The following is a 98278-nucleotide window of genomic DNA, read 5'->3' on the forward strand; positions in this document are numbered from 1 at the left end:
GGTCTATCGGATTTTTACACACTGGTGGGATCGTTCAATTGATCAGTCTATTAATTTCTTAACTGATCGGCATTAGCACTGCTGTGCTCCTTTTTGATGACTTATCGGGTTTACAAACCAGTTAATGGTACAAAATAAACCAGTGTTGACCAAACCGCGACCCACGCAACGACGACCGCTGCATCAGCCCAATCTTTTTTCCACATACTCTCTTCCCTCTTAATCGCATGTGCAACAGAAAGAGAGCAAAAAGGATACCAATAAGCTTTACTGGTTCTTTTGGGAATAAACTTTGTGATTTTCGTTCAAACAGTTTGGTTCATCGGTCAGTAATTCAATGAAACAATCGGCCATAGAAAGGTTACTCACAAACCCTTCACCTTTCATGTTTAACAAGGCTTCATAGCCTTCTTTACCTTTCATTGTGTAGGCCGAGGATGCCCCGCGATACCACTCTTCTTCTTGAATCAGTGACCAACGATCCCCATCAAAAATTTCTAACTTTTTAATGCGTTGTCCTTTGGCCGCACCCGCATCGTATTCAAAGCTCAAGTTATGCGTATATGGGTAGCTACCAGAACCAGTGCCTTCAACGCCATTGTTGAGTGCATTATTGATTGCGCCTTCCAATGCTAGACGAATCGCTTTACCTTGCACATCATAACAGCCGATTGGCACGGCAAATGGCAACAATCGTCCGGCAACATCTGCCACGGTGATCTTTCCCGGATTGAGAGAAGTGCGCACCCCACCCGCATTATGAATTGCAAATTGAACCTGATGACCACGTTTGTTCAAACTATAAAGAAAGGAGTGTGCAACGGATGGCGCAAGCTCGCTACCACCGAATTCATCGGGCACTCGAACATGACGCTTTTTCTGCACTACGTTTGCAATGACTTGTGCTTGCAACTTGCGCACTCGCGGAATGTATTTATCACTCAAAATTGCCTGTGTTTCAGGGTGCTTCTTACACACCACCACATTTGGCTGACCATGAATAAAGTCACACGCTTCCTCAAACACACCTTGATCGAGCTGCTCGTTTAACGTTGAGTCCCAAAAGATTCGACGTCCAAGCAACAACTCATTTTGGCCATTTAGCATGGTCGGTTTGCCGCTTTCATCAAACTCAAGCACACAATGCCCCATCGTCAGCGCATGATAACCCGCTTGCACAACGTAAGTGTCATTAACTTTAATGCCATAAGGGTCGTCTTGACCTAGACCAATAGCGGTAAAGTCACCCTGTAACCTATGACTGTGACCGCCGACAATAATGCCAATACCTTCTACTTTGGATGCTAATTCAAGATCGCCTTCGTAACCTAAGTGGCTTAAAAGAATGATATTTTTGATACCCGCTTGGTTAATCTGTTCAACCGTATGCTTTGCGGTTTCAATTGCAGATATGAATGGTGTATCCGCATCTGGGTTTGCGATGTCGCTCATCTTATCAATAGACAAACCGAAAATGGCCACTCTCTCGCCATCAAATTCCTTGATCAAATATTGCGCACTTTGAATTGCAGTATCGAAGCTCAGTACATTGTCACAATCACTCATACGGTGATCTTTGCTCGATAACTCATTCGACAAATCCCAATTGCCCGCAAGCAGTGGAAAGTGAGTACGTTGACAAAACAACGCGACTGGCTCATTCCCCATATCTAATTCATGATTGCCTAAAGCCATGGCATCGATGTTTAGAGCATTTAACAGATCAGCGTTTGCTTTGCCTTTAAATAGGGAAAAATACAACGTGCCTTGAAAACAGTCACCAGCATGAAGGAACAACATGCCCTGACCTTGGCGTTGAGCATCATCGCGAAGCTGTTCTACGCGCGTTGCAATACGCGAAAAACCACCAGCGCTCACGTAAGGCTCCAGTGTATGTTCGTTATCGATATTGAGTTTTAGCTGTAATGACGTTGGTTCAAAGTAGGAATGTGTGTCATTGATGTGCGCCAGTTTGATTCTGACTGGCTTATGATTTTTATTCATTGTCATCTTCTCTCTTTTCATTCCTTTTAATTATTAGAATTGAATCATGACAGAATCATGAATTTTATGAAACAGAGAAATTGTCATTTCATTTTAACGTGATCAAGATTCATCTTGCGTACAATTATGAAAGCGACTTTACGCCTAAACGGTCTGCATTCCTAGGGTGAATGCTCTTAATTTTGTGAACTGAGCTTAACTCGATTAGACCAATTTCATATATGCTTAGGAGAAGCAAAAGAACTCTCTATAATTCAAATAATTGCAAGGAGGAGTGAGATGAGACTAGAACGCATCGAAATCTCTGGGTTTAGAGGCATCAAACGCCTTTCACTCTCTTTTGACGAACTCACCACCTTGATTGGTGAAAATACTTGGGGCAAATCATCATTACTTGATGCGCTTTCGCTTGCCCTTCCTGCTGACGGTTCTCTTTATCAGTTTGAGATGACTGATTTCCACGTTGACTACGCCATCGCCCATCCGCAATCGCAGCATTTACAAATTATCCTGTGTTTTAAGGCGCAAGATAAACAAGAAGTGAATGCTGGTCGTTACCGTCGTATAAAGCCGACATGGTGTATCAATGCAGACAATGAGCACGTCATTTATTACCGTATAAGTGCCACGCGAGACGGCCATAACACGACGACAAAGTACGCCTTTCTAGATTGCGACGGCGAACCAAAACAACTGCACCATTCAGAAAAGCTCGCGGTTGAACTCATGACGCTGCATCCAGTGATTCGTTTACGCGACTCACGTCGTTTCCCTGCTCCTCCCACCAATGGAGACAGCAAAAATGCACGTATTGAAAAGCGGATTAACAACACTTGTCGTCGTTTAGTTGCCATGCCCGGCCACGTCAACAAAGGTGAGGTACGAAGTAGTCTAGGCTCCATGCAAACTTTGGTTGAACACTACTTTGCTTTCCGAAGTGTTAAAAAAGGCAACCCAAGAAAGCCACGCGACGGATTGTTCTATGCGAGCCCCTCCTCTGAAAAAGGCCTTGCGCAGTTTCTTAAAGAAACCAACAACAAACAAAGTCGATTGCTTTTAATGGGCTTACTAAACGCGTATTTGCAAGCAAAAGGTCCAACCGACTTGAGGCGCTGCGCTCGCCCTATTTTGATCATTGAAGATCCGGAAGGTCGTTTACACCCTACCCACTTATCGCGTGCTTGGAGTTTGTTGCAGCTATTACCAATGCAGAAGATTCTTACCACCAACAGTGCCCGTTTGCTCGGTTCTGTTCCATTGGCCTCTATCCGACGTTTAGTTCGTTTATCAGACAAGACCGTTGCAAAGTCACTCAATACTAACCGATTTAGTGTCGATCAATTGAGACGGATTGGCTTCCATATTCGCTTCCACCGGGCAGGTGCACTCTTTGCTCGCTGTTGGTTATTGGTTGAGGGAGAAACTGAAGTATGGCTATTTAACGAACTCGCCCGCCAATGCGGATATGATTTAGCGGCGGAGGGTGTTCAAATTGTTGAGTTTGCACAGTCTGGTTTGAAGTCACTCATCAAAGTGGCCAAAGAGTTTGGGATTGATTGGCACGTTGTTACCGATGGAGACCCTGCGGGGAAAAAATACGCACATACGGTTCGAGCGCACTTAGATAATGATCAGGAACGCCATCGCTTAACCGAATTGCCAGATCGAGACATTGAACACTTCTTGTATAACAACGGGTTCGAATTGTTCTTTAAAGACATTGTTAAGATCCCTCATGACCACCCGATCCCTGCGAAAAAAGTGGTTAATCGTGTTTTGAAGAAACAAGCGAAGCCAGATTTAGCCCTTGCTATCGTTGCCCATTGCGAAGAACGAGGTGTCGAATGCATCCCTGTCTTGCTTCGTTGGACCCTAAAACGAGTAGTAACGATGGCGAACGGCAACACCTGATCGTGCCCATGACTTGTGTTGCAGATAAGCGGACGGAAATACAAACATAAAAAAAGCACACCAATTTGGTGTGCTCGTATCAAGAATCAATAATTTTGATTAACTGTATTGAGCGGGATAAGTCTCAATACACAGTGGATACAAATAAGATCGGGGGTTCACTACTGTACTTGCTCAGCAAGCGAAGAAGTAGCGGCTGATTTCGCATGTATCCAAAGTCCCGTCGCTTTCATCAGGTAACCAAACACACCACCTAAAATCAGTGATGGAACGACAAGTTGCCAGTTGCCATCAGCAGCGAAAGTCGCGCATGAGCCAATGAAAGTACCAGGAATGTACGCTAACCAAGCTTGCTTGGCTTGAATACACATGAAAAACGCAACAACAGCAGTAATTACGTAGCCAAGAATCTCTAGCCCAGCGTAAGTAGAACCGTAGATGATCACCATTGCCCAAAAAACACCACTCAAGTTGGTAATTAAGCTAATTCCTAAGCCTTTTAAGCCACTTGTCGGGGATGCAAAGTAACTTGTACAGCCAAGAAAGCCAGCCCAAGATAACAGGCCTAGGGAGATCGCGATCCAGCCCCACACGCCAGAGAGAATGCCAGTAGTAATAGAGATTGCTAAAAGTGTTGTCATGGTATTCTTACCCGCTTGCTAGTTCGTACCGAATTGGTTTGAGAACTGCCTTCATACATTGAAATCAGGCAGTCAATACTAGGCATATAGCCCTATCACTTCGGTGATTAAGATCACATTAAACTTCATATCGTTTCATTTTTTACACGTTAAATTTGACGCAACCGATAAATCAACAGATTTCGAAAATAACAAAATCATAATGAATTGATCAAAAATCACAAAAAAGGCCCTGCCTAATGCAGAGCCTTTTGAAAAATTCGGTCAATTTATATCAGATATCGTTTAAAGCACCGAAGGTTTACCTTTCATCATTCGTAGACCTTCACGCTTGATGCAATCAACCAATGGGTTTTCCGCCATATCCGCACGCCAGATAAACGACAACGTTCGATCCATTTTTAGTTCAGGTACGTTTAGTGCCACCAGTTCACCCGCTTCGATGTATCGCTCTACATCAAGGTAAGGTAAACAAGTAAGATATTGACCGTTCGCTACTAAGCTGCGTAGCACTGGGACGTGTTCATATTCACGCCAAACATCGAGATCTTCAATGAGATGGTGAATAGAGCTATCAAAAATCTTGCGAGTACCAGAACCATGCTCACGTAAAACCCATTTTGCATGTTCTAACTGAGCAAGACTAACCGAATCGTTACGAGCAAACGGATGGTGAGACGCTGCGACTACAGTAAGATGATCACGACACCAAATTTCTTGGTGCAAACGGTTATCGTCACAACGCCCTTCAATCACGCCCAAATCGTATTTGTAATCCAACACTCCATCAATAACGGCTTGCGTACTTTGTACTCCAAGTGAGATTCGCATCTCTGGAAAGTCGTTATCAATGATACTGATAAGGTCAGGAACCAAGTGTTCTGCCGGAGTTTGACTGGCACCTAATCGAATGTGCCCACTCAGCAAATGCTGCTCATAAAATCCCATTTCTATTTGCAGCGCGTCTTGTAATAAACGCTTAGCTTTTGGCCTTAACCACATCCCCCAATGCGTTAGGGCCATTTGCTTGCCTTGCCTTTCAAACAAAGGCCTGCCAAGCATTTTTTCTAATTGCGCAAGCGACATGCTTGTCGCTGATTGTGTTAAAGCCAGTTTATCTGCGGCCTGGCTTACACTGCCGGTGTCTGCAACTGCGTCAAAAACCGCTAATTGCTTAAGTGAGTAGCGCAAAGTTGTCTCCCTAATTGGCGAGTATTCCTCATACCCTCGCGACCCCAAAATCCATGCGTAAATACGCAATGAGGTTCATTTTACCTACCCTACAAAACTTATCAAATAATTTGATGAGGATTCTAAATATTATCAATTTTACCTGTACGTCCTGAGTGCTTAATCTGGATATGCGGTTCGGGAACACCGCAACAAAACACAATTAACACCTTCATTTTCGAGCGCATTACATACCTCGATTTCATTAACTAAGGAGTTTCTATGGAACCACAAACTAAGGAGTCAACATGGCGGTGAGCAGCTCTGAAAATCATCAATACTTTTCTCCAAAAGAAATGATGGCTGAAGCTGAGAAGTTTGCGCTAAGTAAGGCAAATAAAACCAGCGGCATGACACTGGGTTTGGCCATCATGGCAGGCGCATTTATCGGATTGGCTTTCCTGTTCTACATCACAGTAACAACAGGCAGTGCTGACGCTGGTTGGGGTCTTAGTCGTCTTGCTGGTGGTTTAGCGTTCAGTATGGGCTTAATTCTCATCGTGATTTGCGGCGGTGAGTTGTTTACCAGTTCTGTGCTTTCGAGCATCTCTTGGGCAAACAGACAAATTTCATTCGGCAAAATGCTTTCGATTTGGGGCAAAGTTTACGTTGGTAACTTTATTGGTGCCATGTTCTTACTGGCTCTCGTTAGTGCGGCAGGCTTGTACACAATGGACGCGGGTCAGTGGGGCTTAAATGCACTGAACATCGCACAACATAAATTGCACCACACTTTAGTACAAGCATTCGCACTGGGCATTCTTTGTAACTTACTTGTTTGTTTAGCTATTTGGCTGACATTCAGCTCTGCAAATGCAATGACTAAAGCCGCAATGACCATCATGCCAGTTGCCATGTTCGTCAGCAGTGGTTTTGAGCACTGTGTTGCAAACATGTTCATGGTACCGCTGGGTATCGTTATCGCAAACTTCGCACCGGAATCGTTCTGGACTGCTGTTGGCGTACCAGCTTCTCAATACGCAGATTTAAATGTCGGTCACTTTATTACTGCAAACTTAATTCCAGTGACACTTGGCAACATCGTCGGTGGTGCCGTCTTAGTTGGCTTAGCTAACTGGTGCATTTACCGTCGCCCAGAATTAAAAGCAGCAAAAGTTGCATCAATTACAAACACTACAACACTCACGTCAGTTAAGGAAAGCACTATGAAAAATGCATCTATCGTTAAAGAAATCATGAACCCAACGCCAGTTACGCTAAGCGTAGAAATGCCAGTAGCAACTGCACTTGATACCCTATTGGATAACAATCTAATCAGTGCACCTGTTGTTGATGTTCAAAACCGTCTTGTTGGCTTCCTTTCTGCTCATGATGTGATGGTTGAATTGTGGTGCCAAGACTACATTCCTGCTAACGAGCAGAAAGTCGTAGATTTGATGAGTCGTAATGTCGTGGCAATTGATGCCAATGACCGCCTAGTTGATGTCGTTGAATTCCTTTGCATTGACAAAGAACAACTATACCCGACAACAAGTATGGGGATGGCTACACGCTTAACCTCTCTTTCTCTAGAAGAGCGAGCAAAAAGCATCAAAGTAAGCAAACCTCAGGTACTCCCTGTTCTAGAAAATGGCTTGATGGTTGGCGTTGTAACACGTAATGAAGTGCTTAAAGCTCTGCGCCCAGTTTACGGCGAACGCTTAAACCTTGTTGAAGATAACGTTCTAGAAACCGCATAAACAATATAAATACTGACAATATACGGTTGGCACCAATAAAAAAGCGCTCTAATTAAGAGCGCTTTCATCATTTGGAAACTCTGTTGTACTGCAAGAAGGTTACTTTTTGATACCTTCTACGTGCAGTTCCATATCCACGTAGCTAGAAGAACCCATTACTGGGATTTCGAAGTCAGCAAGTTCTAGACGAGTTTGACCAATAAAGCCCGCACGCTCACCACCCCATGGGTCGTTCCCTGCACCAACAAATTCAGCAGTAATCGTAATTGGTTTAGTAACACCATGTAGCGTTAGGTCACCTATTACATCTAGCTTACCGTCGCCTTTGTCGACAACTTTGGTGCTCTTAAATGTGGCTTCGCCAAACTTACCGGCATCAATAAAATCACCGCTACGGATGTGTTTGTCGCGCTCTGCATGGTTTGAATCAAGGCTTGTCGTATCAACCACTACATTTACTTTCGAATCTGCGATGTTGTTTTCATCAAAAGAAAAGTCACCAGAAAATGTATTAAAACGACCTTTGATGAAACTGTAACCTAAGTGGCTAACTTTAAAGTTAACTGATGCGTGAGCACCTTTCGTATCGATAACGTAATCTGCAGCGTTAGCACCAAAAGGTAGTGCCATAGCGATTGCTAATCCTGTAGCGAAAAGTGACTTTTTCATTTTGAAGCTCCTAACATTTTTCTTAATGTGTTGTCTTTATCGATAAAGTGATGTTTGAGTGCAGCAGCTGCGTGTAAACCTGCCATTAGGATTACTGCCCAAGCTGCATAGAAGTGAATTTCACCTGCAATATCCGACTGACCGGGAAACAATTCCCCCGCCCCTGGCACCGTAAACCAATTAAATACTTCGATACCGCGACCATCAGATGTTGAGATGAGGTAACCTGAAATAAAGATGGTGATGAGCAATAGATACATCACACCGTGTGCGGCTTTCGCTGCTACTACTTCATAAGGTTTCCCTTCCACTTTTGGTGACGCCGTCACATGCTTCCATACGATGCGTACCAAAGTGAGGGTTGCTAATAAAATGCCCACAGAGCGGTGATAATGTGGTGCAGTGCGATACCATTCGCTGTAGTAGCTAAGGTCGACCATCCACAAACCCACAGCAAATAAACCGATTATGCAAAGCGCAGATAGCCAATGCATAAATCGTGCAGTTAGGTTGTAATTCTTTACCAGTGTATCCATCTCACGTCCTAGATATATTCCTAAGTTGATGTTGAGCAAGAAACACAACATTAACTTATTTACCTTGTATGCAACAGATTATTTACCATCCTTTACATCTAACCAATAACACCTTTTTAAACAAGTTGTTCGAAAAATTAGAAGGAACTTCAAATCATTTAAAAAACTGACACTTAGAGTTGAACTTCTTGCTCTATCTCATACAGTTCATCCGTCATTTCTAACATGCGTCGTTCGATCACGGTTTTGGCGTCTTCGATGCCCTTGTTGTAGTAGATAGGCGCTAATTTTTCAGTGATGAAGTCAATCAAAAACTCACTGTCGAACTGACCTATTTCCACTTCCAACTCGTCTTGCATGTAATCTTGTATCGCTGTCGCCAATGCTTCTTTTTGTGCTCTTTCTAGTTTGATCATGTTCTACCTATACTGTTCCATTCTCAAAATTGATGTTTAGATCAAGAAGTTGCCTCTCCAAATTAGTCTATCCTAAAAGGACTATGCTAACCTTTCGCCGTTCATTTTGTTAACCGTTAAGGGATATTCTTTGCTACTCGACTTAGTCATCCAAAGTGTCAATGATTTTCAGGACGATTGTCTCAAACTCTGTGAGAAGCATTATCCTGCGGTGCATAACCAAGGCATGAGTGAACATCACCTTGGACTCGCGTTTGCAAGGCGTATGGAACACACCTTCCGCCATTTTGGCTACAGCAGTGTCATTAAACCAATCGAAGTGCTCGATGCACCAGATTTACCTCATCATTATCGTATTTCTTCTGAAATGGGTACGGTTTGGGTACTAAGCCACCATATGGTGAGCGCAGGAAATTCTTGCCGAGAGAACCTGCTCTCCTCTATTACCGAATGGCAAAGTGAATATGGGTATGCGCTACAACCCAATGATTTGTTGTTTTTGGTCAGTGACCATTGGATTAGCCGCAGTAAAACCAGTCGAGAGCTTTTACACTGGTGGATGGGTGAACTTCCTGAGCCAATTAATGAATATACCGAGCAAGGAATCACGCTCTTTACAAGTGAATCGCAGTTGAGCAATTCTTTGGATGGTAGGTTTGGGATTAGCCCTTGCTACATTAAATTTGGCCACCCTTTGCGTCGTTCAAACAAACAACAATTGGTCAGAAAATACCTCCAACTTTATGCGGTATTACAGTGGTAGTATCAAATTGCAACGGGTAGATTATCAGCTTGTTCATCCATTTGTTTGATGCTGGTCGATATTTCTGTTTATCGAGTGTTAACTCTCTTGCCTTGGAGCAAGCCCACGCTTAGATTCAAACTACTGAAGTAAAACTAGATGCACAACAATCAGTTAAGCATCAGTAAAGAGCATTGGTCTAGGTTACAACAATAATGATGAGTATTTCGCAGCTGCTTGGCTGCATATCGAAGCAACCCGATGGGCAGTACATAGCACAATACAATCAACTCACGTTGCGTAGTGTGTTTCAGCCTATCTATAAACAAGATCTTTCCATCATCGGTCTCGAAGCATTGGTTAGAATTAGTAACCAAGAAGGCTTAATGATCAGACCTGATCAGTTCTTCCATTCAAACACTATCCCCGTCCATGACCAAATCAATGTTGAACGTCTCAGCCGTCTCATTCACATCAGTAACTTTGGTCAATCAAAGTTTTGTAATAAGAAGCTGTTTTTGAATGTTCTGCCTAAAGCCGCGGAAATGTTGGCAAAAGATGTTTCATACAGCAATCTACTCAAACAAGCGATTATTGAAGCTGATTTAAGGCGGGAGCAGATCGTCATGGAATTGGTGGAATTAGATGCCAGTGATGAAGCTTTCTTATATAAAGCCACGAAGGAGTTGAGCAACAATGGTTATCTTCTGGCGATTGATGATTACGGAATTGACGCTTCTACCATTGAGCGAGTTCGATGCGTAAAACCGAATATCATTAAAATTGACCGGTCACTTTTACTCAGATATGAAAATGGGGACTTTTCTTGCTTGATGGAAGCACTCAATCTCGCAAAAGATATTCGTTCAAAAACCGTTATTGAAGGAATTGAAACCGAGCATCAACTTAGCTTAATGAAAAACTCGGTTTCGATATGTATCAAGGTTACTTATTGGCGATGCCTCAACCCCTTGAAGCCTACCAAGAAGCTAAGACGGCGTAATCAGAGTTACTGATAGACGCCATCACCTTTTCTATCGGCGGTTTTTACCACGATTTTTATGAATCGCTAATTTCGCTTTTAGTTTACGTTTTTCTGATGAACGGCTCTTACGTCGGCCACCACCATTATTGTTTTCAGGTTCCACTTCTTCAACTAGACTCGGCTCGAAACCTTCTAACCATTCTTGTGGTAAACGTTGATCGAGCAAATTCTCAATAGCGTGCAACAAATACTCTTCATCTCGGCTCATCAAAGACACAGCTAAACCAGATTTACCAGCTCGGCCAGTACGACCAATTCGGTGAACATAATCTTCAGCTTTGAAAGGCATATCAAAGTTCACTACTTGTTCTAGTTGCTGGATATCCAAGCCACGCGCGGCGACGTCAGTTGCAATCAAAGCGCGAACTTTACCCGATTTAAACTCATCAAGTGCACGCTGACGAGCACCTTGCGACTTGTCACCATTAATCGACACAGCTTTGATACCATCCAACTTAAGCTCTTTCGCCAGTTCGTCACTACCTTGTTTGGTTTTAGTGAATACCAACACTTGTTGCCAGTTACGAGATCCAATCAAATACGCCAATAGTTCACGCTTGCGCTTCTTATCAACTGGGTACACCATTTGCGTTACCGTTTCGGCTGTCGTATTTGGTGGAGACACTTCGACTTCAACGGGTTCATCCATCAATTTATAAGCAATGGTTTTAATGCGTTTTTCAAATGTCGCAGAGAATAGCATGAACTGTTTGCTCTCAGGTAAGCGACGAAGAATACGTTGAAGATCTGGCCAGAAGCCCATGTCTAGCATACGGTCGGCTTCATCAAGGACAAGTATTCCCGTTTTTGAAATGTTTACATTGCCGTTAAACAAGTGGTCAAGTAAGCGTCCAGGAGTCGCGATAAGAATATCAGCTCCTTCTTCAAGCTTATTCTTTTGTACGCCAATGCTTGTGCCACCATAGACACAAACGATGCGAAGCTCAGTGTTGGTAGCGTATTGCGTTAGATTATCGAAAACCTGTTGAGCAAGTTCACGCGTCGGCACCAAAATCAGAGCTTGAGGTGTTCCGTTCAGTTTCTTTTGCTGCACGGCTTGGATAATTGGCAAACCAAATGCGGCGGTTTTACCTGTGCCTGTTTGAGCTGCAGCAAGTAGATCTTTTCCGGCCAAGACATGCGGGATAGATTTTTCCTGCACAGGTGTTGGAGTAACGATATTTAAACCAGTTAACGTCTCCACCAAATGTTGTTCAATGCCAAGATCAGCGAAATTAACGGACATGATAAACCTCATAATTTTTGGAGCGCAGAGTTTACCAGAGCCTTGATAGTCCGACTACCTTTAGACTCTGCCAATCTATGAATTGATCAGTTGTTGGTAGAATTCTCGTGATTCACTCAGAACATCTTGATAAAGCGCAGGAAACTTTGCTTCTAACGTTGAATACTCTTTATCCAATACTTCAAACGTTGTGGTGAGATCCGCCATACGAGGCGTACGTTGAGACATTCGATGTAACGCAAATTCTATGTTTTCCAATTGGCGATAAGATTGTAACCACCCACCACTCCACATTCGGTTATGTATCAGTAAAAACCTTGATGGCAATGAATCTGTGATTTGGTCATCGACTTGTTTGAAAGCTTTGTGGACAAATGAATCTAACGATTCAGAAGAAAAACTGTCCCAATGTTTGGCCAAACAATGATCCCAAAACATATCAAGCGCAATAGGCGCAAAACGACGGGCGACACCAGTAAAGTGCGGCTTACATTCTTCTACTATGGGGTGATGATCTGTGATGCGGTCAACAAAGCGATGGAGTTTAATGCCATTGGAAATGTCAGTTTGATACTGCTTGCTTGGATCTCCCTTTACGAAATCTCCAAGCAAGTTTCCCATTAAATGGCTATTACAATGTTGTGCAATATGCAGGTGGGCTAGAAAGTTCATTAGACGCTGTGAGTGGCCTTTTGGCTCGTCTTACATGAACTTATTATAACGTCTGTTGTGACGCGGTGAGAGTACTAATTGTACTTATTCGGCTTCGTCTTCTGAGCCTACGTATTCCGACAAGTTAATACCGATTTCAAGTGCATCTAGCAACTCTAGGCATTCGTCGTTTTGGTATTGGTCGCTCATTGTGACCTCCTTTGTTTTACATCTCCTGAAGCAACCCGCTTCAATCTTCACTGTCATTTCTTTTCTTCATCGATGACAGCAACTCCTTTTTATACACTTTATATGACACATTCATGACAGCGAGAAGTAAAGATTTAGAAAGCTATGACAGGAATCATAAGTAAACGTTTGCATCGATTCTTCTCTTCTATAACCCCCTCCACCCGCCTGACACCACAAACACAAAGGCTCATTGTCATGGTTAATCAATATTTCTGTCATTAAAAGATACGACAAACCGTTTATTGTGAATTTAGATCTCATATTTTGAAATACATCAACTGACTGTTACATATTTTGCTGATTCCTATCGCATATTTTGTTTCGATAGTCGCATAACTTGTACACCATCCTTTTCATCTCAAATGGAGTAACAAATGAGAGAAGTAGAGTTTAGAACGATAGATAAGCTATTCATTAAAATGTCTATCAACGACAAAATGTGGGCCATTTTCCTCCTATTTCTGGGAGCTCTAACTTCAGTGGCAGGAAGCCGATATTTCAATGACATACAGGTATTTGAGCAACGCTCAATTGCTTCTGCACAAGCGACAATTTCTGGTGTGGTGCAAGCCCAACCCGAAAATTTGCGTAATATAGATGGGTTGGTAAACGTCAGCGCTCAAAACAACCCAAAATTCAATAATGGTACGGTAACGGTATACTCTCAACTCGAATCCGGACAAGCGATTCAGTTAACGCAAAACTTATCTAACCAATATAAACAAGCTAAAACAGACGCTTTAACAACTTTCCTTCTTAGCATGTTATGGATTGTCCCATTTGGTTTGTTTTCATATTGGGTCGCAACCTTTATCGGCGGCGCACTGTGGGTACTGTATACGACGACTGAGAAAATCGGCGATGGCGACCTAACTTCACGTCTTGGTTTTCATCCTGGCCGAGACGAGTTTGGAACAATCGGCTGCGCACTCGATAAATCGATGGATACGTTGACTGACCTAGTCAACAACGTAAAAAACAACGCACACACATTGAGTGAGACTTCAACGGCCTTCGAAAAAGACATGCGTCGGAGTGAGACACAGATTACGCACCAATATCAAACGCTTGATTCTGTTGCGACGGCAATGGAAGAAATGACAGCATCCGCAAAAGAAGTATCGAATATCTCTCAACAAGCGATGATGCAGTCCGATCAAGATACACAACAAATTGAGACGAGCCGTATCCGTGTTCAGAGTGTCATATCTGAAATTGACACATTATCGAACTATATTGAGCAGGCGTCTGCTTCAGTTGGAAGCCTCAATGAAAACACCACTCAAATTAATGAAGTGATTACCACAATCAATGCCATTTCTGAACAAACCAACCTACTCGCTTTAAACGCTGCAATTGAAGCTGCTCGTGCTGGTGAACAAGGCCGTGGTTTTGCAGTGGTAGCCGATGAAGTACGTACGCTTGCAAGTCGAACACAACAAGCCACCGTTGAGATTCAATCGATGATTGAAAAACTACAAACGGAAAGCCAAAACATTGCCTCGATCACCAACCGTACCGTTCAACAAGCACAAACAAGCAGTCATTTGATTGATGAGATAGGTGGCGATGTAGCTTCGATTGCGAGTTCGGCCCGCTCATTAATGGACATGAGTATTCAAATATCGACTTCAGCGGAAGAGCAAAGTGCTGTCGCAAATGACATTGCCTCCGAACTGGCCGATATCCGCTCCCAATCAAACACCATCAGAGAAGTCGCCGAGCAATCAACATCGGGAGTCACCAATCTGACCAAAGCATCAAACTCTTTAGGTGAAATACTAAAGCGTTATCGTACCGCTTAGAGCAAACCGCTTCCTACGACAAGGGCTTCCAATTGGAAGCCCTTTTTCTTGTTTATTACGTTATCTATTCATTATTACCACTAAGTTTCGTCATTTCTTTTTCGTATCAAAAGTGGGAGAACTTAATTAAATTGAGTTTAAAGAAAGCACCGATATAATTTAGTTTGAAGTGAATCGAAATAATCTTCTGTATTTGATGAAAGAATGTTCAAAGGATAGGCGTTCAGCTATTCTAGATCTTGCCAATCAATTTTGCTGCTGGTGAATAATATGAATAATTACAACAAAGCTCACAACGCTGAAGATCTTCAGTGTCCGCTCTGCCAATGCGATGAATATATGATTTCATCAGATGGTGAGAAATTCACATGTGCTTCTTGCGGGTTTCACACTAAAAACTTCTCTTCCATCCAATGCTTACATCAAACACCACTATTACAAACTAAATTCAAGCATATCCACAGTTTGAGTAACGTATGTCACTAAACGGAGCAGCCTAAGAGCTGCTCTTTTAGTTCATCAAGGTGCTGAATACGAATGACTCGCTCATCGTCGACGAGATTTACAGCAGCACCGTTATACAGCTGAACGGTCTTGATACCCGCATTCAATCCGGCTTCAACGCCTTTTGGTGTGTCGTCGATGTACAGGCAATCACTTGGTAAAAATCCCATGCTCATTGCGCTGTACATGATCAAATCAGGTTCTGGCTTCCAACTGTTTGCATCAAAAGCGGAAAAGATTTTCCCCTTAAATGCCCCCAACAACCCTGTGAGCTCTAAGGCGTACTCAATCTTATCTTTCGGGCCATTTGAAGCAACGCAATACTCAATATTGTGCTCATCGAGAAACTGAATCAGTTTTTTAGCGCCATCCATTGGTTGTAGGTGACGAACAAACAGTTTTTGCAACTCAGCACGATATTGTGGCTCTAGCACATCAATCGATACGTTAATATTCATCAGAACCTTAGCATCGCGTAGAATATCGGCCAGTTTGCCGCCCTTAAAATGTTCAACACACTCATCAAAAGTCATCTCTGTCCCATACTGGCTAAAAACATTAACCAAGGCTTGGCAACACAGACGCTCACTGTCCACGAGCGTGCCATCGCAATCAAAAATAACACACTTAATATTGTTAATAGCCATGACTTCCCCCGACGCTAAATAATAAAAAAACACTAATAACCAATTTATTTGATCTTATTGACTTATTTATTGGTACTAAATATGTTTCTTCATGATAGATAAGTTTAAAAATGTTTAAACGACTGAGTTGGCATTTCGTGGAAATGAGAAAGAGGAATTAACGATTTTCTAAGCAAGATCACCGAATGAAGATCCAAATTGAAGAAATATGAAACTTCACTCGGTAGGTATGGCTTGCTTACACCTCGTTATCTGGGAATAAGTAACGAACCTCTATAAAGTCGTCAAGATTATCGAGAACTAACTGACACAACGCGGGGTCAAAATGCTTACCTTGCTCACGTTTAAATAACTCTACCACCTCATCGATTGTCCAAGCGCGCTTGTAACAACGTTCACTCAGCAATGCATCGAACACATCTGCGATAGCAACGATACGTGCAAATAGATGGATGTCCTCACCTTTCAATCCATTTGGGTAGCCAGTGCCATCCCACCGTTCATGGTGCTCATAGGCGATGATAGCGGCAAGTTTAGTCAGTTCACCTTCGCGGTTATTTAGCAGCTCATAACCTTTCACAGTATGTCGCTTCATCACCTCCCATTCTTGGGGGGATAATTTGCCCTGTTTATCTAAAATAGATTCAGGCACCGCAATCTTACCCACATCGTGCATTGGGCTTATAATTTCAATCATCTCGACTTCACGATGACTCAAACCGCAGAACTCAGCCAATGTCGCGGATAACCTCGCGACACGTTTAACATGCTGCCCGGTCTCACCCGAGCGGGATTCAATCGCTTCACCAAGCACGTGGATCATTTCTTTTTGAACGCTTAAGGTACGTTTTTGCAACGTCACTATCTTACGATTTTTGCGATCAATTTCTTTACGTTGGCGTATCGTCATAAACTGACTGACAATCACCATAAACAACAAAATAATGAGGGCGCAGGCGAACAGCAATAGCTTTACGTTGACTTGAATTGCTGGTGGTGGCGCGTTAATGATGTGGGCCGTTCTCGGTATATCGAAGCGGCTGATGCCGTATTTTTGAATAGCAACGAAATCGAGCACTGCTTCAGAGATAAGCTCATCATCCACCTTTGTTATCGACAAACCAAGTTTACCTGACATCAATTCTGCGGCTTCATATCCATATTGCTTAGAGCGATTGACAAAGCCACCTAATATTCCGGGTTCTTCCAAGTACATTTCCCACAACACAAATACTGGCGCTCCACTTTTTGAGCCAATAACATGCGCGACTTCTTGATATGAGTGGTAATGTCCGTGTTCTGCTTCGGTATTATAGTGCGTCAATAAAACTGCATCGTTTGGGCTTACCTTTGCCAACATGTTTGAAGCTTCAGCGAGTGTTTCATCACGCAGCTCAATCAGATTTATCTGTGGGTACTTCTGCATTTCTTCAACAACACGTTGGTGAATTAATTCAGAGGTAATGCTTCGATCAGCTAAGTAATACAAGTTTTTGATTTGTGGGCGTACTTGATTGATTAACTTAATGTTCTCGACAACACGGTCTTGCTCATAGAGCACACTTCCGGCAGAACTCAAGGTATCTAAGTTTGCCGAAGTATCGTTGATACCGACCGCCACTAAAGGCGTCGAACGTTCAGCGTTAGCTAAATATTTCTTGGCGAATTGCAAGGCAGCGTCATCAGAGATAATGACACCATCAAATTCGTAGTCTTGATATTTCAGCTGTAGGTAGTTGGCCATCCTTTGAAAATAGCCATCGGAGTGAATACGTTTAGCATCAAGATATTCAATAGACAGTTTAACTTCGCTGTTGGTCTGTTCGAAACCTTCTTCGATGCCATTTTGAATATCACTCGTCCATTGATAGGACGGCTCATAAGAATGTAAAACCAGTACTCGTTTGATTTCCCAATCAGTTTCGTCAGCATTGACTGCAGCCGTCCCTAGGCACAATAAAAGAGCCAATAAACGCGTCAAACGCTTAACCATGTGATACCCAGCCGAGAAGAAATGATGTTGCACATACTAAATGTCGAACTCTTAACTGAGCACGACATTGATCAATTTTCTACTATTATTGTTTCATACAACTTTTGATCGTCGTTCAATTTTTTCGCTAAATCCGCGATAAAGTCTGATTTATCTAACTTTTGAGAAACAGCGATGTCAGAGATAAGGGTATTTTCCTCATGTTGGCTAACAATCGCCGCTCCCACAGCTTCACCCTCTTTAAAGCCAACATACAGTTCAAAATCCGGGGTCAAAATGATTTGAGTCAGGTACTCAATGATCATTTCTTGGTCGTGCTTATCCGCCCAACGTTGTGACTGAAGAATAGAAAACATCACAGTAAGTCGATGAAAATCAACAAGGAAAATATCGTCTTTGCCTAACGCGTTATCACTATCGAGTAACTCTGATTTACCCATAACTTGGTATTCTTGCGTCTCAAGAGCACGAAAGTAAGTCGCTCGTCCTTCTAAGCTTTCCTTAGTTGGAAACTCGACCTCGACCAAGTCATGTAGCCATGCATTTTTACGTTGAATACTTTCTAACTGTTGTTCGTTCATTTTATTACCTTCAGAGCTACACGCTATTCATTGGCAGCGAGTAAAGACGGGACTTTGATTAGAAATATAGGCGTCACCCGTTATGGAGCGGTACATTAGCATGAAGCCTCTTACAAACCTAGCTAAACTCCTGAGGTAACGCCAAATTTTGTTTTAACTGCGTACGTCTGATAAATTGATTCGATAAATTTGCCTATTTAAGGGATGAAAAAATGAAAAAGAGCTTGCTTGCTTTGGGTTTGGTGACGGTATTAGCTGGATGTAGCGATAACGAAGTTGGGGATGTTTCACTGGGCATGTTCACAATGAAAGACATCAAGATTGGTCATCTTCAAGATGAGGTCGTTACCGGTGTGACTTGTCATATTGCCTCTATTGAAGCAAACCTAAGCTTGTCTGATCCAAGTGACAGCTCCATCTCATGTCGTCAAACAGGCGATATCACACCAGAGATGATTGCAAAAATTGACAAGAGCAAATCGGGTGAGGTGGTCTTTAAAAAGTCAAAGAGTATCTTCTTCAAAACCATGAAAGTACGTCGTATCTACGATCCAGAAAACCAAACATTGCTTTACTTGTCTTACACGACCAAAGAAACAGAAGGCAGCTTCAAACACAGCCTGTCTACTGTCCCTCTTTATGGAACAAAAGCGTATGTAGAACCGACGGTAAATCCGACAAATTAAGTCTAAATTGTTTGTAAAAACAGCAGCCCGTTGAATTTTTCAGCGGGCAAATTTCTTTGCAATAAAACGGAACGATTTTCAAAATTTTGTGATACAATCCCGCCTCTTTTTTTCTCACTCAAGAACAAGCATGAAGTTTCCTGGTCAGCGAAAATCTAAACACTACTTCCCAACTCACGCTCGAGATCCATTAGTAAACCAAATTCGACAAGCACCTAAATTGTACCGTCCAACGGTTGTCGGTGTTGGTCAAACCATCGTAGATATCGAAGCGCGTGTAGATGATGCGTTTTTAGAAAAATATAACCTAAGTAAAGGTCACTCTCTCGTTCTTGAAGAGAGTAAAGCTGATGCACTGTACGAAGAGCTCGTTGAACAAGGCCTGATTACGCACCAATACCCTGGTGACACAATCGGCAACACGCTTCACAACTACTCGGTACTTGCAGACAGTAAATCCGTACTTCTTGGTGTGATGTCTAAAAACATCCAAGTAGGTTCATTCGCATACCGCTACTTATGCCGTACCTCTTCTCGTATGAACTTGAACCACCTACAAACCGTAGATGGTCCGATTGGTCGCTGTTACACACTGATCACTCAAGATGGTGAACGTACGTTCGCAATCAATGAAGGTCATATGAACAAGCTCTCTCCAGAGAGCATCCCGGAAGAAGTATTTACCAAAGCTTCTGCTCTTGTGGTTTCTTCTTACCTAATGCGTGGTAAAGAAGAAGACCAGATGCCGCAAGCCGTTCAACGCGCTATCGAGTTTGCAAAGAAACACGAAGTCCCTGTGGTACTGACTTTAGGCACTAAATACGTTATCGAAGGTAATGCTAAATGGTGGCAAGAGTACATTCGCGAGAACGTATCAGTTGTCGCAATGAATGAAGAAGAAGGAGCAGCGTTAACAGGTGAGAATGATCCGCTTGCTGCTGCAAACAAAGCTCTGGAATGGGTGGACCTTGTTCTTTGCACTGCTGGTCCAGATGGCCTTTACATGGCTGGCTACACGGATGAAAAAGTGAAGCGTGAAACCACTCACGATATTCTTGAAGGCTCAATTGAAGACTTCAACAAGTTTGAGTTTAGCCGTGCAATGCGTAAAGACGACTGCCAGAATCCAATGAAAGTGTACTCTCACATTGGTCCATACCTTGGCGGCCCTCTTGAGATTAAAAACACGAATGGAGCTGGCGACGCTGCGCTCTCTGCACTGTTGCACGACATGGCAGCTAACTCATTCCACAATAAAGAAGTGCCAAACTCAGAGAAACACGAAGTACGTTGCCTAACCTACTCTTCTCTGTCGCAAATTTGTAAATACGCAAACCGCGTAAGCTACGAAGTACTGACACAACACTCACCTCGTCTATCACGTGCGCTACCAGAACGCGAAGATAGTCTAGAAGAGACCTACTGGGATCGATAAGAACCAAGTACTTAGAGCAATAAATATGCGAAGGTCACCATTTGGTGGCCTTTTTGTTTTGATCTAGCGTAGTAATTAGTGGTTTTTGTTATGATGTAGCACGCTAAGGCTCACGAACTGCTTTACACCTTATTTTTTACCAGTATTATTCTCGCGCAAACGTTTGCGCAACAACAAGGCCGCAGCTCAGATGGCTAATGTTGCTCGCTACGTGTTAGCCATTTTTTTGGAGTATCCATGCAGTCTGATATTGAAATTTGCCGAAACACACCGTTATCTTCCATCGCTACCGTTGCCGCAAACGCAGGCCTTTTACCGCACGAATTTGATACACACGGAAAATATAAAGCCAAAGTTTACCCCCAGTGCCTTCAACGCCTTCATACAAATCAAGACGGTAAATTGGTATTGGTTACTGCAATCACGCCCACCCCTCTTGGTGAAGGTAAAACCGTTACCACTATTGGTTTATCACAAGGCCTTTCCAAGATTAACCAATCGGTCATGGCATGCATTCGCCAACCTTCAATGGGGCCAGTCTTTGGAGTCAAAGGTGGTGCAGCTGGCGGTGGTTACTCTCAAGTCGCCCCTATGGACGAACTAAATCTTCATCTCACAGGCGATATTCATGCTGTTACCGCAGCACACAACCTTGCTTCTGCAGCATTGGATGCACGTCTTTACCATGAACAACGAGAAGGCTATGAGGCATTTGAAGCACGAACGGGTTTAACTGCGCTTAAAATCGACGTTGAGCGTATCACGTGGAAACGTGTTATGGACCATAACGATCGCGCACTGCGTATGGTGAAAATTGGTCTGAACGAAGAAGGTAAAACCATTAACGGCTTTGAGCGTGATGAAGGGTTTGATATCTCTGCCGCTTCCGAGCTGATGGCGATACTCGCGCTTGCAAAAGATTTAAACGACTTACGCCAGCGTATAGGTCGGATTGTTGTCGCTTACAACTTAGAAGGCAAACCGATTACGACGGAAGATCTACAAGTCGCAGGGGCTATGGCTGTCACACTAAAAGACACCATTGCCCCAACACTCATGCAAACGTTGGAAGGTGTACCTACGTTGATTCACGCAGGCCCTTTTGCCAACATAGCCCATGGCAACTCCTCTATCATTGCCGATCAAATTGCATTAAAACTTTCTAGTTACGTTGTCACTGAGGCGGGTTTTGGTTCTGATATGGGTTTCGAGAAAGCGTGCAATATTAAAGCTTCGGCAGCGAATCGAGCCCCGGACTGTGTGGTAATCGTAGCAACACTCCGGGGCCTAAAAGCCAATTCGGGTCATTATGATCTTCGCCCAGGTATGGCGATTCCGGATTCAATCTTTAACCCTGACCAAGCCGCATTAGAAGCAGGATTTGAAAACCTAAAATGGCATATTAACAATGTCCATAAATATGGTATTCCTGCGGTCGTCGCTATTAACCAATTCCCTCAAGATTCATTAGAAGAACTTAGTGAGTTGAAATCATTGGTTAAACGTTTCAATCCGGATGTAAAAGTGGCCGTGAGCACGGCATTTGTCCAAGGGGGTGAAGGCACGATTGAGTTGGCGCAACATGTTGTTGAAGCCTGTGAGCAGCCCTCATCATTCCGTCCCCTTTACACGCCAGAACAGCCTCTAAAAGAAAAATTGATGGCAGTGTGTGAAGCGGGTTATGGGGCGTCAACTATCGACATGAGCGAGCAAGCGAAAAAACAATTAGCACACTTTGAAGCGCTCGGCTTTGATAACCTAGCGGTCTGTATTGCTAAGACACCATTGTCGATCACAACCGACTCTGCCATTAAAGGGGCACCAAATGGCTTTAGCGTACCAATTCGAGAACTGCGTTTGTGCGCAGGCGCTGGCTTTGTTTACGCGCTTTCAGGTAATGTTATGACCATGCCAGGCTTACCAGATAAACCAGCATTTATGAATTTGGACCTTGATGATCAAGGCAATATTATCGGCCTGTCTTAAGGTATGCGAATTTAAAAATAGAATGGGAGTGTTCAACACTCCTATTTTTCCATTTATTCCTCTTAACCCTCTTAATCCTCTGTTTTTAAATAGCTTTACAGTGTAAACCAACACCAAGGTCCTACTTCCACACCTCCCTTTCACCAATATAGTGCACGGTATATTCCTTAACTCCCTAATGTAGTGCAACCAATCTTCCATTTTGTTCAAAGCGCATTGATTCTATTAGAAAAATTCTGTGGCTCGAATCTTGTAATGCGTTATGTAGCATTACATAACGTCAAATATAAGCACGCAAGCAGTTGGCTAACTCCTCAGGCTTATCGCTGCTTCAGGACACGAAGGACAAGGGAAAGGGAATATTATGCAAGATGCACTCGCCGTAATTTTAGCTGGAGGAATGGGTTCTCGACTCAGTCCATTGACCGATGATAGGGCAAAACCTGCGGTCCCCTTTGGAGGAAAATACCGAATCATCGACTTTACACTAACTAATTGTCTTCATTCAGGTTTAAGAAAGATATTAGTTCTCACTCAATACAAATCCCACTCATTACAAAAACACTTAAGAGATGGATGGTCCGTTTTTAATCCCGAACTTGGTGAGTACATTACCGCTGTCCCACCCCAAATGCGCAAAGGTGGTGCATGGTACGAAGGCACTGCGGACGCTATTTACCACAACATGTGGCTTCTCGACCGTAATGATGCCAAGTACGTTGTCGTTCTATCCGGCGACCATATCTATCGAATGGACTACGCGGCAATGCTCGAAGAGCATAAATCGAACGGAGCAAAACTAACTGTAGCTTGTATGGATGTTCCTGTAGAAGAAGCAGCCGCTTTTGGTGTGATGGGAACAAATGAAAGTGGTTTGGTGCAGTCTTTCATCGAGAAACCAGAAAGCCCACCTACTCTGCCTGATGATCCGACACAGAGTCTCGCATCGATGGGAATTTACATCTTCAATATGGATGTATTGCAAGACGCTCTCGAACAAGACTCGCAACTCGAAGAGTCGAGCCACGATTTTGGTAAAGATATCATTCCTAAGCTCATTGATACCGAGTCGGTTTACGCATACAAATTTTGTGGCAGCAAAGGCCGGGTTGACAAAGACTGCTATTGGCGCGATGTGGGTACGATTGACTCTTTCTATGAAGCAAATATGGATTTGTTAGAACCCGTTCCACCGATGAACTTGTACCAACCCAATTGGGCTATTCGAACCTATGAAGCTCAATTTCCACCAGCACGAACCGTTTCTTCTGCTACTGGCAATGAGGGTATTTTCATTAACTCCATCATTGCAAACGGCGTAATCAACTCAGGCGGTTCAGTTCAGCACTCGGTTATTGCATCGAATGTGCGAATTCAAGACAGCGCAACTGTCGTGGACAGCATTATTTTTGATGATGTTGAAGTAGGCGAAGGCTGCCAACTCGTGAACTGTATTATCGATAAACATGTTTGCATCCCACCACACACTCAAATCGGTATGAACAAGATCGAGGATGCAAAGCGATTCCACGTATCGGAAAAAGGCATCGTGGTTATCCCTGAGGGGTATGAATTCTAACTGACTCGCCATTGGTAACACTATTAATCTCCCATAATAAAAAGCGCGCGATTTACATCGCGCGCTTTTCCATAACCGATTAAAACGGATTAGATGTTACATACTGTCGCCCAACTACCATCGCTACCCGGCTCAGATGCTGTCCACCAATTTGCTTGGTACACCACACCATTGTGAATCACTTTATCACCTTGGTTAGCGTGGCTTGGGTTACCTTGCCAATCTGTTTGTGGAAGATCTGGGTAAGTAACTAGACCCGCAGTGTCACAAGTACCCGGCTCAGTACCACCGCCGCCGCCAGTACCAGAGTTTAGGTCACCAATTGGTAGGTCTGGTTGCTCAAACTTAAACGCAAACTCTTTACCGCCAGAAATCACCGTATAGTTAGCTGGGCCAGAGATTGGTAAGTAGTAAACCATATCAAGCTCGTAAGTGCCGCCCGCTGGTAGGTCTTTCCATGCTGGTAGCGAGAAAGATACGCGGTGCATTACACCATCTAAACCACCAATGTTGTTCGCACGAGTATGGCCAGAAGCAATCACACTTAGACCGCCACCAGACTGATCTTTCGCGTTATCCGGAGCAGATACAGGAATATCGAATTGGAATTCCGTACCACCAGGGATAGCTTGACCCGTGTTGTTGGTGAACGTGATCTTAGGGTTGATTGGGTAGTTTTGGTCACCAACTTTGAAACCACCAACACTCACTGCAATGTCTACTGCTTCAGTTGGGATTGCACCAGTTGCGATCTTGTTACCGTAAGGCGTTGCAGACTTAAACTTGTCGTAAATCGCTTTAGTCATAGTGTTACCCATGTGGTACTCACCATTGCCCGCCGCACAAGCCTGTTCTGTAGCGTCGATTGCAGTACGGTTGCCATTTGCGTCTAGTACATAACAGTTGTAGTCACCTGCCAGTTCCCAGAACATAATGCCACCGATTTCTTTGTCGATAACGTAGTCCGCTTTCACTTGTACAGACGCTTTATCTTCTGTCGATAGGAAAACGCTCTTCTCAGCATTCCATAGCCATGGTGCAACCGCAACATCATCATAGTGACGAGTATAAGAACCAACAAACTTGTCCGTTGGATCGTTCACAGGATCTAGGCCGTAAGCTTGAGCGTAAGAACCCCAAATACCTTTCTCTAGGTTCTTCGCATGCCACATTGGGTTTGAACCTGCACCCATTTCGTTGCCTTTAGGGTCAGTGTCATGCCACATGTTATCGATACCGATAGCGCCGTGACCACAATTGTTCTTCTCACCCTCACCAGTGCCAGGAGCACATTCAGATTGGTTAGGAAGTGCTGCTCGGCCCCATAGGCCATTATCACCACCTGTTACACCTTGCCAACCACGAGTGTAGTAAGGAACACCGATGTTAATTCGACCTGCTGGCATAGAACCACGGAAGTAGTGATACGCCCAGTCAGTATTCAAGTAGCCGATACCACCGTATGCCGCCGTGCCGTATACGTTCCACTGTGCCAACTCAGAATCTTTACCAGTGTCGTACAAGGCAGCGTTGTGACCAACGTGATCATTCCAAGCACCGTGCAAGTCGTAGGTCATGATGTTTACGTAATCGAGGTACTTAGTAACGTCGAACGTTTCCATACCACGCAGTAAGTAACCAGAAGAAGGCGCCGCGATTGTTAGCATGTAGTGGATGCCGTCTTGCGAAGAAGCCGCATCTAATTTCTCACGTAGAACTTTCATCAGCTCTTGGTAAGATGCCCATAAGTAAGCACGACGTGGTTCCATGAAGTCTTTATCGTAAGGGTTACCAGCACCCGCCATTGACGTTGGGTACTCGTAGTCGATATCTAGACCGTCAAACTTGTAGGTACGCATCATTTCAACGGCAGACGTTGCAAACTTCTCGATACCAGCATGGTTGATAGAGCCATCAGCATTAGTTGTCATGGTGTAGAAACCACCGTCAGCAACACGATTACCATCAGCACCGAAGTGACCGCCGGTTTCAGCCCAACCACCAATTGAAATTAGCGTCTTAACATCGTGTTTTTGCTTATAAGTTGCAAGTGCACCGAAGTGACCTTTAAAGCCCAGTGCTGGGTCAACTTCAACACCTGGCCATGTTTTACCTGTTGCTGGGTTAGTTGGATCTGTTACATCGCCCACATTCACTTTACCGTCTGAGCCAATGCTCACGAACGCGTAATTAATGTGTGTTAGCTGATCCCAAGGAATGTCTTTCACTAAGTATGCAGCTTGCGGGTCATCCCCACTACGCCAGCTTGTGAAGTAACCGATAACACGACGCGGGTGATCTGTACCCATTAGTTCACGACCATCTTCATCGTAAATAGTACAGTAAGGAACGTCGACACCTGCCGTTTGATACAGACCATCTGGACGACAGTTTGAAGTAACCGCACCGCCATTAATCACTAACGATACAAGAGAAGAGTCTGTTGTCGCACCAGCATCGTCTGTCGCTTTCGCGTAAATTGAGACGTTGCCTGCCGTTGCTGCAGTAAAGTCAACCGAATAAGGAGCAGCAGTTGCTGTACCAATCAGCGTACCTGCTGCGAAGAATTCCACTTTCGCAACCGCACCGTCAGCATCAGCTGCATTTGCAGTCACCGTTACCGTACCACCAAGATCCACAGTCGTTGCAGAGAGAGCTACGTCAACGGTTGGTGCTTCATTACCAGGCTGACCGGCGTTAACAGTAAGGGTTACAGCACTTGCCGCACTCACTGCGTTTTTATCATCGTAAGCTTTCGTTGAGAATTCATGCGCGCCTTCAGTCGCCGTCCATGATGCTGTGAAAGGTGCTGCAGTTGACGTACCCACTAGAGCGCCATCAACAAAGAATTCAACTTTACTGATGGTTCCATCCGTATCTGCCGCATCCGCAGCAAGAGTAACAACATCACCTGCTGTAATTGAAGCCGACGCAGAAGGTGAAGTTAATGAAACTGTCGGAACTTCATTCACTGGTGGGTCAATTGGGCCACCATCACAAGCGCCAAGGTTTTCCCACTCCCCCCATTGACCGGACTGTGCAGGGTTGTTGTTTTGCGTCCAGTAGCGCGCTTTGTATGCGCTGTTTTCGTGTTGAACTTGGTCACCGCCATTGTAAACCTTTGACGAATCCCAAGCCGCTAACGGCGTACAATCAACGGCTGCATAGCTGTTGAAGGCCATTAGACAAGATGCAGTTAACGTACTGAGTGTAAATACACTCTTTACTGCTTTCCCGTTTCTAAGGTGCATATTGCTCTTCCTTAAGTTATTGTTAGTACAATACAAAATACGCTTTAAATACTGCGCATCATTACTTTTGTTTCGACGTAAAATAACTTAAGTACAAGTACAGAGTTTCACACTAAGAATTTATAGATTTTCAGCAACACCTCTCAAGAATCCACTAAAACTTTGCAACGAATGACATCTTATTTTGCACCGATAACTAATTTTATTACTCAAATAAATATATCGATCGCAAATAATTAAAAAACACAAAAAAAGTCCTAATTTTGAAATAAAGATCACTAAGCCTTTGTTGATCTTGGCGTTTCGTTAAAGTGCCGCTTGTACTCACGACTAAACTGAGAAGGACTGCTATAGCCCACTTGTCTCGCGGCGTCATTCACTCTTCTTCCTTCAAGCTGAATCAATTCACGAGCTTTGTTTAAACGCACCTTTTTGATGTATTGCAAAGGCGATTCTAGAGTCACACTTCTAAACGCTTGGTGAAACGCGGATACACTCATGTTCGCCTCTTCAGCCAACGTTTGTACATTGAGTTGTTCATGGTATTCCTGATGAACGCGGTTTAATGCTTTTGCAACCCTCGCATACGACCCCTCTTGATGTGCGAGCTCAAAAAGAACATGGCCGGATTCACTCACCAAAGTACGGTAGACGATCTCTTCTAGAAGCATGTCGCCAAGCATCGCGACTTCAAGATCGTTACACAATGCCTTCATTAGGCGTTTGCACGCATCCAGCATTTGATCGTTCATACGAACCGATTTCAACCCACAACGAGCAGCGTCCTCACAAGTATTACTGAAGTGTTGCGACTCCAGTTTTTTGACCAACTTTTGAAGCATGGCGGGAGAAATATCAATGGAAATACCCAACAAAGGCTCGTCGTTAACAGAAATTGCTTCGCACTCAAGTGGCATAGGCACCCCTACAACCAAATAATCGTCAGGGCCATAACGTACCGGCGTTTGGCCAATATGAATATTCTTGTAACCTTGCCCTAAAACAATAATCCCTGATTGATAAACAAAAGGTTGACGATTATTGCCTTTGCTACTGCGATAAAACCACACACCATCAATGGCGGTTTCTTTAATGCCTTCTAAATCATCTAAACCATATTTAGTGGCGTACTGCTGCATGATCTCAGCAAGTGTCTTCATCTTGTCACTCCAATAGTTATGCACGCACTATACTTGGAGTTCCGATTACAGTTCCAGCACAAGAACGGTATATTTGTAGAAATAGGCAATAAATTTGCAGAAATCGGTCTACTCAGCGCCATTAACGCATACTAATATGCATGTATTAACCATCCTCACATTGGAAGCAAGAGGTCTAATAATGAACTTTTCATACGTCAACCCTACTCAAATCTTCTTTGGCCAAGGCCAAATTGCCGCAATCAAAGATGCAATCCCTGCAGACCAAAAAGTACTGGTTATCTACGGTGGCGGTTCTATTAAAAAGAACGACGTGTACGACCAAGTTGCACAAGCACTTGAAGGTCGCGAGTGGCTTGAATTCTCTGGCGTAGAGCCAAACCCAACGAAAGAAACCTTGGATAAAGCGGTAGCGACCGTTAAAGAGCAGAATGTTGATTTTATTCTTGCTGTTGGTGGTGGCTCAGTAATTGATGGTTCTAAATACGTTGCAGCTGCGGCTAAGTACGATGGTGATGGCTGGGACATCATGGTAGGTAAACACCAAGTAACAGAAGCAACACCACTCGCAGCTATTTTGACACTGCCTGCAACAGGTTCCGAGTCAAATATGGGCGCGGTAATCACGAAGAAAGAAACGCAAGATAAATTGGCGTTCTTAGCACCTGCAGTTCAACCGAAGTTTGCAGTTCTTGACCCAGACGTAATGAAGACCCTGCCAGAGCGTCAGCTTATCAACGGTCTTGTGGATGCATGGGTTCACGTTTGTGAGCAATACCTAACATTACCAACAGGCGCAATGGTTCAAGACGGCTATGCAGAAGCGCTACTTAAAAACCTAAAAGTACTCGGCGATCAGTTCGCAGAACGTGATAACGACCAATGGCGTGCGAACCTAATGTGGACAGCAAACCAAGCATTGAACGGCCTTATTGGTAGTGGCGTTCCACAAGACTGGGCGACTCACATGATTGGTCACGAACTAACTGCGCTTTGGCACGTAGACCACGCACGCTCACTAGCGATCATCCAACCATCGCTACTTCGTAACCAAATGCAGTTCAAACGCCCTAAGCTTGAGCAAATGGGTCGTAACGTATTTGGCTTATCAGAAAGTGAAGATTTGGCAGAACGCACGATTCAAGCCATCGAAGCTTTCTATCATCAGCTAGACGTAGCAACTCAACTTGAAGGCTACGGTGATGATCGTGAAGCCGCTATTGACTCAGTAATTGCACAGCTATCAAAGCACGGCATGACCGTTCTTGGCGAGAACCAAGCGATTGACCTAGAAAACAGCCGTAAGATCCTAGATCTCGCCGTAGCATAACGACCTGATCTATCAAATTTCTGCCTTTTTTAACGGTATTGTGTCCGCGCAGACACAATACCGTTTTTTTATGGTAATTTAGCCGCAAACTGACAAATCGATATAAATTGAACTTTTCTGCTAAAAAAATAACAAATAGGCGATAGTTCGATGTCGTTATGTAAGCCGATGACCAAAAACAAACCAAATGCTTACTAGTCGATGTGTCCATTTTTTGCTTGCTCATAAAAATGAGCGTTTAGTCGTCTATTCAAGAGTTAATCGTATGTGGCTGATTGTCGTAGCTTGCGCGCTCATACATATCATCAGTATCAAGACTGGCCCTAAGTGGTTATTCTTTTTGACCAAACCGCTACCCATCACAGCAATGATTGGGATGCTAATGCTGTCTCCGGCAAGCCACCTCCCCTACACCCAGTGGATCATTGGCGGTCTCTCATTGTCACTCATGGGTGACCTAATCTTAATGCACCCAAAAGACAAATTTGTTGCGGGCATTAAACTGTTTTGTCTTGCCCAAATTAGTTACGCTTTGGGCTTCATCAATATGGCAGCATGGCACTTCACACCTTGGTTGCCATTTGCCGTATTTGGCGTAGGCGTCTGTGCCTATTTCTTCTTTAAACCCGATTTGGGGAAAGAAAAGTGGTCGGTAGCTAGCTATATCTTTGTTTTGATGACAATGCTATGGATGGCGATGGAGTACTACGCCAGTGGTAAGACCCAATCATCGGCCTTCGCGGTTCTCGGCAGTTTCATCTTCACTATGTCCGGAGTTGTCCTTGCCTTCGAACGATTTGGCAGTACATCGGTATTTTCGCGCCAAGTGGTGATGACAACCTACTACTCTGCACAGTTTCTTATCACTATGTCTGTCTTCGCAATTGTGATCCGTTTTCTCTAAAACTGACTATATTATTGGTTAGTTTTATCACGAGTTATTTGCTCACCAGTTGGACAGTTTATGCTTGATTAACAGGTGCAATACGGTTAATAACTTGTTATTGTAGAAAGAAATTTATTCTAAAAGTTGGCAGCCTTGAAAGAGAAAAATATCGTTGTTGAGTTCAGCGGCGTAAACAAGTGGTATGGTGAATATCACGCCCTCAAAGACATTAATTTTTCAGTACATACCGGTGAAATCGTTGTTGTTTGCGGCCCTTCTGGCTCAGGAAAATCCACGCTAATCCGTTGCATCAACCACTTAGAATCCATCCAAGAAGGTGAGCTCAGCGTCTTCGAACACCCTGCCAATTCTAAAGCACAAAAACCGGGTAAAGTCGGCATGGTATTTCAGCACTTTCACCTGTTTCCACATCTCACGGTGTTAGAAAACCTCACTCTTGCCCCTATCCGCACGCTAAAGCTTTCTAAGCAAGAAGCGGAAAAACGTGCAATTCATTATCTCAAGCGCGTTAACATCGAAGAGCAAGCCAACAAATACCCAATTCAACTGTCTGGTGGTCAGCAGCAGCGTGTGGCTATCGCACGCTCACTCTGTATGGAACCAGATTTACTGCTATTTGACGAGCCGACTTCGGCGCTCGATCCTGAGATGATCAACGAAGTGTTGGACGTGATGGTGGAGTTAGCACAAAGTGGCATGACCATGATTTGTGTAACGCACGAAATGGGATTCGCCAAAAAGGTCGCCAATCGAGTGGTCTTTATGGATGAAGGTGAAATCATCGAGATGAACTCCCCTGTGGCACTTTTTGAGACACCGCAGCACCCTCGGACGCAGGCCTTCTTAAATCAGATTCTGAGTTACTAAATACATGGTCTATAGAATCTTCAAACCTGTCCTTCAAACGTTACTACAAATCACTGTCCTTCTCATCGCTATCGCATGGGTATTGGATTCTGGTGCTCAAGCAATGGGGTATCAATGGCAGTGGGAACGTGTACCTGACTATATCGCCTTCTACGAAGATGGTGAGTGGTGGCCGGCAGAATTAATCGAAGGACTTATCGTCACGCTAAAGATTTCTGCGATTAGTCTATTCTTCACTTTAGCGATTGGATTGGTGACTGCGCTTTTGAGGCTTAGCGATTCCAAAGTTGGTAATGCGATTGGAACGACGTATGTCGAACTTATTCGTAATACGCCGCTACTGGTACAGATTTATCTACTCTACTTCGTCTTTGGTCCTGTCATTGGCTTGGATAGATTCAGCACCGCAGTCCTCGCATTGTCTTTATTCCAAGGAGCCTATACCGCCGAGATCTTCCGTGCTGGCTTAAACAGCATTCCAAAAGGTCAGTTTGAAGCGGCGAAGACATTAGGGTTATCGCCTTTCTTCGCCTACAAAGACGTCATACTTCCGCAAGTGTTGCAACGCACCTTGCCACCTTTGACGAATGAAGTGGTTTCTCTTATTAAAAACTCTTCAATTGTCAGCGTCATGGCAATCTTTGACTTAACGACCGAAGCGAGAAACATCGTATCGGAAACGGCCATGCCGTTTGAAATCTGGTTTAGCGTAGCAGCAATCTACCTTGCTCTTACACTATCACTTTCTGGCCTATCCGCTTGGCTAGAACACAAACTAGGAGCCAGTTGGCGCAAATTATAAGGAGATAACATGAAGTTATTCAAAGCGACCATTACTGCATTATTGGGGCTTGCGATTGCTTTGCCTTCGCTTGCAAAAGAAGAAGCCGCGACCCCAAATGTTGATCAAATCAAAGACCGCGGCACGCTTCGCGTTGGTATGTCAACATTTGTGCCTTGGGCAATGCGTAACAAACAAGGTGAGTTAATTGGTTTTGAAATCGATGTAGCGAAACGCCTAGCCGCAGATTCAGGCTTACAAGTTGAATTCGTACCGACAGCGTGGGACGGCATCATCCCAGCTCTTCTTGCTAAGAAGTTTGATGTAATCATTGGTGGCATGTCGATTACGCCAGAACGTTCAAAGAGCGTATTGTTCACAGAACCGTATTCTCACTCAGGCGTTCAAGTAGCAGCAAACAAAGAGCTAGCTGCTGGCTTTAGTGAGTTTTCAGACTTTGACTCTCGCCGTATAAAAATTGCCGCTCGTCGTGGCGCGTTCACAGTGCAAGTAGCGCGTGAGACGTTCCCTAAAGCGAAGATCCTTCAGTTTGATGACGATGCTCAAGCATTCCAAGAAGTACTAAACGGCAACGCACACGCAGTCATTGCATCAAGCCCGAAACCGGAGCATGAAGCTATCAAACACGCAGATAAGCTGTTTATTCCATTTACTGAGCGCTTATCAAAAGGTAACGAAGCCTTTGCGGTTCGCCTAGGAGAAGAAGACAAAAAAGCCTTCTTTAACAAGTGGATTGAAGCTCGCACACAAGATGGTTGGTTAGATGAGCGCTACGAATACTGGTTCTCAACGCTAGATTGGCAAGACCAGGTGGCACAAGGTCAATAACCTTAATCATCGCACGAATTAACAACACCGACTCGTACTTCGGGTCGGTTTTCTTCTCTACTATCGGAGTCAAACTTTGAGCGGACAAACCACCACTCGCGTTGCACCAACCAAAGCAAAATCAGGCTTTTTCTTAAGTCGTTTTAACCTACTCGATTGGGTACTGCTTGCCATCTGCGCGTTGGCTGGGGTTTGGCTCTATCATCGTTCTACCGTTGGCGTAAACTACATCTGGCATTGGAAAGAAGCCATTGACCTCTTATTCACCCCAAGAGCTGACGGCGGCTTGCCGTATTTCTTCCAAGGCCTAATCTCAACGCTGCGCTTAAGCCTTTGGGGGATCACCTTTGCTCTCGTATTGGGCACGCTACTTGGTTTAGCTCGTTTCTCAGGCTCAGCTTGGTTGCGCGCACCTGCCAACGCTTTTATTCAATTGGTACGAAACATTCCACCTTTGGTATTCGTATTCATCTTCTATTTTTTCATCTCGAACCAGTTAATCCCATTACTTGGGTTAGAAGATCTTCTGCGCAACTATCGCGGAGATACAAATGCACTGCAGAACTTCTTATTTGGTCCACCAAACCTATGGGAAAACTTGGCCTCTGGTGTGCTTTGTGTCGGCTTACTGTCTTCCGCTTATATTGCTGAAGTGGTTCGCGCTGGTTTGCAAAGCGTGGATAACGGCCAGTGGGAAGCTGCAGATTCACTCGGCTTATCTCGCTGGGTCAAATACCGTTTTGTAATTGCCCCACAAGTACTCAAAGCAATTACACCTGCCCTCGCCGGACAAACCATTTCACTGGTTAAAGACACTTCTATCGTTTCGCTGATCTCGATTCAAGAAATGACCTTTGTCGGCACAGAGATGGCCAATTCATCAGGCTACATTTTCGAAATTTGGTTAATCGTCGGCTTCGTTTACTTTCTGATTTGTTTCGGTCTATCAATGATTTTTAGATACATAGAGAAAAAATCGGAATCTATTTCAAATTAACTTAAAAGCCCTCATATTTAAGACTTTGTAAGCCTTCAAATCGGAACTCCATCCTGTTACAGTCATTGCCATGCTAGTTTTTTGGCGTTTTTCATGGAGTTAAAGCAGCAGTCCGACTACGAGCAGTACATAAGACAGGACAGTCTTGGTGAATACTATGTCGTGCTCAACCAATATACGTTTTACAGTGTTTATCAACCTATCTTCGATAAGCATAGAAACATAATCGGTATGGAAGCCCTACTCCGCATTCGTGGTGTAGACGGCGCTAACATTCGGCCAGACCTGTTCTTTGCTGATGCAAGTATTGATACCTACTTTCGTCTATGTATCGAGTTTTTATCTCGTGCTATTCATATTCGTAACTTTGCCAAGCACTTCGCAGGTTCAACAATTAAGTTATTTCTTAATGTCATGCCTCAAACGCTGCTTACCCTAACTAAAGATATGGGTTTCAAAGATAACGGCCTTCTGTACAAACGCTTAGAGGAGCTTGGAATGCACCCCTCTGACGTCGTATTTGAAGTAGTTGAAGAATCTTGTGGTGACACTGAGCTTTTGATAGAAGCCGTCCAATTGATGAGGACGAATGGCTTCTTGTTCGCTATTGACGACTTTGGCTCTCACCATTCAAACATGTCTCGCGTTAAACATCTTTGCCCCGACATCATCAAGATAGACCGTTCTTACCTTCTCGATTATTGTTCAGGTGATACGCTGGCGATTGCAAACGCAGTAGAACTGGCTGAAGAGATGAATGCGAAAGTCGTGATAGAAGGTGTAGAGGAAAACATTCAGCTTTCCGCCATGCAACGATTAGACTTAGATTATTACCAAGGTTTTTACCTCGGCAAGCCTAACGCAATCCACCATTGGACGAATCAGGTTAATAGTAATAAGCTTCTGCATTGAGCTCATACGAGCATCCTCGCCCACTCTACAAATAAAAAGCGCCGACTTAGTCACACTAAGTCGGCGCTTTTTAGTTATTCGAATCTATCGAATCAAACCAACATCAATTAAAAGAAGTCGATTGAGTTACGGCCGCTGTTCGGATCGCGAGTCGCTTTAGGCTTATCTTCTTTTTTGCCTTTCTTAGCCGATTGAGATAAGGCTTCTTTCTGTGCTTTACGCTCTTTGTGCGCGGCTTTACGGCCTGTTGATTTCGGCCCTTTAACGTTCGCTTTGTCGTTCTTTTTCGAACGAGACTTTTCTTTGCGAGCCGCTTGTGCTTCTTTCTTCGCCTTTTTCTCTGCTTTTTCTTCAGCAGATTCAGGTTCAGTTACTGGCGCGTCACAGACAACAACATAATATTCTTGGTTGAACTCGAAAAAATCACCATCGTACATTTTGCGACGCTTGCGCGTTTCTAGTTCACCATTTACCGCAACGTAACCTTCTTCGATGATGTGTTTTGCTTCACCACCGCCACTCACCAAGTTTGCGATTTTAAAAAGCTTATACAGTTCAATTGGGTGCGCGTCGACGTCGATGCCAATCGCTTCGATTTCAATTTCTTCGCCTTCTAAATACTCTTCGTTTTCGTAATCTTGGGTCATGTTCGGTACTCATTAATCTTGATGAACGGAGTTTAAACGGAATGCGTACAAATAGAAACGTGATCTTCACTCATCTCTGCTATTTGGGTATATACTCACCCAATAACTCCTTGAACGAGCGTCATTTTGTCTAAAACGAGCCAAATCACCTTCGCCACGGCGAATCTATTTAACTTTATCGCCCCACCCAATGCCTATTATGATTTCGAGAACATCTACTCGACAGAACAATGGCAAGACAAACTCGCTTGGACAAAATCACAAATCGAACAGCTCAATCCTGACATCATCGGCTTGCAAGAAGTGTTCAGCATTGAAGAAACCAAAAACTTCTTTGCTGAGATCGGTTACGAACACTTTGCCTGTGTCGATACACCACATGTCGAAGGCGATTATATCCACTCGCGTCCTGTTGTCGCCGTCGCTTCGCGTTTTCCGATTGAACATTATGAAGCAGTTACGTTCGACAAAGAAACACTCGCGGCCTTTGGCGACCTCACCGCGCCCCCTTTCAGTCGAAAACCGGTTAGAGCGAGCATTGTGCATCCCGTTATCGGCCATATTACGGTTTATGTGACGCATTTAAAATCTCAACGCCCTGCGGACACAGATGCCCCCGAACAGGCAAGCAGACCGATTGCCCGATGGCTCTCAACTCAACAACGTGGCTGGGAAGCGGCAATGTTGCGTGATGCCATGCAAAAGCATTATGCGAGTAGCCCGATGCCAACGGTATTAATGGGTGACATGAACCAACCCATCACTGATGCCAGTGTGAACAAGGCGTTGGTTGAAAAGTATGGTGACAGCGTCACTGATTTGCGACTTAATGATGGTTGGGATTTACAAGTAACACCACTGCTGGACTCAAGGCCTGCAACCCATTATCACTTCGCAAAAGGTAATGTTTTGGATTACATACTGTTGTCGCAAGAGTTCGATTCTCATGAAGATGTATCAATAGCAGAAGTCACGAATTACCAAGTGCTGGATGCGCACCTAATCAATCCGTCTTTTGAGAGGGATAAAAACGCCAGCGACCACGCATTTGTGGCGCTGACGGTAGAAATTAAGCTTTAGTTTCGGTGTGGCGCTTTACAATCTTACGCGGAATCAACTCCACTCCTGCTTTATAGCGCTTAGCTGAAGCATTAAGCGCCAACTCCATTGCGCTGTCGGCGATCAGCTCAAACTGCTGTGGGAGCGAGTTGATTTTGATTGGAAGAAAATCGAGCAAGCGGTTATCACCAAAGGTGGCCAAACGTACTTTGCCCATCAACTCTGGCTTTTCTAACATCACATCCAATACGCCTTCTAATAAGGTGTAAGACATGGTCACCACAGCATCTGGCAGCTTGCCCTTTTCGATCCACCCTTCTAACACCTTCTTGCCTTCTTCACGAGAGAAGTGCTGACCATAACCTACTAATGCCTCGTTACCTTTTTGCTGGCATGCAGAACGGAAACCCAGTTCACGCTCTTTAGAGACTTGCAGTTCTTCTAATGCGCCAATCAGGCCGATGGACTCAATCTCAGGCGACAATACTGATTCTGTAAGCTCAAACGCCGCATCAAAATCTTCACTGATCACACAACAAAAGTGTTCATCATCCATAGGACGGTCAAGTGCGATAACGGGCGTACCCGAGTTTTGCAGCTTAAGATAATATTCGCTGGCTGCTGGCATACTGCTCGCCACGAATAGCGCATCAATACGACGACTCACGAGCGCCTCCGCAACCTTTTGCTCCGTTTGCGGATCATCATCAGAACAGCCGATCAAAATTTGATAGCCCGCTTTACGCGAGTTCTGTTCAATCAGTTTTGCTAAACGCGCGTAACTGGTGTTCTCTAAATCTGGAATGATCAAACCGAACGAACGTGAGTTGCCCGCTCTTAAAGAAGATGCTGCGTGATCCGGTTTGTAATTGTACTGCTCAACCACCGCCATGACTTTCTTTTGAGTCTTTTCGCTGATGCGGTATTTCTGCGCTTTTCCGTTAATCACATAGCTTGCTGTGGTCTTCGAAACCCCAGCTAATTTTGCTATTTCATCCAGTGTCATATTCTAAGCCCTGTTCTGTGCGCGGGATCATATTAATACATCAACGATCCTTCGATAAGTTGAATTATATGCTGAACCGATTCAGTATAAAAGCTGAAAGGATTCAGCAAAACTTAAAAATTGACGAGAGTCACCAAAATCACGCAATACAGGCTCCCTTGCTAGGCTTTAAAAGCATAAAGCCATGAATGGTTAAGTTTCGATTTTAGAAACAGTTTCGCTGAGTGTTTTAAAAAATTTGACCAAAAGCTGAATCGATTCAGTTTCTTTTGTTAAGCAAAACAGATAAACGATGTTACGCAAACCAATCTCTGCGTAGCCAAGATGAATTAGAAATAGATACCTTAAGGCTGGAGAAGCACCATGCTTAAGCTAAGTAAGAACGACATTACCCTATCTCAATCCGCTACAGATAAGTTTGAAGCGATCAAAAGCATCGCGAAAAGCCTGACAGACAAAGGTCTGGTTGAACAAGGCTATGTAGAAGGCATGCTAAACCGTGAAAACCAGAACTCTACGTTTCTAGGTAACGGTATCGCGATTCCACACGGCACGACTGACACGCGCTCAATGGTGAAAACCACCGGCGTTGCTGTTCACCATTTCCCAGAAGGCGTTGAATGGGGTGATGGCAACACAGTTTACGTTGCGATCGGTATTGCTGCGAAATCAGACGAGCACTTGGGCATTCTTAAGCAGCTAACAAAGGTACTGGGTGCGGATGGCGTTGAAGAGCATCTGCGTGATGCGAACAACGAAGACGACATTATTGCCCTGCTTCATGGCGACGTTCAGCTAGAGGCGGATTTCGATGCTTCTCTCATTCAACTGCTATTCCCAGCAAGCGACATGATTCAAATGAGCGCGGTTGCTGGCGGCCTACTTAAAAACACAGGTTGTGCAGGTACAGAGTTCGTTGCAGATCTAGTAACGAAAACGCCAACGCACCTTGGTCAAGGTCTATGGCTAGTAGGTAGTGATAAGCAAGTAACGCGCACCGGTGTTTCTTTTGTATCAACAGCAAATGATTGTGAATTCGAAGGCGAGAAAGTGCGTGCTCTAGTTGCATTTGCAGCTTGCAACAATGCTCACCAATCTATCCTAAGCACGATTTCAAAGCTTGTGTTTAACAACGAACACAGCAAATTACTTGATGCTTCTGCTGAACAGATCCTTGCACTGTTCAAAGGCGAAGAAATGGCAACAGAAGCGGCTGAAGATGGCAACACGGCAATCTTTAAGATCAAAAACGCCCACGGCCTACACGCTCGTCCTGGCGCAATGCTAGTTGCTGAAGCGAAGAAGTTCGAATCTACCATTCGTGTGGCAAACCTAGATGGCGACGGCAAAGCAGTGAACGCGAAGAGCCTAATGAAAGTTATCGCGCTGGGTGTGAAACACGGTCACCAGCTTCAATTCTCTGCTGAAGGTCCAGATGCTGCACAAGCACTTGAGTCAATCGGCAAAGCAATCGCATCTGGTCTTGGCGAAGGTTAAGGGGCGAGAGAATGACAGCATTGAAAACAAACAAAGTCGTTACCATCACGCTTAACCCTGCCCTTGACCTAACAGGTTCGCTGGACTCAATTAAAGTGGGTTCTGTCAGCCTAGTTGAAAAGAGCAACCTACACGCGGCCGGTAAAGGCGTAAACGTAGCGAAAGTGCTTAGTGACCTAGGTGCAGACGTAACAGTGACGGGCTTTCTTGGCAAAGACAACCCTGAGCTGTTCCACCAGCTATTTAGCGATATCAAGGTTAAAAACGAGTTCGTCGAAGTCGAAGGCGCAACTCGCATCAACGTGAAATTGGTTGAAGCAGATGGCCAAGTGAGCGACATCAACTTCCCTGGCGTTCAAGTTACGGCAGAAGAAATCGCGCGCTTTGAAGAAACCCTATTCCGCCTTGCAGAAACACACGATTACTTTGTATTGGCAGGCAGCCTACCGGGCGGTGTTACTGCAGAGCAATGCGCGGCATGGATTGAGAAGCTGCATCAGAAAGGCAAGAAAGTCTTGTTCGATAGCAGCAAGGCGGCACTACGCGCAGGCATCGACGCCCATCCTTGGTTGATCAAACCAAACGACGAAGAGCTAAGTGACTTTGTCGGTGAGCACCTTTCAACGCCAGAACAATGCCAAGAAGCAGCGCAAACGCTAAGCGATAAAGGCATTGAGAACATCGTAGTTTCTATGGGAGCAGACGGCGTGATGTGGCTTAACCAAGGTGAATGGCTACGTGCTCAACCACCACGAATGAATGTAGTAAGCACTGTTGGCGCTGGCGATACGCTTGTTGCTGGCTTGTGCTGGGGTCACATGCAAGTGATGCCGAAAAACGATTTACTGCGCTTCGCTACCGCGCTTTCTGCCCTAGCAGTAAGCCAAGTTGGCGTTGGCCTAACCAGTCAGGAAGAACTGGAGAACATCAAGCTCCAAACGCAAGTAACCGAGCTTTACCCTAATACGAACTTAGACAAAAACTAAGGAACAGAAGGTTATCAGTATGAATATTGCCATTATTACAGCTTGTCCAAGTGGTGTTGCGAACAGCATCATTGCGGCAGGTCTACTAGAACAAGCAGCGGCGAAGCTGGGTTGGAACGCAAAGATTGAATGCCAATCAAGCGTGGTTGAACCAACACTGCTGACAGACGCTGACATTGAACAAGCAGAAGCGATCGTAATTGCGGCTAACACTCCAGTTGATACTTCTCGTTTCGTAGGTAAAAAAGTCTACCAAGCAGATATCAGCACTGTAGCGAAAGACGCATCCGCTTTCCTACAAACGGCTGTTGAAAGTGCAGCAACACTAGAGCAAGTAACCACAGTTACGGCACAAGTAGCAGCACCAGCAGAAAGTGCCTCTGCAACTAAGAAAATTGTTGCAATCACTGCATGTCCAACCGGCGTTGCACACACCTTCATGGCAGCAGAAGCACTAGAAGAAGAAGGCAAACGTCGCGGTCACCAAATCAAAGTGGAAACACGTGGCTCAGTAGGTGCGAAAAACCAACTGACTGACCAAGAAATCGCAGACGCAGATTTGGTCATCATCGCAGCAGACATCGAAGTACCTCTTGACCGCTTTAACGGCAAGAAGATGTACCGCACTAAAACCGGTCCAGCGCTGAAGAAAACAGCGGAAGAAATGGACAAAGCGTTTGAACAAGCAAGCGTATACCAACACTCTGGTTCTTCTAGCGCATCATCAGCGACAGAAGAGAAGAAAGGCGCGTACAAACACCTAATGACAGGTGTATCTCACATGCTGCCAGTTGTGGTAGCTGGTGGTTTGATCATCGCCCTATCCTTCGTATTTGGTATCGAAGCGTTTAAAGAAGAAGGTACGCTAGCAGCAGCGCTAATGAACATTGGTGGTGGCTCTGCATTCGCCTTGATGATCCCAGTTCTTGCTGGTTACATCGCCTTCTCTATTGCTGACCGTCCGGGTCTGGCTCCGGGTCTCGTTGGCGGTATGCTTGCTAGTTCAACTGGCGCAGGTTTCCTTGGTGGTATCGCAGCAGGTTTCATCGCAGGTTACGCAGCTAAGTTCCTTGCCGACAAAGTAAAACTTCCACAATCAATGGAAGCGCTTAAACCGATCCTTATCATCCCGTTCGTGGCGACACTGTTCACGGGTCTAGTGATGATTTACATCGTGGGTGGTCCAGTATCTGGCATCATGAGTGGCCTAACTGATTTCCTAAACAACATGGGTTCAGACAGTGCAGTTCTACTGGGTATTATCCTTGGCGCGATGATGTGTTTCGACTTAGGTGGTCCAGTAAACAAAGCTGCTTACGCATTCGGTGTAGGTCTATTGGCTTCGCAAACTTACGCACCAATGGCTGCAATCATGGCCGCGGGTATGGTTCCTGCACTAGGTATGGGTCTTGCGACGTTCATTGCTAAGAACAAGTTCGAGCAAAGCGAGCGTGAAGCAGGTAAAGCCTCATTCGTGCTTGGTCTGTGCTTTATCTCTGAAGGTGCAATCCCATTCGCAGCGAAAGATCCAATGCGTGTTATCCCATCATGTATGGCGGGTGGCGCACTAACTGGTGCTCTATCGATGCTGTTCGGTGCAAAACTGATGGCACCACACGGTGGTTTGTTCGTACTGCTTATCCCTAACGCAATCTCACCAGTGCTAATGTACTTGGTAGCAATCGCAGCAGGTACAGCGGTAACAGGTTTCACTTACGCGTTCCTAAAGAACAAAGCAGAAGCGAAACAAGAAGCAGCTGCTTAATCGTGACTAACTCGCTTAGATGGTTCTAAGCAACGATTAACAATGCCTCCCTCGATTTGGCATTCGACACCTCCCTCTAGCCTCGGCATTGGGAGGTGTTTTTTATTGAGCAACAAGCGGAGTCTAACGGCGCTAAATCCGATAGCAGATAAAGTTACTCTCTTCTGTTTCGCTCTGATTGAAAAAGAACAGTTGTTCGTCCTCTACTTTGTAGATGAAGTCCGTTTTTGTGCCCACATACGAGTTCATGTCTCTGACGAAAACCTCACTCTCCGTTGGCTGTTCATTCCAGCTGACTTTCTGATAATCCACCGTCAACGCATGCCCATCCACTTGATACTTGCCGTTGTAAACCAGTTCATACTCTTTGCTTTCGCCCTTTTTCGTCAGCAAGGAGCCTTTCTGGAAAATGTACATGTCTCTATCCGAGCTAAACACCACGACAGAACGATCACTGATATTTTCATAACGTCGGTAACCTCTGGTAATAAAGTCTTCTTCAAACGTTGCACACGCCCAGCGCGAACCAGTAATTTCATCGGATTGGAAATACTTTTGGTGAACAACCACACCCACTAGGCCAATTGCCAATGCAACATTGAGGACGAGGAGTTTGTTTATCTGCATATTGCATCCGCCCTGCTCATGCTCTCTAAGACCGTTTCTTTCAAGGTGTCGATATCGAGAGAAAACTTAATGTAGTTGACATTCTTATTACTGTTTTTGGCGAAAGCAAACGCACGTAAAGTATGCGCCCCTTCTTGATAAGCCGATTCAGACACACGCAAATATACGATGGCCGGACACACCGGAAATACCTCATCGTTGAGGCTCTTTGCCAAAGCCGAAAGATCTAACTCGTCATGATTTTGATCGTAAAAGTAGAAGTCCGTTTCTGACACAGAAAAGTGTTGGTAATCCGAATCATCAAGAAAATCAGGATGTGGCACAAACGGACGAAAATAAAGCACAGAGACAATCGCGATAATCAGGAAAGCCGTCATCAGTATCGGAGTTAAACTAAATGCCTTATCTCGCGATTCAGATTCTTGTTTGGGCGCTGCTTTGACTTGATGCTCAACATCATCAATTTCGAGCGTTTGGAGTTCCGGTATCTCAACTTTCTGTTTGATGGGTTTAACATCCGCATCAACTTCCAGTAAATAGCCAATTTTACTTACCGTTTTTATCTGTACACCTTGCGCCTTCAACTGAACAAGTTTCTTTCTTAAACCGGAAATGACATTGGTCAATGCTTGATCGGTAACAACTGAACCATCCCAACAGGTTTCGAACAACTCTTCGCGAGTTACATGTACGCCCTGCTTTTCAAGCATCAAGTTCAGCACTTGGTATGGAAGTGGCCTTAGAGGAACATCATTACCGTGTGAATTGGACAATGTCCTTGTCGTCGGATCGAGGACCAAATTGGCGAAATGGATTCTATGCATACAGGCTCACTGCTTTCTCAACTCCTTGAATTATAGGTCAGGTTTGCCGAACCATTCTAAAAACCAAGTCATCTTCATCACACCACAATACAGCACTCAGTTTTTAGTAATGAAGGATTCAAACATCAATTTTTAACTCTGCATACCTTCCGAGCACACAAAAAACACACAATTGCCTAAGTCACTAAATCAATAGGAATTATTTGGTTTTTGTTTACTTTTTGTTTAGTTTTTCAGCGCCTCATTTAGATAATGAACACTGTTTTAAACACAACAATACAGACAGTAATACAGAGGTAAATAACAATGAAAAAAGCAGCCACCCTTATCGCCGTACTTGTTAGCATTCAAGCTCATGCAAATAGCTCACAGGATGTATCAGGGTTTTATCTGGGCGGGGGTATGGGTAACACCACATACAGTGATGATAGTCCGTTTACACATTTGGAGGCTGATGGTACAACTTTTAAAATTATTGGCGGTTATCAATTCAATCGTATCGTCAGTATAGAAGCTCAATACACTGACTACGGTGATATCAAAGTAAAGAACACGCCTTTTGATCTCAACGTAAATAGTGCGTCTGTTGCTGCAAACATTGGCTACACATTCGACAATGGGTTACGACCATTCGCGACGCTAGGTTTGGGCTACATTTCGGTGGATGTGCCTGAATTTCTCGGTGAAGACGAAAACGAGCTGCTACTTCGCGTAGGGGCCGGTCTTGAATACACGCCGCATCAGTTTAACAACATCACTTTCCGAGCAGCGTATGAGATGGACCACTTCAATGTCGGCTCGAAAGGCTCGAACTGGGACACCAACATTCAGGTCGGCTCTTTCTATGCGGGTGCAACTTATAAGTTTTAATAAAAAAACAAACGCGGACACATAGAAAGTACAAAGGGCGAACGCTTACGATAAGCGTTCGCCCTTTCTTGTATAACGTGCCGATTTATTGCATCGGTTCAGATTCGATATCCACGTCACCGCTGTTCAAGTTCACCATCGCGTTGTAAACATTTTGCGGATCACCATGGTGTTTAAAGGTGAAGTGATACACGTTGGCCGGCGTCCAAATCTCTTTGTCATCGACGGGCATAATATCGTAACCATCTTGCTGGTATAACTCTGTCGCCATCACATACGCTGTCGCTGTCTGAACTTGAGTGTTGTGGTCGATTTTAGGTTCTACTGACGGGTTACTTGGGTAAGATTCACCGTTGTAACTCATCTGACGATAAGCACCATTACTCCACACAACAAAGTCTTGCCAACCGTTGCTGTAGCTGTCTATTAGTGCAATCGGTGTTCTGGTTACCGACATGCGGTTCAGCACTTTACCGTTGTTATCGAACATATATGCCGTGCAGCCACCACTTCCGCAGAAGAAACGGTCTTGGAACAACACCAAATGTTCTGCTGTACCATCACTGTTCAAATCAGCAGATCCTGTAACATAACGAATTTTGTCCGTTTCTAAAGAAAGCCCCTGTGGCATCAGAATACTTTGGTCAATCCACGTTGCGATGGTCGCTGCATCTGCACTTTTTATCTCTACAGGGACTTGAGAATCTGTATTATCAGTAGAAATGCCGTCTGTGGAAGAACAGCCAATTAGCGTTAGTGAACCTAAAAGGAAGAGTCCATGTAATCCGCGATTGTTCATTTGCGTTCGCTCTTTTATTGATGATGTTTCCTTAGTATACGCAAGATTTATCAATCGCTTGTAAGAAAATCATAAAAATCAGTAAGGTGTACACCAAACCACCAGCCTTCCTTTTCGCCCTTATCTTTTTCTCCAGCCTCTCTTCTTCTCTCTTTTGCTTCTCACTTCTATTCTCTTTTCCCTCTCGTATCTTGACTCTCCCCGATCAAAAAAGCCCTGAGGAAAGTCCCCAGGGCTAGGCAGGAATCTGACAATAATAAAAGCCAGGAAGTCCCTTATGCAGTGGTTGGTTTGATCTTAAACAGAATTGCAAACATGACTGGTACAACAATCAGAGTCAAAACTGTAGCAAAACCAAGGCCTGCCATAATCGTAATCGCCATTGAGCCGAAGAACGCATCTGATACCAGAGGAATCATTCCCAGAATCGTCGTCAATGCCGCCATACTCACTGGACGAACACGGCTGATCGCACTGTCGACAATCGCTAAGTAAGGATCCTTACCTGATGCTAGCTCTAGGTTAATCTGGTCAAGAAGTACGATACCGTTTTTCAGAATCATACCGCTCAAGCTCAATAAGCCTAGGAACGCAGTAAAGCTAAAAGGCATGTTTGTCGTCAGAAGACCAAATGCCACACCAATGATAGACAGCGGTACAGTGAACCAAATAACCAATGGCTTCTTCAGTGAGTTAAACAGAAGCATCGTAATGATGAACATCAACAAATAACCCATTGGCAATGAGCCAAACAGACCTTCTTGCGCATCTTTCGATGATTCGTACTCACCACCCCACGTGATTTCGTAACCTTCTGGGATATGCAGTGCCATCACTTTTGGTTGAACACGAGCAAACAAGCTTGCTGCGGTGTCATCGCTCAACACATCGTGGTCGGCCAGCACCGTTAGAGTACGTTTACGGTCACGACGCTGAATCAATGGCTCATCCCAATCCAGTTTCACACCATCAATCACTTGATCAACTGGGATATAAGATTGTAACGATGGACTCCAGATGTTTACGTTCTGCAGTGATTCAAAGTCCACACGCTCTGCTTCTGGTAAACGCGTCATGATAGGCAGAATGTGCGTACCATCGCGAAGGAAGCCAAGTGTGCTACCACCAAACGCCATTTGCAGTGTGCTTGAAAGATCTTCTTTCGAGATACCTAAGCGACGTGCTTTAGATTCGTTGAATACAGGCACTAGCTCTTTAGTACGCTCACGCCAGTCGTGACGGATGTTACGAGCACCTGGGTCAGTATGAAGAATATCTTCTACTTGTACCGCAAGCTCACGTAGTACTTGTGGATCTGGGCCAGTAATACGCGCTTCAATCTTAGACGCTGGCGACGGGCCGAATTCCATCAACTTGAACTGGAACGTTGGCTTGTCGAACGTCTTCGCTAAGTTGTCGTCCAACTTATGCAGAAGCTCAAACATGTTCTCACGGTCCGTAGTACGAACTTGGAACTGTGCGTAGGCTTCGTAGCTCTTCTCTGGTTGGTAAGTCAGAGCGAAACGCTGCAAACCTTGACCAATCGACGCTGATACAAAGTCAATGTTGTCTTGAGTACGAATGTAGCTTTCAACTTCTTCCGCTTTCTTGATGGTCTCGCGAATGTCAGTGCCCTCCGGCATCCACATATCAACGTAGAACATCGGCGTGTTTGACGGCGGGAAGAACTGTTGCTTCACACTGCCAAACGCAACCACAGCACCAACTAGCAGCGCGACCATGCCTGCTACCGTTAACCAACGGAAACGAAGCGCAAGTTTAAGAGACGCACCAAACGCGACGAACAACCAACCTTTGTATGGGTCTTCATCTTCTGTATCTGCGTTCTTGTCTTCTTCTTTCAATAGAAGATCCGCTAGGAATGGCGTTAGCGTAATCGCAGTTACCCAGCTTAGAAATAGTGAGAAACACAATACCCAGAACAGAGAGCCCATAAACTCACCAGTCGCATCTTGTGACAGACCGATAGGCGCAAACGCGGTAATAGCAATGACTGTCGCACCAAGCAGCGGCCACTGAGTTTGTTTTACGATATCTGTTGCAGCTTGAACTTTGGTTCGCCCCTTCTTAAGGCCAACCAATATCCCCTCGACCACCACGATGGCGTTATCCACCAGCATACCGAGCGCAATGATCAACGCACCAAGCGAGATACGGTGCAGTTCGATATTGTTGTAGTTCATCAAAATGAAGGTACCGAATACCGTCAACAACAGCACCAAACCGATGATCACGCCACTGCGTAAGCCCATAGTGAACAGCAGTACGATGATTACGATAGCAACCGCTTCTGCCAAACTAATAACAAACGCTTTTACTGAATCGTCTACTTCTTGCGATTGGTTGTAGAAGTAGTTCATATCCAAACCAGCCGGCTTGATGGTCTCAAGATTCGCCAGTTCAGCTTCAATACGTTGACCGACTTCTACTACGTTTACGCCAGACGCAAACGAAATACCAATGTTGATTGCTTTCTTACCGTTATACAGCAGCACATTGCCCGGCTTTTCTTGAATGCCACGGCTGATGGTTGCAACGTCTTTCAAGCGAATCAGATTACCGGTGTCACGACCGTGAATGATCAGGTTTTCTAGTGCTTCTACGGTGTTTAATGTACCGCTTGGGCGAATAATAAGGCTCTCGCCGTTTACCATCACCTCGCCCGCAGAAACCACATTGTTCTGTTGGTTCAGCAAGCCAGAAATCACGTTCATGTCGAGGTTCAGAGCCGCTAAGCGATCCAATGAAATCTCAACAAACAGCATCTCTTGTTGGTCGCCAGCGATGTCAACTTTACCCACGCCATCGATCAGTTCGAGTTCACGTGTAAGTTGGTCTGCGTAGCGTTTCAGTTCTACATAATCGTAGTCGTCACCCGTTAGCATCAGCATTACGCCGTACACGTCACCAAAGTCATCAATGATTTGCAGAGATTGAACGCCTTGCGGCAAAGTTGGTTGCAGATCGTTGATTTTACGGCGCATTTCATCCCAGATTTGCGGCAATTCATCCGGACCGTAGTCCATCTTCATGCTCACCATAATCTGTGACATACCACTTGAGGACGTCGACGTGATCTTATCGATATAAGGCAGCTTACGAATCTCTTTCTCAAGCGGATACGTCAGCTCTTCTTCTACTTCTTTAGAAGTCGCGCCGGGATAAGTCGCCACCACCATCGCATCTTTGATAGTAAATGCCGGATCTTCCAATCGGCCCAACTCTAGGAATGACATTACCCCGCCAACTGCGAGAATAACGATGAACAGCCAGCTGATGACTTTGTTCTTAATTGAGTATTCAGCAATGCTCATTATTGTTGTTTCTCCACCACATCCACTGACTTACCTTCGCGTAACTTACGTAAGCTGGAATTCACTAATACATCGCCTTGTGCAACGCCTGATGACACAATCGCGCCTTCACCGTTAATTTGATCAATCGTCACCGCCACTTTTGTGACCGCGTCACTGTTTAATTTCCACACAAAGAACTCACCATCCTTGTTACCCGCTTGAAGCGCAGTCATTGGAATGTTGTAGCCATCAATCGACGTTATACCCGCTGCCACCATGTCTACTGCAACGCTTACACTAGTACCTGGCAAAATCTCTTCATCAGGTTGTGGCATGGTTAAATACATTTGGTATGTTTGTGTCTGCGCGTTTGGCTCACTGGTGTGCTCCAAGTAATCCAACGCATAAGATTTCGCGTCACCCGAGAACGTTGCTTGAGGTTGGTAGCTCATGCTTTGTGTATTTGGGTTTACCATCGCAAGCACGTTGTCTGACAGCTCGATACGAACGTACACTTTGTCGCTTTGGTAAAGATTTAGAACCGGCTCACCAATCGCAACACGCTCAAAACGCTCTTTGAATACATCCGAAACCTTGCCCGCAAACGGGGCAAATAAACGTGTGTAGTTCAGTTGGTTTGTCGCGTTGTAGAAGTTTGCTTCCGCCAGCTCTTTATTTGCCGTTAGCTCATCCAACTCCGCTTTAGAAATCATTTGGCGGTGATGCAGTTCTTCACCACGTTTCAGCTGACGAATCGCGAGTGTGTATTGTGCTTCTGCATCGTTTACCGCTTGCTTCTCTTTGCTGTCGTCTAGCTTAGCGATCATCTGGCCTTCTTTAACCGTGTCACCCGCTTTGACTAGCACATGCTGAACTTCGCCTGCGCGACGGAATGCAATCGGCGTTTGTTCCGCAGGCACGACTTGGCCTTTGAATGTGCGGTATTGGCTTTTTACTGGAACATCGACAGCAACCGTAGAAACATACAAAGGCTGCTCTGCGGTGACTTCGTCTGTGCTGTTACAACCGGTTAGTACGGCCAATGCGATAACCGATACTGTGAATAATGAACGTTTCATTAGATACCTTCCTCACGAACCCAAGCTTTCACTACTTGGCCTTCCACTAGGCGTTCAACACCTGCAATAACAACGTAATCGTTCTTATCCAAACCCGACTCCACAGCACCGTTCGCATTTAGTGACAAGGTCACTTTGTTCACTTGCTGTGTATCGCTGTCCATTACCCAAACTTCACCATGAGCGGCGTCTTTCGACACCCAAGCCGCATTTGGCAGCATCATCGCGTTCGATACGTTTTGCTTCGCAATGTGTACTTGGCCTGTCATGCCCGTTAGCAAGTTACGATCAGAAGGACGAGTAATCGTCACGATCGCTTCGTAGCTGTTGGTATCAGCATTGGGTTGAGTAGAGATTTCTTTGAATTTGCCTTGGATACGGTTGTTTGGCTCGCTGTCCATCGTCACCCACATCTCTGCGTCTTTAAGTGAGTTCAATGACACCGCTTCGGCGTAAGTCACAGGCAAAGTAAACGACACATCCAAAGTGGTGTTGTCGATTAGGTTTAGGATTTCTTGCTTAGCAGCAACCACTTGGTATGGCTTCACATAGGTATAAGACACCACACCATCAAACGGCGCATGAATCTCTGTGTAGCTCAAATCGGTTTTCGCTTGCTCTAGATTTGCCAGTGCCGCTTTGTATTGCGTTTCTTGTTGGTCGTAACTGTCTGTACTGATCAGCTTCTTGTTGTACAAGCTTTTCGAGCGTTCCCATTGGGTTTTCGCTAATGCGTACTGTGCTTGTGATGCATCAAGAGCTAACTGCAAGTCTTTTGGGTCTAGCGTTGCAAGTACATCGCCCTGCTTCACCTCTTCACCCATTCTCACGATCAACTTCTCAATTTCGCCACCTACCTGAAATGAAAGTTGGGCTCTGTACGTTGCATCTATTCGTGCAAGGAATGCATCGGAATCGGCAACAGTCAGATCATTAACAGCAAGTAATTTTACAGGTTTGATTAATGGCTCAGACGGTTCTGATACGGCTTTGTTACACCCTGTCAGCATCGTGGCGAGGCTCAATGCCACCGCTGCTCCGACAAATGTGCGCTTTAAGTATTGTTTTCGCACTGGCTTTCTCCATCGACTTTATATTTACTACACAGGTGTGCAGTATATGCATAACGAAAAAATGATCAACATATTTTCCACGTGGATAATAAAATAATTAGGCAAACTGTCCGGTTTCTGGTAAAAATAGGCGCGTTGATTAATATTCGGGAAAATTCGAACTATGACAGAAAGAAAGCAAGGCCGTAGAAGTGCTGAAGCCGCTGAGCAAACTAAGTGTCTGATTCTAAGAGTCGCGGCAGATATGTTCTGTGAGTTAGGGTACGAACGTGTCTCGCTTCGAAACATCAGTGAGAAAGCTGGTGTGTCTCATAGTTTGATTCGCCACCACTTCGGCAGCAAAGAGAAAATCTGGCAAGCCGTCAGTGATGCCATGGATGAATTCATGCAAGGCTACATGGCACAGCTGGTAAGTGAAATGCCAGCAAACACCCCATCTAATCAAAAAATCTACCTGTTCATGGTAAGAATGTTGGCATTTGCCCTCATGAATCCGCATCCAATCCAAATGATTGCGGATGCAATTCGCCAAGGTGATGATGCACTACTGCAGTACTTCCTGAGATCCAAAGACGAGTTCGCGGCGATCTTTACTGAGCTTTTTGCAGACTACAACGTGGAATACCCGGAGCACCAGATTGACCAGTGGGAATCAAAATGGCAGATGCTGGTGTTTGCACATGGTGCAATTAGCTTAGCGCCTATGATGCAAGAAACGTGGCCAGAAGATGCAGGCAACCGCGATAAGATGCTGATTAACCATTGGGAATTGTTCAACACCATCATGGCAAGTCAGTTTAGCGTGAACAAAGAAGACATGATTCATCCAAGCAAACTGAGTGAAGTTGTGATTGAAATGTGTTGCCCTATCGAAGAACTCACTGCATAAGTTGGGCTTTCAAAAGAACATAAAAAATGCCGAGCAATTTGCTCGGCATTTTTGTTTGTGCTTATCATTTCAGAGAGGAAACGGAATGGAACCTACTTCATAGTTGCTTATTCTTAACCGCGTCACTGCAGTTAAACAGCACGTGGGAGGTAGATTCCTAGTCTCGCCTAATTTCGCCTAGTCTCGCTGGAATAACGAGCCGTATTTAAACCTCTAAATCAATAAATTAAGCTAATTAACCACGGTAGTAGCGTTGTGGTACGAACGGCATTTTTTCTACCGTCATTGGTAGCATCTTGCCACGTACTTCTGCAAACAGCTCTGTGCCGATGGCCGCTAGATCTGCACGTACGTAACCCATTGATACAGGCTTACCTGCGTTAGGGCCTGCTGTACCACTGGTTACTACGCCAATCTTGTTGCCATCTGCATCGTACAGCTCAGCGCCTTCACGAACTGGCGCCTTGGTTTGACCAACCAAGCCAATACGCTTACGTGCAACGTCTTTCGTTTCGATCTGCTTAAGAATGATGTCAGCACCAGGGAAGCCACCTGCACGTTCGCCATCAGCGCGACGTACTTTTTGGATGCCCCATAATAGGCTTGCTTCAACAGGCGTTGTTGTTGTGTCTAAGTCATGACCGTACAGACACAGACCACATTCAAGACGAAGTGAGTCACGAGCACCAAGACCAATCCACTCTACTTCTTCTTCACCTGTGAGTTTACGAGCAAGCTCTTCTGCTTTGTCCGCAGGAACAGAGATTTCGTAACCGTCTTCGCCTGTGTAACCACTACGAGAAACAATGCACTCAACGCCTAGCAGCTCAACTTTGCGAACATCCATGAACAGCATCTCTGCTACTTCTGGTGCGAAACGCGCTAGTACTTCCGCCGCTTTAGGGCCTTGAATCGCAAGCAGTGCGCGATCATCAATGATCTCTAGCTCGATGCCAGGAGGAAGATGCGCCTGAAGGTGTGCAATGTCTTGCTCTTTACATGCTGCGTTCACAACAACAAACAGGTGATCGCCAAGGTTAGCCACCATCAAGTCGTCCATGATGCCGCCCTGCTCATTGGTAAAGAAAGCATAACGCTGCTTGCCCGCACCTAGGTCAACAATATCAACCGGAACCAGTGTCTCTAAGAACGCTGCTGCGCCATCACCAATCAAACGGAGTTGCCCCATGTGAGAAACATCGAACAGACCTGCTGCATCACGAGTGTGTAAGTGTTCTTTCTTTACGCCTAGTGGGTATTGAACTGGCATGTCGTAACCCGCGAACGGGACCATCTTTGCGCCTACTTCTACGTGAAGTGCATGCAGTGGTGTTTTCAGAAGTTCTTGAGTCATTTTCGTCTCCATTTAGATAGACCCGATGATGCTGTCGGCATTCGTTGTGTTTCCAATAATAAACACGCTTGATTCAATTTTGCACGAACAAGACATCACTCGACTTTCAAAAGTGTGACTTTTAACATTTTAATCACAACAGAACGCACAAAAAAGGCGCTCTGTTGAGTGAGATATCATCAACAGAGCGCCATCATAACGCATTCAAAACCGATAGCAAACGTTTGCTTTCACTATAGGAAATTTACAACTATTTATCACTACTTGGCAGTCACCCACAAAATGTGTGCATCCTCCTCACTCACACTGGTCAACATATGACCCATGTTCGCATCGTAATACACACTGTCGCCTTCGCTTAATACAACAGGCTCATAGAACTCAGAATAAAACATCACCTCACCTGATAAGATGAGTAAAAACTCTTCCCCATCATGACGAACCCAGTCTTTGTATTCGTCAAAACTACGGGCACGAATTTGGCTCTTAAAAGGCATCATTTTCTTATTGGAAAGTTGAGTCGCCAACAGCTCGTGTTCGTAGGTTTGGGTTGGGTGTGGTTTACCCTCTTTTTTCTTGGTTACATCCCTGCGCCCTGTCGCGACCTTTTTTCTCGGTGGTTCAAACAGTTGCGGCATATCAATTTGCAAACCATGCGCCAATTTTTGCATCGCTTGGAACGTTGGAGAAATCTGTTCATTCTCGATCTTACTTAGCGTAGAACGCGCAAGGCCAGTTCGTTGGCTCGCCTCTTCTAACGTAATACCAAGTTTAGAGCGGATATCTTTAATGCGCTGACCGAGCTTAAGCGGTTCAATATTCTGGTCTTGCTGCTCTTTCGCCAACGTCATTGACGGGTATTCATCGTAAATACTTTCTGCCATAAATCCCTCTGTAAATATCCTTTATTCCTTCCTATTAGCATTGTGCATGAACCCTATAGTGGATAAAAGTCCACCGAGTTAATTAAAGCGTGCTCTTGTTAACAAAACCAGAAATCTCGTTTCCTATAGGAAATTTTTGGTTGATTGTTCGTGCCGCAGGCGCTATGTTACCAACTTGTTAGATGTAGAGATGCACATTTCCGTAAGAGATTGGACAAGAGAAACCACAATCCAACGGAGTTTTGCCCACTTATTCGGGCCGAAAGTTCACTCTGTTCTGCTATGCAGTTCAGCTGTTTTGAGGACAAATGAGCCACCATCGCAATCAAACAACTATTTCTAGTGCGGGTTCATTTTAAGATTTGGAAGGTCAACTACCATGAACAAGAGTTACCCTAACCACAGCTTGGAAAACTTTTTCTCTACCAACCTCTCTGCGACAGATGACGCTGTCTTTGCTGGAATTCAGGCAGAATTCGCTCGCCAAAACGAACAAATAGAACTTATCGCTTCTGAGAACATCGTGTCTAAAGCGGTAATGCAAGCTCAAGGCACCTGCCTAACAAACAAATACGCTGAAGGTTACCCAGGTCGCCGTTACTATGGTGGTTGTGAGCACGTAGATACAGTGGAAGCCATTGCTATCGAACGCGCGAAAAAACTTTTCAATTGTGAATACGCAAACGTTCAACCACACTCAGGCGCCCAAGCAAACGGCGCAGTAAAATTGGCACTACTTCAACCTGGTGACACCATTCTTGGTATGTCTCTAGACGCAGGTGGCCACCTAACACACGGTGCGCGCCCTGCACTTTCTGGTAAGTGGTTTAATGCAGTTCAATATGGCGTTGACCGCGAAACACTAGAAATCAACTACGACGACGTTCGTGAGCTAGCACTTGAGCACCAACCTAAAATGATCATCGCAGGTGGTAGTGCTATTCCACGTACTATCGACTTCGCAAAATTCCGTGAAATCGCAGACGAAGTAAACGCGATTCTTATGGTCGACATGGCGCACATCGCCGGTCTTATCGCAACAGGCGCGCACCCTAGCCCGCTTCCTTACGCACACGTTGTTACGACTACAACGCACAAAACATTGCGTGGCCCACGTGGCGGTATGATTTTGACCAACCACGAAGACATCATTAAGAAAATCAACTCAGCAGTATTCCCAGGTCTACAAGGCGGCCCACTGATGCACGTGATTGCGTCTAAAGCAGTGGCGTTCGGTGAGGCGCTTGGTCCTGAATTCAAAACTTATATTGATTCAGTGATCAACAACGCAAAAGTCATGGCAGAAGTATTGCAAACTCGCGGTTGCGATATCGTAACTGGTGGTACAGACACGCACTTGATGCTGGTTGACCTTCGCCCTAAAGGCTTGAAAGGTAACAAAGCAGAAGAAGCACTAGAGCGTGCAGGCATCACATGTAACAAAAATGGCATCCCATTCGACACAGAGAAGCCTATGATTACATCGGGCATCCGTTTAGGAACGCCTTCGGGTACAAGCCGCGGCTTTGGCGCTGAAGAATTCAAACTCATCGGTAATTGGATTGGTGACGTACTGGACGGTTTGGTGAACAACCCTGAAGGTGACGCAGAAGTAGAAAAACGCGTACGCAAGCAAGTAAAAGAGCTTTGCAGTCGCTACCCTCTTTACCAGTAAAAGATTTATTAAATCAGAAACTATCCTGACAAGTTATTTGGAGATTAAGCAATGGACAAAACACTGAAGTTTACAGATAGCCACGAGTGGGTACGTGACAACGGTGACGGCACAGTAACTATCGGTATTTCAGAGCACGCTCAAGAAATGCTGGGTGACGTGGTATTCGTTGACCTACCAGACGTGGAAGATGAAGTCGAAGCAGGCGAAAGCTTTTCTTTGGTGGAATCTGTAAAAGCGGCTTCAGACATCTACTCACCAATCACTGGTGAAGTAGTTGAAATCAACGAAGAGCTAGAAGACAGCCCAGAGCTAATCAACGAAGAACCATACGAAGGTGGTTGGATTGTGAAAGTGAAGCTTTCAAACCCATCTGAGTTGGATGACTTAAAAGATGCGGAAGAATACCTAAGCTCTATCGAAGAAGAGTAATTAGGATGAGACGAAAGCTGTCCCCTAGCATAACGATTAGTGGACAGCTTTTTTTCTAGGTTCGGACGTATAATTTAATTTATCAGTAACGCAACTCCGTTACCCGAGCCAAGGAGTAGGTAAAGGACAATGACTGAATTACTTCAAAGCCTCAGCACACAAAACGAGTTCGTTGCTCGCCACAACGGACCAAACAAATCTGACCAACAGAAAATGTTGGAAGCGATCAACGCAGTTAGCCTAGATTCGCTTATCGACGAAACCGTACCAGCACAAATTCGCCTAGAGCAGCCAATGAGCTTGGCAGAAGCGAAAAGCGAAGCAGACATGCTGGCAGCAATGCGTGAGTTCGCCGATCAGAACCAAGTTAAACGTACATTCATTGGTCAGGGTTACTACAACACCTTCACGCCAAACGTAATCCTACGTAACGTGATGGAAAACCCGGGCTGGTACACCGCTTACACCCCTTACCAGCCAGAGATCTCACAAGGTCGTCTAGAAGCCCTTCTAAACTACCAACAAATGGTGATGGATCTTACTGGTATGGAAATCGCGAACGCGTCATTGCTTGATGAAGCAACGGCAGCCGCAGAAGCGATGACACTTTGTAAGCGTGCGGGTAAGAGCAAGAGTAACGTATTCTTCGTTGCTGACGACGTTCACCCACAAACCATCGAAGTAGTAAAAACTCGTGCGAAATTCATCGGCTTTGAAGTACTAGTCGGTTCTCTAGAATCACTACCAGAGCAAGACGTATTCGGCGCGCTAGTTCAATACCCAGGCACAACGGGTGAAGTTCGTGACCTAACGGACATTATCGCAAAAGCGCAAGCGAACAAAACGCTAGTAACCGTAGCCACTGACCTATTGGCTTCTGCCCTACTGAAACCAGCGGGTGAAATGGGTGCAGACGTTGCAATCGGCTCAGCACAACGTTTCGGCGTTCCTATGGGTTACGGCGGCCCACACGCAGCCTTCATGGCAACACGTGACAAGCACAAGCGTACAATGCCAGGTCGTGTTATCGGTGTTTCTATCGATACTAACGGCAACCAAGCACTGCGCATGGCAATGCAAACGCGTGAGCAACACATCCGTCGTGAAAAAGCGACATCAAACATCTGTACCGCTCAAGCTCTACTAGCGAACATGGCGTCTTTCTACGCGGTTTACCACGGCGCAGAAGGTCTACGCACAATTGCTCGTCGTACGCACCACATGACCGCTATCCTAGCTGCTGGCCTAACGAAAGGCGGCTTTGAACTTGCTCACAACAGCTTCTTCGACACCATCACCATCAATACTGGTGCACAAACTGAAGACCTATACGCGAAATCACTAGCCGCAGACATCAACCTACGTAAGTTGGGTACTCAGTTAGGTGTAAGCTTCGACGAAACCACAACCGTGGCGGACGTAGAAGCCCTATTCGCAGTATTCGGTGTGAAAGAAGAAGTCGCAGCACTATCAACGGAAATTGCAGGCAACGAGTTTGCAGCGATTCCAGAAGCACTGCGCCGCACAACAGAATATCTAACGCACCCTGTGTTTAACACGCACCACAGCGAAACACAGATGATGCGTTACCTAAAACAACTGGAGAACAAAGACTTCTCGCTAACGCACGGCATGATCCCATTGGGCAGCTGTACGATGAAGCTGAACGCAGCAGCAGAGATGATTCCAGTAACTTGGCCTGAGTTTGGTTCGATCCACCCGTTCGCACCAGCAGAACAAGCAGCCGGTTACGCAGCACTAGCAAAAGATCTGAAAGAGAAGCTATGTGAAATCACAGGCTACGACGCATTCTCACTACAACCAAATTCTGGTGCATCAGGTGAGTACGCAGGTCTTATCGCGATTCAACGCTACCACGAAAGCCGTGGCGAAGGTCACCGCAACGTATGTTTGATCCCAAGCTCTGCGCACGGTACTAACCCTGCGACAGCGTCTATGGTGTCAATGAAAGTGGTTGTGGTTAAGTGTGACGAAGAAGGCAACATCGACGTCACTGACCTAGCAGCGAAAATCGAGAAACACAAAGACAACCTATCAAGCATCATGATCACTTACCCTTCTACGCACGGCGTATACGAAGAGCAAGTGAAAGAAGTGTGTGAAATGGTTCATGCAGCGGGCGGTCAGGTTTACCTTGACGGCGCAAACATGAACGCACAGGTTGGCCTAACAACGCCGGGCTTCATCGGCTCAGACGTTTCTCACCTAAACCTACACAAAACCTTCTGTATCCCACACGGTGGTGGCGGTCCGGGCATGGGGCCTATCGGTGTGAAATCGCACCTAGCGCCTTTCCTTCCGGGTCACATTGAAAACGGTGCAGACGGCGAAAACTTCGCAGTATCCGCAGCGGATATGGGTAGCGCGTCTATCCTGCCAATCTCTTGGGCTTACATCGCAATGATGGGCGAAGCTGGCCTAACAGACGCAACGAAAGTAGCGATTCTGAACGCAAACTACGTGATGGAGCAACTGCGCCCTCACTACCCTGTTCTTTACCGTGGCTCTAACGGCCGTGTAGCGCACGAATGTATTATCGACATTCGTCCACTAAAAGAAGAAACAGGCATCAGCGAAGAAGACATCGCGAAGCGTCTAATGGACTACGGTTTCCACGCACCAACCATGTCGTTCCCAGTAGCAGGCACGCTAATGGTTGAGCCAACGGAATCGGAAGACCTAGAAGAGCTAGACCGCTTCTGTGATGCGATGATCGCAATCCGTGAAGAGATGACAAAGGTTAAGAACGGTGAATGGCCGCTAGATAACAACCCGCTTGTTAACGCGCCACACACTCAAGTTGACCTAGCGAAAGAAGAATGGAACCGCCCTTACTCTCGTGAGCTTGGCTGCTTCCCTTCAAAAGCAACCAAATCTTGGAAGTACTGGCCAACAGTAAACCGCGTAGATAACGTATACGGCGACCGTAATCTAATCTGCTCGTGCCCAAGCATCGATAACTACGAAGATTAATTTTTGTAGAATCTAAATAGACAAAGGCGAACCAATTGGTTCGCCTTTTTGTATATAAGATTATCGCAATAAAGTAACTGGGCTCCTCGGAGGGATTAGCTCTTGCTCTATCCAATTCAGTTCACTTTGATTCAATGCAACAAGCTTGTCATAAAGCACTGATATGGATGGATAATCTCTGGCAGACTCCAAAGCGAGAATAAGTTCAGAGACAGGTCTTGTAGTTTTGGCCTCATCAAGTTTGAGACCTATTTCCAAGTCAAGACCCATCAAATATGGGGCGATGTCAGCATTAAGCCACTTGGCCAAAAACGCTAAGATTCTATATCCTCCGACATCACGATCTCCCCAATGATACAGTGGCACATGGTTTATGAGATTATTCACCAGGAGATTAATAGCTCTCATCCATGCGCTAGGAGGGAATCCTGCGGTATAAATCACAAGCCCTTCATCATCAACTTCTCGGACATATCGTTCAAAGCTGGTTCTATTTTCAATAAAAAGAACATAAGGTACATCCTGTACCCACTCAACTCCCAAAACCTCATCCGGTGAAACACCAATACCGTATTGAAAAGCTGATAAATCAATTCTTCCTTGACAGATCAATGTTCCTTTCGCTTTAAAACGCATCGGAACTGGGTACTTACAAATACCACAGTGCTCTAGCAGCTCTTCTCCCGTTTCAATCATCTCAGCAACGTCAGGTTCTAAATGCGGCAACATCAACTTATAAACAAGATTAACAAGCGTTTTATTCTCCAACCTCTTTGAATCGTAATAGAGGTTAACACTCAGAGTTCGCATATCTGGTAGAGACACAGAAACCGATGATGAAATGATCTCGACCAACTTCATAGCGTCCAAAATCAGCTCAACTTGTACAGGTTTGATGCCATGAAAAGTTTTGCTCTGCGACCACGCAATAATAATCTCGTCACGCGTTTCTTCCCACCATGACACTTGGAAAGATACACTTTCAAGTTGAGTGCTCAAATCACATATAAGCTTCATTCTTGGCGTAATACCTAAACTATCAAGCAAAACGCCACCATCAACCACATGAATGGATTCAATATGCTTAAATGCTCCGAGCATCACCTTTTTTCGGTACCGGAGGCAAACAAACCCAAGATTCTCCATCTCTCGATGTAAGGCATCTTTGGTAGTGTCGCTTAGAGCAAAGTACCACTTATACGCTCGATCGGTTATACGTATAGTGACCCCAGATTTGACCTCTTCTGAGAGGTCAATCTTCTTGCTCAACTGTGTCAGCAGCCTCTCTAGGTTTTGACTCATATCAAACATCAGACGTAGCCTTTGATTTCAATTCAGCGACTCTCTCAGTAATCAACTCTGGGTGGTATACTGGATTACGTTGATCAATAAGTTCCTGACCACGCTCAAAAATCTTAGTATGATCGATTGCAACATCTCTTCCCTCACGACAGATTGTATAGATCTGATCCATCTCTTTGCCTATCTTTAACGTAACCTCAGGGGGAGCTGCTATTAATAGCTGTAAACCGATCTCTTTGAGAAATGCTACAGCGGCGCTCGCATTGCCAGCATCCATATTATTGAATGCCTCATCAAGTAAAACTAACGATGCCCCTTGCCCTGATTCACTACCTATCTTGTAGACATTCATAAAGCTAGCAGCCAGCGCTATATATGCTGGAGTTTGTTGCTCACCACCTGACCCCGTACCTTGCATCTTACTTATGCGATTTTCCTCACCTGTTTCTTTGTTTTTCATTTTCATGTCATAAGTAAAGAAATTTCGATAATCTCTTATCTCGGTAATAAGATCATCCCCATTTATAAGTGCACTTTTTAGCAACCCAATGGCTTCATGCTCAGAAGGTAAATCAAACATAGTCCCTACGAGCTCAGTTTCTTCACGATCTGCTGTGGTGATGTAGTCATATACTTTATTTAAACTTTCTGATTCTACAACGCTATAGTGAAAGCTATAAATATTGTCGTGGAATGGAATTTCTTTGAGTAAACGGTTAAGCTGATTAAAAGTAAATTTCATCTGCTCAAACCGACTCTGCAACTCTCCGACAATAATACCTCTAAAATTCTGCTCCATTTGTTCTGCTGCTGCCTGAGCAGCTTGCTGGTGTTGCAGAAGTTGAACGGACAAAATACGTTCAATCCAATCTCGACAATCTGCCTCAATAAACAAGTAGGCTTCAACGTTACTGTTATCTGGCCTTGCAGCCTCCAACAGCTCTTGTCGATTGGCAATGTCCTCAGAGAAGTAATTAGTAAAGGCAATAGTATTTTCTCGCAATGCACCCCGTGCACGTATTTCTTTCTCACGAAAATCTTGAGCTCGTAAACTCGCTTCATTCTGGATCAACGAGTACAAATCCTCTTGATTTTCAAATTGCTTCTCGATCTTCTGCCATTGTTGATCTGCTTTAGTAGTATCATGCAAGAACGACTGCTCAATTTGAGTTCGAAACTGTTCCGCTTCTTCACGTTTAGTTGATAGCTCCTCAATAACAACAGTCAATTTAGTCATTTCAAGAGAAGCATTTTCTCTATCATTTTCAGCTTGACTAATATTATTGTTGCAATCACTCCACGCTTTTTCCGCTTCTTCTTTTGCTAACTTTAATCGCTCATCTGCTGATGATAGAGGCTTCAACTGCTCTTTAGCCTGCTCCAGTCGGCCTAATTCAATGCGATATTGTGAATTGATATTCTGGGCATCCTCAGCTCCTTGCATGAGGGCTGAAAAAAGTTTCGCCCATTGCTGGTTTAGTCTGCTTAACATCATTGCAGGGGCATTTACATTGACTAAACGCTGTGTCACCTCGAGCAGCTCTGCCTCAAGTGCTATTTTCTGCTCAGTTTTAGCATTCTTACCTATCATTAGCCCATCAATATGAGACGTTCCACCAACGGTACCGCTACCCGTTGCAAGACCAGAAACCATCAGCGCCTTCGTCTCTCTTCGTAAATCGCTACGTGTTCTGGCAATGCGCGTGCGATTTAGCAGAATATTCATAAAGCCACGAGCGGTAGAGTCTGAGGTCTCAACCAAGGTCGACACCATACCTATTGACGGAAGTCTACTTTGCTTTAATGCATGATCTGGGTTGATAATACGAGCACGTTTGATTCTTCCATCTTTCAACTGTGCGATTTCATATAGTTCAAGGGCTCGTTCAAAGTCATTAGGAGCAATAAGTAAGGCTTCTCGGTTAGCTCCTAAATAAGACTCAATTGCTGGCTGCCACTCTTTATCATTAATTTCACAAACATCACATACTGGTGTCACTGAAATTCCAGCACTTTTTAGCAAATCAATCGTCAGTGCTGTTGATTGATTAATATCTGATAGTCCCTTAGATAAACGCTTAATGCGTTGCTGAATAGAACTTCCGTGAGTCTTTAATCTCTCTACAGTTTTGCTGACATCCTTATCAGCCTTCTCAACCAAGCTACCAATACTAGACAGTGTTGGTTTTAATGCTATGAGCTTATCCGCTACCAAAACAATACTATCGGGCGTAGAGGCTGATAACTCATGTACCTTTATTTGCTCTAAATCACTTAGGCACTCGGTCCATTGCGTGGCAAACAGTTCAAAGCTTTGTATATCGAATGTGTCGGGAAATTGAAATGATTTGATGTCGAGAGTAGTAGTTTGAAATGATTTTATGGCTGTCATAACTTTGTTAAGGGATGATTGGACAGCTCTTTCAGCAGCAGCCACTTCTCTGTTTAAATTGGCTGAATCTGAATTCTGCCATGCAAACACAGCACTCTCATGACGATCCTTAAGCGATGGTAAACGAGGCCTTTCTAGCTCAAGTGTATTATTAGCTTTCTCCCAACGACGCTGCTGTTTTTCATTTTCATCTTCTTTGGCATCACATTCCTCATTAAGGTGTGATGTCTTAGCTTCTTGAAACACCCACTGAGCATGGTGAGCAGCAATACGTAAATTGGTAATCTTCTCACACTCTTCCAATAGCGCTGCTCGCTCAGCTTTATGGCTATTTGCGCGTTTTATTTCTTCTTCAATACGCTGATGAGCAATAAGGTCCTCACGCAGTTGCTCAGTCTCTATAGGCATTGGAGGTAAAATAAAGTCGCGAATGAACACATCAATAGGGCTATCCATTTTGAGTTGCAGTGCGCTCGATAGTGTTTTGACCAATAAGTTGGACTCTATCTTCCCTGTTCTTGTTTGATTGCGAGACATTAGCTCTGCAATTTTCTCTCGAATAATACGGGCCCCATCAACCGTTTCATAACGCATCGCTCCATTTAGTCCCTTGGCTGTGCGCTTCATATGTTCCACGAAATCAACCCAAGGTAAAAAATTGCCTTCATCGGACAAAAGGTCAGACTCAGTTACATGATAACCTTTGATTATATGACCACGTATTTTCTCAACACTAGGAGATTGCTTAGAGGCATAGAAGGTGAGACCAAAACTATATGGACGCTTTAACTCATCATAAAAATTGAGGAAAATGTAGGAGTTGGCATTATCACGTAGCAAACTAGTTGAGTCATTATCTTGAAACTCACCAAGCGCATAACTTCGGGCTGTACGCTCTGATGTTCTGCCGTCTGCTGCTGCATTATAGCGAGTGATCCGCTGGTCTCCTCCCATAAGCACAAATTGTATAGCATCAAAGATCGTAGTTTTGCCTGCTCCATTATCACCAGAGAATAAAGTCGCACCGGCTTGAGCAACATCAAAGGTTTCTAATTCAAACAAGTACCATTGAGCGAGAATAATATTACTCAGTCTGTGTGAATTCATAGATTGTTTGTCACTAGTCATAAGATACCTCCACTGCTTCGTCACATTCTGCTGAGCCGTCTTTTAATTCGTCGCTAGAAAAGCTATCCATAAACTCGTCTAAGAGACCCAAATAAGTAGCACTTACTACTCTCGTGATGTTAGGGAGTACCGTTATTTCAAATAACTTGGTGTCAAAATCCTTCTCCCCAAGCTCAATGACACCTTTCCGTTTTAAGTTTTCTAGTGCATGAGAGGTTTCTGTAACTTGTGGACGACTTCCTTTTATTAACTCATATTGGTTTATAAGTTCTGTTGCAGGAGGTTTTACTCGCCCAAGCTCTGTACGTCCCATCGATGCTTCCGTGTCATACATCTTGCGTAAAATCAGTAAGAAAATCGTGGTCGTAACATCGAGGCGTTTACCAACACCTCGTGGAAGGACTCCCGCATAGCCAAAATTACGATCAAAGTGCCATGTCATATCTAAGCTATCGAACAATTTATGGAAGTACGTTTGGTTATCTTCGCACCGTTTGAAGTGCTCTTTGTGACCTCGCTTTTCTTTCCAAACCCATTGATTCCGAATTAAATAAGCTGAAGTTTTCCGCAAATTGTCGGTGTAATCGGCAGAGGTTTTTACCTCTATATCTTTAAGTTCTCGAAGAATAATTTCACTTGCCATATGATGTTATCTCCATATCTTTAATGCGGATAATCAAACGTCGTCCTGCCATAGCCTCTAAAGTTGTCCATGCTTCTCCATCATCAAACGACACATGATATTTTTCTTGGAGTGGGTGCAATACATGCGTTTTGGGTACTCCTTGAGCAAGTAAACGTAAGTGAAGAGCAGCCATCATTTCATCTGGGCTGTTAATCGTCAGCTCATCAGTCGTGACTTGTGTACGTCCTCTCAATGAATCTTCTAGGTACTTATCTACACGCTGTAAGTTGCACTTCTGAAAGTCTATATGTTCCTGTTTGAGCTGGTTGTAGGCTCGCTTTTCCCATAGCGGCTTTTGTTGCCGTCGTGATGATTCTGAAGGTTCGATTGCCTTAGACTTCGGTTTAGCAAAGCGGCTACAAGAAATCAGTTCTTCACCAATAGACAAGCTAGGAAGTGTATTTACTGAATCATCTTGTCCGATCTTCTCAAGCAAGAATTGAATTTGTTGACCGATGTCACTTGGTGTATGAACCGTATACTTGATTTGTTCATGGATCCTACGAGTGATACGCCTAGCGTAATCTTGTGTTTTGGCAAACAACGGCTCAATCCCTTCAAAAGCTTTACTCAGTCGGTCAAGGTCGTTCTCCACCAGCTCCTTAGATGAATTAGCAATATCACTTCGCTTGTACGCTTTTACACATTCTTCGAGAAGATCAGAGTCAAAACGGATTATATTAGCCAGTTTAAGAATCTTGTTGCCATGAAGCTTAGGGTTGCCTTTGAGTGCTAATTTTTCAATGTTTGGAAGAAAAAGTTCACCTAAATATTCGTTAAAATAAAACTCGAATCGGCCATTAACTTGTGAGCTTCCATGATTTAGTTGATGATGAATTTCACGAATATTCCCCACCAAAGCACGCATTCGATTCAAGAAACTCTCCATATCGTCAGCTGCTTTCCGTATCAGTGAACCACTAGTAGGATCCTTAACTACCTCTGCTAAGTTAGATCGCACTGACAAGCATACAATCCCCAGTGAGGGATGCTCAGCGCTCATCGATTGCAAAAAGTTTAGTAATCGACGTCCATCTTGTGACATCCATACAACATAACGATACCCACTTTCTCGCTCTTCCCTTAGCCACCCTGTATCACGCAAACGTGAATAAGTGTATTGCTCTGGTGCAGACTTGGACTCACTCGATTCACCAGACTCTATCTCAATTCGCAGATTGTGGTTAGCGATATAGTCTCTGATGAAACCCCGCACTTGCGATGGGGTTGGTTCATCAATTAGTTGGGCTGGGTCTAAAAAGGCATCAAGCTCCACCAGCAAAGCAAGCATATGAAGGCCATTGTCACCGGCAATGGGTCTGAATAGATGAGTGTTCAGTGAAGAAACGTTCATTAAAATCCTCAACGACCATAAATTTACACCAAATACATGGTGTCAAGCATTGGCTACTAAATCAACTGATGTCACATTACACTGGAATCAAATGATTCGTTAGAGTAAATTAGTACAGTTCATTTTGATAAGGGTAATCATTGTGCGTTGTGTCGAATCTCCGCAAACCAAACGACTAAGGCTTATTGATTTCTATCTCTGCTTCTTTGGGAAAGTAAATCGCTCCGACCTTATTCAGCACGGTGATATTGCCGTTGCTACAGCAAGCCGTTCTTTTAATGCTTACAAGGAACGTTTTCACGACAACACGGTTTTTAACGAAAGCTTGCGTGCGTATATGAGGTCAGCATCGTTTAGTCCAGCTTTTGAGCATGACCCAGAAGCAGCTCTGAGATTAATCGCATGGGGTCAGGAGCTTAACTCAATTCCAGTAACAACTTATGGTGTGAACAGCTTCGCAACAGTGTTGGATTCACTATCCATTGATATTGTCTCCCAAGTAACAAGGGCGATCCTGAATAAGCACTGTATTTCTGTCCTGTACAGCTCCTCAACCAGTACTGAAACGAGAACACTGACTCCTCATTCTCTGTTCAAAGGACTTGGGGTGTGGCACATCCGTGCTTGGGACAGTAAAAGACATAAATTCCTGTGCTTTAGAATTAGTCGAATTCTTAAGGCTGAACAAACTGACTGCTCATACGACAAGACTATAAAGGACGATGCTCTTTGGAACCGTGACGTTGTCCTGAGTGTTGCACCTCACTCTATGCATGAGAATAGAAATGACTTGGCTATTGACCTTGGTATGGAAGGTCAATACGTGCGAAACATTACAACCAACGAAGCGTTAGCTGGCTACGTGCTCAATGACCTCCACGTAGACTGCACGCCTAATGCTTCTTTGCCGCCGCATGCCTTCAACTTGCAGTTGATGAATAGGCATGAGTTAGAGCATGTTGACTCTATACGAGCTCTAGTGCCCGGCTTTATACAGAACAAGATTGATTAAGCTTGAAGTAAATAACTCCGAGGAAATTAAGCTTTAACGTAAACCAACGATCTTGTTTGGACGAGATGTTATCTTGGCGGAAAAAAATAGACAAACTTCAGTTTGTCTATTTTTTTAAGGTAATGCATTGGTCTAGAACTATCAGGCCAAAGGCAAAACTTCGACACAATCACCAACTAACTCCCGGTTCCAATCATTCGGTAGAAAGTATGACTTCACTTTGTTGAACGGATTACCCAAATCTAAAAATGTTGCTTGAGACGTGTTTTGCCCAACAACTACAATCAAAGACCATGTAGGGTCAGCTAGTGCTAGTTCTATTTGGGTTCTACTTAACTTCACACCTCTCTCTCCCCACCCAGCAGGAAGAGTCTTTACTTCAATCTTTCTGACAACCGCATCATTAATATCAATCTCTAGCAAGTCGTACCCAGGATTGTTTTTCGGTGCTTTCTGTATTCTATGACCAGAAGGTAACGTCTTCACAATTGCATTTAACACATTGTCTTCTCCAACATCACCCAAAAGTGTCGTTTGATTACCTGTGAAAGCTGTCCCCATACCACTTTTCCTGTTGTGACTTACATAGTCACGGTGTCCGACATCCAGTTTAGGTCTATCTAATTTCTCATTAGAATTTCGTGGTTTGGAACGAGGTTCCCTTGGTGCATTGTAGGTTAAGTCACCCAAATTACCCTTTTCTATTTGCTCACTAGCTGTTCGCGCCTCTGCTGAGTCTTGGGTTTTCTCTTGGTTGCTAGGAATACTAGGTTTAACGGTTCTCTCCTGGTACTCGCTTTTATCAAGATGGGCTTCTAACCTTCGAATTTGATCCCCTAAGTCTTGGACTTCGTCCTTTATTTTTTTGGGTTCTAGTCCAACATATCCACTTTCAACGACATTGTTATTAACGCCAACGGGAATCGTCTGCGGCTCATCTGATACGGCATTATCTTCCGTGTGATATTCTTCTTCATCTAAATCAGCTTCAATCAAGCCTACAAAGTCAGATTCGCCAGTGGCGGAGTCATGAGAATATACTGGTTTGGTGAACTTCGTTTCATTAGGGAGCTCAGGTATTCCCTTCTCCTCTCCTAGATATTCGTTTGCTTCTTCTTCAGACTCGATATCCTTTACCAAAGTCGCAATCATGATGGATGATTCAGCGTTTAGAGAAAACTCGTTACTTACATAACTAGCCAAAGCTTCACAGAGTACCCTCGTTGAGCCAAGGACAACATACAATTCACCATCTCTATTAAATACTTTCTTTTTGTTTGTATCATAGATCCATTGAAGACCGATGTTGCAAGATAAAGTCAGAGATTTACACATGATGATTCGATCTGGTATCAATCGATCTCTATAGCTCTGTTCAGCTTCGCTACGTGGTGATTTTAAGTTATGAAAGGCTAACCTTCGTACTGCATTTTCAAACCAAGTCGTTTTCAACTTCCTACTAAATTTTGCAATATCATCTGGAACCTGTGTCGACTCAAGAAACTCAGTCTCATCATTCTTAATACTCATCTCTGAATCATACTTGATAGATTTAGCGTTCGTTTGCGCTGCTAACTTCTTAAATTCACCGACACAAACTCGAAGGTGCTCATTCTTAGAACTAGCTGATTCAAGCTCATCTCCCTCGTCTATTAAGACTTTGGAACTTTTGCAAACTTTGCCGAGCGTTGTCAAAAGCGGCACTTCATCCGATTTAGTTATCACTTTTAAATGGTTTTCTTGTATTAAAGAAAGAACAGACTTGGCTACGAGAGTCTGCTCATGACTTAACACTCGATCTAGACCTAGGTTTAACGTTATGTAATCAATTAGAAACTCTTTACCCGGTGCAACCCTTACACCTAGTCTTTCCAGTCCCTTTTTTATGTCGAGTTGGTCGTGTTTCAAACTTCCAAGAAAATCTTCGACTGAGTGTAAGTCAGGTAAGCCGGACACTTTCCGGAAGAATACGTTTTTAGGGTTAACCCACTCCCTATTAATTAAAATTTTTTTCGGTTTATCTTCATCGCTGAGCTGTTTAGTCCTTCCGCATACAGCGTAAAACCGTATAGTTGCGTTTGACAGAAAACGTTCGTTGCTATGATTGATTGGTGTCCCAACTAATTTCTGATAATTCCGAACTTGATGTCTGGTCTGGGCTAAAGTTTCCAAACCTAAGAACTTGTAGAGAGAATTTGAAGAGTCTCGACCAGACACCCTTTCTTTTTGGTTTTCACTCTCAATTCTTGGTGCAAGAAGATGAAAGCTCGGGCACAGTTTGTATTTGTAAGTACGTAGCGTGATTGAGTTAGGACTACCTAATTGCAAAGCTGCATGTTCTTTTCCATCAACGACATTTTCACCCGGTACACATGGGAGCCATGAAACCCCAGAAAACTCTTTGTGAAAAGCCGCGTACTGTTTAGCTGCATTTTCAAACTCTGGAAGATGAAGCTTAATAAAGCGTATTAGGTCAAACGCTTCCTCTACGTCCCCCCTTTTTGAGATATGTATAGCACCTTGAAGTAGAGCTTTAATAGAAACCGTCTTTTTTGCCCCACACAACTCAAGTAACTCACTCCAATTCTCATGTTGGAATGGGCTCAATTTTTTTGCAGTCGCTTTAAGCGACTCAGGTAATGTCCCGAAGAAGCTTGGAACGTAAACCTCAGCAGCTCTTAGAAAAGAACCATCAGCGGCAGGTACTAAACTTGCGGAAGTTAGTAATCTTATGGCGTTTGGTTCATTTCGAACAGATTCAAGCTCCTTACACAACCATTCTAAAAGTCGAGTCTTAGGCTCATTATCGTTAGCCCCATTCAAATACTTAACAACAACATTCTCAATATAGTCAGAAAACGACATCGTCGAAACATTGAGCTTTTCAAAAACGTTGAAGAAATCAACCTCGCCGGAGTCAACTAGGTCATAAAGGTCACTTATCTGCGCTAATGACTTATCAACGCTGAAACCACCAGGTAAATATAGACTCGTTTTGCTATCGTTAATGCACTTAAGCGAACCATTCTGTGTTAATGCAAGGGGGATATGATTTTTAGTTTCCTCTATCAAATATCTGTAATCGCGATGAGTTTTATCCGCTCTACCAATAGAGCGAAGGACAAAGTGTCTAAAGGCTGGGATTTCCAAAAAGGACTTTGTTGACTCATTCATCTTAGCAATATGAGCCAAGACAACCTCATTGGTGATGCTACTGAGAGGGCTAAAGTTAGGTGTTAAAAGATCGTTCAGCTTTTGATAGCTCTGTACCCATTGTTTATCAAAAAGACAAACTCCAAGCTTCTCATAATGCTCTCTGTTATCAGCTTTTACCTCTAGGTAAGGAACTTTCCCTCCGGAAGCTAAGTCTTGTAGCGTGCAAGCTCTAGAGCCACTAATTTTGTAAACCGGAAGCGACACCAAAAGTTGCTTTACTTTGTCCGTTAGTCGTTCGGTTTCACCAGAGCGGCGAATCAAATCAACTACTTCATCAAACCAATCTAGGTCTACTGACTCTGAGGTCATCATTTCTGATAACAGTTTTAGTTTGTTTTCTAAAGTTGAGATTAACCAGGGCTTAGGCATTTCCTTCAGTTCAAGGTCATACAAACTTTGGTCAACAAACTTAGATTTGTCATTTTTGAAAAGTGATAGGTCGTGCTTCTTAGAAAACAGTGATAGGTCTTGGATTCTGTGTAGTTTATTATCGAGGCAATACTGCAAAGGAAGTCCGATGACACCCGCTACTCCTTGCTTTCCTAAAACCGCATATTTAAGAACATCAGAAACACTTTGTTTATGAGCAAAAAAGAAGTGAGAAAGTAAGCGTTCTTCCTGAGGAAACACAAAATTTTGGGCGCTAACTGAAACGGCATCAATCAATACATCAGGGGTAAACTCTGAGATTATGCCGCCAAAGGCTCTCAAATTAGACACAACAAATCTAGGCGGCTCTGGGAAGATTAGTTTAAGTTCTTTCTGTACGACTTTTTTGAGCTCTTTGGTAGGAGCCTCAACTTTGGCCTGACGCGTACAATAGAAGTGTTCAATGGAGGGCTTCGCCCAATAGAAATTATCTTTATGCCAAATTTTCAAACATTCAGCTTTCGCCATTCGTTTGTAGAAACCTTTCTGTATATACGATGTAATTTCATCTGAGTCTTTAGATAGATTTGGCCAAAATTGATAGTATTCAGCCTCTGAAAAGTTGTGTTTGTACTGAAGCAATAATTCTGCCCATGCCTCGCCTATTGCGCTTTCAGCTAGCATGAGATTCCATTTCACTAATGGTGCCTGATCGTCATTCCCAGCTTTCAATACTATTGAGGTTCGTTTATCGTCAAGTTCGAACCACCCTTGCATGTGCGCTTTGCTTTTCGTTCTAATACCTAATGGTAAGAAGGTAAAGAACTGACCTCTCTCATCGTTTTTAGAAATTTGTTGATCTATCGGTATAGCTACTCCAGCCCAAGGTAACACTTTTCTGAAGTTTGGCCCCACCCCCAAAAACTTTAGAGCCTGTTTCAGAAGTAAACTATCTGTTCCTTTGAATAACCCATTGACTACAGCCCATTTAGAGTGAAAAGACTCTTTACGTGACGTACTACGATCGAAATAATGGCACTGAAATTCATGTTCGTACATCACAGTTGGGAGATCAATATTGTTCAATAGCCAAGATCGACAAATCTCTTGGGGAGACATGTTTGTTGGTATGGCTTTGTTAAGCTTTTGCTTTGCTGAATTAATCTCTTCTATGTTTTTAGTTTCGATTTTCAATAGTTCTTGCGTCTTTCCATCCTCATGAACTTTGCACAAAACTAACGTATGGACATTCCTTAGAAAAAGCAAATTGTCTGAGCTTTTTCTCCATTCATCACACCATTTGTAGAAGCGCTGCTCGGTGAAAATCTGACTCGATATCTCGCTAGTTTTCGCAGTTTCGGGAGTCCTCAAAGGTAATCGAAAAACTGTTCGGCCAACAGTATCTTCCTCGCCAGGCAAAAGAAAAGTGCGCAACCACGGTTCTAAACGTTCATAGGTACTACTGCTTACCTCATCATGCTTCCAGGTCGCGACTTCGTCTTTTAGTTCCTTACAAATGGCTGATTTATGTGCATCAAACCATTTAGAAGTACCATGCCTCATACCACCAGAAATTAGGCTAGGATGATCGCTAATACTAAAACTGGATGTAAAACCTTGTCCAAACCTACCAGTAGATTGAGCTTTATTGACCTTACCTCCATCCATAATCTGATCAATTGCCTTGAAGTCCTGCTCGTTAAAAAGCGCATCATTCGAAATGATTAGAGCAGGACCTGAGGCAATGTTTAAGGCTTGTTCTTTAAGGGAACCATGGTTTCGAAGATCAAGTGCAACTGTTAGTCGTGAAGCTTTCGCATCATCTGCATTTTGCAAAAACTCTTTGAGTAAGGAATCCGCATTGTACTTTTCGATCATTTGCTGAATTTGCTTCGTTACAGGTGAGCGATAACTACTTGTATAAGAAACTTCGATATCCATTGTATAGCACCTTAATCAACAGATTTAATAAAACGTTGGTTTGTATTAATTTTGGTGCATATAATAACGTTGAAGTGCACCAGTGTGAACTCAATCCTCTACAAGACGATCTGAACAAAAACACAAAACAAAGAAGTTGGGATCCCACAATCCAAGTATCGAAACAGGGCTTATAGGCTCCAAGGAAGGGAACAGTCGAGAATGGTACTAATGACCGGCAACCAAATCTACCTCAAAGTGAGAGATACCAACACCTGCCCTCCTACTTTGTAGTAAATTTAAATGCGTTTGAATCTCAAAATTGTCTATTAAAACTTAGGCTAGCTGTCAAGTTTGTCTACTTTTTGAATGCTTTAGTACATGTAGAATCTAAATAAACAAAGGCGAACCGATTGGTTCGCCTTTTTGTTTTTGGGCTGAGATTTTTAAAACTTGTTTGTGGACAGAAATGAGTTGTCACCCGTGCCCGAGGTCGCCTGTATCGGATAACTTTAGTTTGGGGAAAATAAAGTAGACGGTTTTGTTATTCGAGAGCATTGGCTGCTGATGCAACCGTAACGATCCTACTGTGATTGCTAGCACCAACATATGACTTTAAATTTTTCACTAAAGCTTAGAGGGTTCAGAACCTACTTTATCCCTCTAAGCATAAGTAGATTTTGTGTTTATATCTTGAAGAATTTGTTGTCCTGAGAGAGCTCAAGGATGATGAACTCTTTGTATTTGGTGTAATCTTGCTCAACAAGCTTATCTGACAGCATAGAAACAATGTGTTGTCCTGATAGTTGAATTGATTCATCAAACATTTTACGAATATGCTGTATGTCGATTTCATCAATCGAATCATGTAAGACAAAGTTAGGTCTTAATGCTTGTTGGTCACAAACAGTCTTGATGTATGCTAAATCAAATGTAACAACTTCCAGTCTTTTTAATCCACCCTCGTTGTTTGATTCTACGTCGTCGACATGTGGCGAGCATTCACCCTTTTCTTGATCTAAATGAAGACTGAAGTTGTACTCAACTCCGTAAAAATCGCGAGTGTAGTCTTTGAAGTTTTCAATATACTTTTCTTCAAAAGAGGTTACGTTGTTGAGCTCAGTTTCAAGCTCGCCAGCTAATTCAGTTAATCTTTGTTGCTCAAGTATTAGCTTTGAGTCGATATCATCCTTTTTGTCGATAATGGCTGTTAGTTTGGCTAACTCTTTATCAAGCTTACCAATTTCCTTCATCGTGTCAGATATCTCTTCGATTTTCTTTTTCGACTTTAGTTCATCGAATAGGCTTTGCTTCTGAATTTTTAACTGGCCGAATTTGATAGTTGCTTTTTCATGCTGCTGTTGCAGTTTATCTAGTCCATGTGACACAAACTCTCGTTTGGTGCTCAACAGATGGTCATGGAAAGCGAGTGCTTGCTGATAATCTTCAAGAGTAGATTCTATCTTCACAGACGCATACTCGTAGATAGTTCGCAGTTCATCGAGCAAATAATGCTGTTCACTAGTTTTTAGTATTTCATTAGTCTTAATTATGTTCTTGATTTTTAAATCTAAAGACAGAATCTGGTCAGAAAGTGAGTTTTGCTCGTCATCTATCGTGTTGATTTTTGATACGATTTCTAGTTTATCAATGCCTTTTTCAGACGATAATAAAGACTTTTCTAACTTAGCTATTTCTTTCTTTATTTTAGATACTGAGCCGACAATCTTGTCTTGAGAAATGACACTATTAAAGGCCTTCAGATTCTTATCATAGCCCTTGATGGTGGTCTTTAGTCTGTGGATTTTACTGAGTATTTCAGTGTCATCAAAGTTGAACAGATACAGAAAAACCGTGTTTATATCGGATTTACTAACGTTCCTACCGTTATCAAAGTTAACAGTCTTTGTCATACGGTGTTGCGTTGTTCTGAAGAACTTCGGAGCAAGTTTTCTGATCGTTGGTTTAGCAGAGTAGACGTTGAAAATACTGCCCATAATGTGTGCAATGTATTCTTTGCTTGTTACTTCTTGCCCGTTCAAAATGTAGCTTTGCAGTGTACTATCGGTAGATAGTCTGCGCTTAATAACACTAAACTGATTGTTTAGACCAAGGTACTCAAGCGATACGTATACTTCACTGTTTGTGAAAAGCTGTTCAATCTCTTGCTTCGGTGTTTGAAACTCATCATCAATGTAAATTGGGCTAATTGAGCCATCAAACAAGTAGTCGAGAATTCGGCCTAAAGTTGACTTACCAACGCTGTTACCAGGTGCGTCAGATTTCTTTTTACTCGTGATGATGTTTAAGTTGTCTAAAAACGGTATCTCTCGTGTTTCTACACCGTCGATCTCTAAGAGAAATCTAAGTAGCTTCATTGATAAAAACCTCTTTGCTATCGTAGCCAATAGCAGAAATGATATACAGCCAATCCAACGCTAGAATTATGTGGTCTACGGACACAGAAAGCTCTTTAGTGCCGATTTTAATTAGCTGTGTGATAGTCATACGCTTTCTTTTGCGCTCATGAAGCTTTTTTAAGATAAAGCCACCAATGTAGAGCACATTCATCTCAGGGTGAGAGCCTTTAGTTGGGAGCATTGTTAGGATTCTCCAGTACGCAGCATTCAACAAAACCATGTGCGACAACAACGTTTAGTCCAATTTCTACTTGTTCTTTGTATTGAGTTACATTGGCTGAGCTATACACAAACTTTCTGAGCTGCTTTATGACATCGCTTATGATGTCGTCTGCATGCTGCCGTACTTGTTCTATGTCGGGTTCAAATGAGTCAATGCCATACTTATCTAATGAATTGCAGTACATTTCATTAAGCAATTCCATTGCCGTTTGTTTTCCATTGATTATGTTTTGTTCTGCAAGAGTGTAGGCTTTTTCAATATGGGATGAATATGATTTGTACTGCAAGACAATACGACGTTTAGTCTTGAGCATGTTGTGGTTTATCTTCGTAGTAACATTTGCGGGAAAGGACCGATCAGTTCGATCGATTCTCACGTTGGCAGATGCAATATCACCAATGATAACGTTAATAATGGAGTCAACGTTATTTTCTGGAGACTCTACATTGTAGAAGTCACCTTCAATGTTTTGAATATCAAATCTTGTTTCACACATAGACAAGCCTAGAACTCTTATTTGTTGTAAACAAAGTCGCCTTTGATTACACCTTGGTTAAAGTTGGTCTGGCCGTTTTGATGCACTTCTTGATAGTTATCGTGGATATCGTTCTTTTCGATTTCGACGATCTTCTGTTCTAGAGTAGTGTTTTGAACTTGTAATGCATTGTATGAAACTTCCAACGATTCGAACTTTTGTTGTAGCGTACTGTTTTCAACTTTTAGCTCATTGTGAGTAGTGTTTAGATTATCGAATTTCTGCGTAATTTTGATCACGTTGCTTTTTTGAACAAAAGCGTAAACGCAACTAACAACAGTGCAGATCCAAGCGATAGCAACAAAAGGTGGGGTAGCAAAGATTTCCATTTATATCTCAACATCTAGGCATATGAACCGTGTATTGTACAGTTCATATGCATCATGTACCACTAAAAGACGTGTAACTTACTAATAAATATCAAATAGTCACTTCCAGTCACCAAACTGCTTAACGCCGAGGTCAAATTATGTCGACACTTTGGAAGTTTGCTTTTTTGGTGCGTAGATTATGACTAAAGTGCCGATTTATCAGTGAAATTGCTCGCTTAAAGTATTTCTACACACCTCACGATTGACATTAGATTGTCTATCGAAAACTCTCGACGAGAGTCTGATGACATTAGCTTTTTCCAGCACAAAACAGGGGCAAAAATGCGCTAGAAGCCAACGTCATTACTTCAGGATCACAATAAGCAATCTCCTTATCACTTTTTTGATTCATATTAAATACTAACTCCCCTAGTCTCGCCTAGGCTCGCTGGAATGACCCAGCTGAAACGCCGAGTGTAGTGGTTCAGATTTTGAGTGTTAATTAGAGTTTATCCATCGAACATCAAACGCAGCGACATACTTACCTTCGCCTAGGTAAGAGACTTCAATACTCTCGATATCGTGGTCGTCAGACAGCAATAAGTCATGTATCCAATGGTGTCATTCCATAAATTCATTTTGAGCGAGGCTTTAGTTTGAAGACGAGCTTCGCTGCCCACATTACAGTTGCATCAGCCGTCGAGCCAAGGACGTTGATGTCAGTTTTAAAGCGAAAATGGGCTTGGTATGCCTAAAACTTGCCATATTGGCTGACTATCAATCTAAATAAGACTGCTCGGCTTCGAAAACGAATTACGCGACAAAGCCAGCCATGAAAGTAATGGACATATTATTTACATTATTTTTCAAAGTGCGCCTAGATATAAGATTTGGCATGACTTACTTTTAAAATTGGGGCGATTCTAGGCTGGCAATTGAGATTATTAGGACATAGTATCGTCTCACGCGTGGAGATGGGTTGACCTATGTACGATATTGGTAAGCGAATGACTAAAATACTGGTTTTCCTTATGAGTGCCACAATATTATTGCTCTCAACAGGTTGTAACGCAGATATGTTTAATTTCTTCAAATCAAAAAAGTTTCAATACACACTTAGCTCAGAAATCACTGGTAGCTTATACATAGACGGGAAAGCGTTTACTAGCGAGGTAGTTTATCTACACACGGCTTTTTCTAACAACCGTTATATCACCGAGGCAATAACGTCAGAAAAGGGTTATTTTAATTTCGAACCCACATACCACTATCAGACGTTTAAAGAACCTGTCCTTCATGAATCCTCTAGCTACATTGGCATTTACATTTTTGTAGATGGCAAAAAATACTACTTACTAGAAGCTCGATTTTCTGATGTGAAACCCTATGAATTTATTTCAGATAATCTTCTTGATTTAAGTTGTGAGATTAATTCAGACGAATATCATTACTTTTTTAAAAATAAATTTGTTAAGAATGGCCTCGATCTTGAAATTATAAGTAGGTGTGATTTGAAAGGATTTTCTGAAAAAATATTACTAAACAAGGATACGTAATGGCAAAGTTAACACCAAAAATGGCTTCAGAAATAGCGGATATTCCTTATAAAGCTTATGAAAATAATGGCCGTTTTATCATGCCGGGCAAAAACAGTTTTTCAAATCACTTTTCTTTTTCTGAAAATGATGTATTTGATGGTTTTACAGGTGGTGTAGCGAGTTTATCCAATGTACCGGTATTGCGTAAAGTTGTCCCTGGTTTGATGAGAACTTCAGAGGCGTTTGCAGTGGTTGGCAATGGTAAGGGTTCAACATTTGAGAACGAAATTGTCATTTCGATTCGAGGAACACAAAATGCTAATGACTGGATCACAAATGCGAATATAGGGGTGAAAGGATCACCAAACGGATCGCCTGCTCATGCTGGTTTCAACAATTGTTTTCAAAGTATTAGCCCTAAATTGAAGCAGTATATTATGCAGATAACCCCCAAACCAAAACGTATACATTGCGTTGGGCACAGTTTAGGCGGAGCACTCGCATCACTTTGCGCTGATTGGGTGCGTAGTGAGATGAAGATCAGAACCACCTTATACACCTTTGGCGCTCCTAGAGTTGGTCTGGAAGCATACGCACGCTCATCAGAAGAACTAAACGATGGTGTTTATCGATGTACACATGGTGCTGATCCTGTACCAAAAATACCGCTCTGGCCATTTATTCATGCTCCAATTTCGACAGGCGAGTACCGTTTGGACTCTGGCACTGGGTTAAGCATATCAGCCCATTTGATGGCAAAAAACAAAAATCCGGGTTACCTAAACACAGCTTCCTCGGATTCTTGGGGAGCGTTGAAGAAGAAATCGAACGACCACTTATTTACTCCTATCCGTCTAAAGTACGAGCAACGAAATCAAGCTTCTTTTTCGGAGTATTGGGCCGATAGAATACAGGGCGCACTTATCACTTATTTGAAAGATGTGGCTCTTTTGTCAACGGTAACGATTCAAGCAGGTGTGATTGCTGGCTTGACCTTTTATGATTGGCTTTCAAAAAAGCTAGAATCCGTTGCAAAATCATCTAGGCGCAATGAAGAGCAACTAAAAGGCTTATTAGGCCATATGCTTGTTTTTGCCGGTCACTATGGGACCATCGTTGAAGATCTATCCGCCCGATTAATTAGATGGGTTTTCCAAAAAACCATTGCACGACTAGTCAGAGTATCTAAACAAGCGATATCGTTGCTAAGTTAATCTAACAATTGTAATGGCATAATAAATTGATTGCTTAGTTAGAGGTAATTTCATCACCTCATGAGTTAACTGGTGACATTGACATAATGCTGCTAAATAGGACTTTTATTAAGCACTTTTTAGATGAAATTTTCTAACCAAATCGGGCCGCGATTTATCAATACGAATTTGAAGCCCAAATGTAGGTTTTACGGTGTCAATTGGTTTTGGGTTTCAGTTGGAAAACAACTTTAAATAATTGATATTAAATAGATTTAATGGCCAATCGCTCTTAAAAAACCGTACTACGCCTCCTTTCAAACTGATGAATCGGGTCGATTCCCGCTACTCGAATCGAAATTCCATGTTAAATACTAACTCTGCAGTACGCTTAGGCAGATTCCTAGTCTCGCTGGGATTACGCGGCCAAAAACGCCGAGTGGTGTGGTTCAGATTATGACTCTGAATTAGAGTTAACCAATAAACATCAGACTCCAAGATCAAAAAAGGCGAACCCATTGGCTCGCCTCTCTTGTCATTAAGGATTAGTTAGCTCGCTTTCGATGTTGCGTGCTGTTCTACCATAAACGCAATCACTTCTTCGTTTAAGCAAGATTTGCTGATGTATTGGCGTTGTTTACCAAGATGAAGGATAAAGCCCAAATCGGTTTGTTCGAGTTGGTCGATTTCATTCCACGCGAGGCTGCGATCGATTTTACCGCTTTTGTAGCGCACTCCGTCTACATTCACTTCAAACACCACTTTGCTGCCACGGCTTGAGCTGATGGTTTGGCGCCATAACCACCACGTTCGCTTGCAGTACACACTGAATGCTTCAATCACACTCAATACGATAAAGAACCAACCCACATAACCGTTAGGTAGCAGTTCAAACTCCAATAGGACCACACCAAAAATAAGAAACAAGATCCCTTTCAAATACGCATGTGGGAACTTAACTGGTTGGCTAGTTTGATCATAACACTCGGCAAAGAAAGGTTTGTCGAGTGTGTATTCTGTAGTGAATTCGAAATCTTTAGACATGTATGGTTACTTCAATGCTTCTGTAAATGAGTAATCTTGGTTGCAATCTCGCAACGGATGCATTGTAGCGCTTCTCGGGATTTATCTTTAGTCCTTTTAATTCTGTTTTGTAAATCAATGATACCGCCACGCAAAAAGACCTGGTGCACTTGCCAAGATCAAACAAGGCGAACCATTTGGCTCGCCTTGTTAATTAATAATCGTTGTCATTTCTTCAGGTTTTCTATTTTAGAGGGTCGTTGTCTGGCAACGCACTGTGAATCCAAAGTGCCAGTCTGTGTTTAATGTTTGCGCCATCTAATTTGCTATCCGGTAGTGGCGTGATCTGTTTAGCATCAACCAAGAACAGGTAAACCGCTTTTACTCTTACTGGTTGTGGTGACTGAGGAAGGTCAAAGCCCTGCATCTTTGCCATCTTTCCGGCAATCTCTAGTGCCTTTTTAACCAGTTTATCTTCATTGTGAAGCTTGGAGCTTTTTGACATTGATAAAATCCTCTTGTTCGCTTGACCTCAGAATACATGAAGTAACGCCAGTGACGTGTTAATAAGCTCGCATATTGATAAGTTTATGCCTTATTACCGAGTAACTGATTGAAAAATGACCTTAATTCATCATCATCAAGGTTGAGCAGGTAGTCGCCAACATACCATTCAACAATGGATTGATTTGGATGTACCGTGACTTGCGGGTTACCAAACCAAATGCCCTTTTCCGTGGCAAAACTGTGTTGGAGTTCTTTCAACTCTTCACAGCTAAACGGCAGGATGAGGTGCAACATGTTTGCTTGAGGCTGAGTTGGTCTTACCGCTAAAGACGGGAACTCTTCAATGATTTTGTAGAGCTGTTTTGTTCGCTCAAACAGAGCCGGCATTTGTGACAACCTTTCATCAAACTGCATTGCCGCAGACACCACATAAGGTGTTCTGTGATACAGGTTGCCGCCTTGCCGCTTCATCCACATTGAAGCCAGTTCAATGAACGACTTTGAGCCCAGCAGCATAGACCCGCCCATGCCGTTGATGCCTTTGTAGAGTGAAACATAGGTCGTATCAAAACCAGCGGCGATCTCACGGTATTCTTTCTGATAGTACGCTGCGGTTTCCCATAGTCTTGCTCCATCCATGTGGAGATGAATGTCATTTTCGGCGCAGTACGCTTTGATTTCTTCCAGTTCTTGCCATGAAGGTAGCTGACCACCAATTTCACGCATCGGGAGTTCATAAAGAACGGCTGCGATTTCATCCGGCCACGCAGTGAGATCTTCAAGCTTCCATGTTTGGTAAGGGTTCCCTACTGGCAGAATATTAAAGCGATGTTGAAGCTGATAACCTTGTTTTTCATGCACTGGAATATGGCTAGATGCGTGCATGGCGACAATAGGATTACGCTTTTGTCTTGTGACAATTTCGAGCACTGTTGGCTGTGTCATCGTCCCTGTTACAACAAAAAGCCCTGCCTCGTAACCCAGCAGATCGGCAACCTTTTGCTCGAACGCTTGAATCGTCTCTCCCTCGCCGTAGACATCGTGATTGACGTTGTTTTCTTCGCACCACTTTGCCATCTTCGCAAAGTGTTCGGCTGGGGAGTCTTCTTTATTACCAGGGAGATGGGTATGACAAAGCTGTTTTAGGTGGGTACTCATTGTTCTGTCCTTTGAATCAAAGCTTCAACAATGTAACTTGTTAATACGGAGGCGTAAACTGCATTTTCGCGATGTATTTTCTGCGTATGCCTCCGTGCGGAACCTCCGACTGGGCATAGATTCAGCTCAAGAATGATTTATGCAGAACAAAGATCAAGCTCACCGTAAACACGAAAAGAAACCCAGTTATAGATTGGCGAAAAGTCTTTGTCTTGGCCTTTCGCTGACGAAATACGCTACAGAAACTTACTCCTCTTCAGGTTGAATATTTTTATTGGTCAGTTTTGCTATTAACCCACCTATCCTCCTTCGCATATCACTTCTCTCGACAATCATGTCTAAAGCGCCATGCTCCAAAAGGAACTCACTTTGTTGAAAGCCATCCGGTAGATTTTCTCGTACGGTTTGTTCAATCACACGGCGTCCAGCAAACCCGATCCTTGCTTCTGGCTCACCGATATTGATGTCCCCCAGCATAGCTAAACTTGCAGAGACACCACCGAACGTTTGATCGGTCAATACCGAAATATAAGGTAAGCGTACGTGGGATAGACGCGCCAATGCTGCGCTGGTTTTTGCCATCTGCATTAACGCCATTAAGGACTCTTGCATACGAGCGCCACCACAAGCTGAAAAACAAATTAATGCACAATTATTTTCTATTGCCGTATCGACGGCATCAACAAAACGAGCACCTACGACTGACCCCATCGACCCCGCCATAAAAGAAAACTCGAATGCACAGGCGACAATGGGTAAACCGAGTAGCTCACCTTTCATCGCGATCAACGCATCTTTCTCTCCGGTATTCTTTTGAGCGAGTACAATACGTTCTTTGTAGCGCTTTTTATCCTTAAAATTGAGCAGATCTTTTGGCTCATATTCACTGCCGATCTCTATCCGCTTTCCTTTATCCAAGAAGCTATCCAAACGATGCCGCGCAGACATCCGCATATGATGTTGGCATTTCGGGCAAACTTCTAAGTTCTCCTTGAGGGCAAGCCGATATAATACTTGATCGCAAGACGGACACTTGGTCCATACCCCTTCTGGAATTGACACTTTCCGCGTACTGATGATGCTCTTGTTATCTAATAGCTTTTCTAACCAACTCATAGGGGGAACCTTTATCCAAAAATCAAGCTAGCAAGCATTGTATAAACCTATTCTCAGTAATAAAGTGTGATTTATAGGCTTTATAATCCAACAAAATGGGATTAACTAAGATGCTCGATAAAATTGATCCACAATGGCTAAAGAGTTTCCACTGCGTCTATGAGAACAATAGCTTTAAGAGAGCTGCTGAGTTTTTGTCACTACCCACATCAAATGTCAGTCGGCATATTGCTTTACTGGAAGAACAACTTGATGTGCGATTGTTTGATAGAACAACCCGAAGAATTTGCGCGACAGACGCTGGTGAACACCTTTATTTACGTACACAGCCGCTACTGGACACACTGAATGATGCGCTTCAAGACGTAACTCAACATTCCAGAACGGTCATGGGCCAGCTCAACGTTCTGATGCCAGATTCTCCAGAGCTAGCAAAGGCAGTCGTCTCTTTTTGTGTTCAACACCCTTCAATTTCATTGAACTGCGAAACAAACTTGAGCCCAAAAGAAGACTTACTAGATGGGTTTGACGTCATCTTAAGCTTTCATCGTGGGAAGTTGGAAGACAGCAACTGGTTCGCCAAAGAGATTAAGCGCTGGCCGAGTGTTGTCGTCGCCTCACCTAACCTGTTGAAAGCGTGCCAAAAACCTTACCAAATCACAGATTTGAGGCACGTTCCGTGCGTGAGCAGCTTTACCGCCTTAAAAGGAACACCCTGGGTTTTCAAAAGTCCAGAGGGAGAGCTGATAACTCAAAGAGTGAAGTCTTCATTTAAGGTAAACAGCGGACAACTTGCCAAGTCCGCTGCCTTGGCTGGGTTGGGCTTTGCGATTCTGCCTGCTGAGTTTTGCCGAGAGGATTTAAATTCAGGCTGCTTGGAAGTGATTGAATTGGAATACACACCGGAAGATTTGGTGCTGTATGCGTTTTATGCGTCGAGGAAGCATTTAGCGAAAAAGATACCAGTATTTATCGAACACCTGCAACGCCAAGCACATGAAGCTTAAAAGGTGAATACAAAAAGTCCGGCATGGTTGCTTCTATGCCGGACTTTTCTGTAGGCATCGTTAGATTGAATTGCGAGGTTGAATTATTGACCTGCAGCCAACTGCATCCAGCAATACGATTAGCCAGAACAAGCCCGAAGTCAGGCTGTATTTCGCCAGTTCAGGGACGTTAGTCGAGATCCACAGTGCAATCATATCGGCAAAGTAAGTCTAAATTGTCCCAAGAGCCCTCTCATAGAACAGTCAAAAACTGTCATCTTTGGCGGCAGATTAAAACAAAGAAAGACGCAACAAAACAATAGTACGGTGTTTATGGTTTGAACCAAATGCAGACAAAACGCGTAATAAAGGAAGGTTCTAAGTAAAGGATTTATTTATGTTTTCTTTCTTCAAAAACAATTCCGTCAAGAAACTAAAAAAGCGCCACTCAATGCTGCTTGAACAAGCGATGCAAGCGCAAAGACGAGGCGACATACGTACCTACTCATTGTTGACGGCGGAGGCCGAAGAGCTTTTCGAGCAAATAAAAACCGCTAACAAGCCCCAGAGTTGAGTACTACGTTAAGCTCGATGATCGATTAAGGTTGGATCAGCAACCAATAAAAGTATGAAGGTGAACGGTTTGGTTCACCTTTCTGTTTTTAAATGGCGAAACGACATTGTCTTTTTGCTAACGGACCGCTTCATCAACATAACCAGTGCCTGCTTACGAGCAATATCATGTTCTACCGATGAAAGAAGAAGAAATTTCATTGGATTCGATATGTTCATATATGCTTATGCCTGTGAACTATAATCAATAAGATTTCACGCAATCTATAAATAACAACAAAGGACTGTGTTATGCCACAAACGTTAGATCAGGCTGTTCAGGTTTTAGACCGAGATTTAGAGGAGTTTTTACTTCACTTCCCACTATCCATTACCAGCGCAGGCCAAACGAAAGGTGCTATGAGGTTTTACTTGTATAGCCATGGCGATACCGCTTTCGGGATAAATCAGGGGTTAAGATGAAGGAGATGCGTTTCCGCCTTGGCCCAAAATCGTTAGTTAAAAACGCGAAAGCACTTCAATGTATTCATATCCCCGTTTCTCCTTTTGAACAACTTAAACCCGACTCCATTTCTAAAGTCACCCACTATGATGCTGCTGACTACTTGGTAACCACTCAATTGACCGGCTGTACCTTTGCAATCCGTAAAGGAAAAGGAGGCGGGCTTGAGTTTTTGCATGTTCAACCAAAGGGGGACTTTAACGGCATGGAAGTACAACGTGCTGTCCAGAAGGAGTTCCAAGTCTCTTTTGGCAGAGGGTCTGGCACGGACAATACAACTTATGGTGAAAATACTCGGGTTACGGTTATGGGCGCGCGAACCAACGGCCTATGGGTCGTCTATGCTCAATATCAAGACTCGAGTGGCAGTGTGACAAAAGTAGACTGCATTTATAAAGAACCAAGCTCTGTGGCGTATGTGGATTAACTTCATCGCTGTTTAGGTTCTTCACTCACTGCCACACAAGTAAAGAGTGTGAGTTGACCAAATAGGTTGACTCACCTCCCTATCCCTTCGTTACGGCCGCACCTTTTAAACTCATCTCGTCGTTGACTGTTCTACTCAAAAAGTTATCAATATTAGACGCCAACACTCTGCTGCATAAACTTGGCTTCTGCCTTTGAGTAACACAGCTCACCAACGTAGATTTCGCTTTCTAGCAAATACATACCTCGCTTACTCTTGATGCAATGCGCTTCCACTCGGATAGAACTATTGAGAGGGATAGGTTTGATAAAGCGCACCTCCAGCTTAGCCGTCATTGCGCAGATATCTTGTGCGAAAAGGCAGTGTGTCATGGCAGTATCGTGCAGCGCGCTGATGGCACCGCCTTGCATTACGCCTTGATAGCCTTGAACCTTTTCTGTCGGCACGATTTTCCCCTGCACGCCACCACTCGGCATTGCCGTAAATTGAATCGTATCGTGCGCGTTGAAAAATGGCTGGCAGCAGACTGCGCAATGTTGGTGGTTTTTAGGAGCGTGAATAGACATAAGTACCTCTGCGATTGAGATTGTCTGTGGAACAAAACAGAATGAATAAAGAGAACAAAGAAAAGAAGCGTTAGACTTGGCGAGCAACTGACATGGTGAATTCCTTTATCTACTTAGGCTGTCACTTTATGCCCTGTAATTAGCATATGCCAATAATAAAAAGTGAGAAATTAGGTTTCATCGGTTGAATGCCTCCGCCAAAGAATTTCTCTCTTATCGAATCTGACTCACCACTGGTTTCACGTACCAAAGTCGCTTACTATGCCAAGTACCTATAACGCTTTGTGAGCCACTCATGAGCAGTAAAAATAATAAAAATCTCAGCATTCTTCTTAAACTCAACACCTTCGTTTCACCTTATAAATGGCGCGTTGCTGCGGCTTTAGTTGCCCTCATCGCAACAGCTAGCCTGACGCTATCCGTCGGTTACGGCGTACGCATTCTTATAGACCAAGGCTTTGCTCAGCAATCACTGCAAGAACTCACCAATGCGATTCAATTTATCGTCGGTGTGACACTGTGCATCGCAGTGGGGACTTTCTTCCGTTTCTATCTGGTTTCTTCTGTGGGCGAACGCGTCAGCGCGGACATTCGTCTTGCGGTGTTTAACCATGTGATTACGCTGCATCCTAGTTATTTTGAGACCAATAGTAGCGGCGATATTATGTCTCGTCTCACCACAGATACGACGTTGCTGCAAAGCATTATTGGTTCGTCGTTTTCTATGGCGATGCGCAGCGCGCTTATGTGTATTGGTGCGATCATCATGTTGTTCGCAACAAACTTTAAACTCACTTTGATTGTGCTGGCTTCTGTTCCATTCGTATTGGTTCCGATTTTGGTTTATGGAAGACGAGTACGTGCCCTATCACGCCAAAGCCAAGACACCATGGCCGATGTCGGCAGCTACGCAGGCGAAGCGATTGAGCACATCAAAACGGTTCAAAGCTTTAGCTCAGAGCAACATGAACGTGCGGCGTTTGCAGTCGAAGTAGAAAAAGCTTACGAGGTGGGTAGACAGCGAGTAAAACAGCGCGCGATTCTGATTTCTGGCGTTATCGTAATTGTATTTAGCGCCATTGCTGGCATGCTTTGGGTTGGCGGCAGCGATGTGATTCACGGCAAGATGTCAGCCGGCGATCTAGCGGCATTTGTGTTCTACGCCATCATGGTTGCGTCTTCCATGGCAACGATTTCCGAAGTCATGGGGGAACTGCAAAGAGCCGCTGGTGCAACAGAAAGGCTGGTTGAGCTCCTTCAAGTGGAAAGCGACATCAGCGCACCAAGCAATCACCTTCCTATTACCGATGACATGCCAGCGGAAGTGACGTTTGATTCAGTGAACTTCAACTACCCTTCTCGCCCCGACCAACCCGCTGTCAAAGGGTTAAACCTGACCGCCGAGAAAGGTAAGGTGTTGGCTTTAGTTGGCCCTTCTGGCGCTGGTAAAACGACCTTATTCGAATTGCTGCAACGCTTCTACGACCCGCAACAAGGCCAAGTATTGTTTGGTGGAGAAGACATTCGACAGTTCGAACCGAATGATCTTCGCCGTCAAATGGCATTGGTTCCACAGCAACCCGCTTTGTTTAGTCACGATGTATTCCACAACATTCGTTACGGCAATCCAGACGCTACTGACGAGCAAGTGATTGAGGCGGCGAAGAAAGCACACGCGCATGAGTTTATTGAGAAGCTACCGGACGGTTACCATAGCTTTTTGGGTGAACGTGGCGTGAGATTGTCTGGCGGTCAAAAACAGCGTATCGCGATTGCTCGTGCAATTCTGAAAGATCCAAAAATCCTTTTGCTTGATGAGGCCACCAGCGCGCTGGACAGTGAAAGTGAACATCATGTTCAACAAGCACTTGAAGCATTGATGAAAGACCGTACCACACTGATCATTGCTCACCGTCTTTCAACCATCCAACACGCCGATAAAATTGCGGTGTTAGACGGCGGCGAGTTGATTGACCTTGGCAACCACCAGTCGCTAATGCAAAGCTGTGAACTCTATCAGCGCCTTGTTGCGTTGCAGTTTAAGCACCTAGAGTAACCTTCCATAAAGCCCGCTGAATTTAGCGGGTTTTATTTTTAAACAATTCATCGCAAATATACTCCCCGTTAGTATAAACACTACCCCCCAGTATAAATTCGGTGCTACATTACCGACTAACTTCTCTCTTCTGCCAATTACATTGAGTACAGATGCTATGTCACATACAGCCAAAGATAAGAAAAAGCTAACGGCCCGAGTCAGCAAGATACAAGGTCAGGTTAATGGTCTTAAGAAGATGTTGGATGAAGAGCAAGAGTGCCAGGACGTGTTGCAGCAGATCGCCGCGATTCGAGGCGCGGTAAACGGTTTGATGAAAGAAGTCATCAAAGGCCATTTACATGAGCACCTTGTTCTAGAAGAAAACAAAGAACAACGAGAAGCAGATATGGACGTGGTGATTAAAGTTATCGACTCATACATTAAATAAAGCCCGGTTTTACTGAGCTTTCATTTGAGACATTCTCTTCTGCAGATCTTTTTTGAGCGCATTGATGGCGTAAGGCTTCATCGACTTCCAAGTCTGACATTCTTCTCGCGTTCTTCCGCACCCAGCGCACCACCCTTTGCTATGGGAGAAATCACATACATCAATACAAGGGCTTTTCTGCTTTTTCATTTATAACCTATCCAGTACTTTGTCGATGCTTGCTTCTAGCGCACGCAGTCGGTTGAACTCTTCGAACAAACGTTGTTCTAGGTTTTTAAAGTTGAGCGGCAGGGTTCGCTGGCAAATGCCATAGCTGTTATCCAGTGTTTTATACCCTTTCCAACCAGCAATACGGCTCCCTTCTAGCTCTTTGAATTGACGTACAAATTCAGCTTGAGATGAGCAGTCTTCTTCCGCATGCATACAAATCGGAAAGGCTTTTTGCTTCACTTGAGGCCCTTCGATATACGTTTCGAAATGCACACCACCTTGGTTTTCGTTGAACCAGTTTTGCTTATACAGCTGCAGGTACTCTCCTCGATTATAAATTTCCCAACCATCTTCAAACCAATTCGCATTTTGCAGCATTTTTTCTAGGTTACGAAAAACACCCTTTACGTCTTTCATACAGTGACACTTCCCAGTGAGTTATGTTTTTAAAAACTATACTCCCCTCCAGCATATAATACTACCCCCTAGTATATGTGGTTATTTGGGTGGGATGCGAGATTAACCAAGTAAAACGTTATGGCAATGCGTCAACTCACAACTTGGGTGTTCTATTGCTGTCACTTTGAGCTTAAAACACGTAACAACCATCTCGGATAAAAACGAAAAAGGCGAACCAGTTGGCTCGCCTTTCATGCTGTACTTTTGATCCCGAGTTAGACTTAGTCTTCTGGGTTTTCCTTCGCGTTGATTTCCGCGTACGTGTGTAGAAGCTCTGTTAACGTCTTCACCCATGCGAATACGTCTGTCGGTGTGTTTTGTAGCAGCTTTTCCACTTGCTCACAGTGCGTTTCAAGTGTGATGGCTTCTTCTAGACGGAATGAAATTGCGTAGAAGTGCCAAAGCACAAGACGCGTCATACGCTCGCTGTTTTGCTTCGCGTTGTCAGAATCATCAAACGCTTGCTGAATTTCACTTAGTGCGATTGCGGTCATGCGTAACATCGCATCTAGGCGCGCTGACAACATGCGGTCTTCACTGTCTACTTCTTCTTGGTCGAAGGTAAACAGCTCGTTCATCACATCTTCTGGCACCATTTTACTGATCATGCGAGCACTAAACTCTTCCAGTTCATGGCGCGGCATAGTCACAAGACAATCGAATGTGTAATCACGAAGCATAAAATCACTCTACATCAGTTATTAACTTTTAGTTTGCGCATTCTAAGGGCTGTGATTTCAATTACCACTTTTTATTTGTTTGGATGTGCAGATAAAACCTAGTAGCAGCGCGTTACTCTGAGGATTTGCTTTTTTGAAAGTACTGAACCACTTTCCAGATCAGGAAGCCTGCGACACCGACTAGCAACACAGAACGAAGAAGAATGGGCGCATCGTGTTCAAGTTGGCTTGCGTGAGGGACAATACTTGCAAACAAACGACTGGTAAAAAGCAGCCCCATCACCAACATAACAATCTTGTTCATACGCGCTACCTTTTAAGTTCAAGCACTGCGCACTAAACGCAGCTATCGAGTTGTTTGCAAAATAAGAGCCTTGACCCTGAGTGAACGTAAAAGAATGCGCGTCGTAGATGTGATCGTCAATGGATGAGGCAGTAAGCTAATATTGCAAAAGTGAAGATGCACTAGATGATTCCGCCCAAATAGCCTTAAGAGCAGCGCTTAATTGCCAAAGTATTGATCCTCACGAGCGTCTAACCACAAGTCATAGTTTTTCATCACTTTGGAGAACTGAGGACTTTGAATATAACCATTCAGCCACGCTTTTAACTTTGGGTAAGGGCTTTGTCTAAACCACTGTTTATCGATGCGGGCGTACTTACGGATGAAAGGCAGAATAGCAATATCGACCAAGCTTTCTCGCTCTGAGAACAAAAAGGAGTGCTGCGTTAAAAGAGACTCAAGCGTGATGAGTTCCCTTTCACACTTTTTACGCAGTTCATCTGCATTATCTTCATGGTAACGCTTCGCACATCCAAAAGCGTTCATCGCGGGTACAAAGTGCGATTCAAACTCTCCAATCACTTCGAGCATCTTGGACAATGCTTCTGGATGTTCGCTTTCCAAAAGATCATTCGGGTCACACTCAGAAAGCGCCCAAACCATAATGTCTAAGCTTTCTTCAAGTATCTGTTTTTGCTGTGGAGTCTCTATTTGAGAACGGTTGGGAATTACTAGTACAGGCACACTGCCTTTCGGTGATACCTCTAGCATTTCTGATGGCTTGTTATCGAGCTTGATAGAACGAATAAACACGTATTGCTGGGCTTTGAGCAACGCAAATCTTGCACGAATCGCGTAGGGGCAATTGTGCAAAGAATAAAGGATGGGTGCCGTACCTTTCGTCATATTTAGTTCCATCAAGCCGTGGCCTTTGCTTCTATCTATTACTGTCTCTTCTTACTATTTTGCTTTCTAACTCTTTCAATTTCAGAGTAGCAAATTCGGTTTGCTCTATTCCATATAGAAATCATGAATCTTCATTTGAAATTACATTACTTTCGAAAAGAGGAAATCAATTTGGAAAAAGTTCACCGCATTTTGTGGTGCGGTCTGTGGTTACAATTACCGTGAAACCCAGTAATACAAAGCAACACCATTATGAACAACGACGCGAAACAACTCTTTCATTACCTCTGTAACCAATACGATGAGTTATCTAAGGACTTTGAATCTCGTCCTTTCCCTGAGTTTTCAGAAACCATTACTCACCCGTTGGGTTACTGCTTTGTCCGTTGTCCTGTGGGGAGTCAGCGCTTTTCCATTGTGTCGATCAACTTTGATCCTTCGGTACGTGGCCAAGGGGTTTTAACCGCGTTTATCAACTACGTAAGAAACAACCCGTATCACTATCAAGGTGTTGAAGTTGCCATCATTGAAAACAAGAACCTAGCCAAAAGACTGCTGTCTCTTGGCTGGGAATACAAATCCTTGTTTAGCAAACTTTTCTTCTCTAAAAAGCCAACATTGATTAAAGACTTTCAGTGCGCTTAATGACGCAGAGTCACCCTCAGTCATTGCCTTTCAGCATATCGATAAATGCTTGTCTTGATTCTTGCGAAGTATCTCGATGTGTCGTGTAGGCCACATGGGTGTTTTCATCAGCAGATGGTGAAAGCTCAATGCCCCACAAGGCTTTTATTTGGTTTGGAACCATTGAGTAACGCACGTCTATAATGCGCCTTCCATCGTCTGGGTCACGCGCGACAAAGCCATTAGAGAACCAACGAAATCGCTCAATATCTAAGGCCTGCTGCGATGTTGAGCTTAACCAAGGGAAGTCTTTCCCGATGTCCAGTTTGGCAACCGATTCTCCAGTATAGATTTTTGTCGCAGCCCCTACTCTTATGGCATCCACGTAATAACGGCCCTCGGCTTCGTAGATGACTTTCCAAACCAAACTATTCGCGAACGTAGGTTTGGCCTCTAAGCGCACTGGAGCATGTTGCCTTGCTTGTGCAAGCTCCCATCCTGCTTGTTCTGCCCTGTCTCTTTGAATCATGCCGAACGTAAGATAAGCAAACGCCCAAACTATCGCGATTCGTGCATACCAAGGGTTACGTTTCAGCAAAACAAACACGACGCCTATTAAAACAGGAAGCGTGAAGGCAGGATCAATAACAGAAACGGTATTCCACGCATACCGTTCGTTGGTAAACGGCCACAAAAGCTGAGTTCCGTAACTGGTGCAAGCATCCAATAAACCGTGTGTGGCATAGCCGAGCGCACAATACCACCAGCTTTGCGTAAACGATAAACCAAGCCTTTTAGCAAAAAGCGGATAGAAAACCAAAGCGCAGAGCAAGCTGCCAATAGGAATAAACAGCAATGAATGGGTGAACTGTCGGTGATATTGCAAAAACAGCAGCGGATCATTGGAAGAGCGAATCAATATGTCCAAATCTGGTGCCATACCAGCAAGCATTCCAAGGACACCTGCCGCCACCAAGTGTTGTTTTTTGCTCACTGATAGAGACAATGACGCCCCAACCAACCCTTGCGTTAACGGGTCCACGGCGAAATCTCCCAATCATGCTTAAAAACCAGAAATGTTTGCCACATAAAATATCCGTATTTCGATGACTCGAATCCATTTGGCGGAATCACATCAAAGCTATTGAAAATCAAAGCGAATAAAACGAGTGTTAGTTTTAGTGTAGATGGATTGGACAAGTTCGCGAGCCTACGTAAAACGAGATATGACGAAATCTCCGACTCTGCCTTCTATTGCGGTATAATCTGACGTCTTATGTTTTGAGTATAAGTTTCCACTCCTTCAGCACCACTTCGAGGCATGTCTTGCAGTTAACCAGTTTTAAATACAAAACGCGTAAAGGCCCTGATTATCGCCATGGCGACCAGGTGTCGTTTGTCGACATCAAAGAAACATTTGGCATCGGCGGAATTCGTATTGGTAAGTGGGTGAACAAAGAAGAAAAAGATCTCGCGGCAAACTTAATATTCGATTCTCTCGCAGACTTAGCGTACATCCTTGCGCTACCGCCTTCGGCGATTGGACTTCGTGGTAATTTGAGCCTTGCTTTTGGTACTGGTGGCCGCAAAGGGATTCAAGCACATTACGCACCAAATCAACGTGAATTAGCCTTAGCAAAGAATGCCGGTGCAGGTGCGCTTGCTCATGAGTTTTGGCATGCGTTCGATCATTACATTGCCGAGAAAGCTTTCGACATTGGAGATCGTTCGGGGCCTCAACGCCAAATCTTATTTGCGAGTGATTGCTGGCTAAAAAATGCCGATCATTTTCCGCATCCACTCAACGAGCGATTACTGAAGATTTTTGACGCCACATTGCTCACGCCAGACGGACAAGATAGACACGACTATGTATCCCGAAGTGTAAGAGCAGACCAAGCGATGGGTTCAAGCTACTTTTCGCAACCCACCGAGATGATGGCACGAGCATTTGAAGCCGTTGTGGAGTCTTGTTCTGGTATAGAAAACGCATACCTCGTTTCTGGCACTACAAAGGCGGACACCCTTCCTCTCTACCCAGATATCGCACACAGAAACGCGATATATGAAGCGCTTCAAGCGTACTTTCGTCCACTGGGTGACGCGTTAAGTCGTTAACTAAGGAATAGCGACTATTCAGAAAATCTCGCGATTTCAACGCACAAACCTTTCCCATCAATCTAAAAAAGGTTTATACATAACGTTATGTTATTCATATTGCTGAATGTTTCATGACGCTGAAAGAAATCCTCAAAATCCGTAACGTTCGCTGCTTCCTCATGTTCCGAAGCAGTTACTTTGCGCGCTTCTATTACCCCGTATTCACCCTGCTCTATTTGGATTACGGATTAACGCTGTCTCAATTCGCCATGCTCAATGTTGTTTGGGCTGCGACGATTGTACTTGCGGAAGTCCCTTCCGGCGCTTTTGCTGATACCTTGGGGCGAAAACGACTGGTGGTGCTGTCATCTATCGTCATGTTCATCGAAATCGCAATGATCGCCTTTGTCCCTACGGGGAATCCCACTTTTGTTTTCGTTGTGTTTTTGATTAACCGAGTTCTGAGTGGCTTAGCGATGGCGTTAGCAAGTGGCGCGGATGAAGCGCTGGCTTACGACACATTGAAAGAACAAGGGAAGGAAGAACTGTGGCCGAGAGTGTTGCAGATTCAACTTCGTATTGCGTCTAGCGTGGGTATTGTGGTCACACTTGTGGGTGCTGCCATGTACGACGTGAACTTTATGGCCAACTTGTATCAGTTCCTTGGATTCGACAAGCCAGAAACCACACAAGACATCATGCGCATCCCTGTTTACGCGACTTTGTTTGTTGCGTTGATCGCCATCTACGCCGCATTCAGCATGAGAGAAGAAAAAAAGGTAATACCAAGCAGCGAAAGCAAGTTGGCTTCAACCATGGCCAGCATGAAGCTCACACTCAACACCGCCAAATGGGTATTGTCTACGCCTTATGTGCTGTTCATTCTGCTCTACTACAGTTTGTTCGAGCACACTTCACGAATGTTTTTGACCATGAACAGTCAGTACTACCGTGCGATTGATATTCCAATCATCTACTTTGGTTTGATCGGCGCTGGCATTAGCCTCTTGCAGATTATCTTAGCTGGCCAAAGCCGTCGTTTAGCAGAGAGTATGGCACCAAAGACGTTCATTTTAGTCATGGGCATCGCAACGATGGCGACCTACTATTGGATAAGCTTAGGCTGGTCAATATACGGGGTGATTCCTGCGCTGATTCTGATCTTTATTATCATGACGATGAACATTTTCATCAGCTATCACTTGAACAAGAAAACAGAATCTCACAACCGAGCGACAGTATTAAGCTTCAAAGGTTTGATGTTCAACTTGGGCTACGGCTTAATCGGTATGCTCTATGCCTATTACTACAAACTGCTCTCGCAAAACTACACCGAAGCACAGATAGAACAACACATCGACTTTATCGCATCGCTGTCTTCGTTCTTCTACTACTTCACGTTCTTGTTCATCGCTATCAGCGTCTATTTCTATATCAAAGATAAAAAACAGGCGATCTTCTAAGCCCTTGCAGCAAAAACAAAATAAGGCGAGCCATTTGGTTCGCCTTATTGGTTATTAGCGCGGATTTCAGTTGTTTCTATCTAAACTCAAACAACTCTCGATGGAATGACTTGGCTGGTAGACCGACATTAATAAATGCTTTCTCAAGCGTCTTACCCAATTCGGAAGGCCCACAAAACCACACACTGCTGCGCTCCAGGCTTAGTATGTGCTCAATGACCTCCGTGTTGGTGAAACGCCCTTTTTCACTTGTGTCTCTCGTGTATAGCTTTATGCCCGCTTCCTTTGCTCTGCGTTGTAGTTCATCCAGAAGCACCTTGTCTTCTTCTCGATAGCTGTAGAAAAGCGTTACGGACTTTGCTCTACCTATCGCTTCAATAGCGGTTAAAAATGGAGCGATGCCGATACCTGCTGCAAACCAAATTTGTTGTTCTGTATCATCTTGGAAATTGAAACATCCGTATGGGCCTTCTATCTGAGCCGATTGTCCGACTTCAAGCGTATCCATTAATGAACACGTGTAATCACCATTAGCTTTGATTAGTAATCGTACTTGGCCGTTTTCGTTATGAGCTGACGCCAAACTAAATGGATGCGGTCGTTCTTCATCGTCAAATCCGATGAATGCAAACTGACCCGGCTGATACTTAAACTGAGGCTCAAGTACTTTAAGCACCACTTCAATTCCGCCGTTGATTGATTTGATACTACTAACCTTGGCGGGATATCGTTTCTTCTTACCATTCAAACCTAAGATAGTAATCAAGCATCCTACCGTTGCTAAACCGCTGACCAACAGAAGGATAGCTCCGGTAACGGTTAACCATAGGCTTGCATCAAAGAACATCACCATGTGCAGCATTAAAAGCAGGTAAAGATATGGAAAGACTTTATGAGTGAGCTGAAAGACGTTGTGTTTGAACTTCTTAACCCACGCAATCAAAACAAAAGCAGCCGACAGATAGAAGCCATATTCACCAATCAACTGCGCCTGATCACCCAAGGCATCAATCAGCTTCCAAAACGGAAAGGTTTCGTTCTTTGGCTCGACGTAACCAAAATCCATCGCGAAATCATCGCTTAGAAATGCTCCCCAGTGGAACAGAGCTGAAAATACTGCCGAGATCCCTAAGTATTTGTGCAAACGATATTGCTTATCTAATCCGCCTAACCAGCGTTCCAACGACCAATGCTTCACAGATAGAATCACGCACAACGACATCAAGATCATTGATACGATACCGCTGTAGTTGACCAAATAAGTGCGCACCTGCCAAAACATTGGCCACTCTAGTGTCGGCGTGCCTATTTGCAGCACCGAGTAAGGGATAAGTAAAGCAACGAATACAATGCCAAAGTTGAGCATCAAATTTCTGTTCATACGGCGACTTCAATCCATCATGGTTTTAACTCTCGCCAAACTACCAATAGAAATGTGAAAAACTTGTATAGCCCTAGCGCCCCACGTTTCCAGAATCGACCGCCCCTTTTTACACCAAGCCCCCGACGTAACAAAAGCGCGTGTTTTAGGATTAATACCGCTCAAAAAGCATATTCACATTTCTTTTACGTCACCACCTACACTATGGAGACGCCAACGAAAGAATTCTCTCTGGTGAGATGAGAGCTTAAGGAGAAACCAATGAAAAAGTTAATCTTATGTTCGGCCTTGACCGCATTTGGTGTATTGAGCCTTCCAAGTTACGCCGCGTCGGACGCGAAAATCATTAGCCAAGAAGAAGCCATTAAATCCGCACTCGGCGCTTTAGATGTTGAAGTGCTTGGCATTCGCCATGATGAACCAGATACGCAATGGGATGTCTTCGTTAAGAAAGGTGACAAAGCTTATGAAGTTGAGGTTGATGCTCTAACAGGAAAAGTCGTCGCGGCTGAAGAAGAAAGCCTTGCAGAGATCCAAGCAGAGTTATCTGGCGACCTGTCTCATGAAGGCGTTATCGGTGATGTAGATAAGTAGTTGTCGAGCATACATGTGAATTGGTAACAACCAATCAGTAACATAAGCACTTTTTAAGGTGAGCACGCTCTAATCGCTCACCTCTGCTACTTTGCTTAGAGAGCTTAATTGTTAGCAACTCGCCAAGGCGGATTCTTTCGGTTCTCTCCAGCCCAATACAGCTTTAGCTCATTACCTGATGGGTCGTTAAGCATTGCTTCCCTCCACAGATAGTCTTTGTCTGTAGGTTCTTGAACAAACTCGATGCCTTTCCTCTTTAAACTTTCGACTAACGCATCAAGATCTTCGTGTTCAAAATAGACCACGCTGTTGCTTTTTGATTCTGGATCACCGAGACAAAGTGAAAAAGTGGCATCTCCTTCAAGGCACTCAAAGCGCGCATAGTTTTCTGTTTCAACAATCAAGTTGAACCCCAGCTTTTGATAAAACTTGATAGATGACTTGATGTCTTTAACGGTTAACAGCACTTGATTTAGATTCATAGAAGTTCCTTTTCCGATTGGTTTCTTACCAATTTGGGTGGGTTGTTGTTTGAGGTTATGAAGATAAAACCTCAAGCTAACTTAAGGTCAAGAAATGATTTCAGCCGTTTTTTGAAGTCTATATATAGCAAGAGCTAAAAATGAAAAAGGCGGCACTGTGGCCGCCTGTAGCTGTGTCAATTTATCGTTATTGGGTTAGCGCAACGTACTCTTGCTGCGCAGCTTGTAAGTCCTCAGCAAATTGTTTATCTGCCTTTAGCTTATCAAACACGATGTGCGCCACTTTTTGCCCTGCTTCTACATCACTCATCCAGTGTGCGTTACAAACGACTCGGCTGTAACCATAGTCCGCACCTCGCTCTGTCAGTGCTTTTGCATTGTTCGGCGCAATTGCTGCCGCAACGAGTGAAACCCCGTAGCCTGATGCTGTATGACCAGAAGGGTATGATCCATCTTTAGATAGGTAGTCTTCGGCATAAGGTGTACAAGAAGGTAAGCCGTTTACCGCAAATGGACGCGCTTTGTTGTAGTGCTTTTTAGAGTCTGATGTCGCAAGACCAAAAGAAGCAATGCTGCGCCCTAAAACGGTATACATCGCTGGGGTGTCTTCCTTAGTAATCTTCACGCCCAATACATCACCATAAATCTTGGCAAAGTATTCTGGAGTAATACGCGCGTCTTGTGTCGCTTGAGCCATTCTCGCTGGGTCATCAACTGAAAAGTCGATAGCACTCACACGCTTATCTTCGATATCTTGTTTGCTGCCTTCTGTTGGTGGCGGTGCAATCAAATCTACCGTGTGTACCGTTTCAATGTATGGTTGATAAAACTGATAGTTTCCGTAGTCGATACGTTCAAGCGAATTGATGTCTGTTGGCGCAGAGAACACGTGAAATGCAGGCAAAGTTAGCGCTACGCAAATTAGAGCTTTCTTCATTTGCTTTCCCTCCAGAATTAAAGGATTGTAGGAATATTCTTAACAACTGAGGCTTTGTTGCTTAATTCGGTTGGAAGACATGGCAGCCCAAAGTTGTTCAGTTATTAAGCAATATACTGAGTTTCAG

General features: G+C 44.0%; 82 protein-coding genes and 1 pseudogene. 37 read left to right on the forward strand and 46 right to left on the reverse strand.

What is annotated here, in order from left to right; genetic code table 11:
• Window positions 1-267: 267 nt before the first annotated feature.
• On the reverse strand, window positions 268-2010 hold the full coding sequence (locus OQJ86_RS10955) for a bifunctional metallophosphatase/5'-nucleotidase (protein ID WP_265987740.1): 1743 nt from the start codon (window positions 2008-2010) through the stop codon (window positions 268-270).
• 273 nt (window positions 2011-2283) lie between these two features.
• On the opposite strand from OQJ86_RS10955, the gene OQJ86_RS10960 reads away from it, so the two are divergent.
• On the forward strand, window positions 2284-3915 hold the full coding sequence (locus OQJ86_RS10960) for an ATP-dependent endonuclease (RefSeq protein WP_039976767.1): 1632 nt from the start codon (window positions 2284-2286) through the stop codon (window positions 3913-3915).
• Window positions 3916-4076: 161 nt separating this feature from the next.
• Here the strand turns inward: OQJ86_RS10960 and OQJ86_RS10965 are convergent, their stop codons facing one another.
• Window positions 4077-4556 carry a DUF1097 domain-containing protein gene (locus OQJ86_RS10965; protein WP_265987741.1) on the reverse strand — a complete coding sequence of 160 codons (480 nt, stop codon included), beginning with the start codon at window positions 4554-4556 and terminating at the stop codon, window positions 4077-4079.
• 285 nt (window positions 4557-4841) lie between these two features.
• Entirely contained in the window at window positions 4842-5747 is a 906-nt protein-coding gene (locus OQJ86_RS10970; RefSeq protein ID WP_038870783.1) for a LysR substrate-binding domain-containing protein, read from the reverse strand.
• A gap of 287 nt (window positions 5748-6034) precedes the next feature.
• On the opposite strand from OQJ86_RS10970, the gene focA reads away from it, so the two are divergent.
• Window positions 6035-7486, forward strand: a complete 1452-nt coding sequence (gene focA, locus OQJ86_RS10975) for a formate transporter FocA (protein ID WP_038870786.1) — start codon at window positions 6035-6037, stop codon at window positions 7484-7486.
• A 99-nt stretch (window positions 7487-7585) separates the two neighbouring features.
• Here the strand turns inward: focA and OQJ86_RS10980 are convergent, their stop codons facing one another.
• The 3 genes from OQJ86_RS10980 to OQJ86_RS10990 form a co-directional block, all read right to left on the reverse strand.
• On the reverse strand, window positions 7586-8155 hold the full coding sequence (locus tag OQJ86_RS10980; RefSeq protein WP_038870789.1) for a YceI family protein: 570 nt from the start codon (window positions 8153-8155) through the stop codon (window positions 7586-7588).
• Window positions 8152-8691, reverse strand: a complete 540-nt coding sequence (locus OQJ86_RS10985) for a cytochrome b (protein WP_038870791.1) — start codon at window positions 8689-8691, stop codon at window positions 8152-8154. Before OQJ86_RS10985 ends, OQJ86_RS10980 begins: the two co-directional genes overlap by 4 nt.
• Window positions 8692-8864: 173 nt before the next feature.
• Window positions 8865-9107, reverse strand: a complete 243-nt coding sequence (locus OQJ86_RS10990; RefSeq protein ID WP_005441892.1) for a DUF2164 domain-containing protein — start codon at window positions 9105-9107, stop codon at window positions 8865-8867.
• Between the two features lie 130 nt (window positions 9108-9237).
• Here OQJ86_RS10990 and OQJ86_RS10995 point away from each other — a divergent pair, with 130 nt between their 5' ends.
• Window positions 9238-9870, forward strand: a complete 633-nt coding sequence (locus OQJ86_RS10995) for a hypothetical protein (RefSeq protein WP_038870794.1) — start codon at window positions 9238-9240, stop codon at window positions 9868-9870.
• Between the two features lie 194 nt (window positions 9871-10064).
• Window positions 10065-10852, forward strand: a pseudogene (locus tag OQJ86_RS11000) (EAL domain-containing protein).
• Window positions 10853-10883: 31 nt separating this feature from the next.
• Here the strand turns inward: OQJ86_RS11000 and OQJ86_RS11005 are convergent.
• The gene (locus OQJ86_RS11005; protein ID WP_265987743.1) at window positions 10884-12140 is read right to left on the reverse strand and encodes a DEAD/DEAH box helicase; all 1257 of its coding nucleotides are present in this window, start codon (window positions 12138-12140) and stop codon (window positions 10884-10886) included.
• Between the two features lie 75 nt (window positions 12141-12215).
• Entirely contained in the window at window positions 12216-12812 is a 597-nt protein-coding gene (locus tag OQJ86_RS11010; protein WP_102387672.1) for an ACP phosphodiesterase, read from the reverse strand.
• A 605-nt stretch (window positions 12813-13417) separates the two neighbouring features.
• Here OQJ86_RS11010 and OQJ86_RS11015 point away from each other — a divergent pair.
• Entirely contained in the window at window positions 13418-14848 is a 1431-nt protein-coding gene (locus OQJ86_RS11015) for a methyl-accepting chemotaxis protein (protein ID WP_265987744.1), read from the forward strand.
• A 482-nt stretch (window positions 14849-15330) separates the two neighbouring features.
• Here OQJ86_RS11015 and OQJ86_RS11020 read toward each other — a convergent pair whose 3' ends face one another.
• The 3 genes from OQJ86_RS11020 to OQJ86_RS11030 all read right to left on the reverse strand — a co-directional run bounded on the left by OQJ86_RS11020 (window position 15331) and on the right by OQJ86_RS11030 (window position 18573).
• Window positions 15331-15999: an HAD-IA family hydrolase gene (locus OQJ86_RS11020; RefSeq protein WP_265987745.1), complete on the reverse strand. Its 669-nt coding sequence runs from the start codon at window positions 15997-15999 to the stop codon at window positions 15331-15333.
• A 238-nt stretch (window positions 16000-16237) separates the two neighbouring features.
• Window positions 16238-17992 (reverse strand): HD domain-containing phosphohydrolase, encoded by a 1755-nt coding sequence (locus OQJ86_RS11025; protein WP_265987746.1) that lies wholly within the window; start codon window positions 17990-17992, stop codon window positions 16238-16240.
• A gap of 71 nt (window positions 17993-18063) precedes the next feature.
• Window positions 18064-18573, reverse strand: a complete 510-nt coding sequence (locus OQJ86_RS11030; RefSeq protein ID WP_038870806.1) for a hypothetical protein — start codon at window positions 18571-18573, stop codon at window positions 18064-18066.
• A 212-nt stretch (window positions 18574-18785) separates the two neighbouring features.
• Between OQJ86_RS11030 and OQJ86_RS11035 the strand changes: the two genes are divergently transcribed.
• The 4 genes from OQJ86_RS11035 to glgC all read left to right on the forward strand — a co-directional run bounded on the left by OQJ86_RS11035 (window position 18786) and on the right by glgC (window position 24259).
• On the forward strand, window positions 18786-19259 hold the full coding sequence (locus OQJ86_RS11035) for a CreA family protein (protein ID WP_038870808.1): 474 nt from the start codon (window positions 18786-18788) through the stop codon (window positions 19257-19259).
• A 130-nt stretch (window positions 19260-19389) separates the two neighbouring features.
• Entirely contained in the window at window positions 19390-20694 is a 1305-nt protein-coding gene (locus tag OQJ86_RS11040) for an inosine/guanosine kinase (RefSeq protein ID WP_038870810.1), read from the forward strand.
• A gap of 237 nt (window positions 20695-20931) precedes the next feature.
• Entirely contained in the window at window positions 20932-22680 is a 1749-nt protein-coding gene (locus OQJ86_RS11045) for a formate--tetrahydrofolate ligase (protein ID WP_265987747.1), read from the forward strand.
• Window positions 22681-23044: 364 nt separating this feature from the next.
• Entirely contained in the window at window positions 23045-24259 is a 1215-nt protein-coding gene (gene glgC / locus OQJ86_RS11050; protein WP_265987748.1) for a glucose-1-phosphate adenylyltransferase, read from the forward strand.
• Between the two features lie 89 nt (window positions 24260-24348).
• Here the strand turns inward: glgC and OQJ86_RS11055 are convergent, their stop codons facing one another.
• Both OQJ86_RS11055 and OQJ86_RS11060 read right to left on the reverse strand, forming a co-directional pair.
• Complete coding sequence (locus OQJ86_RS11055) at window positions 24349-27510, reverse strand: chitinase C-terminal domain-containing protein (protein WP_042604183.1); 3162 nt, start codon at window positions 27508-27510, stop codon at window positions 24349-24351.
• Between the two features lie 278 nt (window positions 27511-27788).
• On the reverse strand, window positions 27789-28670 hold the full coding sequence (locus tag OQJ86_RS11060; RefSeq protein ID WP_265987749.1) for an AraC family transcriptional regulator: 882 nt from the start codon (window positions 28668-28670) through the stop codon (window positions 27789-27791).
• 181 nt (window positions 28671-28851) lie between these two features.
• Here OQJ86_RS11060 and OQJ86_RS11065 point away from each other — a divergent pair, with 181 nt between their 5' ends.
• The 7 genes from OQJ86_RS11065 to OQJ86_RS11095 all read left to right on the forward strand — a co-directional run bounded on the left by OQJ86_RS11065 (window position 28852) and on the right by OQJ86_RS11095 (window position 35313).
• The gene (locus tag OQJ86_RS11065; protein WP_105067210.1) at window positions 28852-30000 is read left to right on the forward strand and encodes an iron-containing alcohol dehydrogenase; all 1149 of its coding nucleotides are present in this window, start codon (window positions 28852-28854) and stop codon (window positions 29998-30000) included.
• Between the two features lie 265 nt (window positions 30001-30265).
• Window positions 30266-30904, forward strand: coding sequence for a lysoplasmalogenase (locus tag OQJ86_RS11070; RefSeq protein ID WP_038877952.1), 639 nt, complete (start codon window positions 30266-30268; stop codon window positions 30902-30904).
• A gap of 135 nt (window positions 30905-31039) precedes the next feature.
• Window positions 31040-31774 (forward strand): amino acid ABC transporter ATP-binding protein, encoded by a 735-nt coding sequence (locus OQJ86_RS11075; protein WP_038870914.1) that lies wholly within the window; start codon window positions 31040-31042, stop codon window positions 31772-31774.
• Window positions 31775-31778: 4 nt separating this feature from the next.
• The gene (locus OQJ86_RS11080; protein WP_265987751.1) at window positions 31779-32576 is read left to right on the forward strand and encodes an amino acid ABC transporter permease; all 798 of its coding nucleotides are present in this window, start codon (window positions 31779-31781) and stop codon (window positions 32574-32576) included.
• Window positions 32577-32585: 9 nt separating this feature from the next.
• Complete coding sequence (locus OQJ86_RS11085) at window positions 32586-33404, forward strand: transporter substrate-binding domain-containing protein (RefSeq protein ID WP_038870832.1); 819 nt, start codon at window positions 32586-32588, stop codon at window positions 33402-33404.
• Between the two features lie 76 nt (window positions 33405-33480).
• Window positions 33481-34401, forward strand: coding sequence for an amino acid ABC transporter permease (locus OQJ86_RS11090; RefSeq protein WP_265987752.1), 921 nt, complete (start codon window positions 33481-33483; stop codon window positions 34399-34401).
• 93 nt (window positions 34402-34494) lie between these two features.
• The gene (locus OQJ86_RS11095; RefSeq protein WP_045405301.1) at window positions 34495-35313 is read left to right on the forward strand and encodes an EAL domain-containing protein; all 819 of its coding nucleotides are present in this window, start codon (window positions 34495-34497) and stop codon (window positions 35311-35313) included.
• Between the two features lie 107 nt (window positions 35314-35420).
• Here OQJ86_RS11095 and OQJ86_RS11100 read toward each other — a convergent pair whose 3' ends face one another.
• The gene (locus OQJ86_RS11100; protein WP_038870841.1) at window positions 35421-35960 is read right to left on the reverse strand and encodes an RNA-binding S4 domain-containing protein; all 540 of its coding nucleotides are present in this window, start codon (window positions 35958-35960) and stop codon (window positions 35421-35423) included.
• 126 nt (window positions 35961-36086) lie between these two features.
• On the opposite strand from OQJ86_RS11100, the gene OQJ86_RS11105 reads away from it, so the two are divergent.
• Window positions 36087-37040 (forward strand): endonuclease/exonuclease/phosphatase family protein, encoded by a 954-nt coding sequence (locus OQJ86_RS11105; RefSeq protein ID WP_038870844.1) that lies wholly within the window; start codon window positions 36087-36089, stop codon window positions 37038-37040.
• Here the strand turns inward: OQJ86_RS11105 and cra are convergent.
• A complete protein-coding gene (gene cra / locus OQJ86_RS11110) occupies window positions 37030-38025 on the reverse strand; it encodes a catabolite repressor/activator (RefSeq protein ID WP_038870847.1) in 996 nt (331 codons plus the stop codon). The two genes, OQJ86_RS11105 and cra, sit on opposite strands and share 11 nt — an antisense overlap.
• A 363-nt stretch (window positions 38026-38388) precedes the next feature.
• Between cra and fruB the strand changes: the two genes are divergently transcribed.
• From fruB to fruA, 3 genes are read left to right on the forward strand one after another with little or no spacing between them, the layout of a single operon-like run.
• Entirely contained in the window at window positions 38389-39522 is a 1134-nt protein-coding gene (gene fruB, locus OQJ86_RS11115; RefSeq protein WP_265987754.1) for a fused PTS fructose transporter subunit IIA/HPr protein, read from the forward strand.
• 11 nt (window positions 39523-39533) lie between these two features.
• Entirely contained in the window at window positions 39534-40508 is a 975-nt protein-coding gene (gene pfkB, locus OQJ86_RS11120) for a 1-phosphofructokinase (protein ID WP_237302967.1), read from the forward strand.
• Between the two features lie 19 nt (window positions 40509-40527).
• Window positions 40528-42273 carry a PTS fructose transporter subunit IIBC gene (fruA, locus tag OQJ86_RS11125; RefSeq protein WP_265987755.1) on the forward strand — a complete coding sequence of 582 codons (1746 nt, stop codon included), beginning with the start codon at window positions 40528-40530 and terminating at the stop codon, window positions 42271-42273.
• A gap of 132 nt (window positions 42274-42405) precedes the next feature.
• On the opposite strand, the gene OQJ86_RS11130 is transcribed toward fruA, so the two are convergent.
• The gene (locus OQJ86_RS11130; RefSeq protein ID WP_265987757.1) at window positions 42406-42900 is read right to left on the reverse strand and encodes a hypothetical protein; all 495 of its coding nucleotides are present in this window, start codon (window positions 42898-42900) and stop codon (window positions 42406-42408) included.
• Window positions 42891-43724, reverse strand: a complete 834-nt coding sequence (locus OQJ86_RS11135) for a transcriptional regulator (protein WP_265987758.1) — start codon at window positions 43722-43724, stop codon at window positions 42891-42893. Before OQJ86_RS11135 ends, OQJ86_RS11130 begins: the two co-directional genes overlap by 10 nt.
• 306 nt (window positions 43725-44030) lie before the next feature.
• On the opposite strand from OQJ86_RS11135, the gene OQJ86_RS11140 reads away from it, so the two are divergent.
• Complete coding sequence (locus OQJ86_RS11140) at window positions 44031-44594, forward strand: porin family protein (protein WP_265987759.1); 564 nt, start codon at window positions 44031-44033, stop codon at window positions 44592-44594.
• Between the two features lie 85 nt (window positions 44595-44679).
• On the opposite strand, the gene OQJ86_RS11145 is transcribed toward OQJ86_RS11140, so the two are convergent.
• The 4 genes from OQJ86_RS11145 to OQJ86_RS11160 all read right to left on the reverse strand — a co-directional run bounded on the left by OQJ86_RS11145 (window position 44680) and on the right by OQJ86_RS11160 (window position 50862).
• Window positions 44680-45393 (reverse strand): hypothetical protein, encoded by a 714-nt coding sequence (locus OQJ86_RS11145; RefSeq protein WP_265987760.1) that lies wholly within the window; start codon window positions 45391-45393, stop codon window positions 44680-44682.
• Window positions 45394-45668: 275 nt separating this feature from the next.
• Entirely contained in the window at window positions 45669-48728 is a 3060-nt protein-coding gene (locus tag OQJ86_RS11150; protein WP_265987761.1) for an efflux RND transporter permease subunit, read from the reverse strand.
• Window positions 48728-49789: an efflux RND transporter periplasmic adaptor subunit gene (locus OQJ86_RS11155; RefSeq protein WP_265987762.1), complete on the reverse strand. Its 1062-nt coding sequence runs from the start codon at window positions 49787-49789 to the stop codon at window positions 48728-48730. Before OQJ86_RS11155 ends, OQJ86_RS11150 begins: the two co-directional genes overlap by 1 nt.
• Window positions 49789-50862, reverse strand: coding sequence for an efflux RND transporter periplasmic adaptor subunit (locus tag OQJ86_RS11160; protein ID WP_005441951.1), 1074 nt, complete (start codon window positions 50860-50862; stop codon window positions 49789-49791). The genes OQJ86_RS11155 and OQJ86_RS11160 overlap by 1 nt, the downstream gene beginning before the upstream one ends.
• A gap of 163 nt (window positions 50863-51025) precedes the next feature.
• Here OQJ86_RS11160 and OQJ86_RS11165 point away from each other — a divergent pair, with 163 nt between their 5' ends.
• Window positions 51026-51751 (forward strand): TetR/AcrR family transcriptional regulator, encoded by a 726-nt coding sequence (locus OQJ86_RS11165; protein WP_265987763.1) that lies wholly within the window; start codon window positions 51026-51028, stop codon window positions 51749-51751.
• A 235-nt stretch (window positions 51752-51986) separates the two neighbouring features.
• Here the strand turns inward: OQJ86_RS11165 and gcvT are convergent, their stop codons facing one another.
• Complete coding sequence (gene gcvT, locus OQJ86_RS11170; RefSeq protein WP_265987764.1) at window positions 51987-53105, reverse strand: glycine cleavage system aminomethyltransferase GcvT; 1119 nt, start codon at window positions 53103-53105, stop codon at window positions 51987-51989.
• Window positions 53106-53365: 260 nt separating this feature from the next.
• Window positions 53366-53989 carry a helix-turn-helix domain-containing protein gene (locus OQJ86_RS11175; RefSeq protein WP_005431308.1) on the reverse strand — a complete coding sequence of 208 codons (624 nt, stop codon included), beginning with the start codon at window positions 53987-53989 and terminating at the stop codon, window positions 53366-53368.
• 379 nt (window positions 53990-54368) lie between these two features.
• Here OQJ86_RS11175 and OQJ86_RS11180 point away from each other — a divergent pair, with 379 nt between their 5' ends.
• The 3 genes from OQJ86_RS11180 (at window position 54369) to gcvP (ending at window position 59090) form a co-directional block, all read left to right on the forward strand.
• Window positions 54369-55664, forward strand: coding sequence for a serine hydroxymethyltransferase (locus OQJ86_RS11180; protein ID WP_265987765.1), 1296 nt, complete (start codon window positions 54369-54371; stop codon window positions 55662-55664).
• Window positions 55665-55715: 51 nt separating this feature from the next.
• Entirely contained in the window at window positions 55716-56096 is a 381-nt protein-coding gene (gene gcvH / locus OQJ86_RS11185; protein WP_005451648.1) for a glycine cleavage system protein GcvH, read from the forward strand.
• A 129-nt stretch (window positions 56097-56225) separates the two neighbouring features.
• Window positions 56226-59090, forward strand: coding sequence for an aminomethyl-transferring glycine dehydrogenase (gcvP, locus tag OQJ86_RS11190; protein ID WP_265987766.1), 2865 nt, complete (start codon window positions 56226-56228; stop codon window positions 59088-59090).
• Window positions 59091-59150: 60 nt separating this feature from the next.
• Here the strand turns inward: gcvP and OQJ86_RS11195 are convergent, their stop codons facing one another.
• From OQJ86_RS11195 to OQJ86_RS11210, 4 genes are read right to left on the reverse strand one after another with little or no spacing between them, the layout of a single operon-like run.
• Window positions 59151-60401, reverse strand: coding sequence for a Wadjet anti-phage system protein JetD domain-containing protein (locus tag OQJ86_RS11195; protein ID WP_265987767.1), 1251 nt, complete (start codon window positions 60399-60401; stop codon window positions 59151-59153).
• Window positions 60394-63912 (reverse strand): SbcC/MukB-like Walker B domain-containing protein, encoded by a 3519-nt coding sequence (locus OQJ86_RS11200; protein ID WP_265987768.1) that lies wholly within the window; start codon window positions 63910-63912, stop codon window positions 60394-60396. Before OQJ86_RS11200 ends, OQJ86_RS11195 begins: the two co-directional genes overlap by 8 nt.
• A complete protein-coding gene (locus OQJ86_RS11205) occupies window positions 63905-64555 on the reverse strand; it encodes a DUF4194 domain-containing protein (RefSeq protein ID WP_265987769.1) in 651 nt (216 codons plus the stop codon). The genes OQJ86_RS11200 and OQJ86_RS11205 overlap by 8 nt, the downstream gene beginning before the upstream one ends.
• Window positions 64545-65951 (reverse strand): Wadjet anti-phage system protein JetA family protein, encoded by a 1407-nt coding sequence (locus OQJ86_RS11210; RefSeq protein WP_265987770.1) that lies wholly within the window; start codon window positions 65949-65951, stop codon window positions 64545-64547. Before OQJ86_RS11210 ends, OQJ86_RS11205 begins: the two co-directional genes overlap by 11 nt.
• Window positions 65952-66093: 142 nt before the next feature.
• Between OQJ86_RS11210 and OQJ86_RS11215 the strand changes: the two genes are divergently transcribed.
• A complete protein-coding gene (locus tag OQJ86_RS11215; protein ID WP_265987771.1) occupies window positions 66094-66963 on the forward strand; it encodes a WYL domain-containing protein in 870 nt (289 codons plus the stop codon).
• Window positions 66964-67104: 141 nt separating this feature from the next.
• On the opposite strand, the gene OQJ86_RS11220 is transcribed toward OQJ86_RS11215, so the two are convergent.
• From OQJ86_RS11220 to OQJ86_RS11240, 5 genes are all read right to left on the reverse strand, one after another.
• On the reverse strand, window positions 67105-72489 hold the full coding sequence (locus OQJ86_RS11220) for a sacsin N-terminal ATP-binding-like domain-containing protein (RefSeq protein WP_265987772.1): 5385 nt from the start codon (window positions 72487-72489) through the stop codon (window positions 67105-67107).
• A 665-nt stretch (window positions 72490-73154) separates the two neighbouring features.
• Window positions 73155-74846 carry a DUF2326 domain-containing protein gene (locus tag OQJ86_RS11225; protein WP_265987773.1) on the reverse strand — a complete coding sequence of 564 codons (1692 nt, stop codon included), beginning with the start codon at window positions 74844-74846 and terminating at the stop codon, window positions 73155-73157.
• The gene (locus tag OQJ86_RS11230) at window positions 74833-75069 is read right to left on the reverse strand and encodes an ABC-three component system middle component 6 (protein WP_265987774.1); all 237 of its coding nucleotides are present in this window, start codon (window positions 75067-75069) and stop codon (window positions 74833-74835) included. Before OQJ86_RS11230 ends, OQJ86_RS11225 begins: the two co-directional genes overlap by 14 nt.
• Window positions 75056-75607 carry a hypothetical protein gene (locus OQJ86_RS11235; protein ID WP_265987775.1) on the reverse strand — a complete coding sequence of 184 codons (552 nt, stop codon included), beginning with the start codon at window positions 75605-75607 and terminating at the stop codon, window positions 75056-75058. Before OQJ86_RS11235 ends, OQJ86_RS11230 begins: the two co-directional genes overlap by 14 nt.
• Window positions 75608-75624: 17 nt before the next feature.
• Window positions 75625-75975 (reverse strand): hypothetical protein, encoded by a 351-nt coding sequence (locus OQJ86_RS11240; RefSeq protein ID WP_265987776.1) that lies wholly within the window; start codon window positions 75973-75975, stop codon window positions 75625-75627.
• A gap of 968 nt (window positions 75976-76943) precedes the next feature.
• Here OQJ86_RS11240 and OQJ86_RS11245 point away from each other — a divergent pair.
• Window positions 76944-77513, forward strand: coding sequence for a DUF6795 domain-containing protein (locus OQJ86_RS11245; protein ID WP_050568441.1), 570 nt, complete (start codon window positions 76944-76946; stop codon window positions 77511-77513).
• Window positions 77513-78709 (forward strand): lipase family protein, encoded by a 1197-nt coding sequence (locus OQJ86_RS11250; RefSeq protein ID WP_265987777.1) that lies wholly within the window; start codon window positions 77513-77515, stop codon window positions 78707-78709. The genes OQJ86_RS11245 and OQJ86_RS11250 overlap by 1 nt, the downstream gene beginning before the upstream one ends.
• 528 nt (window positions 78710-79237) lie before the next feature.
• Here OQJ86_RS11250 and OQJ86_RS11255 read toward each other — a convergent pair.
• From OQJ86_RS11255 to accD, 4 genes are all read right to left on the reverse strand, one after another.
• Window positions 79238-79732: a YcxB family protein gene (locus OQJ86_RS11255; protein WP_265987778.1), complete on the reverse strand. Its 495-nt coding sequence runs from the start codon at window positions 79730-79732 to the stop codon at window positions 79238-79240.
• Between the two features lie 223 nt (window positions 79733-79955).
• Window positions 79956-80216 (reverse strand): DUF5062 family protein, encoded by a 261-nt coding sequence (locus tag OQJ86_RS11260; RefSeq protein WP_265987779.1) that lies wholly within the window; start codon window positions 80214-80216, stop codon window positions 79956-79958.
• A gap of 83 nt (window positions 80217-80299) precedes the next feature.
• Entirely contained in the window at window positions 80300-81376 is a 1077-nt protein-coding gene (locus OQJ86_RS11265) for a threonine aldolase family protein (protein ID WP_265987780.1), read from the reverse strand.
• A 246-nt stretch (window positions 81377-81622) separates the two neighbouring features.
• Window positions 81623-82492: an acetyl-CoA carboxylase, carboxyltransferase subunit beta gene (gene accD / locus OQJ86_RS11270; RefSeq protein WP_265987781.1), complete on the reverse strand. Its 870-nt coding sequence runs from the start codon at window positions 82490-82492 to the stop codon at window positions 81623-81625.
• Window positions 82493-82602: 110 nt separating this feature from the next.
• On the opposite strand from accD, the gene OQJ86_RS11275 reads away from it, so the two are divergent.
• From OQJ86_RS11275 to OQJ86_RS11285, 3 genes are all read left to right on the forward strand, one after another.
• Entirely contained in the window at window positions 82603-83499 is an 897-nt protein-coding gene (locus OQJ86_RS11275; RefSeq protein ID WP_265987782.1) for a LysR family transcriptional regulator, read from the forward strand.
• 376 nt (window positions 83500-83875) lie between these two features.
• On the forward strand, window positions 83876-84052 hold the full coding sequence (locus OQJ86_RS11280) for a DUF6435 family protein (protein ID WP_237302982.1): 177 nt from the start codon (window positions 83876-83878) through the stop codon (window positions 84050-84052).
• Between the two features lie 457 nt (window positions 84053-84509).
• Window positions 84510-84980, forward strand: a complete 471-nt coding sequence (locus OQJ86_RS11285) for a hypothetical protein (protein ID WP_265987783.1) — start codon at window positions 84510-84512, stop codon at window positions 84978-84980.
• Window positions 84981-85132: 152 nt separating this feature from the next.
• Here OQJ86_RS11285 and OQJ86_RS11290 read toward each other — a convergent pair whose 3' ends face one another.
• The gene (locus OQJ86_RS11290; protein ID WP_265987784.1) at window positions 85133-85546 is read right to left on the reverse strand and encodes a PaaI family thioesterase; all 414 of its coding nucleotides are present in this window, start codon (window positions 85544-85546) and stop codon (window positions 85133-85135) included.
• Window positions 85547-85841: 295 nt separating this feature from the next.
• Between OQJ86_RS11290 and OQJ86_RS11295 the strand changes: the two genes are divergently transcribed.
• Entirely contained in the window at window positions 85842-87602 is a 1761-nt protein-coding gene (locus OQJ86_RS11295; RefSeq protein WP_265987785.1) for an ABC transporter ATP-binding protein/permease, read from the forward strand.
• A 157-nt stretch (window positions 87603-87759) separates the two neighbouring features.
• Window positions 87760-88032 (forward strand): Ni(II)/Co(II)-binding transcriptional repressor RcnR, encoded by a 273-nt coding sequence (gene rcnR / locus OQJ86_RS11300; RefSeq protein ID WP_061009191.1) that lies wholly within the window; start codon window positions 87760-87762, stop codon window positions 88030-88032.
• A 9-nt stretch (window positions 88033-88041) separates the two neighbouring features.
• Here rcnR and OQJ86_RS11305 read toward each other — a convergent pair whose 3' ends face one another.
• The 5 genes from OQJ86_RS11305 to OQJ86_RS11325 all read right to left on the reverse strand — a co-directional run bounded on the left by OQJ86_RS11305 (window position 88042) and on the right by OQJ86_RS11325 (window position 90570).
• Window positions 88042-88221 (reverse strand): DUF1289 domain-containing protein, encoded by a 180-nt coding sequence (locus OQJ86_RS11305; protein ID WP_038871045.1) that lies wholly within the window; start codon window positions 88219-88221, stop codon window positions 88042-88044.
• Window positions 88222-88659, reverse strand: a complete 438-nt coding sequence (locus tag OQJ86_RS11310; RefSeq protein ID WP_265987787.1) for a hypothetical protein — start codon at window positions 88657-88659, stop codon at window positions 88222-88224. It lies immediately after the preceding gene.
• A gap of 263 nt (window positions 88660-88922) precedes the next feature.
• Entirely contained in the window at window positions 88923-89381 is a 459-nt protein-coding gene (locus OQJ86_RS11315) for a hypothetical protein (RefSeq protein WP_038871050.1), read from the reverse strand.
• A 112-nt stretch (window positions 89382-89493) separates the two neighbouring features.
• A complete protein-coding gene (locus tag OQJ86_RS11320; protein WP_009704524.1) occupies window positions 89494-89685 on the reverse strand; it encodes a hypothetical protein in 192 nt (63 codons plus the stop codon).
• Between the two features lie 198 nt (window positions 89686-89883).
• Window positions 89884-90570, reverse strand: coding sequence for a glutathione S-transferase (locus tag OQJ86_RS11325; RefSeq protein ID WP_265987788.1), 687 nt, complete (start codon window positions 90568-90570; stop codon window positions 89884-89886).
• Between the two features lie 252 nt (window positions 90571-90822).
• On the opposite strand from OQJ86_RS11325, the gene OQJ86_RS11330 reads away from it, so the two are divergent.
• Window positions 90823-91215 (forward strand): hypothetical protein, encoded by a 393-nt coding sequence (locus tag OQJ86_RS11330; RefSeq protein ID WP_265987789.1) that lies wholly within the window; start codon window positions 90823-90825, stop codon window positions 91213-91215.
• A gap of 16 nt (window positions 91216-91231) precedes the next feature.
• Here the strand turns inward: OQJ86_RS11330 and OQJ86_RS11335 are convergent, their stop codons facing one another.
• The gene (locus OQJ86_RS11335; protein WP_265987790.1) at window positions 91232-92236 is read right to left on the reverse strand and encodes a metal-dependent hydrolase; all 1005 of its coding nucleotides are present in this window, start codon (window positions 92234-92236) and stop codon (window positions 91232-91234) included.
• A 284-nt stretch (window positions 92237-92520) separates the two neighbouring features.
• Between OQJ86_RS11335 and OQJ86_RS11340 the strand changes: the two genes are divergently transcribed.
• Together OQJ86_RS11340 and OQJ86_RS11345 are read left to right on the forward strand one after the other, a co-directional pair.
• A complete protein-coding gene (locus tag OQJ86_RS11340; protein ID WP_265987791.1) occupies window positions 92521-93312 on the forward strand; it encodes a CLCA_X family protein in 792 nt (263 codons plus the stop codon).
• Window positions 93313-93425: 113 nt separating this feature from the next.
• On the forward strand, window positions 93426-94757 hold the full coding sequence (locus tag OQJ86_RS11345; protein ID WP_265987792.1) for an MFS transporter: 1332 nt from the start codon (window positions 93426-93428) through the stop codon (window positions 94755-94757).
• Window positions 94758-94833: 76 nt separating this feature from the next.
• Here the strand turns inward: OQJ86_RS11345 and OQJ86_RS11350 are convergent, their stop codons facing one another.
• On the reverse strand, window positions 94834-96138 hold the full coding sequence (locus OQJ86_RS11350) for a ferric reductase-like transmembrane domain-containing protein (protein ID WP_265987793.1): 1305 nt from the start codon (window positions 96136-96138) through the stop codon (window positions 94834-94836).
• Window positions 96139-96399: 261 nt separating this feature from the next.
• On the opposite strand from OQJ86_RS11350, the gene OQJ86_RS11355 reads away from it, so the two are divergent.
• On the forward strand, window positions 96400-96732 hold the full coding sequence (locus OQJ86_RS11355; RefSeq protein WP_038871068.1) for a PepSY domain-containing protein: 333 nt from the start codon (window positions 96400-96402) through the stop codon (window positions 96730-96732).
• A 104-nt stretch (window positions 96733-96836) separates the two neighbouring features.
• Here OQJ86_RS11355 and OQJ86_RS11360 read toward each other — a convergent pair whose 3' ends face one another.
• Both OQJ86_RS11360 and OQJ86_RS11365 read right to left on the reverse strand, forming a co-directional pair.
• Complete coding sequence (locus tag OQJ86_RS11360) at window positions 96837-97214, reverse strand: VOC family protein (RefSeq protein ID WP_265987794.1); 378 nt, start codon at window positions 97212-97214, stop codon at window positions 96837-96839.
• Between the two features lie 187 nt (window positions 97215-97401).
• Window positions 97402-98151 carry an acid phosphatase gene (locus OQJ86_RS11365; RefSeq protein WP_265987795.1) on the reverse strand — a complete coding sequence of 250 codons (750 nt, stop codon included), beginning with the start codon at window positions 98149-98151 and terminating at the stop codon, window positions 97402-97404.
• Window positions 98152-98278: the final 127 nt, after the last annotated feature.

The organism is Vibrio sp. Sgm 5, from assembly GCF_026241575.1.
GTDB lineage: Bacteria > Pseudomonadota > Gammaproteobacteria > Enterobacterales > Vibrionaceae > Vibrio > Vibrio jasicida.

Coding starts and splice junctions, on each gene's coding strand:
- OQJ86_RS10955 (WP_265987740.1), bottom strand. CDS start 2,010: ATGACAATGAATAAAAATCATAAGCCAGTCAGAATCAAACTGGCGCAC.
- OQJ86_RS10960 (WP_039976767.1), top strand. CDS start 2,284: ATGAGACTAGAACGCATCGAAATCTCTGGGTTTAGAGGCATCAAACGC.
- OQJ86_RS10965 (WP_265987741.1), bottom strand. CDS start 4,556: ATGACAACACTTTTAGCAATCTCTATTACTACTGGCATTCTCTCTGGC.
- focA (WP_038870786.1), top strand. CDS start 6,035: ATGGCGGTGAGCAGCTCTGAAAATCATCAATACTTTTCTCCAAAAGAA.
- OQJ86_RS10980 (WP_038870789.1), bottom strand. CDS start 8,155: ATGAAAAAGTCACTTTTCGCTACAGGATTAGCAATCGCTATGGCACTA.
- OQJ86_RS10985 (WP_038870791.1), bottom strand. CDS start 8,691: ATGGATACACTGGTAAAGAATTACAACCTAACTGCACGATTTATGCAT.
- OQJ86_RS10990 (WP_005441892.1), bottom strand. CDS start 9,107: ATGATCAAACTAGAAAGAGCACAAAAAGAAGCATTGGCGACAGCGATA.
- OQJ86_RS11005 (WP_265987743.1), bottom strand. CDS start 12,140: ATGTCCGTTAATTTCGCTGATCTTGGCATTGAACAACATTTGGTGGAG.
- OQJ86_RS11010 (WP_102387672.1), bottom strand. CDS start 12,812: ATGAACTTTCTAGCCCACCTGCATATTGCACAACATTGTAATAGCCAT.
- OQJ86_RS11015 (WP_265987744.1), top strand. CDS start 13,418: ATGAGAGAAGTAGAGTTTAGAACGATAGATAAGCTATTCATTAAAATG.
- OQJ86_RS11020 (WP_265987745.1), bottom strand. CDS start 15,999: ATGGCTATTAACAATATTAAGTGTGTTATTTTTGATTGCGATGGCACG.
- OQJ86_RS11025 (WP_265987746.1), bottom strand. CDS start 17,992: ATGGTTAAGCGTTTGACGCGTTTATTGGCTCTTTTATTGTGCCTAGGG.
- OQJ86_RS11030 (WP_038870806.1), bottom strand. CDS start 18,573: ATGAACGAACAACAGTTAGAAAGTATTCAACGTAAAAATGCATGGCTA.
- OQJ86_RS11035 (WP_038870808.1), top strand. CDS start 18,786: ATGAAAAAGAGCTTGCTTGCTTTGGGTTTGGTGACGGTATTAGCTGGA.
- OQJ86_RS11040 (WP_038870810.1), top strand. CDS start 19,390: ATGAAGTTTCCTGGTCAGCGAAAATCTAAACACTACTTCCCAACTCAC.
- OQJ86_RS11045 (WP_265987747.1), top strand. CDS start 20,932: ATGCAGTCTGATATTGAAATTTGCCGAAACACACCGTTATCTTCCATC.
- glgC (WP_265987748.1), top strand. CDS start 23,045: ATGCAAGATGCACTCGCCGTAATTTTAGCTGGAGGAATGGGTTCTCGA.
- OQJ86_RS11055 (WP_042604183.1), bottom strand. CDS start 27,510: ATGCACCTTAGAAACGGGAAAGCAGTAAAGAGTGTATTTACACTCAGT.
- OQJ86_RS11060 (WP_265987749.1), bottom strand. CDS start 28,670: ATGAAGACACTTGCTGAGATCATGCAGCAGTACGCCACTAAATATGGT.
- OQJ86_RS11065 (WP_105067210.1), top strand. CDS start 28,852: ATGAACTTTTCATACGTCAACCCTACTCAAATCTTCTTTGGCCAAGGC.
- OQJ86_RS11070 (WP_038877952.1), top strand. CDS start 30,266: ATGTGGCTGATTGTCGTAGCTTGCGCGCTCATACATATCATCAGTATC.
- OQJ86_RS11080 (WP_265987751.1), top strand. CDS start 31,779: ATGGTCTATAGAATCTTCAAACCTGTCCTTCAAACGTTACTACAAATC.
- OQJ86_RS11085 (WP_038870832.1), top strand. CDS start 32,586: ATGAAGTTATTCAAAGCGACCATTACTGCATTATTGGGGCTTGCGATT.
- OQJ86_RS11095 (WP_045405301.1), top strand. CDS start 34,495: ATGGAGTTAAAGCAGCAGTCCGACTACGAGCAGTACATAAGACAGGAC.
- OQJ86_RS11100 (WP_038870841.1), bottom strand. CDS start 35,960: ATGACCCAAGATTACGAAAACGAAGAGTATTTAGAAGGCGAAGAAATT.
- cra (WP_038870847.1), bottom strand. CDS start 38,025: ATGACACTGGATGAAATAGCAAAATTAGCTGGGGTTTCGAAGACCACA.
- fruB (WP_265987754.1), top strand. CDS start 38,389: ATGCTTAAGCTAAGTAAGAACGACATTACCCTATCTCAATCCGCTACA.
- pfkB (WP_237302967.1), top strand. CDS start 39,534: ATGACAGCATTGAAAACAAACAAAGTCGTTACCATCACGCTTAACCCT.
- fruA (WP_265987755.1), top strand. CDS start 40,528: ATGAATATTGCCATTATTACAGCTTGTCCAAGTGGTGTTGCGAACAGC.
- OQJ86_RS11130 (WP_265987757.1), bottom strand. CDS start 42,900: ATGCAGATAAACAAACTCCTCGTCCTCAATGTTGCATTGGCAATTGGC.
- OQJ86_RS11135 (WP_265987758.1), bottom strand. CDS start 43,724: ATGCATAGAATCCATTTCGCCAATTTGGTCCTCGATCCGACGACAAGG.
- OQJ86_RS11140 (WP_265987759.1), top strand. CDS start 44,031: ATGAAAAAAGCAGCCACCCTTATCGCCGTACTTGTTAGCATTCAAGCT.
- OQJ86_RS11145 (WP_265987760.1), bottom strand. CDS start 45,393: ATGAACAATCGCGGATTACATGGACTCTTCCTTTTAGGTTCACTAACG.
- OQJ86_RS11150 (WP_265987761.1), bottom strand. CDS start 48,728: ATGAGCATTGCTGAATACTCAATTAAGAACAAAGTCATCAGCTGGCTG.
- OQJ86_RS11155 (WP_265987762.1), bottom strand. CDS start 49,789: ATGAAACGTTCATTATTCACAGTATCGGTTATCGCATTGGCCGTACTA.
- OQJ86_RS11165 (WP_265987763.1), top strand. CDS start 51,026: ATGACAGAAAGAAAGCAAGGCCGTAGAAGTGCTGAAGCCGCTGAGCAA.
- gcvT (WP_265987764.1), bottom strand. CDS start 53,105: ATGACTCAAGAACTTCTGAAAACACCACTGCATGCACTTCACGTAGAA.
- OQJ86_RS11175 (WP_005431308.1), bottom strand. CDS start 53,989: ATGGCAGAAAGTATTTACGATGAATACCCGTCAATGACGTTGGCGAAA.
- OQJ86_RS11180 (WP_265987765.1), top strand. CDS start 54,369: ATGAACAAGAGTTACCCTAACCACAGCTTGGAAAACTTTTTCTCTACC.
- gcvH (WP_005451648.1), top strand. CDS start 55,716: ATGGACAAAACACTGAAGTTTACAGATAGCCACGAGTGGGTACGTGAC.
- gcvP (WP_265987766.1), top strand. CDS start 56,226: ATGACTGAATTACTTCAAAGCCTCAGCACACAAAACGAGTTCGTTGCT.
- OQJ86_RS11195 (WP_265987767.1), bottom strand. CDS start 60,401: ATGTTTGATATGAGTCAAAACCTAGAGAGGCTGCTGACACAGTTGAGC.
- OQJ86_RS11200 (WP_265987768.1), bottom strand. CDS start 63,912: ATGACTAGTGACAAACAATCTATGAATTCACACAGACTGAGTAATATT.
- OQJ86_RS11205 (WP_265987769.1), bottom strand. CDS start 64,555: ATGGCAAGTGAAATTATTCTTCGAGAACTTAAAGATATAGAGGTAAAA.
- OQJ86_RS11210 (WP_265987770.1), bottom strand. CDS start 65,951: ATGAACGTTTCTTCACTGAACACTCATCTATTCAGACCCATTGCCGGT.
- OQJ86_RS11220 (WP_265987772.1), bottom strand. CDS start 72,489: ATGGATATCGAAGTTTCTTATACAAGTAGTTATCGCTCACCTGTAACG.
- OQJ86_RS11225 (WP_265987773.1), bottom strand. CDS start 74,846: ATGAAGCTACTTAGATTTCTCTTAGAGATCGACGGTGTAGAAACACGA.
- OQJ86_RS11230 (WP_265987774.1), bottom strand. CDS start 75,069: ATGCTCCCAACTAAAGGCTCTCACCCTGAGATGAATGTGCTCTACATT.
- OQJ86_RS11235 (WP_265987775.1), bottom strand. CDS start 75,607: ATGTGTGAAACAAGATTTGATATTCAAAACATTGAAGGTGACTTCTAC.
- OQJ86_RS11240 (WP_265987776.1), bottom strand. CDS start 75,975: ATGGAAATCTTTGCTACCCCACCTTTTGTTGCTATCGCTTGGATCTGC.
- OQJ86_RS11245 (WP_050568441.1), top strand. CDS start 76,944: ATGTACGATATTGGTAAGCGAATGACTAAAATACTGGTTTTCCTTATG.
- OQJ86_RS11250 (WP_265987777.1), top strand. CDS start 77,513: ATGGCAAAGTTAACACCAAAAATGGCTTCAGAAATAGCGGATATTCCT.
- OQJ86_RS11255 (WP_265987778.1), bottom strand. CDS start 79,732: ATGTCTAAAGATTTCGAATTCACTACAGAATACACACTCGACAAACCT.
- OQJ86_RS11260 (WP_265987779.1), bottom strand. CDS start 80,216: ATGTCAAAAAGCTCCAAGCTTCACAATGAAGATAAACTGGTTAAAAAG.
- OQJ86_RS11265 (WP_265987780.1), bottom strand. CDS start 81,376: ATGAGTACCCACCTAAAACAGCTTTGTCATACCCATCTCCCTGGTAAT.
- accD (WP_265987781.1), bottom strand. CDS start 82,492: ATGAGTTGGTTAGAAAAGCTATTAGATAACAAGAGCATCATCAGTACG.
- OQJ86_RS11275 (WP_265987782.1), top strand. CDS start 82,603: ATGCTCGATAAAATTGATCCACAATGGCTAAAGAGTTTCCACTGCGTC.
- OQJ86_RS11280 (WP_237302982.1), top strand. CDS start 83,876: ATGTTTTCTTTCTTCAAAAACAATTCCGTCAAGAAACTAAAAAAGCGC.
- OQJ86_RS11285 (WP_265987783.1), top strand. CDS start 84,510: ATGAAGGAGATGCGTTTCCGCCTTGGCCCAAAATCGTTAGTTAAAAAC.
- OQJ86_RS11290 (WP_265987784.1), bottom strand. CDS start 85,546: ATGTCTATTCACGCTCCTAAAAACCACCAACATTGCGCAGTCTGCTGC.
- OQJ86_RS11295 (WP_265987785.1), top strand. CDS start 85,842: ATGAGCAGTAAAAATAATAAAAATCTCAGCATTCTTCTTAAACTCAAC.
- rcnR (WP_061009191.1), top strand. CDS start 87,760: ATGTCACATACAGCCAAAGATAAGAAAAAGCTAACGGCCCGAGTCAGC.
- OQJ86_RS11305 (WP_038871045.1), bottom strand. CDS start 88,221: ATGAAAAAGCAGAAAAGCCCTTGTATTGATGTATGTGATTTCTCCCAT.
- OQJ86_RS11310 (WP_265987787.1), bottom strand. CDS start 88,659: ATGAAAGACGTAAAGGGTGTTTTTCGTAACCTAGAAAAAATGCTGCAA.
- OQJ86_RS11315 (WP_038871050.1), bottom strand. CDS start 89,381: ATGCTTCGTGATTACACATTCGATTGTCTTGTGACTATGCCGCGCCAT.
- OQJ86_RS11320 (WP_009704524.1), bottom strand. CDS start 89,685: ATGAACAAGATTGTTATGTTGGTGATGGGGCTGCTTTTTACCAGTCGT.
- OQJ86_RS11325 (WP_265987788.1), bottom strand. CDS start 90,570: ATGACGAAAGGTACGGCACCCATCCTTTATTCTTTGCACAATTGCCCC.
- OQJ86_RS11330 (WP_265987789.1), top strand. CDS start 90,823: ATGAACAACGACGCGAAACAACTCTTTCATTACCTCTGTAACCAATAC.
- OQJ86_RS11345 (WP_265987792.1), top strand. CDS start 93,426: ATGACGCTGAAAGAAATCCTCAAAATCCGTAACGTTCGCTGCTTCCTC.
- OQJ86_RS11350 (WP_265987793.1), bottom strand. CDS start 96,138: ATGAACAGAAATTTGATGCTCAACTTTGGCATTGTATTCGTTGCTTTA.
- OQJ86_RS11355 (WP_038871068.1), top strand. CDS start 96,400: ATGAAAAAGTTAATCTTATGTTCGGCCTTGACCGCATTTGGTGTATTG.
- OQJ86_RS11360 (WP_265987794.1), bottom strand. CDS start 97,214: ATGAATCTAAATCAAGTGCTGTTAACCGTTAAAGACATCAAGTCATCT.
- OQJ86_RS11365 (WP_265987795.1), bottom strand. CDS start 98,151: ATGAAGAAAGCTCTAATTTGCGTAGCGCTAACTTTGCCTGCATTTCAC.